Annotated in this window: 111 protein-coding genes and 1 tRNA gene (1 of these 112 running past the window's edge); 71 read left to right on the top strand and 41 right to left on the bottom strand. The window is 66.1% G+C overall.

Features of this window, described 5'->3' with window-relative positions; translation table 11 throughout:
- The 9 genes in view from Q0L48_RS07315 to Q0L48_RS07275 are tightly spaced (at most 49 nt apart) and all read left to right on the top strand, a layout consistent with a single transcriptional unit that may run on beyond the window.
- A protein-coding gene (locus tag Q0L48_RS07315; protein ID WP_296719073.1) for a flagellar basal body rod protein FlgF crosses the window boundary here: on the top strand, positions 1–622 show its 3' portion. It extends 137 nt beyond the left edge of the window; only the last 622 of its 759 coding nucleotides appear in the window; its start codon lies beyond the left edge, outside the window; it ends in the stop codon at positions 620–622.
- A gap of 23 nt (positions 623–645) precedes the next feature.
- Entirely contained in the window at positions 646–1437 is a 792-nt protein-coding gene (gene flgG / locus Q0L48_RS07310) for a flagellar basal-body rod protein FlgG (protein ID WP_296719071.1), read from the top strand.
- 8 nt (positions 1438–1445) lie between these two features.
- On the top strand, positions 1446–2162 hold the full coding sequence (locus Q0L48_RS07305; RefSeq protein WP_296719066.1) for a flagellar basal body L-ring protein FlgH: 717 nt from the start codon (positions 1446–1448) through the stop codon (positions 2160–2162).
- Positions 2163–2173: 11 nt separating this feature from the next.
- On the top strand, positions 2174–3283 hold the full coding sequence (locus Q0L48_RS07300) for a flagellar basal body P-ring protein FlgI (RefSeq protein WP_296719064.1): 1110 nt from the start codon (positions 2174–2176) through the stop codon (positions 3281–3283).
- The gene (locus tag Q0L48_RS07295; RefSeq protein ID WP_296719062.1) at positions 3280–3621 is read left to right on the top strand and encodes a rod-binding protein; all 342 of its coding nucleotides are present in this window, start codon (positions 3280–3282) and stop codon (positions 3619–3621) included. The genes Q0L48_RS07300 and Q0L48_RS07295 overlap by 4 nt, the downstream gene beginning before the upstream one ends.
- Complete coding sequence (gene flgK / locus Q0L48_RS07290) at positions 3621–4964, top strand: flagellar hook-associated protein FlgK (protein ID WP_296719059.1); 1344 nt, start codon at positions 3621–3623, stop codon at positions 4962–4964. Before Q0L48_RS07295 ends, flgK begins: the two co-directional genes overlap by 1 nt.
- A gap of 15 nt (positions 4965–4979) precedes the next feature.
- Complete coding sequence (gene flgL / locus Q0L48_RS07285; protein WP_296719057.1) at positions 4980–5900, top strand: flagellar hook-associated protein FlgL; 921 nt, start codon at positions 4980–4982, stop codon at positions 5898–5900.
- Between the two features lie 15 nt (positions 5901–5915).
- Entirely contained in the window at positions 5916–6779 is an 864-nt protein-coding gene (gene motA / locus Q0L48_RS07280; RefSeq protein ID WP_296719055.1) for a flagellar motor stator protein MotA, read from the top strand.
- A 49-nt stretch (positions 6780–6828) separates the two neighbouring features.
- Complete coding sequence (locus tag Q0L48_RS07275) at positions 6829–7701, top strand: flagellar motor protein MotB (protein WP_296719680.1); 873 nt, start codon at positions 6829–6831, stop codon at positions 7699–7701.
- Here Q0L48_RS07275 and Q0L48_RS07270 read toward each other — a convergent pair.
- A complete protein-coding gene (locus Q0L48_RS07270; RefSeq protein WP_296719052.1) occupies positions 7691–9082 on the bottom strand; it encodes a mechanosensitive ion channel domain-containing protein in 1392 nt (463 codons plus the stop codon). The two genes, Q0L48_RS07275 and Q0L48_RS07270, sit on opposite strands and share 11 nt — an antisense overlap.
- Positions 9083–9298: 216 nt before the next feature.
- Positions 9299–10114: a flagellin gene (locus Q0L48_RS07265; RefSeq protein ID WP_296719048.1), complete on the bottom strand. Its 816-nt coding sequence runs from the start codon at positions 10112–10114 to the stop codon at positions 9299–9301.
- Between the two features lie 247 nt (positions 10115–10361).
- Here Q0L48_RS07265 and Q0L48_RS07260 point away from each other — a divergent pair, with 247 nt between their 5' ends.
- The 18 genes from Q0L48_RS07260 (at position 10362) to Q0L48_RS07175 (ending at position 25492) form a co-directional block, all read left to right on the top strand.
- A complete protein-coding gene (locus Q0L48_RS07260) occupies positions 10362–11660 on the top strand; it encodes a sigma 54-interacting transcriptional regulator (protein WP_296719046.1) in 1299 nt (432 codons plus the stop codon).
- Positions 11657–12016: a flagellar hook-basal body complex protein FliE gene (gene fliE, locus Q0L48_RS07255; RefSeq protein ID WP_296719044.1), complete on the top strand. Its 360-nt coding sequence runs from the start codon at positions 11657–11659 to the stop codon at positions 12014–12016. Before Q0L48_RS07260 ends, fliE begins: the two co-directional genes overlap by 4 nt.
- Positions 12017–12020: 4 nt before the next feature.
- The gene (gene fliF, locus Q0L48_RS07250; protein WP_296719040.1) at positions 12021–13667 is read left to right on the top strand and encodes a flagellar basal-body MS-ring/collar protein FliF; all 1647 of its coding nucleotides are present in this window, start codon (positions 12021–12023) and stop codon (positions 13665–13667) included.
- Positions 13664–14707, top strand: a complete 1044-nt coding sequence (gene fliG / locus Q0L48_RS07245; RefSeq protein WP_296719037.1) for a flagellar motor switch protein FliG — start codon at positions 13664–13666, stop codon at positions 14705–14707. The genes fliF and fliG overlap by 4 nt, the downstream gene beginning before the upstream one ends.
- Positions 14691–15323: a FliH/SctL family protein gene (locus tag Q0L48_RS07240; protein WP_296719034.1), complete on the top strand. Its 633-nt coding sequence runs from the start codon at positions 14691–14693 to the stop codon at positions 15321–15323. The genes fliG and Q0L48_RS07240 overlap by 17 nt, the downstream gene beginning before the upstream one ends.
- Entirely contained in the window at positions 15320–16666 is a 1347-nt protein-coding gene (locus tag Q0L48_RS07235) for a FliI/YscN family ATPase (protein WP_296719031.1), read from the top strand. The genes Q0L48_RS07240 and Q0L48_RS07235 overlap by 4 nt, the downstream gene beginning before the upstream one ends.
- The gene (locus tag Q0L48_RS07230) at positions 16659–17096 is read left to right on the top strand and encodes a hypothetical protein (RefSeq protein WP_296719029.1); all 438 of its coding nucleotides are present in this window, start codon (positions 16659–16661) and stop codon (positions 17094–17096) included. Before Q0L48_RS07235 ends, Q0L48_RS07230 begins: the two co-directional genes overlap by 8 nt.
- 39 nt (positions 17097–17135) lie before the next feature.
- Complete coding sequence (locus Q0L48_RS07225) at positions 17136–18404, top strand: hypothetical protein (protein ID WP_296719026.1); 1269 nt, start codon at positions 17136–17138, stop codon at positions 18402–18404.
- 32 nt (positions 18405–18436) lie between these two features.
- Positions 18437–19030, top strand: a complete 594-nt coding sequence (locus Q0L48_RS07220) for a flagellar basal body-associated FliL family protein (RefSeq protein WP_296719023.1) — start codon at positions 18437–18439, stop codon at positions 19028–19030.
- Positions 19027–19989 carry a FliM/FliN family flagellar motor C-terminal domain-containing protein gene (locus Q0L48_RS07215; RefSeq protein WP_296719021.1) on the top strand — a complete coding sequence of 321 codons (963 nt, stop codon included), beginning with the start codon at positions 19027–19029 and terminating at the stop codon, positions 19987–19989. Before Q0L48_RS07220 ends, Q0L48_RS07215 begins: the two co-directional genes overlap by 4 nt.
- Positions 19986–20330, top strand: a complete 345-nt coding sequence (locus tag Q0L48_RS07210) for a FliM/FliN family flagellar motor switch protein (RefSeq protein WP_296719019.1) — start codon at positions 19986–19988, stop codon at positions 20328–20330. Before Q0L48_RS07215 ends, Q0L48_RS07210 begins: the two co-directional genes overlap by 4 nt.
- A gap of 12 nt (positions 20331–20342) precedes the next feature.
- Entirely contained in the window at positions 20343–20630 is a 288-nt protein-coding gene (locus Q0L48_RS07205; protein WP_296719018.1) for a flagellar biosynthetic protein FliO, read from the top strand.
- A gap of 74 nt (positions 20631–20704) precedes the next feature.
- Positions 20705–21439: a flagellar type III secretion system pore protein FliP gene (gene fliP / locus Q0L48_RS07200; RefSeq protein WP_296719678.1), complete on the top strand. Its 735-nt coding sequence runs from the start codon at positions 20705–20707 to the stop codon at positions 21437–21439.
- Complete coding sequence (locus tag Q0L48_RS07195) at positions 21439–21720, top strand: flagellar biosynthetic protein FliQ (RefSeq protein ID WP_296719015.1); 282 nt, start codon at positions 21439–21441, stop codon at positions 21718–21720. The genes fliP and Q0L48_RS07195 overlap by 1 nt, the downstream gene beginning before the upstream one ends.
- 4 nt (positions 21721–21724) lie before the next feature.
- A complete protein-coding gene (locus Q0L48_RS07190; protein WP_296719013.1) occupies positions 21725–22516 on the top strand; it encodes a flagellar biosynthetic protein FliR in 792 nt (263 codons plus the stop codon).
- Positions 22516–23652 carry a flagellar biosynthesis protein FlhB gene (locus Q0L48_RS07185; protein WP_296719010.1) on the top strand — a complete coding sequence of 379 codons (1137 nt, stop codon included), beginning with the start codon at positions 22516–22518 and terminating at the stop codon, positions 23650–23652. Before Q0L48_RS07190 ends, Q0L48_RS07185 begins: the two co-directional genes overlap by 1 nt.
- A 12-nt stretch (positions 23653–23664) precedes the next feature.
- Positions 23665–25110, top strand: coding sequence for a flagellar filament capping protein FliD (fliD, locus tag Q0L48_RS07180; protein ID WP_296719008.1), 1446 nt, complete (start codon positions 23665–23667; stop codon positions 25108–25110).
- A 13-nt stretch (positions 25111–25123) separates the two neighbouring features.
- Complete coding sequence (locus Q0L48_RS07175) at positions 25124–25492, top strand: hypothetical protein (RefSeq protein ID WP_296719006.1); 369 nt, start codon at positions 25124–25126, stop codon at positions 25490–25492.
- A 47-nt stretch (positions 25493–25539) separates the two neighbouring features.
- On the opposite strand, the gene Q0L48_RS07170 is transcribed toward Q0L48_RS07175, so the two are convergent.
- From Q0L48_RS07170 to Q0L48_RS07160, 3 genes are read right to left on the bottom strand one after another with little or no spacing between them, the layout of a single operon-like run.
- Positions 25540–26433 (bottom strand): alpha/beta hydrolase, encoded by an 894-nt coding sequence (locus Q0L48_RS07170; RefSeq protein WP_296719004.1) that lies wholly within the window; start codon positions 26431–26433, stop codon positions 25540–25542.
- Positions 26434–26488: 55 nt separating this feature from the next.
- Complete coding sequence (locus Q0L48_RS07165) at positions 26489–27970, bottom strand: lipopolysaccharide biosynthesis protein (RefSeq protein ID WP_296719001.1); 1482 nt, start codon at positions 27968–27970, stop codon at positions 26489–26491.
- Entirely contained in the window at positions 27963–29060 is a 1098-nt protein-coding gene (locus Q0L48_RS07160; RefSeq protein ID WP_296718999.1) for a GNAT family N-acetyltransferase, read from the bottom strand. Before Q0L48_RS07160 ends, Q0L48_RS07165 begins: the two co-directional genes overlap by 8 nt.
- Before the next feature lie 226 nt (positions 29061–29286).
- Between Q0L48_RS07160 and Q0L48_RS07155 the strand changes: the two genes are divergently transcribed.
- Positions 29287–29778 (top strand): flavin reductase family protein, encoded by a 492-nt coding sequence (locus Q0L48_RS07155; protein ID WP_296718997.1) that lies wholly within the window; start codon positions 29287–29289, stop codon positions 29776–29778.
- Between the two features lie 9 nt (positions 29779–29787).
- On the opposite strand, the gene Q0L48_RS07150 is transcribed toward Q0L48_RS07155, so the two are convergent.
- Both Q0L48_RS07150 and Q0L48_RS07145 read right to left on the bottom strand, forming a co-directional pair.
- The gene (locus tag Q0L48_RS07150; protein WP_296718994.1) at positions 29788–30900 is read right to left on the bottom strand and encodes an S-(hydroxymethyl)glutathione dehydrogenase/class III alcohol dehydrogenase; all 1113 of its coding nucleotides are present in this window, start codon (positions 30898–30900) and stop codon (positions 29788–29790) included.
- A gap of 55 nt (positions 30901–30955) precedes the next feature.
- Positions 30956–31141, bottom strand: coding sequence for a DUF5522 domain-containing protein (locus Q0L48_RS07145; RefSeq protein WP_296718992.1), 186 nt, complete (start codon positions 31139–31141; stop codon positions 30956–30958).
- A gap of 142 nt (positions 31142–31283) precedes the next feature.
- Here Q0L48_RS07145 and Q0L48_RS07140 point away from each other — a divergent pair, with 142 nt between their 5' ends.
- Together Q0L48_RS07140 and Q0L48_RS07135 are read left to right on the top strand one after the other, a co-directional pair.
- Positions 31284–33728, top strand: a complete 2445-nt coding sequence (locus Q0L48_RS07140; RefSeq protein WP_296718990.1) for a M1 family metallopeptidase — start codon at positions 31284–31286, stop codon at positions 33726–33728.
- The gene (locus Q0L48_RS07135; RefSeq protein ID WP_296718987.1) at positions 33728–34228 is read left to right on the top strand and encodes a DUF6702 family protein; all 501 of its coding nucleotides are present in this window, start codon (positions 33728–33730) and stop codon (positions 34226–34228) included. The genes Q0L48_RS07140 and Q0L48_RS07135 overlap by 1 nt, the downstream gene beginning before the upstream one ends.
- A gap of 93 nt (positions 34229–34321) precedes the next feature.
- Here the strand turns inward: Q0L48_RS07135 and Q0L48_RS07130 are convergent.
- A tRNA-Leu gene (locus tag Q0L48_RS07130) sits at positions 34322–34406 on the bottom strand.
- 118 nt (positions 34407–34524) lie between these two features.
- Here Q0L48_RS07130 and Q0L48_RS07125 point away from each other — a divergent pair.
- Complete coding sequence (locus tag Q0L48_RS07125; RefSeq protein ID WP_296718983.1) at positions 34525–36210, top strand: cation:proton antiporter; 1686 nt, start codon at positions 34525–34527, stop codon at positions 36208–36210.
- Positions 36211–36233: 23 nt separating this feature from the next.
- Here Q0L48_RS07125 and Q0L48_RS07120 read toward each other — a convergent pair whose 3' ends face one another.
- Both Q0L48_RS07120 and Q0L48_RS07115 read right to left on the bottom strand, forming a co-directional pair.
- The gene (locus Q0L48_RS07120; protein ID WP_296718981.1) at positions 36234–36515 is read right to left on the bottom strand and encodes an integration host factor subunit beta; all 282 of its coding nucleotides are present in this window, start codon (positions 36513–36515) and stop codon (positions 36234–36236) included.
- Positions 36516–36725: 210 nt separating this feature from the next.
- On the bottom strand, positions 36726–37079 hold the full coding sequence (locus tag Q0L48_RS07115) for a GntR family transcriptional regulator (RefSeq protein ID WP_296718978.1): 354 nt from the start codon (positions 37077–37079) through the stop codon (positions 36726–36728).
- Positions 37080–37255: 176 nt separating this feature from the next.
- Here Q0L48_RS07115 and Q0L48_RS07110 point away from each other — a divergent pair, with 176 nt between their 5' ends.
- The 5 genes from Q0L48_RS07110 to Q0L48_RS07090 all read left to right on the top strand — a co-directional run bounded on the left by Q0L48_RS07110 (position 37256) and on the right by Q0L48_RS07090 (position 42878).
- Positions 37256–38839, top strand: a complete 1584-nt coding sequence (locus Q0L48_RS07110) for a peptide MFS transporter (protein WP_296718975.1) — start codon at positions 37256–37258, stop codon at positions 38837–38839.
- 89 nt (positions 38840–38928) lie between these two features.
- Complete coding sequence (locus tag Q0L48_RS07105; RefSeq protein WP_296718972.1) at positions 38929–40347, top strand: amidohydrolase; 1419 nt, start codon at positions 38929–38931, stop codon at positions 40345–40347.
- Positions 40344–41660, top strand: coding sequence for an amidohydrolase family protein (locus Q0L48_RS07100; protein WP_296718970.1), 1317 nt, complete (start codon positions 40344–40346; stop codon positions 41658–41660). The genes Q0L48_RS07105 and Q0L48_RS07100 overlap by 4 nt, the downstream gene beginning before the upstream one ends.
- Positions 41660–42172, top strand: a complete 513-nt coding sequence (locus Q0L48_RS07095; RefSeq protein ID WP_296719675.1) for an FKBP-type peptidyl-prolyl cis-trans isomerase — start codon at positions 41660–41662, stop codon at positions 42170–42172. The genes Q0L48_RS07100 and Q0L48_RS07095 overlap by 1 nt, the downstream gene beginning before the upstream one ends.
- Before the next feature lie 28 nt (positions 42173–42200).
- Entirely contained in the window at positions 42201–42878 is a 678-nt protein-coding gene (locus tag Q0L48_RS07090; RefSeq protein WP_296718968.1) for an NnrU family protein, read from the top strand.
- On the opposite strand, the gene Q0L48_RS07085 is transcribed toward Q0L48_RS07090, so the two are convergent.
- Positions 42879–43694 carry a crotonase/enoyl-CoA hydratase family protein gene (locus tag Q0L48_RS07085; protein WP_296718965.1) on the bottom strand — a complete coding sequence of 272 codons (816 nt, stop codon included), beginning with the start codon at positions 43692–43694 and terminating at the stop codon, positions 42879–42881. It lies immediately after the preceding gene.
- An 82-nt stretch (positions 43695–43776) separates the two neighbouring features.
- Here Q0L48_RS07085 and Q0L48_RS07080 point away from each other — a divergent pair, with 82 nt between their 5' ends.
- Positions 43777–44781: a VacJ family lipoprotein gene (locus tag Q0L48_RS07080; RefSeq protein ID WP_296718961.1), complete on the top strand. Its 1005-nt coding sequence runs from the start codon at positions 43777–43779 to the stop codon at positions 44779–44781.
- Between the two features lie 2 nt (positions 44782–44783).
- Here Q0L48_RS07080 and dxs read toward each other — a convergent pair whose 3' ends face one another.
- The 7 genes from dxs to rpe all read right to left on the bottom strand — a co-directional run bounded on the left by dxs (position 44784) and on the right by rpe (position 52626).
- A complete protein-coding gene (dxs, locus tag Q0L48_RS07075; protein ID WP_296718957.1) occupies positions 44784–46709 on the bottom strand; it encodes a 1-deoxy-D-xylulose-5-phosphate synthase in 1926 nt (641 codons plus the stop codon).
- Between the two features lie 71 nt (positions 46710–46780).
- On the bottom strand, positions 46781–47263 hold the full coding sequence (locus tag Q0L48_RS07070; protein ID WP_296718954.1) for a Fur family transcriptional regulator: 483 nt from the start codon (positions 47261–47263) through the stop codon (positions 46781–46783).
- 50 nt (positions 47264–47313) lie between these two features.
- Complete coding sequence (gene msrA, locus Q0L48_RS07065; protein WP_296718951.1) at positions 47314–48000, bottom strand: peptide-methionine (S)-S-oxide reductase MsrA; 687 nt, start codon at positions 47998–48000, stop codon at positions 47314–47316.
- On the bottom strand, positions 48000–48188 hold the full coding sequence (locus Q0L48_RS07060) for a hypothetical protein (protein ID WP_296718948.1): 189 nt from the start codon (positions 48186–48188) through the stop codon (positions 48000–48002). The genes msrA and Q0L48_RS07060 overlap by 1 nt, the downstream gene beginning before the upstream one ends.
- A 272-nt stretch (positions 48189–48460) precedes the next feature.
- Positions 48461–50062, bottom strand: coding sequence for a bifunctional phosphoribosylaminoimidazolecarboxamide formyltransferase/IMP cyclohydrolase (gene purH / locus Q0L48_RS07055; RefSeq protein ID WP_296718946.1), 1602 nt, complete (start codon positions 50060–50062; stop codon positions 48461–48463).
- Between the two features lie 12 nt (positions 50063–50074).
- On the bottom strand, positions 50075–51964 hold the full coding sequence (locus tag Q0L48_RS07050) for a heparinase II/III family protein (RefSeq protein ID WP_296718943.1): 1890 nt from the start codon (positions 51962–51964) through the stop codon (positions 50075–50077).
- On the bottom strand, positions 51964–52626 hold the full coding sequence (rpe, locus tag Q0L48_RS07045) for a ribulose-phosphate 3-epimerase (RefSeq protein ID WP_296718940.1): 663 nt from the start codon (positions 52624–52626) through the stop codon (positions 51964–51966). The genes Q0L48_RS07050 and rpe overlap by 1 nt, the downstream gene beginning before the upstream one ends.
- A gap of 252 nt (positions 52627–52878) precedes the next feature.
- On the opposite strand from rpe, the gene Q0L48_RS07040 reads away from it, so the two are divergent.
- Positions 52879–53406, top strand: a complete 528-nt coding sequence (locus Q0L48_RS07040; protein WP_296718937.1) for a DUF2141 domain-containing protein — start codon at positions 52879–52881, stop codon at positions 53404–53406.
- Positions 53407–53413: 7 nt separating this feature from the next.
- Here the strand turns inward: Q0L48_RS07040 and Q0L48_RS07035 are convergent, their stop codons facing one another.
- Both Q0L48_RS07035 and Q0L48_RS07030 read right to left on the bottom strand, forming a co-directional pair.
- Positions 53414–54328 (bottom strand): hypothetical protein, encoded by a 915-nt coding sequence (locus Q0L48_RS07035; protein WP_296718934.1) that lies wholly within the window; start codon positions 54326–54328, stop codon positions 53414–53416.
- Positions 54325–55368, bottom strand: coding sequence for a diacylglycerol kinase family protein (locus Q0L48_RS07030; protein WP_296718931.1), 1044 nt, complete (start codon positions 55366–55368; stop codon positions 54325–54327). The genes Q0L48_RS07035 and Q0L48_RS07030 overlap by 4 nt, the downstream gene beginning before the upstream one ends.
- A gap of 264 nt (positions 55369–55632) precedes the next feature.
- Between Q0L48_RS07030 and Q0L48_RS07025 the strand changes: the two genes are divergently transcribed.
- Entirely contained in the window at positions 55633–56679 is a 1047-nt protein-coding gene (locus Q0L48_RS07025; RefSeq protein WP_296718928.1) for a LacI family DNA-binding transcriptional regulator, read from the top strand.
- A 10-nt stretch (positions 56680–56689) separates the two neighbouring features.
- On the opposite strand, the gene Q0L48_RS07020 is transcribed toward Q0L48_RS07025, so the two are convergent.
- Positions 56690–57778 carry a nucleotidyltransferase family protein gene (locus Q0L48_RS07020; RefSeq protein ID WP_296718926.1) on the bottom strand — a complete coding sequence of 363 codons (1089 nt, stop codon included), beginning with the start codon at positions 57776–57778 and terminating at the stop codon, positions 56690–56692.
- A gap of 296 nt (positions 57779–58074) precedes the next feature.
- Here Q0L48_RS07020 and Q0L48_RS07015 point away from each other — a divergent pair, with 296 nt between their 5' ends.
- The 7 genes from Q0L48_RS07015 to Q0L48_RS06985 all read left to right on the top strand — a co-directional run bounded on the left by Q0L48_RS07015 (position 58075) and on the right by Q0L48_RS06985 (position 65150).
- Positions 58075–58230 carry a lasso RiPP family leader peptide-containing protein gene (locus Q0L48_RS07015; RefSeq protein ID WP_296718923.1) on the top strand — a complete coding sequence of 52 codons (156 nt, stop codon included), beginning with the start codon at positions 58075–58077 and terminating at the stop codon, positions 58228–58230.
- Positions 58231–58346: 116 nt separating this feature from the next.
- Positions 58347–58634, top strand: a complete 288-nt coding sequence (locus Q0L48_RS07010; protein WP_296718920.1) for a PqqD family protein — start codon at positions 58347–58349, stop codon at positions 58632–58634.
- Positions 58631–59104, top strand: a complete 474-nt coding sequence (locus Q0L48_RS07005; protein ID WP_296718916.1) for a lasso peptide biosynthesis B2 protein — start codon at positions 58631–58633, stop codon at positions 59102–59104. The genes Q0L48_RS07010 and Q0L48_RS07005 overlap by 4 nt, the downstream gene beginning before the upstream one ends.
- Entirely contained in the window at positions 59104–61008 is a 1905-nt protein-coding gene (locus Q0L48_RS07000) for an asparagine synthase-related protein (RefSeq protein ID WP_296718914.1), read from the top strand. Before Q0L48_RS07005 ends, Q0L48_RS07000 begins: the two co-directional genes overlap by 1 nt.
- The gene (locus tag Q0L48_RS06995) at positions 61005–61976 is read left to right on the top strand and encodes a serine kinase (protein ID WP_296718911.1); all 972 of its coding nucleotides are present in this window, start codon (positions 61005–61007) and stop codon (positions 61974–61976) included. The genes Q0L48_RS07000 and Q0L48_RS06995 overlap by 4 nt, the downstream gene beginning before the upstream one ends.
- Positions 61973–63802: an ABC transporter ATP-binding protein gene (locus tag Q0L48_RS06990; protein ID WP_296718908.1), complete on the top strand. Its 1830-nt coding sequence runs from the start codon at positions 61973–61975 to the stop codon at positions 63800–63802. The genes Q0L48_RS06995 and Q0L48_RS06990 overlap by 4 nt, the downstream gene beginning before the upstream one ends.
- Before the next feature lie 70 nt (positions 63803–63872).
- A complete protein-coding gene (locus Q0L48_RS06985) occupies positions 63873–65150 on the top strand; it encodes an outer membrane beta-barrel protein (protein WP_296718905.1) in 1278 nt (425 codons plus the stop codon).
- Positions 65151–65184: 34 nt separating this feature from the next.
- On the opposite strand, the gene Q0L48_RS06980 is transcribed toward Q0L48_RS06985, so the two are convergent.
- A complete protein-coding gene (locus Q0L48_RS06980) occupies positions 65185–67452 on the bottom strand; it encodes a polysaccharide biosynthesis tyrosine autokinase (protein WP_296718903.1) in 2268 nt (755 codons plus the stop codon).
- A 167-nt stretch (positions 67453–67619) separates the two neighbouring features.
- On the opposite strand from Q0L48_RS06980, the gene Q0L48_RS06975 reads away from it, so the two are divergent.
- Together Q0L48_RS06975 and Q0L48_RS06970 are read left to right on the top strand one after the other, a co-directional pair.
- Entirely contained in the window at positions 67620–68726 is a 1107-nt protein-coding gene (locus Q0L48_RS06975; RefSeq protein WP_296718900.1) for a hypothetical protein, read from the top strand.
- Positions 68723–69751, top strand: a complete 1029-nt coding sequence (locus Q0L48_RS06970; protein ID WP_296718897.1) for a glycosyltransferase family 2 protein — start codon at positions 68723–68725, stop codon at positions 69749–69751. The genes Q0L48_RS06975 and Q0L48_RS06970 overlap by 4 nt, the downstream gene beginning before the upstream one ends.
- Here the strand turns inward: Q0L48_RS06970 and Q0L48_RS06965 are convergent.
- Positions 69670–70971: a glycosyltransferase family 4 protein gene (locus Q0L48_RS06965; RefSeq protein ID WP_296718894.1), complete on the bottom strand. Its 1302-nt coding sequence runs from the start codon at positions 70969–70971 to the stop codon at positions 69670–69672. The genes Q0L48_RS06970 and Q0L48_RS06965 overlap by 82 nt on opposite strands.
- Entirely contained in the window at positions 70968–72293 is a 1326-nt protein-coding gene (locus Q0L48_RS06960; RefSeq protein WP_296718891.1) for a glycosyltransferase family A protein, read from the bottom strand. The genes Q0L48_RS06965 and Q0L48_RS06960 overlap by 4 nt, the downstream gene beginning before the upstream one ends.
- 197 nt (positions 72294–72490) lie before the next feature.
- Here Q0L48_RS06960 and Q0L48_RS06955 point away from each other — a divergent pair, with 197 nt between their 5' ends.
- The 4 genes from Q0L48_RS06955 to Q0L48_RS06940 all read left to right on the top strand — a co-directional run bounded on the left by Q0L48_RS06955 (position 72491) and on the right by Q0L48_RS06940 (position 76600).
- Complete coding sequence (locus Q0L48_RS06955; RefSeq protein ID WP_296718889.1) at positions 72491–73471, top strand: glycosyltransferase family 2 protein; 981 nt, start codon at positions 72491–72493, stop codon at positions 73469–73471.
- 96 nt (positions 73472–73567) lie between these two features.
- Positions 73568–74884, top strand: a complete 1317-nt coding sequence (locus Q0L48_RS06950) for an O-antigen ligase (protein ID WP_296718887.1) — start codon at positions 73568–73570, stop codon at positions 74882–74884.
- Complete coding sequence (locus tag Q0L48_RS06945; RefSeq protein ID WP_296718884.1) at positions 74881–75450, top strand: polysaccharide biosynthesis/export family protein; 570 nt, start codon at positions 74881–74883, stop codon at positions 75448–75450. The genes Q0L48_RS06950 and Q0L48_RS06945 overlap by 4 nt, the downstream gene beginning before the upstream one ends.
- A 10-nt stretch (positions 75451–75460) precedes the next feature.
- Positions 75461–76600, top strand: a complete 1140-nt coding sequence (locus Q0L48_RS06940) for a glycosyltransferase family 4 protein (protein ID WP_296718882.1) — start codon at positions 75461–75463, stop codon at positions 76598–76600.
- Here Q0L48_RS06940 and Q0L48_RS06935 read toward each other — a convergent pair.
- A complete protein-coding gene (locus tag Q0L48_RS06935; protein ID WP_296718880.1) occupies positions 76555–77745 on the bottom strand; it encodes a glycosyltransferase family 2 protein in 1191 nt (396 codons plus the stop codon). The genes Q0L48_RS06940 and Q0L48_RS06935 overlap by 46 nt on opposite strands.
- On the opposite strand from Q0L48_RS06935, the gene Q0L48_RS06930 reads away from it, so the two are divergent.
- From Q0L48_RS06930 to Q0L48_RS06905, 6 genes are all read left to right on the top strand, one after another.
- A complete protein-coding gene (locus Q0L48_RS06930; protein WP_296718878.1) occupies positions 77735–77914 on the top strand; it encodes a hypothetical protein in 180 nt (59 codons plus the stop codon). The two genes, Q0L48_RS06935 and Q0L48_RS06930, sit on opposite strands and share 11 nt — an antisense overlap.
- Positions 77915–77967: 53 nt before the next feature.
- On the top strand, positions 77968–79152 hold the full coding sequence (locus tag Q0L48_RS06925) for a hypothetical protein (RefSeq protein ID WP_296718874.1): 1185 nt from the start codon (positions 77968–77970) through the stop codon (positions 79150–79152).
- Between the two features lie 31 nt (positions 79153–79183).
- Complete coding sequence (locus Q0L48_RS06920; protein ID WP_296718873.1) at positions 79184–80386, top strand: DUF563 domain-containing protein; 1203 nt, start codon at positions 79184–79186, stop codon at positions 80384–80386.
- Positions 80383–82233: a glycosyltransferase gene (locus Q0L48_RS06915; RefSeq protein ID WP_296718870.1), complete on the top strand. Its 1851-nt coding sequence runs from the start codon at positions 80383–80385 to the stop codon at positions 82231–82233. Before Q0L48_RS06920 ends, Q0L48_RS06915 begins: the two co-directional genes overlap by 4 nt.
- A gap of 134 nt (positions 82234–82367) precedes the next feature.
- Complete coding sequence (locus Q0L48_RS06910; protein ID WP_296718869.1) at positions 82368–83309, top strand: cell wall hydrolase; 942 nt, start codon at positions 82368–82370, stop codon at positions 83307–83309.
- The gene (locus Q0L48_RS06905; protein ID WP_296718866.1) at positions 83306–83734 is read left to right on the top strand and encodes a Rap1a/Tai family immunity protein; all 429 of its coding nucleotides are present in this window, start codon (positions 83306–83308) and stop codon (positions 83732–83734) included. The genes Q0L48_RS06910 and Q0L48_RS06905 overlap by 4 nt, the downstream gene beginning before the upstream one ends.
- Before the next feature lie 17 nt (positions 83735–83751).
- On the opposite strand, the gene Q0L48_RS06900 is transcribed toward Q0L48_RS06905, so the two are convergent.
- Complete coding sequence (locus Q0L48_RS06900; RefSeq protein ID WP_296718865.1) at positions 83752–83925, bottom strand: hypothetical protein; 174 nt, start codon at positions 83923–83925, stop codon at positions 83752–83754.
- Between the two features lie 308 nt (positions 83926–84233).
- On the opposite strand from Q0L48_RS06900, the gene Q0L48_RS06895 reads away from it, so the two are divergent.
- On the top strand, positions 84234–84908 hold the full coding sequence (locus Q0L48_RS06895; RefSeq protein ID WP_296718862.1) for a sugar transferase: 675 nt from the start codon (positions 84234–84236) through the stop codon (positions 84906–84908).
- 12 nt (positions 84909–84920) lie between these two features.
- On the opposite strand, the gene Q0L48_RS06890 is transcribed toward Q0L48_RS06895, so the two are convergent.
- The gene (locus tag Q0L48_RS06890) at positions 84921–86087 is read right to left on the bottom strand and encodes a L,D-transpeptidase (RefSeq protein WP_296718861.1); all 1167 of its coding nucleotides are present in this window, start codon (positions 86085–86087) and stop codon (positions 84921–84923) included.
- Positions 86088–86449: 362 nt separating this feature from the next.
- Between Q0L48_RS06890 and Q0L48_RS06885 the strand changes: the two genes are divergently transcribed.
- Complete coding sequence (locus Q0L48_RS06885) at positions 86450–86770, top strand: DUF6481 family protein (RefSeq protein WP_296718858.1); 321 nt, start codon at positions 86450–86452, stop codon at positions 86768–86770.
- A 73-nt stretch (positions 86771–86843) separates the two neighbouring features.
- Positions 86844–87392 carry a pseudouridine synthase gene (locus tag Q0L48_RS06880; protein WP_296718856.1) on the top strand — a complete coding sequence of 183 codons (549 nt, stop codon included), beginning with the start codon at positions 86844–86846 and terminating at the stop codon, positions 87390–87392.
- Here Q0L48_RS06880 and Q0L48_RS06875 read toward each other — a convergent pair.
- From Q0L48_RS06875 to Q0L48_RS06840, 8 genes are all read right to left on the bottom strand, one after another.
- Entirely contained in the window at positions 87389–88534 is a 1146-nt protein-coding gene (locus Q0L48_RS06875; protein WP_296719672.1) for a cupin domain-containing protein, read from the bottom strand. The two genes, Q0L48_RS06880 and Q0L48_RS06875, sit on opposite strands and share 4 nt — an antisense overlap.
- Before the next feature lie 231 nt (positions 88535–88765).
- On the bottom strand, positions 88766–89410 hold the full coding sequence (locus Q0L48_RS06870; protein ID WP_296718854.1) for a DUF1109 domain-containing protein: 645 nt from the start codon (positions 89408–89410) through the stop codon (positions 88766–88768).
- 3 nt (positions 89411–89413) lie between these two features.
- Positions 89414–89938: a sigma-70 family RNA polymerase sigma factor gene (locus tag Q0L48_RS06865; protein ID WP_296718852.1), complete on the bottom strand. Its 525-nt coding sequence runs from the start codon at positions 89936–89938 to the stop codon at positions 89414–89416.
- A complete protein-coding gene (locus Q0L48_RS06860) occupies positions 89935–90396 on the bottom strand; it encodes a DoxX family protein (protein WP_367274023.1) in 462 nt (153 codons plus the stop codon). The genes Q0L48_RS06865 and Q0L48_RS06860 overlap by 4 nt, the downstream gene beginning before the upstream one ends.
- Positions 90397–90428: 32 nt before the next feature.
- Complete coding sequence (locus Q0L48_RS06855; protein ID WP_296718850.1) at positions 90429–91172, bottom strand: putative DNA-binding domain-containing protein; 744 nt, start codon at positions 91170–91172, stop codon at positions 90429–90431.
- Positions 91159–92073 carry a DUF692 domain-containing protein gene (locus Q0L48_RS06850; RefSeq protein WP_296718848.1) on the bottom strand — a complete coding sequence of 305 codons (915 nt, stop codon included), beginning with the start codon at positions 92071–92073 and terminating at the stop codon, positions 91159–91161. The genes Q0L48_RS06855 and Q0L48_RS06850 overlap by 14 nt, the downstream gene beginning before the upstream one ends.
- Before the next feature lie 32 nt (positions 92074–92105).
- Positions 92106–92393, bottom strand: coding sequence for a DUF2282 domain-containing protein (locus Q0L48_RS06845; protein ID WP_296718844.1), 288 nt, complete (start codon positions 92391–92393; stop codon positions 92106–92108).
- 112 nt (positions 92394–92505) lie between these two features.
- Positions 92506–93291, bottom strand: a complete 786-nt coding sequence (locus Q0L48_RS06840) for a citryl-CoA lyase (protein ID WP_296718841.1) — start codon at positions 93289–93291, stop codon at positions 92506–92508.
- Between the two features lie 92 nt (positions 93292–93383).
- On the opposite strand from Q0L48_RS06840, the gene Q0L48_RS06835 reads away from it, so the two are divergent.
- From Q0L48_RS06835 to Q0L48_RS06805, 7 genes are all read left to right on the top strand, one after another.
- A complete protein-coding gene (locus Q0L48_RS06835; RefSeq protein ID WP_296718839.1) occupies positions 93384–94544 on the top strand; it encodes a CaiB/BaiF CoA-transferase family protein in 1161 nt (386 codons plus the stop codon).
- Positions 94525–95355 carry an IclR family transcriptional regulator C-terminal domain-containing protein gene (locus tag Q0L48_RS06830; RefSeq protein WP_296718837.1) on the top strand — a complete coding sequence of 277 codons (831 nt, stop codon included), beginning with the start codon at positions 94525–94527 and terminating at the stop codon, positions 95353–95355. The genes Q0L48_RS06835 and Q0L48_RS06830 overlap by 20 nt, the downstream gene beginning before the upstream one ends.
- A 140-nt stretch (positions 95356–95495) precedes the next feature.
- Entirely contained in the window at positions 95496–97667 is a 2172-nt protein-coding gene (locus Q0L48_RS06825; protein WP_296718834.1) for a TonB-dependent receptor, read from the top strand.
- Positions 97668–97679: 12 nt separating this feature from the next.
- Complete coding sequence (gene wrbA / locus Q0L48_RS06820; RefSeq protein ID WP_296718832.1) at positions 97680–98282, top strand: NAD(P)H:quinone oxidoreductase; 603 nt, start codon at positions 97680–97682, stop codon at positions 98280–98282.
- A gap of 29 nt (positions 98283–98311) precedes the next feature.
- Positions 98312–98857, top strand: a complete 546-nt coding sequence (locus Q0L48_RS06815) for a VOC family protein (RefSeq protein WP_296718830.1) — start codon at positions 98312–98314, stop codon at positions 98855–98857.
- A 23-nt stretch (positions 98858–98880) separates the two neighbouring features.
- The gene (locus Q0L48_RS06810) at positions 98881–99723 is read left to right on the top strand and encodes an alpha/beta hydrolase (protein WP_296718827.1); all 843 of its coding nucleotides are present in this window, start codon (positions 98881–98883) and stop codon (positions 99721–99723) included.
- On the top strand, positions 99720–100844 hold the full coding sequence (locus Q0L48_RS06805) for a cobalamin-independent methionine synthase II family protein (protein WP_296718826.1): 1125 nt from the start codon (positions 99720–99722) through the stop codon (positions 100842–100844). Before Q0L48_RS06810 ends, Q0L48_RS06805 begins: the two co-directional genes overlap by 4 nt.
- Before the next feature lie 42 nt (positions 100845–100886).
- Here Q0L48_RS06805 and katG read toward each other — a convergent pair whose 3' ends face one another.
- The 3 genes from katG to Q0L48_RS06790 all read right to left on the bottom strand — a co-directional run bounded on the left by katG (position 100887) and on the right by Q0L48_RS06790 (position 104069).
- Positions 100887–103151 (bottom strand): catalase/peroxidase HPI, encoded by a 2265-nt coding sequence (gene katG / locus Q0L48_RS06800; RefSeq protein ID WP_296718825.1) that lies wholly within the window; start codon positions 103149–103151, stop codon positions 100887–100889.
- A gap of 186 nt (positions 103152–103337) precedes the next feature.
- Entirely contained in the window at positions 103338–103766 is a 429-nt protein-coding gene (locus Q0L48_RS06795; RefSeq protein WP_296719668.1) for a nucleoside deaminase, read from the bottom strand.
- Positions 103767–103826: 60 nt separating this feature from the next.
- Positions 103827–104069, bottom strand: coding sequence for a hypothetical protein (locus Q0L48_RS06790; protein ID WP_296718822.1), 243 nt, complete (start codon positions 104067–104069; stop codon positions 103827–103829).
- 258 nt (positions 104070–104327) lie between these two features.
- Between Q0L48_RS06790 and rpmB the strand changes: the two genes are divergently transcribed.
- Complete coding sequence (rpmB, locus tag Q0L48_RS06785; protein ID WP_296718820.1) at positions 104328–104615, top strand: 50S ribosomal protein L28; 288 nt, start codon at positions 104328–104330, stop codon at positions 104613–104615.
- Positions 104616–104690: 75 nt separating this feature from the next.
- Here the strand turns inward: rpmB and Q0L48_RS06780 are convergent, their stop codons facing one another.
- From Q0L48_RS06780 to xseA, 3 genes are read right to left on the bottom strand one after another with little or no spacing between them, the layout of a single operon-like run.
- Positions 104691–105650: an esterase-like activity of phytase family protein gene (locus tag Q0L48_RS06780; RefSeq protein WP_296718818.1), complete on the bottom strand. Its 960-nt coding sequence runs from the start codon at positions 105648–105650 to the stop codon at positions 104691–104693.
- A gap of 6 nt (positions 105651–105656) precedes the next feature.
- Positions 105657–105872 (bottom strand): DUF2093 domain-containing protein, encoded by a 216-nt coding sequence (locus Q0L48_RS06775; protein WP_296718816.1) that lies wholly within the window; start codon positions 105870–105872, stop codon positions 105657–105659.
- A gap of 24 nt (positions 105873–105896) precedes the next feature.
- Complete coding sequence (gene xseA, locus Q0L48_RS06770) at positions 105897–107447, bottom strand: exodeoxyribonuclease VII large subunit (protein ID WP_296718814.1); 1551 nt, start codon at positions 107445–107447, stop codon at positions 105897–105899.
- On the opposite strand from xseA, the gene purD reads away from it, so the two are divergent.
- Both purD and rhuM read left to right on the top strand, forming a co-directional pair.
- Positions 107446–108729 (top strand): phosphoribosylamine--glycine ligase, encoded by a 1284-nt coding sequence (purD, locus tag Q0L48_RS06765; RefSeq protein WP_296718813.1) that lies wholly within the window; start codon positions 107446–107448, stop codon positions 108727–108729. The two genes, xseA and purD, sit on opposite strands and share 2 nt — an antisense overlap.
- Positions 108730–108785: 56 nt before the next feature.
- The coding region (rhuM, locus tag Q0L48_RS06760; protein WP_296718812.1) for a RhuM family protein at positions 108786–109433 on the top strand (648 nt) is incomplete at its 3' end.

The following is a 109433-nucleotide window of genomic DNA, read 5'->3' as shown; positions in this document are numbered from 1 at the left end:
GAAGGACGGATCGCTGGAGGCCCGCGCCATGGCGCGCGGCAATGTGCGCGGTGCGGACATGACCGCGGCACGCGTGGTGCCAACCGGCAATCCGATGGATGTCGCGCTCGAAGGCACGGCGCTGCTGGCCTACCAGTCGCCCGACCTTCAGGGCGAGATCTACTCCCGGCGCGGCGACCTGCGGGTGTCGGCATCGGGTGTGATCGAGAACGGCGAAGGGCTGGCCGTGCTTGGCGAAGCCGGCACGCCGATATCCGTGCCGCCCGGCTTCAGCATCGCCATCGCTGCCGACGGCACGATCATGGCGAGCGACCCGTCCGCGCCGTCCGCCCCGGCCGAAGCGCTGGACAAGCTGCGGCTGGTGACACCCGGTGGCAGCCCGCTGGCAAAGGGGATCGACGGCTTCCTCAAGGTGCCGAATGCCAATGGCCTTGGCGGCGTTCTGCCCCCCGATCCGACTGCGCGGCTTTCCACCGGTGCGCTCGAACAATCCAATGTCGAGACCGCCGATACGCTGGTGCAGATGATCGAAGCCCAACGCGCTTTCGAACAGCGCGCCAAGATCATCGCCACCGCAGGCGATCTCGATGAAGCCTCCAGCGGCCTGATGGCGCTGCGCTGATTTTTCCAAGGGAGCACTGACCAATGCCCACTTCCGCCCTTCACGTCGCCCGCACCGGGCTTGAGGCTCAGGATGCGCGGATGCGCGTCATCGCCAACAACCTCGCCAATATCGGCACCACCGGGTTCAAGCGCGACCGCGCCGATTTCGCCACGCTGGCCTATCAGGAACAGCGGGTCGCAGGGCAGGCATCGACCGGGCAGACCGCGTTTGCGGTCGGCCTCAACCTCGGCACCGGGGTGCAGGTGCAGGGCACCACGCGTATTTCGACGCAGGGCACGCTGGGCACCACCGGCAATGCGCTCGATCTGGCGCTGGATGGCGACGGCTATTTTCAGGTCGAACTGCCGCCCGGCGGACAGATCGGCTTTACCCGCGCGGGCAATTTCACGCTGTCGAATGATGGCACGCTGATCACGTCGCAAGGCTATGCGCTGCAGCCGCCGTTGCAGGTGCCGGCGGGTGCGCAGTCGATCACCATTGCGCCCGATGGCACGGTGAGCGCGCTGACGCCCGGCGATGCCGCGCCGACGCTGCTGGGCCAGCTGACGGTCGCCAGTTTCGTCAACCCGGCGGGCCTGCGCGCGATCGGCGACAACTTCCTGGTCGAAACCGCCGCTTCCGGCCCGGCCGAACTCGGCTTTGCGGGCGAGAACGGGCGCGGGCAGATCCGGCAGGGGATGCTCGAAAGCTCAAACGTCAACGTGGTCGAGGAGCTGGTCGAGATGATCGAGGCCCAGCGCGCCTATGAAATCAATTCCAAGATGGTCAGCGCGGTCGACGAGATGCTGCGCAACGCCAATCAGACATTGTGAGACAGATGATGACCGCTCGATATTTGATCCTTGGCGCGGCGCTGGCGCTGGGCGCCTGCATGGGCACAGGCAGCAGCGGGCCGCAGGCCGGCTTTACCGCGCCCCCGCCCCCAGGTGCAGCGATGGTGACGGCTGGTGCGATCGATCCGCTGTTCATCACCGCCCCGCAACCCTTGCAGCAGCAGGCCAGCGCAGGCGCGATCTTTCAGGTGGGCACCGGCTATTCCGGCCTTGTCACCGGCACCCGCGCACGGATGTTGGGCGACATGGTGACGATCATCCTCACCGAAAACACCACCACCACCAAGAGCACTGCCGGACAAACCAACCGTTCCGGCAGCTTCGGAATAACCCCGCCTGCCTCCGGCCCGCTCGATTTCCTCAACCCCAACGCCCTTAAAGCTGCGGCCGAAGGGTCGTTCAGTGGAGGGGGCAATGCTGCGCAGCAAAGCCGCCTGAACGGTGCGGTCGCGGTGACCATCGCCGCGATCTACCCCAACGGCACCGCCGAAGTGGTCGGAGAAAAGCAGATGATGTTCAGCCAGGGCGATGAATGGGTGCAATTCGCCGGTCGCATCCGGCTGATCGATATCGACAGCGACAACCGCTTGGCCTCCTCGCAGGTCGCCAATGCCCGGATCATCTATTCGGGCCAGGGCGCAGTGCAGCAGGCGAGCCGTCCGGGCTGGCTGAGCCGCTTCTTCAACAAAATCTCGCCATTCTGAGGAGAGCCGCCATGATCCGCATTCTCTCCCCCCTGTTCGCCGCCGCGCTGGCGCTGCTGGCGGCCCTGGCCCCAACCCCTGCCGCTGCCGAGCGCATCCGCGATCTCGGCCAGTTCGAAGGTCTGCGGGCCAACCAGCTGACCGGCTACGGCGTGGTCGTCGGCCTGCAAGGCACCGGCGACAACAACCTGCAATATGTGACCGAGGCAATGCGCGGCGTGTCCGGCAGGCTCGGGCTGCAATTGCCGCCCGGCGTCAGCCCGATTTTGCGCAATGCCGCCGCCGTGATCGTGACCGCCGAACTGCCCGCTTTCGCCAAGCCCGGCCAGCGGATCGACATCACCGTGTCCACGCTGGGTCAGGCGCTAAGCTTGCGCGGCGGAGCGCTGATCCTCACGCCGCTCTATGGCGCGGACGGGCAGATCTATGCGATGGCGCAGGGCAATGTCGCGGTCGGCGGACTAGGCGTGACGGGCCGCGATGGATCGCAGCTCACCGTCAATATCGCCACCGTCGGCCGGATCGCCGATGGCGCATCGGTAGAACGCGCCGTGGCGACCGGGTTCGACCAGTCCTCGACCTTGCGGTTCAACCTGCACCAGGCCGATTTCCTCACCGCCGCGCGTGTGCGCGATGCGATCAACAGCCGCTACCCCGGCATCGCCACGATTGCCGACGGGGTCAGCATCGAACTGGCGCTGCCGCTGGGCAATGATGTTCGGTCAGGCGTCATGGCCGAGATCGAGATGCTCGCCGTCACCCCTGCACCTGTCGCCGCGCGGGTGATCGTCAACAGCCGCACCGGCACGGTCGTCATAAACGACGCGGTGCGATTGTCGCCCGCCGCGGTCAGCCACGGCAAACTGGTGATCCGGATCGACGAGAACCCCACCGTGGTGCAGCCCGAACCCTTCGGCCGAGGCCAGACCGCGGTGGAGCAGGATACCGAAATCACCATCAACGAACGTTCCGACCGGGTCGCCTATATGCCGGGCGCAGCCTCGTTGTCGGAAATCGTCGATGCCCTGAACCTGCTCGGTGTGGGCGCGTCCGATCTGGTGGTGATCCTCGAAAGCCTCAAACAGGCCGGCGCGCTGCAAGCCGAGATGGTCGTGTTGTGACCGGACCGCTGATCCCCGCCGCTCAATCGCCTGGCCCCCAATCGCTTGGCCCCGCCCCTCGCAGCTCGGCGCGCAGCCAGGATATCTCTCCGGAACGCGCCGAGTTGCGGGAAGCGGCCGAAGGGTTCGAGGCGATCATGATCCGCAAGATGCTCGCCACCGCGCGCTCCGCCAGCTTCGCCGAGGAAACCCCCCTGACCGGCGGCGGGATGCAGCAGTTCCAGACCATGCGCGACGAACACTTTGCCGATCTCGCTGCGGCCAGCGGTGCCTTCGGGTTTGCCCGCAGTATCGAGGAACAGCTTGCGCAATATCTTCCTGCGAAAGGTGACGGATAATGCCATCCGCGATCTTCACTATCGGACGGAGCGGCCTCACCGCATCGCGCCTCAGTCTTGAACTGACGGCGCAGAACGTCGCCAATGCCGCCAACCCCGATTATTCGCGCCGCTCGCTGACGCAGAGCGAGCTAGTGATGACCGGCAATATCGGCATCGGCGCATCGGCGGATTCGCTCGGCGGCATCCGTCCGGGCGTGGTGGTGCGGGCCGAAAGTGCGCTGGTGCAGCGTCAGGCGCGCGACACCTCGTCCGGTCTGGCTGCAGCAGAGACGGAATTCTTCGCCATGCGCGAGGCGGAAAGCGCGCTGGAAACCTCCGGCCTGTTCACCGGCCTCGTCGCATTCGAAGCCGCCCTGACCCGGCTGGAAGGCAACCCGCTGGAACCCGCGCTGCGGCTATCCGCGCTGGAAAGCGTGCGGACGATGGCGGCCAATTTCCGCGTCGCCGACAGCACGCTCGCCAATGCCCGCAGCCTGGTTCAGGACGAAGCGGCGGCGATGGTTCCCGATATCAACGAACTTGCGGCCGAACTCGCCAAGGTCAACCGCGATCTGGTCGCCTCGCGCGAAGGCACAGCGGGCCGTGCGGCGCTGCTCGATGCGCGCGACAAGGCGTTGCGGGGGCTGGCCGAAGAATTCGGCATCGCCGCCACCATCAATGCCAACGGCACCGCCGACGTCACGATCGACGCCGCGCCGCCGGTTGCGCTGGTGACGGGCGGGGTTGCCGCCAGCGTCAATCTTGCCTTCGCTGCCGATGGCACGCTTGCCTTCGACATCGGCGGCACCGCCTTTGCCCCCACAGGCGGGGCGATGGCCGGACGCGCCGCCGCGCTGGATCAGATGGTGGGGCTGCAGACCGGGATCGACAGTCTCGCCGCTTCGGTGATCGCAATCGCCAATACGGCGCAGAGTGCCGGGGTCGATACCGACGGCAATCCCGGTCAACCGCTGCTTTCGGGCACCAACGCCGCCGACATCGACGTAGCGCTGGCCTCTGCCAACGGGCTCGCCACCGCCCCCGCCGGTGCGCCTGCAGGCAGCCGCGACACCGGCAATCTTGCCACGCTGCTGGCTTCGCTGGGGGCCGCAACCGGCCCTGCCGCCGGGGCCGATACGCTGCTGCTGGGCTTGTCGAGCCGGGTGTCCGCACTCGACACGCGGCGCGAAGGGCTGGGCATCGTCGCCGCCAGCGCCGAGGGCGAGCTGCTGCGCGCGACCGGCGTCGATCTCGATACCGAAGCCGCCAATCTGGTGCGCCTGCAACAGGCGTTCGAAGCCAATAGCCGGGTGCTTCAGGTCGCCACCGAATTGTTCGATACGCTGCTGGGCCTCAGGTAACAGGATCGCGCCGTCATGAGCTTTATCAGCAATTCCACCGGTTCGTTCTTCAACCGCTCGCTCGCGCAGATGGCCGACCTGCGCGCAGGGATCGAGCGCCAGCAGACGCAGATCGCCACCGGGGTCAGGATCGAACGCGGCTCTGACGATCCCGCTGCCGCCGCACAGTTGCGCAGCATCGCCCGGCGCGAGGCGCTGGCCAGTGTGGAAGGCGACAATGCCGCGCAACTGGATCAGGATCTGGGCGCGGCCTCGACAGAACTCGAAGCCGTCACCGCCCTGCTACAGCGCGCCCGCGAGCTGGCGGTGCAGGCCGCCAACGATCCGACCGGCGCGGACGGGCGGCAAGCAATTGCGTTCGAGCTGGAACAGCTTTCCGAAGAATTGTTCACCCGCGCCAATGCCACCTCGCTGACTGGTGAGCCGTTGTTCGCCGGGCTGTCCTCCGGAACCGCCTTCACGCGCGATGGCCTGGGCAATGTGACCTATAGCGGCACCCCCGCCAGCGGCGCGGTGCCGGTTGCGCCGGGCACCGCGATCGATCGCGGCCTGCCGGGCAATGAAGTGTTCGAATTCGTGTCCGGCGGGATTCCCACCAGCGCCTTTGCGGTGCTGGGCGGGCTGGCTGCGGCGCTGGGCGGCGGGTCGCCCGATCCGGCTGCGGCGGCCAATGCCGCGCTCGAAGGGATCGACGCTGCACTCGACACCGCCAGCCGCGCGCAGACCATCATCGGCACCCGGATGGCGTGGGTCGAACAGGTGCAGCAGCAGCAGGATACCCGCGGCGTCGCGCTGGCCGAGCGCCGCAGCCGCGTCGGCGATACCGACATCGCCGAAGCCATCGCGCGTCTGCAGCAATCGCTCACCGCGCTCGAAGCGAGCCAGGCCGCCTTTACTCGCGTCAGTTCGCTGTCGCTGTTCGACGCGCTGCGCTGACAGGAGCCCTGATCGATGTTTGTTGCAATCGGCATAGTCGTGCTGCTGGTGATGGTGTTCGGCGGGTTCATGCTCGCTGGCGGCGCGATGGGCCCGGTGCTCAAGGCGCTGCCGCTCGAATTCATGATGATCGGCGGGGCGGCAGTGGGCGCCACGCTGATCGGCAATTCCATGCACGAGATCAAGCTGCTGGGCAGCGGCGTGGGCAAGATCTTCAAGGGGCCGAAATACACCGACGAAGATCATATCGATGCCATCGCGCTGACATCCAAGCTGATGAAGCTGCTGCGGTCCGAAGGGGCGGTCGCGCTGGAAAGCCATGTCACCGAGCCCGGTTCGTCCAGCATCTTCAGCGAATATCCGCGCCTGCAGGCCGATCCGGTGGTGAGCGCGATGATCTGCGATCCGCTGACGCTGATGGTGGTTTCATCGGGTACGCTCGATACGCATGCGGTCGAGGAAGTGATCGATTCCGCGATCAAGACGCAGTTGCACGAAATGGACGAGCCGCAGCACATGATCCAGTCGCTCGCCGATGCATTGCCTGCGCTGGGCATCGTCGCAGCGGTGCTCGGCATAATCAAGACGATGGGCGCGATCAACGAACCGCCCGAAATTCTCGGCAAAATGATCGGTTCTGCGCTCGTCGGCACGTTTCTGGGGGTGCTGCTGGCCTATGGTTTTGCCGGCCCGCTGGGGTCACGGCTGAAGCAGATCAACACCCACGACAGCCAGATCTTCCATTCAATCAAGCAGGTCATCATCGCCAGCCTGCACGGCTATCCGCAGCCACTGGTGCTGGAAGCCGCGCGATCGGGCCTGCCGCCCGCGCACCGGCCCAAGCTGACCGACCTGCTCGATATGATGCGGGGGCGCTGAGGTGGCGCTGTCCGATCCAACCCAATCGGGCGAAGGTTCGGCGGCGGCAATGCCCGCGCCGATCATCGTCAAAAAGGTCACCATTGTCGAAGGCGGTCACCACGGCGGGGCGTGGAAGGTCGCCTATGCCGATTTCGTGACCGCGATGATGGCATTCTTCCTGCTGCTGTGGCTGCTGGGCGCTACGGAAGAAAAGCAGCGCAAAGGGATCGCCGACTATTTCACCCCCACGCTGGTCAAGATGCGCAAGGAAAGCGCCGGGTCCGACGGGCTGCTGGGCGGGTCCTCCATAACCGAAGCGGATAATTATCCCAACGCGATGGGCCAGACCGGCACGCGCGCAATCACCATCCCGCGCGGCGTTACCGGCGGGCCGATGGAGGGCGGCGGGCGCGGCGAGCTGGACTCCGACAAGCTCAAGGAATTGCGCGACAAGATCGCGAAAAAACTGGTGCAGCGCCGCCAGCTTTCGCATCTCGCACGGCAGGTTCGGGTGATGCGCGCGCCCGAGGGCATCCGGATCGATCTGGTCGACGATGCCGATTTTTCGATGTTCGAGCTCGGCACCACGATCCTGACCACGGATGCGCGCGGGTTGCTCGAAGTCATGGCCGAAACGCTCAAAGACGAGAGCGCGCCGCTGATCCTGCGCGGACACACCGATTCGCTGCCCTGGCGTAGCGGGGTCGCGGCCAATAACTGGTCGCTGTCCACCGGGAGGGCCGAAGCGACCCGGCAGGCGCTGGTGCTGGGCGGCGTTCAGCAACCGCGCATTGCCCGGATCGAAGGCGTGGCCGATACCGAGCCTTTGATCGCCGACAATCCTGCCGACCCGCGCAACCGCCGGATTTCGCTACTGCTGCTGGACGGCAAATCCGCAGGCCGAGGCAGGGGCGGAGGCGCGGGGCGCGCTATTCGATAGGTCGCTGGGTATCGAGCAAATCGCTCCCGGCCGCGCTCCCGCGCTCTTCGCTGACGAGCTTCTCCACTGCGCGATCCGGCTCGGCCCCGTCGGCGACCATCGGCGGCGCCTTGCGGGGCTTCGCGGCAGCAGGCGCCGGGACCGGCGCATCGGCGGGTGCTGGCTCGGAAGACTTGCGCCGGTCATCGACCCGGATGCGATAGATCGGCTCGGGCAGTTCGTCCCCCGCCTCTTCGACCGCATGCTTGGCCGCCTGAATCGCCAGGCTGCGGCCCTTGAGAAAATCGGTCGAGCCTTGGTCCACCCACGCAAAGAACCGCAGGATGATGCTCGATTCCCCCACCGTCTGGATGACCGCTTGGCTGCGCGGTTCATCGAGCACGAACGGCAAGGCCCGGATCGCCTGCAGCCCGACCTCCATCGCGCCCAGCGGATCATCGGCCGAATCCACACCCAGTTCGAACTCGAACCGGCGCTGCGGGTTGCGGGTGTAGTTGAGGATGATCGCCTTGAAGACCTTGGCATTGGGAATGCGCAGATGGTTGCCGTCCAGCGTCATCAGAACCGTGGCGCGTGATGTCAGCCGGATCACGCGGCCCTCGCACCCGTCGATCACCACGTGGTCATTCGCCCGGAAGGGCTGCCTCAGGCTGAGCATCAGGCTCGATACGTAATTGTCCACCGTGTCGCGCACCGCGAAGCCCAGGGCGATCCCGATAATGCCCGCGCTCCCCAGCACCAGCCCGAGCATCGCGGTCGCATCCACGATCTGTAGCGCCACGACCAGACCGGCGAGGATGGCGGCCACCCGGATCGCGCCGGCCAGCAGCTCGGCAAGGAAGGGATTGGGCGTGGCCCACAGCCACAACCGGCGCCGCCCGGCGAGCAGATAGCCCAGCCCGGCGATCAAAACGCCGATGACCAGCGCCACGCCGAACAGCGGCAAGCCGCGCACCAGCCCGCGCATATTGTCGAGCAGCGTTTTTACCGCGGGCGAGACATTGGTTTCCACTTCGTAGGACCGATCGATCGCGTTCTCCACGGTCACCACGCCTTCTATCCGGGCGGCGATGGCTTCGGCGCGTTCGCGGTCGGCCTGATTGGTGACCGTGCCCGACAGCGTGACCACGCCGGATTGCACCGCGATGCCGACATCGCGCAGCCCCTCGATCTGGGTGAAGACATTGGCGAGGCCGCTGGCGATTGCGCGATCGGTCTCCTCTGTCAGGGTACCGGGGTCGATCGGATCGTCCGGCAGGGCCTCGGCCGGCTCCGCTGCCGGTGCTCCCGTCAGGTCGGCGGCGCTCTGCGCGTGCAACGCAGTGGAGAGGCACAGCAACAGGGCTGCGACTATCGCCGGAAAGATCGCACGAATTGTCACTTTGTCTGCCGCTTCATCATTTACCGCCCTTAACAGCAAGGCTGCCCCGGCTCCGGCGCGAAAACGACCCGAACGCAGCCTTATCGCCGTGAAGCGGTGCTGACAGGCGACGGGCCGAGCGCGCGGGCCGGACACACGAAAGCCCGGAGCCTTGCGGCTCCGGGCTTGGTGGTCGCCCCTAGGGGGCAAGGACGACGCAGGTTATTGCGGCGGAATTTACCGCAGCAGCGACAGCACGTTCTGCTGCGACTGGTTGGCCTGGGCCAGCATCGCGGTGGACGCCTGGCCGAGGATCTGCGCCTTGGCGAGGTTGGTGGTTTCCGTCGAATAATCGGCGTCTTCGATGCGCGAACGGGCGTCGGTGAGGTTGGTCGAAACATTGGTGAGGTTGTTCACCGCCGACTGCAGGCGGTTCTGCACCGCACCCAGACCCGCGCGCGCCGTGGTTACGGCACCGATCGCGGTGTCGTAGTTATCGAGCGTGGCCGCAGCGACCGAAGCACCGGCGGTAACGACGCCGGCAAGCGCGCCCCCGGCCACATCGAGTTCAGGCAGCGTGACGCTGATCTGATCGACAAGTTCTGCCCCGGCCTGAATGTTGATGGTGTTGGTCGCGGTGGAGAACAAGTTTTTGCCGTTGAAGGTGGTGTTTTCGACCACTTCGGTGATCTGGGCAGCAAGCGCATCCTTTTCCGCAGTGAGGTTGGCGACGTCTTCGGTCGAATAGGTGCCGTTTGCGGACTGCACCGACAATTCGCGCATCCGCTGCAGCATGTTGGTGACTTCTTCAAGTGCGCCTTCTGCGGTCTGGGCAAGGCTGATACCGTCATTGGCGTTGCGCACGCCCTGCGCCATGCCGCGGATCTGCGAGGTCATCGAAGCGGCAATCGCGAGGCCGGCGGCATCGTCCTTGGCCGAGTTGATGCGCTTGCCGGTCGACAGACGCTCCATCGCGGTGCCGAGCATGTTGCCCGCCGAAACGCTGGAATTGGTGGCGCGCAGGGCCGAGATATTGGTGTTGATAACGGACATATTGGTAACTCCCGAATGGTCAGGCAGGACGAACAGGCCCGTCGCTGCTGGCCCTTAGATCGGCCGGTCGCCGGGATGTTTAAGCAGGTTTTTTGCCGCCCCGGCCACAGTCTGCCGTACCCCTGGGTCACGCCGAACCCTCTCTGGCCCGCAGGCGGCTAAGGGAAGCTACGGGGGCTTAAATTTGCAACATGTTTGACGTCCGGGCGGCAAAAGCTTGCCATCAGGTAAGAACAGGGGCGAATTCATGACCATTCCGGCGCGCACAGGGGCGATCCCGCCAGAAGTCGAATCTGCGGGACAAGACGCAGGCCATGACGCGCTGATCGGCGCAACGGTGCCGCTGATGGGCCGCCGCTGGCAGCGCGAACGGATCATGTTCGGCGATGGCGCAGCCCGCGGCCCCGGCATGATCGGGATCGGTTTAACCCACACCGACGCACCCGCGCTGACGCTCACCGGCCCTAACCGCATTAACCTCGCCTATGATCCCGCCGCCCTAGCCCCTGCACGCGCCGCGCTGCTCGCGGCATCGGCGCATGGCGGCTGGCCGATCGCGGGCGATGCGCAATCGATGGCGCTGCTGACACTGGCCGAACGCATTTCCGCCAGCGACATTCCGGTGCTGCTCGAAGGGCCGACCGGCACCGGCAAGGAAGTGCTGGCGCGGTTCGTCCACCATCTCTCCCCGCGCGGGACCGGCCCGTTCGTGGCGGTCAATTGCGCGGCGATGCCCGAAGCGATGCTCGAAGCTCTGCTGTTCGGCCACAAGAAGGGCGCCTTTACCGGCGCGGCCGATGCGGCCGAAGGGCTGTTCCGTGCCGCCGACAAGGGCACGCTGCTGCTCGACGAAATCGGCGAATTGCCGTTGGCGCTGCAATCCAAGCTGCTGCGCGCCTTGCAGGAAGGCGAGGTGCTGCCGCTGGGCGCGACCCGCCCGATCAAGGTCGACGTGCGGATCATCGCCTGCACCAACCGGCACCTCGCCGCCGAGGTCGAAGCCGGGCGGTTCCGCGAAGATCTGCTCTACCGCCTCAATGTCTTTCCCCTGCGCATCCCCGCCTTGCGCGACCGGCCGGGCGATATCGCCCCGCTCGCCTTCGGAATGCTGCTGCGTCATGCATCCGCGCCCGGACAGCCGGGCTGGATCGACGCGGCGGCACTGGCGCTGCTGGAAACCCACGCATGGCCGGGCAATGTCCGCGAGCTGGAAAACGTGATCCGCCGCGCGATCCTGTTGGCTGGCGAAGGCCCCACGATCATGGCGGAGCACATCATGTTCGATACCGCAGTGCGCGCGGTGAGTGACGGCGGTGCAAGCCCCGTTACCGACACCGCACCTTCCGCTGCTGCTGCCCGCACGCTGTCCGATGTCGCCTTCGCCTCGGAATCGCAGGCGATCCTCGGTGCGCTCGCCAGCCATGACGGCAACCGCAGCGCGACCGCGCGCAGCCTCGGCATCTCGGAACGCACCCTGCGTTATCGCCTCGCCTCGATGCGCGCGAACGGCGTGATGGCCGCTGCCGCTGCGGGAGGCCGTGCATGAGCACGATTCGTCCCGGTTTCGGTGCGGCCGACGTGATGGCGCTGCGCCAGCAGGTGCTTTCCCGCAGCGCCGCGCTTCAGGATGTGCGCGCGGCCAGCGCCGCGCCGCCTGCAACCGGCCCGGCCAATGTGCCTGCCGCCGGCTTCGCTGATACGCTCAACAATGCGCTGCAACAGGTGAACTCCGTGCAGCAGCGCTCGTCCGAAATGCAGGTCGCGTATGAACGCGGCCAGGTAACCGACATCGCGGAAGTGATGCTGGCCCGGCAGGAAGCGGGAGTCGCCTTCGAGGCGACCCTGCAAGTGCGCAACAAGCTGCTCACTGCCTACCAGGACATCATGCGGATGGGGGGCTGATTAGATGGCCGAGACAAGTCTTGCCGTGGCCGCTGATGCTGCGGGTCTTCCCGCCGCGCCGCCTCAGCCGAGCTGGCGCACCATGCTGCCTGAGCCGGTCGCCGGATTTCTGGCGCAGCCCGCGCTGTCGCGTGCACTGCCCGCCCTTGCCGGGGTCGGCGCGCTGGCGGCGGCGGGGATGCTGTGGATGACGCTGGCGTCCGGGCCTGACCGCCTGCTCTATTCCAGCCTGACCGACAGCGAGCGCGCCAAGGTGGTCGAAACGCTGGAAGCGGGCGGGATCGGCTATGCCATCGACAACCAGACCGGCGCCTTGTCTGTGTCCGAAAACGATCTCTACCGCGCCCGGATGCTGGTTGCCAGCGACGCCGGGATTGCCGCGCCGCAGGGTGCGAGCGAGATGCTCGACGCGATGCCGCTCGGCACCTCGCGCACGCTGGAAGGCGAACGCCTGCGACTGGCGCGCGAACGCGAATTGATGCTGACGATCCGCGAGATCGACGGGATCGAGAGCGTGCGGGTCCACCTCGCCACGCCCGAACGATCGGTGTTCGTGCGCGAGAACAACGCGCCCTCGGCATCGGTGATGCTGCGGCTGGTGGGCGGGCGCAGCCTGTCGCAGAGCCAGGTCGAAGCGATCGTCAATCTCGTCGCGGCATCCGTGCCGGGCTTGAGCGCGGATGCGGTGCGGGTGGTCGACCAGAACGGCCGGCTGCTGTCCTCCCCGCGCGAGGAAGCGCTGGATAGCCTCGTGCTGCAGCGCGAATTCGAATCCAAGCTGCGCGATCAGATCGATGCGCTGCTGCTGCCCCTGCTGGGCGAAGGCAATTATTCGGCGCAGGTGCAGGCCGAGCTTGACCAGAACGAGGTCACCTCGGCGCGCGAAAGCTACGAGAAGGAAGGCGTCGTCCGCAACGAAAGCGAACGCAACGCCACCCGCAGCGGCGCAGAGCCGGTCGGCGGCGTGCCGGGGGTTCCCGCCAACACCCCGCCGCCTGATGCGACGCTGGTCGATGGCCCGCCGCAGCCCGCAGCCCCTGCCGCCGCCAACGGAACCGACACCGAAAGCGCGGTGCAGCGCAGCTATGAACTTGGGCGCGAGGTTGCTGTCACCAGCACCCGTCCGGGCGGCTTGACCAAGCTTTCGGTCGCGGTCGCGGTCAGCGACGAAGCCTTGAAGAAGGCCGCGCCGATGACCGCCGCCCAGCTCGAAGCGCTGGTGGGTGCCGCCGTGGGCGCCAATGCCGAGCGCGGTGACCGCGTGGAAGTGGTGGCCAGCAAGTTCGAACCGTCGAACCTCGAACCACCCGCCTTCTACGAACAGCCGTGGTTTGCGATGCTGGTGCGTTACGGCACGGCGCTGCTGGCGGTGCTGCTGGTGCTGATGCTGGCGGTACGCCCGCTGATCGGAAAGCTGCGCGGGCGCGGCGAACCTGCTGCCCAGGCAGCCCCCGCCGATGACGCTGCCGTCTTGTTGGCCGATGCGGGAGAGCCGTTGGCGCCGGGCGTGGACGGCGTGGCACTCGGCGATCTGCCGCGTCAGGTCGAACTCGCGCGGCAGCTTGCCACCAGCCAGCCCGAACGCGCGGTCGAAGCCTTGCAGCGGATGCTCGCCGCACCCGATGCCAGCGTGGAGGCGAGCGCAACATGAGCATCGACCTTGTTCTCGACACCGCAGGCGATGCATCTGCGTCCGAAACCCTGCTGAGCCGGATCGACCGCGCGGCGGTGTTCCTGATGCTGCTGGGCGACGAGGAAGCCAGCGGCATCCTTGGCCGGCTCAGCCCCGCCGAACTCGAACGGCTCGGCGCGGCGATGATGGCGCTGGGCGAAATCGACCAGTCCCGCATGGCCGAAGCCTTGGCAGACTTCGCCGCCGAGGCGGGGCGCGAGATGCTGCCCCAGCGCGGCCGTGATGACCGGGTGCGCGCCTTGCTCGATCGCGCGATCGGCCCGGCGCGGGCGGACAGCATGATGCAGCGGATCGAGCCGCAGGCCCGTCCGCGCACTCTGGAAATGGCGCGCTGGCTGGTGCCGCCGGTGCTGGTCCGCCTGATCGAGGACGAACACCCGCAGGTAATCGCGGCGCTGCTGTTGCTGATCGAACCCGAACCCGCTGCCGAAGTGCTGGCCGCGCTGCCGTTCGAATTGCAGACCATGGTGGTCGAACGCGTGGCGAAAAGCGGCCCGGTTTCTGCGCACGCCATCGCTGCGATCGATACCCTGCTGACCCAGCGCATCACGGCCAGCTTCGGCGCGGCGGCGCTGGCGCTGGGCGGCCCGCGCGAGGCTGCCAGCCTCATCAACCTTGCTGCAGGCGACCTGCGTCACACGGTGCTCCCGGCGATCGCGGAGCGCGACGGCCCGCTGGCGACAAGCATCGAGGAGGAGCTGTTCACCTTCGAAATGCTGTTCGATCTCGATCCGATGGCGATGGGCCGTCTGCTGCGCGATGTGGAATCGGAAAAGCTGATCGATGCTTTGAAAGGCCTCAAGGAACCCGAGCGTGCGCCGTTCTTCGCCGCCATGTCGAGCCGCGCGGCCGACGGGGTCAAGGACGAGATCGAACTGCGCGGTCGCCTGCCCAAGAGCGAGGTTGTCGCCGCGCAGAAGGCGATTGTCGACATCGCACGCAGCCTTGCCGAAGCGGGCGAAATCGTGATCGGAAGCGGTGATGGCGAATTCGTCTGAGTGGCTCGGCGCGCTGGCCGCGCCCTCATCGCCCGAGCCCGGCTGGCTGGCGCTGCTAAGCGCACCGGCGGAGTTCCGCGAGGCGCTGCCGTTCGGTACGCCGTCGGCGGAGCCCGACCTTGCCGTTGAACTGGAGCCTGCGCCGGATCCCGATCCTGCGCCAGACGCGCTGGCGCTGGCCTATACGGAAGGCGAAGCGGCAGGCCGCGCCGCCGCCTTGGCCGAGGCGCAGCGCGATGCCGCAAGGCAGCGTGCGCTGCGGCTGGCATTCCGCACTCTGGATGAAGCCGCGCTGGAGGTGCTTGCCGATGATCTGGCCGAAACCGTGATCGCGCTGTGCGATGGGGTGCTGGCCGATCATGCGACCGATCGCGACAAACTGCTCGCCCGCTGCCGCACGGCTGCGGCACGGATCGGCGGCGCAGCGGACGCATTGCGGCTGCATCTCCATCCCGATGACATCGACCACCTTGGCCCGGACGCGCTCGGCGATTGGACGGTGATCGCCGACAGCGCGCTGGAACGCGGCGCGCTGCTACTCGAAGGGCCGGACGGCGCAGTGCGCGAAGGCCCCGCCGACTGGCGCCGCGCAATAGCCGCTGCGGTGCGCGGATGATCGCCGAATTGCAGCTCGATCTGGCGCGGATGCGCGCCGCGCCAGTCGATACAGGGCCGGTGCGGATGGGCCGCGTGGTCGCCTGCGACGGCGGGCTGATCGAAGTCGCGGGCCTGCCGCTGCCGGTCGGCTCGCTCGGCGTGATCGAAAACGGCGCCGAGAACAGGGGGGCCAGCGATTGCCTCGCCGAAGTGATCGGCTTTCGCGCCGGGCATTCGCTGATGATGCTGCTGGGCGACACGATGTTGTTGCGCCCGCGTGCAAGCGTGCGCGGTCTGGGCAATCCGGGCGAGGTGCGCGTGGGCGAGGCCTTGCTGGGCCGCGCTGTCGATGCACTGGGCGCGCCGATCGATGGCGGGCCGCGGCTCAATCTGCCGCACGCCTGGCCGCTCGCCGGACAACGCGAAGGCGCATTGGAACGCGCCAGTGTCGCAGCCCCGTTCGATTGCGGCGTGCGCGCGATCAACGCGCTTGCCACAATGGGCGTCGGCCAGAGGCTCGGCATCATGGCGGGATCGGGGGTCGGCAAATCGGTGCTGGTCGATACCATCGCGGGCCACGCGGTCGCTGATGTCACCGTGGTCGCGCTGATCGGAGAGCGCGCGCGCGAGGTGTCCGATTTCGTGAACCGCCACATGGCAGGCCATCGGCGCGGAAAGATCGTGGTGGTCGCGGTGCCCGCCGATCACGCTCCCAACCTGCGGCTGCGCGCGGCGCAATATGCCAGTGCCATTGCCGAATATTTCCGCGGTCAGGGCAAGCGCGTGCTGCTGATCCTCGACAGCCTGACCCGCGTCGCGCATGCCGCGCGCGAACTCGCGCTGGTGCTGGGGGAACCCGGTGCGGCGCGCGGCTATCCGCCATCCGCGCTCGCCGCGATCACCCGGCTGGTGGAGCGTGCGGGCAATTCGGCGCGCACCGGCGGAGCGGTCACCGGGATCTATACCGTGCTCGCCGATGGCGACGACGCCAATGATCCGGTGGTCGATACCGCCCGCGCCATTCTGGATGGTCATATCGTGCTGTCGCGCGAATTGGCCCAGCGCGGGCATTACCCGGCGATCGACGTGCCCGCTTCGCTGAGCCGGGTGATGGATGATCTGGTCACGCCCGATATCGCCCGCGCCGCGCGCCGTCTGCGGGCGCTGATCGCCGCGCGCGAGAGCAATCGCGATCTGGTGCTGATGGGTGCCTATCGCGCCGGAAGCGACCCGCTGCTCGACACCGCATTGGCGCTGAGCGGGACGATCGATGGCTTCCTGACGCAGGAACGCGGGGGCGCCGAGCCGCTTGCCGCCAGCCACGCAGCGCTCACCGCGCTGATGGAGGGCGCGGTTGCGTGAGGCACGCCGTCTTGCGCTGATCCGGCGGCAGGCGCTGATCGCAAAGGTGGCGCGGCGCCAAGCGCTCGCAGGCCTCGCCCAAGCGCTCGATGCCGAGGCGCGCAGCACGGCTCTGGCCGAACGCAGCCGCCAGCTGGTTGCCTCCAGCACGCCGCAACCCGGCGCGATGGCGGCCGAAGTGTTCGCCGCGCGCGCCGTGTTTACCGCCAGCCTCGTCCAGCTTGCCGCCAGTGCCGCCGATGCCGCGGAGGATGCCGCGCGCCAGTCCGCATGGCAGGCCGACACACTGGCGCAGGCAGAGACCCGCGCCAAACGCCTTGCCGAGCACGAGGGCGAGGCACGCGCCGCGCTTGGGGCGTTGAAACTGCGCCGCGCCGAAGCCGAAGCGCCGCTGCTGGCACGCAAGTTGCAGTCCAAACCGCAACCGTGATTGCCATGCCCTGTTCGACCCGCCTTCAAGGACACTGTGATGATCTCCTTCTTGCCCGATCTGTCTGCCGCTTCCGGCTCTGCCCCGTCGCTGCCGCGGCAGGCGGGAGCACGGTCGGAACGGGGAAGCGCAACGCTCGATTTCGCCGGGCTGCTCGATGCCGCCCTTCCCGCCGAGGAGATGCTTTCGCCCGACGCGGCCTCACCGGTCGCCTTGCCCGGCCTGCCTGTGGCTGAACCGGTGGAGCCTGCTGCGCTGCCTATGCCTCCGGGGACGGCGCTCCTGCCCGATCCTGCTGGCGAAGCGCCCTTGCCGCCCGGCACAATTCCGCCGCAGACCGGCACGGCCTTGCCGCCGTCCGGCGCGGATGTGCCACCTGCGCCGATCATTCCTCAGACTGCCGCCGCCCCTCAGTTACCGCCGCGCGGCGCCCCCGCCTTGCATAATGGTGCGGACGCAGTGACGGTTGGTGGTGGAGCGAGCGCCCCGCAGCCCGGCACGGCTGTGTTGCTGGCCATGGCCGCGCCGCTTGCCCCTCCTGATAACCTTGCGTCCGGCCCTGCTGCCGTCCCCGCGCCCGTCCCTGCGGCACTGCCCGCCGGGTTGCGCAGCACAACTGCAACGCGCGCGCTTGCCGCGTCGCTGGAACCGATTGTCGATGACGCGCCTGAAGGCTCGGCTTCCAGCGCGCTGCTGGCCGATTCGGCCGAGCCCGCGCTTCCGTTTGCCCCGTCCAGCACCCCGACCCAGCAACCCGCAGCCAACGCGCTCGGCCAGCCAACTCCGGTCGGCCCAATCTCTCCCTCCGCCGAACGCGCCGAGCTACGCACGCCCGCCCCGCAAGTGGAAAGCGCCATCGCGCAGGTCGGCGACATCCGCGAGGCGCTGCGCGCTGCGCGGCCCGAGATGACCTTGCGCCACGCCGAATTCGGCATGATCTCGCTGCGCATCGAAGCCACCGGCGCTGCGCAGGATTGGCGCGCGGTGCTGGCCAGCCGCGACCCGGGCTTTGTCCCGGCGGTTCAGACCGCGCTGGCAGAACGCGCCGTCACCGCTTCGGCAGAAACCGCGAGCACCGGAACGGGCGCAAATTCCGGCCAAGGCTCCGCCGCATCCGAACAGCGCTACGGGTCTTCCCCAGGGTCGGGGCAAGGATCGTCTCAACCATACTTGGCGCAATCCGGTCAGCGCGACGAAGGGGCCTCGCAGCACCAACGCCACCAGCAGCACCGCGCCGACGAGGCCGCGTCTGCCGGTGGGCCGGACAGTGATCGCCCAGACCACCGCGAACGCGGATTATTCGCCTGAACGGCGCCGCTGCAAGAGGGAGTTGAACTGCCATGGCCAAGGCCAAGGACAAAGCCGACAAGGACACTGAAACCGGCGGCAAGGGCGGGATGATAAAGCTCGTCCTCGGCGCGGTGCTGCTGCTCGGGCTGGGCGCGGGCGGGGCTTACGGCGCCTATGCCGCGGGCCTGTTCGGCGGCGACAAGGGCGTGGCCGAGCCGGATGAGCCCAAGCTAGTGCTCAAGGGCGAGGACGATCCCTACCCCCTGCCCGGCGCCGAGAAGGAAAAGGACGCGGCTGCGCCCGTCTACGGCGAAGGCGGCAGCAAATATCGCACCGCCTATTACAGCTTCGAGGAAAGCTTCACCTCCAACCTCGCGGACTCGCCCGGCCTGGTCCAGGTCGAACTGGCGGTGTCGACCCGGCGCGATGGCCGCGTGCTGCAATGGGTCCACAACCACGAACTCGCGATCCGTTCGGCGATCATCGCCCAGTTGGCGGCGACATCCGAGGCCGAAGTCTATGATGTCACCGGCAAGCAGAAACTGGCGGCGCGGCTGACCAAGGCGATCAACGCGGTGCTCGAGGAAAACGAAGGTTTCGGCGGCATTGACGCAGTGCATTTCCGCGGGTTCCTGGTCCAATGAGGATGCAGCACGAATTCGCCGCTGCCCGCACCGCCGCGCAGCATTGCCGCGAACTGACCACCCATTCATCCGGCCGCGGGCCGCGCCCTGAAGAACGCGCGGTGCTGCTGACGGCATGGCGGCGCGATCTGGCGCGCGCGTTGGCCGAAGATCTGTCCGGCCTGTTGTCGGGCGACCGGCTTGACGTGAGCGTTTCCGAGCCTGAAACCCTGTCCGGCAGCGCCGCGCTTGCCCGCATCGGCCCGATCGCGGCCAATTGCCTGCTGCGCGTGGGTTCGTCGGGTGGTTCGAGTAGCGAGACTGTGCTGCTATCCTTCGACTTCGCCACTGCAATCGCGTTGACGGACCGTTCTTTCGGCGGTGACGGCGCGCGGACCGATAATGCCCCCGATCAGCTTCCGCGCTCTGCCGCGCTGCTGGTGGACGAGGCGGCCTCCACCATCGCGCAGGCGATCACCCTGATCAGTCACGGTGCCGACCCGGTCAACGGCGCGGCGACCGGCGGCGAGGTGATCGTCCGCAGCGAAACCGCCGCGCGCCTGAAGCCGTTCGATCCCGAAGGCGAAGCGCTGCTGTTCACGATTTTGGTCGCCAACCGGGACGGCCGCGAATGGCGCTGCGTTCTGGCGATTGCCGCCGAGCGGATGGAACGCCTGCTGCCTGCCCCCGGCCACACACGCCCGCAATCAGGCAACCCGGCCAAGCGGACCCCGGCCGGCACCATCGCCGCACCCTTCGCCGCCATCCCGCTGCCGCTGCATGTGGTGCTGGCCGAGGTCGATCTGTCGGTGGCCCGGCTCCAGTCTCTCGCGCCCGGAGCGTGCATCCCGCTGGCGATGGGCCGGCAGGTGCCGCTGATGATGGGCGAAAAGCTGATCGCACATGGCAGCATCGGCACGTTCGAAGACCGCATGGCGATCCGCCTCGCCCGTTTTCCCGCAGAAGGATCTGCCCGATGAGTGAATTCAACCCTTCGCAATTCCACCGCTTCGGCGCGGTTGCCGTGCGCCTGTCGGTCGAACTGGGCCGCACGCAAATGCCGCTGCGCGATGTCCTCCAGCTCGGCGAAGGCAGCACCGTTGCGCTCGACCGGCTGACCGATGAACTGCTCGACGTGACCGCCAATGGCCGGGTGATCGCCCGCGGCGAGGTGGTGGCGGAAAAGGGCCGCTTTGCCTTGCGCATCGTCCATCTGGTGGGCGAGGACGGGCAGGACGTGCCCCCCATGCCTGCGACCGCCGATGCCGCCGGTTCCGCTGCGCCCGCCGATCCGGCATTCGGCGCGGCCGACGTGCTCTGACAGGGCGGGGCGATGCTCGAATATCTTCTGCGCCTTGCGCTGCTGCTGCCGCTGCTGGCGGGGCTGATCTGGGGAAGCCTGTGGCTGACCCGCGCGATGCAGACGCGGCTTGCCGGACAACCGGGTGCCGGAACGCGCGGGGGCGGGCGGCATCTGCAATTGATCGAAACCAGCCTGATCGCGCCGGGTGTGAAGCTCGCCGTGGTGCGGTTCCGCGAGCGCGAGATCCTGCTCGGCCTATCGCGCCACGGGATGGTGCGGCTGGCCGAAACCCCTGCCGAAAAGCCGGAGAGCGAGTAATGCGCGCGTCGTCGATTGCCCGCACGGCCCTGGCATGCCTTGCTGCGTTAACCATGTTTCTGGCCCTGCCCGATATGGCCCACGCCGCGGCGCCTGCGCCCGATCCGATCACCGCCGGTGTCGGCTCCGCGATCGAGCGCGCGCTTGGCGAGAACGGCGCGGGCAATGCAGAGGGGGACAGCCCGCTGAGCCTGTCGCTGCAATTGCTGGTAGTGATGAGCCTGCTCACCATCCTGCCCGCGTTGGTGCTGATGATGACAAGCTTCCTGCGCATTCTGGTGGTGCTGGCGATATTGCGGCAGGCGTTGGGCCTGCAAGGCTCGCCGCCGGGACAGGTGCTGGCGGGGCTCGCGCTGTTCCTGTCGCTGTTCGTGATGGCGCCGACGCTGGAACTGGTGAACGCGCAGGCGATTGCGCCCTATGCCGCCGGGACGATCGGCGCCGATGCGGCCATCGCGCAGGGCGGAGAGGCATTCCACGCTTTCATGCTGCGCCAGACGCGTGAAGCGAACCTGATGATGTTCACCGATATTGCCGGGGGTGGGACGTTTGCCAGCGGCGCGGACGTGCCGTTCTCGATCCTGCTTCCCGCCTTCGTCACCAGCGAATTGGAAACGGCGTTCCAGATCGGCTTCATGATCTTCCTGCCGTTTCTGGTGATCGATCTGGTGGTGGCGAGCGTGCTGATGAGCCTCGGCATGATGATGCTCAGCCCCACAATTATATCTCTGCCGTTCAAGCTTTTGCTGTTCGTGCTGGTCGATGGCTGGGCGCTGCTGATGGGCAGCCTAGCGATGAGCTTCGCCTGATGCAGGAAGACGCCGCCCTCCTCGCGCTGGCCGACCAGACGCTGTGGGTCACCGCGCTGATCGCCGGGCCTGCGCTGATCGCGGCGCTGGTGGTCGGCCTTGTCGTCGGCATCATTCAGGCCGCGACATCGGTCAATGAACAGACGCTCAGCTTCATCCCGAAACTGGCTGTGACCGCACTGGTGTTTGTGGTGCTGGGGGCGGCGATGATGGGCCTGCTGGCCGATTTTATGCGCGAGATCATGGCGCAGGTCGCCCAGATCGCCCGAACCGGAGCGTGACCGGGTGAACGTGCTCGATTTCGGCTTGGGCAGCCTTGAAGGGCAGTTGTGGCAGATATTCTTCCTGTCGATCCGCTGCGGCGCAGCGCTGATGGCCGCGCCGATGGTGGGCGGCATGGCCGTGCCCGCGCCGGTGCGCATCCTGCTCAGCATCGTTTTGGGGTTCTTCGTTGCGACCTGGGTGCCGCTCGCGCCAGCGCCTGCGATGCTGAGTTTCGCCGCCGTCCTCGCCGTGCTCCATGAAATGCTGGTCGGCGCCGCACTGGGGTTCGTGCTGCAACTCGCCTTTGCAATCCCGCTGATCGCGGCCGAGCAGATTTCGGGCACCATGGGCCTTGCCATCGCCACCTCGATCGATCCCAGCAGCGGCGCGCAATCGGGCGCGCTGGGCACGTTTTTCGGGCTTGTGCTCAGCCTGCTGTTCTACGCCATCGGCGCGCATCTGCTGTGGTTCGAACTGCTGATCGAAAGCTACCGATTGCTGCCTGCAGGCGAATTCGCCTTCGGGACGTGGCGGGCGCAGAGCGTGGTGATGTTCATGGGGTATGGCCTCGCCACCGCAGCCGCCATCGCGCTGCCGGTCGTGCTGGTGCTGCTGCTGGTTCAGGTGGTGACCGGGATGGTCGCGCGCTCGGCCCCGGCGCTCAACCTGTTCGCGCTCGGCCTGCCTGCAGGCGTGCTGGCGGGGATCGCCGCGCTGATCATCGCCATCCCGGTGATGGTGGAACAGTTCGCAGGCGTGATCGAGGCCGGGCTGGATCAGGCCACGACGCTGGTCACGCAGGAGCCGCGCTGATGGCTGAAGAAACTCCGGGTGAAAAGACATTCGATCCCACCCCCAAGCGCCGCAGCGATGCCGCCAAGAAGGGCGATGTGCTGCGGTCGAAGGAGGTGGCCACCGTGGCCGCGACCGGCACCGGTGCGCTGGCGCTGCTGGGCCTGGGGCCGTGGCTGGCGGACAGCATGGCGGCGACGGCCCGCGCAGGCTTCATGTTCGATCGCGGCGCGCTCGACGGGTTTGCGCCAGGCGCAGCGATGGCGAATGCTGCCGCCGCGATCCTGCCGCCGGTGATGGCGCTGGGGCTGATAGCGGCGCTGGTGACGGTGGTTTCGCAATTGCTGCTGGGCGAAGGGCGCTTCGTCCCCGGCAATGCGGCGTTCAAGGCCTCGCGCATCAACCCGCTTTCCGGGCTGAAACGGATTTTCGGCTGGCAGGGGTTGATCGAGCTGGGCAAGGGCCTGCTGAAACTGGGCTTGCTGGGCGGGATCGCGTGGTTCTGGGCAGCGGCGCAGCTGCCTGCGCTGCTGGTGCTGGGCCGCAGCCCGCTGGAGGCGCAGATCGGGATTGCGACCGGGGCGATTACCGGGCTGGTCGGCGCACTGCTGGCCGGGCTCGCGGTGATCGCAATGATCGATTATCCGCTGCAACGTTTCCAGCGCGACAAGCGGCTGAAGATGAGCCTGCAGGACATGCGCGACGAGCACAAGCAGGCCGAAGGCTCGCCCGAGATGAAATCCGCCCGCCGCCAGCGTCAGCGCGATCTGGCGCGCGGCGGGGTCGCCAAGGCGATGAAGGAGGCGCAGTTCGTGATCGTCAACCCGCTGCATTTCGCGGTCGCGCTGACCTATGATCCCGCGCTGGCACCTGCTCCGGTGGTGTTGGCCAAGGGGCGCGGCGATACCGCGCTCGCCATGCGCGAGATCGCAGGCGAGGATGGGCTGCCCGTGCTGGAATATCCGCAGCTTGCCCGCGCAGTCTATTTCACCACGCAGCCGAACCAGATGGTGCGCGAGGAGCTGTATGTCGCGATCGCTTCGCTGGTGGCGTTCGTGCTGGCGCTGAAACGCGGCCAGCACCCGCGCCGCCCGGCGGTGGCGGTGCCACCCGAATTGTGTTTCGACGGCGATGGAAAGCTGCCGATGCAGGCTTAAACCCCGCCGCTGATGTCCGTTATTCAGGACATGGAAAATCCCGGCTCCTCGATCATCTCGGCGCTTGGCGCAGGCAGCGGCATCGATTTTATCGCACTCGCCAGCAATATCTCCGACGCCAGCTTTGCCTTTCAGCGCAACACCGTGGAGGCGCGGCGCGAAACGCTCGAAGCGCAGATTTCCGCCGCCGGGCAATTGCGCAATGCCGTGACCAGCCTTGCCAGTGCCTTGGGCGACCGGATCCGCAATGGCGATCTCGCCCCGCGCGGCGAGCTGGGCAATCCCGGCGTGGCGCGGGTCAGCGTGCCTGCTGGACTATCCCCGCGCGGCACATACTCGCTCGAAGTCACCAGCCTTGCGCAGGGGCAGACGCTGGTCGGCAATGCCTATGCCAGCCGCGATGATCTGGTCGGCGAAGGCACGCTGAACATCCGGTTCGGTACAGCGGGCGCTGGCAACTTTACCGCCGATGCCGCGCGCGATCCGCTGGCGATCACTGTCACCTCCGACGATACGCTCGCGACGCTGGCGGCCAGGATCACCCGCGAAAGCGGCGGCGCGGTGAGCGCCTATGTCGCCACTGGCGCCGACGGCGCGCAGCTGGTGCTGAAGGGCGCCGAGGGCGCGGCGAACGGCTTTGTGCTGGAACCCGCAGGCGCGGGCGGCGGCGCGGTGCCGGGCGACCTCAGCTACCTCGGCTGGAACCCGGCCAGCGATGCAGGCGAACTGCGCGCCGACGCCAGCGATGCCGAATTCCTGCTCGATACCGTAGCGATGACCAGCGCCTCCAACCGCGTCACCGGGCTGCCGGGCGGTTTCACCCTCAACCTCACCGGCACCAACACCGGAGCGCCGACCAGCCTGACCTTCGCCAACAACACCGATGCGATTTCCGGTGTGATGAGCGATTTCGTCGCGGCGCTGAACGATATTTCCGCGCAGGTGAAAGACCTCGCCTCCCCGCTCGGCGGCGAGCTTGGCAATGATCCGGGCGCGCGCGAATTGCGCCGCGATCTGGCGGCACTGGCCGGGCAGGTGGTGATGCCGGGCGCAGGTGCGGGGGAGCCGCGCACGCTGGCCGATCTGGGGCTTGTGCTGAACCGTGACGGTACCTTCCGGCTGGACACGGCGCGGCTCAATCAGGCGCTCGAAACCAGCCCGAATGCGGTCGCCGCGATGTTCACCGTCGGGCCTTCGGGCGTGTTCGCCACCATTGACCGGTTTGCGCGCGACAACAGCCTCGTCAACGATCCCGGATCGCTGGGCGGATCGGTGCGACGGTTCGAGGCGCAGCTCGAACGCAGCGACGATCGGCTGGCCCGGATCGCCGAACAGCAGGAAAATTTGCGCGAACGCCTGACCCGCGATCTGGCTGCGTCCGAACGCCGGGTCGCGGCCTCGCAATCGACGCTGACCTTCATTCGCCAGCAGGTCGATATCTGGTCGGCGGACAACTGAGAGAGCACCGGACATGCAACTGCTTTCCCGCAATCCCGCCGCCGCCTATCGCCGGGTCGAACTCGACGCCCGGGTCGAAGCGTCGAGCGCTGCCGATCTCACCCGCATCTGTCTGGAGGAAGCGATCGCCGCGCTTGGGCAGGCGCTGCTGGCATTGGAGCGCGACCCGGATACCATCCCGCGCGAGGCGCTGACGCGGGCGCAGACGATCACCTTGTGGCTCGCCCGCTCGGTCGCGCCCGAACACCCGCTGCACGGCAGTCTCGTCACATTCTACGGCGGACTGGCAAGCCAGATCGGCGCGAACTTCGCCCGCGCCCGGCCAGAGGAGATCGCCCGCGTACGCGGCGATCTGCGCGATCTGTTGGCGGCGGCGGGGTGAGCAGCTAGCAATGTTTCACGTGAAACATTTGCCGAAACCCGGCGCCCTCAGCCGATCATCCCGGCGATGATCCGCGCCGCATCTTCCGGGTCTTCGAACGGGTGAAAATGGGTCCGGTCGGGACGGTAAAGATCTTCGCCCTGCGGCAGGATCGCAGCGAGTTCCGGCCAGGTCGGCGAGCTTTTGAAATCGGTGAGGTCACTGGCCTTGGCGCGCACCACCAGCACCGGCAGCATGACGGTCTTCGCCGCCTCCAGAATCGCGCCGTTGCTGCGGCTGGAGGCGTAAACACTGGCCTCGACCTCGGGCGCGCAGGCCAGTTCGTATCCCTCGCCCGATGCGGCGGGGACCAGTCCGTGGCGGCAGTAATCCTCGAACACCCGCGCATCGAACAGGCAATAGGGATCGCGCGCGCGGAACCGTTCCATCATCGCCTCGGGCGACGCGAAATCGCGCTTGCGGCGGCTTGCCGGGTGCGGGTTGTCGGCGGTGAACAGGGCCTCTGGCCCCGTGTAGTAATCGGGCGCGAGGATCACCGGATCGAATAGCACCAGGCGGCTGAACTCGGACGGATGATCGGCGGCGACCTGCAACAGCGTGTGCGCCCCCATCGAATGCCCGATGCCGATCGCGCCGCTGATCTGCGCCTGTTCGAGGAACCCGGCGACATCGCTGGCGACCAACCGCCAATCGGCAATCGGCCCGCCGCCCGATTGTCCGTGGCCGCGCAGGTCGATCGCGTAGGCGGCATGGGCCGGGAACTGCGCGATGATGGTATCGAACACCCGCCCGTGAAACCCGGTCGCATGGGCGAAAACCAGCGGCGGCGCATCCAAAGCGTGGGATGGGCTAGCGGGGGCCGCCGGCCATTCGTGGACAGCCAGATCGATGCCGTTGACGCCGTATGTGCGGGTGGTCGGAGCCGGGCGGAGTGCAGTCATGCCGCCGCCCAACCGCATCGCGCCGACGGTGTCAATCGCGCGTGCCGGTTACGGCTCAGGTTGCAGGGGCAGGCTCGCTCTCGCCCCGCTCGCGCAGGAAACGCAGCGCTTCGGCCATCCGGTCGGGCGCGATCAGGTGCAGCGCGGCGCCATAAATCCCGATCCCCAGCATCACCGCCCTCCCCAGCGCCACCAGCGGCAACACCGGCGGCAGCAGGTGCAGCGCCAGCGCCACGCCCGCCGCCATCGTCAGAGCAGCGGCCAGCGGGGGAAGGACGGCGCGGATCAAGCCGCCGAGCCTGAGCCCCAGCACCCGCCCGGACAACCGCACCGTAGCCGCCGTCAGCACTGCCATCCCGCCAACCCAGCCCCATGCAAAGCCGGTCACGCCCCACTGCGATCCGATCAGGAAGCCGCAGGGCATCACCACGCTGCCGAGCATCGTCACCCTCAGCGCGATTCCCGGAAACCCCCGCGCATTGGTGGCGGGCGAAAACAGGATCTGCAGCGTCAGCATCGCCATCGCGGCGGCGAGGATCGGCAGCAGCGGGACGATTTCCATCCACTTCTCCCCCAGCAGCACCGGCACCAGCGCCGGAGCGACCACGGCCAGCCCGGCATAGGCGGGCAGCGCCACCATCATCACCAGACGGATGGTGGCGAGCAGCGGCTCCGGCCCCGTTCCCGTCTGGCGCGAATAGGCGGCATAGGCGACCTCGTTGATCGGCGGCACGAACTTGGCGGCGAGCAACTGCGCGAGGAACAGCCCGGTGGTATAGACCCCCAGCGTATGCGGATCGAGCACACGGCCCGCGATCATCACATCTGCCTGGCTCTGCACGAACCAGAACAGCTGCGTCGCGGTCATCACCCCGCCGAACCCCGCAATATGACCTGCCCCGGTAAAGCGGAAGCTGGGGCGGATCGGCGAACGCGCGGCCCAGGTCATGCCGACCGCCTCGGTCATGAACATCACCATCGGCGCGGCGACCAGCGTCCACACGCCCCAACCTGAAAATGCGCCGGTCAGCGCGGTCGCCGCCCCCGTCAGCGCAGCGGCGAGGCGCACCTGCGCCGGACGGCGGAAATCCATCTTGCGGCTGAGGATCGCGTGCGGCAGCGCGCTGAACGGCACCGCCAGATAAATCAGCGATTGCACCCGCAGCAGATCGGTCACCATCGGCTGATCGAACCACAGCGCCACCAGCGGCGCGGCGAGGAACTGGATCAGGGCCAGCCCGCAATTGAGCAGGATCAGCATCCCCAGCGTCTGGCGCAGGCGTTCTTCGGTAACTTCCTTCTCGCGGATCAGCGCGCTCGCCAGTCCCCACCCGTTCATGGTGGACAGCAGCACCAGCATCACCTGCGCCATCGCGAACAGGCCGTAATCTTCGGGCGCCAGCAGGCGGATGACGATCAGGGTCGAACACCAGGACACGATCTGGGTCAGCACCTGACTGCCCGAACGCCAGATCACCGCCGCGCGCACCTGCGCCGATAGCGACGGGCCTGCGGAAAGGGGGTCGGCCTCAGCCATTGCGGGTTGCGGACCCTCCGGTTGCGGCCTTGCCCCAGATTCTGGCGAGCACGCGCGCGGCGGTGCGGCTGCGCACGAACAGCAGGTCGGCCAGGTCATAGCCGGCATATGCCCCCATCGCGCGTTTGTAGCCGCTGTCGCCTGTGCCCATGTCCATCACCGACCTGCCATCGGCGATCGCATCTTCCAGCACCTTGTAATTGACCAGCTTGCCGATGTTGCAGTTCGCCAAGTCCTCGGCATAGCTGGCTGCGATCCCGTATTGCCACGCCCCGTCATGAAGATCGAAGCTGAAGGCAACCGGGCGATCATCCAGCATCAGAATGGTGGCGGCGAGGTTTGCCGCGATCACCGGATCGGTCAGCGCCTCGCGCCACACCTGCCGCTGGTGCGGGCGCATGAATTTGGCGCCGCTGCCATCGGTGGTGCGCGCGATCCAGCTTGCCGCCTCGATCCGCCCCATGTCGTCGAGCACGCTGTCGTTCCACGCGCTGCCGCGCACATGGCGCCAGCGCGGGGTGCCGAGCGCTTCGAGCTTGCGCCACGCCGTCCGCAGCCGCCGCGCGGTCGAGGATTGCGGCCAGCCTTTGGCCCGCAGGGCATCGCAGTCGATCAGCCAGGCCGTGCCTGCCGGGCGCGACAGCACGTGCCAACCGGCCAGCTGCGCCGCCTCGACCAACATCACCGTGGAGGGATCGTCGCTGCGCGCCGGGCCGAGCCGCCACACGCGGCCAAGGCTGCGCGCAGCCGGATGGCGGAGCGCCGCTGCGAGTTCGAACGCATCGGTATCCTGCGCCAGTTGAATGCCGCGAAACGGCCAGTAACTGCCCGGCACCTTGCGTGCGCCCAGCACGGCTGTGACCAGCGGAGTGGGGCCAAATCCGGTGGTCGGGATGGCCGCGATCATGCTTCCGCTATCGCGCCGGACGATCAGTGTCCGCCCCTTCCCTGCTGCCCCTGCACCAAACCACGCCGCCCGCAGGAACCCGCGGCCTGACAGGCTTCGCTCCGCCAGCGCGTCGATTGCGGACGCAAAGCCTGCGCTGCTTTCGAGCGTGAGCGCGGCGGCTGCGATTTTCGTTGCGAACATCAATCACCTGCTGCGCCGTCCGGGGGAAATGGCGCTTTGGGCTGCCCTAGCGCGGCGGCGTAACCACCCGGTTAACCAAGCAGCTGTTTTATGGCCGGGCAGCAATGCGCCGGAACCTGTGGCCGCGGCATTGATTGACAAGCTGCCGATCCGCGGGGCAACGCTGCCCCGCGCCGCTGATGCACCCGTTTTTCTGCCTGTCCCGCCATTTGTTCCGGAGAGCCTCTTGCCCGATTCCCTTACCCCGGCTGACTTCCGCCAGCTGATGGGCCAGTTCGCGACCGGGGTGGCGGTGGTATCGGTGCTGACGGAGTCCGGTAACGAAGTCGCGGCGATGACGATCAACTCGCTGGTTTCGGTCTCGCTCGATCCGATGCTGGTGTGCTGGAACCTGCAGAATTCCTCCAGCCAGTTCGCGCTTTATGCCGGGGCGAAACGGTTCGCGGTCAGCATTCTGGCCGAAGGCCAGCAGTCGCTCGCCCGGCGCTATGCCGCGCGCGGCAGCACGGCGTTGAGCCCGGCGGATTTCGAGACCGGGCCGGATGGCCTGCCGGTGATCGCGGGCGCACTGGGCCATGTCGCCTGCCGCCGCTTTGCCGCGCACGCAGCCGGCGATCACACGCTGATCCTCGGGCAGGTCGAGGGCATGGCGCAGGCCGCATCGGCGCTGCGCCCGCTGGTGTTCTTCGGCGGGCGGTTCGAGGAAATCGCGCCCTAGAACAACGCCCTAGAACACTACCACGCTGCGGATCGACTTGCCTTCGTGCATCAGATCGAAGGCGGTGTTGATCTCTTCCAGACCCATCACGTGAGTGATCATCGGATCGATCTCGATCTTGCCGGTCATGTACATGTCGACGATCTTGGGCACATCGGTGCGGCCCTTGGCTCCGCCGAACGCGGTGCCGCGCCAGTTGCGGCCCGTCACCAGCTGGAACGGGCGGGTGGCGATTTCCTTGCCCGCTTCGGCCACGCCGATGATGATGCTGGTGCCCCAGCCGCGGTGGCAGGCTTCCAATGCAGTGCGCATCACGTCGGTGTTGCCGGTGGCATCGAAGGTGTAATCCGCGCCGCCATCGGTCATTTCGACGATCTTGGCGACGGTCTCCTCGCGGCTCAGCCCCTTGGAGTTGAGGAAGTGGGTCATGCCGAACCGCTTGCCCCATTCCTCGCGTGCGGGATTTATGTCGACCCCGATGATCAGGTTCGCGCCCGCCAACCGCGCGCCCTGAATGACGTTGAGGCCGATCCCGCCGAGGCCGAACACCACGACATTGTCGCCGACCTGCACCTTGGCGGTGTTGGTCACCGCGCCCACGCCGGTGGTGACGCCGCAGCCGATGTAGCAGGCGGACTGGAACGGCGCGTCCTCGCGGATTTTGGCGACGGCGATTTCGGGCAGCACCGTGAAGTTCGAGAAGGTCGAACAGCCCATGTAATGGAAGATCGGCTGGCCCTTGTAGCTGAAGCGCGTGGTGCCGTCGGGCATCAGCCCCTTGCCCTGCGTGGCGCGGATCGCGGTGCACAGATTGGTCTTGCCCGACAGGCACGACTTACACTGACGGCATTCGGGGGTGTAAAGCGGGATCACGTGATCGCCGGGCTTCACGCTGGTCACGCCCGCGCCAACCTCGCGCACGATGCCTGCGCCTTCATGGCCCAGAACGCTCGGGAAGATACCCTCGCTGTCGAATCCGTCGAGCGTATAGGCGTCGGTGTGGCAAATGCCGGTTGCCATGATCTCGACCAGCACTTCACCGGCCTTGGGGCCTTCGAGATCGAGTTCGACCACTTCGAGCGGCTGTTTGGCGGCAAAGGCGACGGCGGCGCGGGTTTTCATGGATACATTCTCCTTGCCGCGACGCCTATTCCCGCCGGGCCCCGCTTGGCAAGGGTCACGTGCGGGGCTTTACCGCCTCGTGATCATAGGGACAGTGGCGGCACGCCGATCCGCAGCACTTGCCGCGCGCAAGGTGCGCCGCCCGCGTGAACACCATGTAGCCGGTGGCCGGATCGCGATAAGTCGCCTCCCCGCGGGCGCAGGCGGCTTCGTGCAGTGAATGCCACGCGGGTTCGGTCATCCTGCGCCAGATAGGGCGAAAGTCACCCGGATGCCATGCACGAAACAAAATTGCCCGGATCGGCAGGATAACGGCTTGCGCGCCTCATCCTTTTGCGCTTTGTCGGGCCATCATCCGCTTGTTACATACCCGGAGAACGCCCTTGCGTTTCGCGCTGTTTGTCGCCGCTTTGCTGTTTGCGATTCCCGTCTTTCAACCCGTGAACGCCCAGGGGATCGAGCAGACCAAGGGGGACTACGAAGACAAGTTCCGCCAACTTGATGAAGTGCTGCCCACGCCCAACGTCTACCGCAATGCCAGCGGCGCGCCGGGGCATGAATACTGGCAGCAGCAGGTCGATTACAGCATCACCGCAGAGCTCGACGAGCCGCGCCGCCGGATTACCGCGCGCGCGACGATCCGTTACACCAACAATTCGCCCGACGCCCTGCCGTGGCTTTGGATGCAGCTTGACCAGAACATCTTCCGCACAGATTCCATGGCCGAGCTGACCGATGCGTTCGGCGGTCCCGGACGGCGCGGGCCGAAGGTCAGCCTCGGTTCGGCGAGCGAGCCGACCAAGCTGTCGATGGAGGAACTGCGCCGACAGCAGGCGATGGCGGACAACACCTATGGTTATGACATCGGCGCGGTGCGCGACATGGCGGGCGCTGACCTGCCGCACACCATTGTCGGCACACTGATGCGGATCGATCTGCCCGCGCCGCTCGCGCCCGGCGAAAGCACCGAATTCGCCATCGAGTGGGCATTCAACATCGTCGAGGAAGACGCGGTGGTCGCGCGTTCGGGCTACGAACATTTCCCTGACGACCCGCGCAAGGGCGGCAACGACATCTTCCTGCTGGCCCAGTGGTTCCCGCGCATGGTCGCCTATTCGGATTACGAAGGCTGGCATAACAAGGAGTTCCTCGGCCGGGGCGAATTCACGCTCGAATTCGGGAACTACGAGGTCGCGATGACCGTGCCCGACGATCACATCGTCGCGTCGACCGGCGTGCTGCAGAACCCCGACGCGGTGCTGACCGCGACCCAGCGCCAGCGGATCGAGGCGGCCAAAAATGCCGATGCGCCGATGTTCATCGTCACGCCCGAAGAAGCCGCCGCTGCCGAAGCAGGCAATCCGCGCGGAACCAAGACGTGGCAGTTTTCCGCCACAAACGTGCGCGATTTCGCCTGGGCGTCCAGCCGCAAGTTCATGTGGGACGCGCAAGGCCACAAGCAGCCCGGCGCAGAGCACGAAACCGTGCTCGCCATGAGCTTCTGGCCCAAGGAAGGCGGCGAATTGTGGCGCAAATATTCCACCGCTGCCGTGGTTCACACCATGAAGGTCTATTCGCGCTTCAGCTTCGATTATCCCTATCCCACCGCGCAGTCCGTGAACGGGCCGGTGGGCGGCATGGAATATCCGATGATCACCTTCAACGGCCCGCGCACCATCCTGAACAAGGATGGCAGCCGCACCTATTCGCTGGCCGAGAAAATGTTCCTCGTCGGAGTGGTGATCCACGAAGTCGGCCACATCTATTTCCCGATGACGGTCAATTCGGATGAACGCCAGTGGACGTGGATGGATGAAGGCCTCAACTCCTTCCTCGATTCGGTCGCCGGGTATGAGTGGGACCCGGACATGCCGTGGACCCGCAGCCTGCCGCGCGACATGGTGTCCTACATGGTGTCGAACCAGCAGGAACCGATCATGACGCAATCGGACTCGGTGACGAACCTCGGCGCGAACGCGTATGGCAAGCCGTCGGCGGCCTATCACGTCCTGCGCGACACGGTGATCGGGCGCGAGCGGTTCGATTTCGCGCTGAAGGAATATGCCCGCCGCTGGAAGTTCAAACGCCCGACGCCTGCCGATTTCTTCCGCACCATCGAGGAAGCATCCGGGACCGATCTCGACTGGTTCTGGCGCGGCTGGTTCTACACCACCGATCACGTCGATATTTCGCTGGATTCGATCTACCGTCTGCAGATCGACACTGCCGATCCCGATATCGACCTGCCCCGCCGCCGCGCCGAAAGCGATTCGGAGCCCGAGGTGATCGGCAACACGCTGAACCGCCAGCAGCGCCTGCCGATCTGGGTGCTGGAAAACCGCGGCGTCACCGATTTCTACGACGCCAATGACGAATTCACCGTCACGCCCAAGGACCGCAAGAAATACACCGATTTCCTCGACGGGCTCGACCCGTGGGAACGCCGCGTGTTCGACCGCGCGGTGAAGGAGGACGCGAGCTATTACGTCCTCAACTTTGCCAACAAGGGCGGGCTGGTGATGCCGATCATTCTCGGCCTCACCTTCGAGGATGGCAGCACCGAAAAGCTGAACATCCCCGCCGAAATCTGGCGCCGCAATTCGCACGAAGTCGCCAAGCTTCTGGTCTTCCCCAAGGGCAAGGAACTGGTGCAGGTCGTCGTCGATCCCGACTGGGAAACCGCCGATGCCGATATCGAAAACAACCACTATCCGCGCCGGATCATCCCCAGCCGGATCGAAGCCTTCAAGTCCGAGGCGAGCAAATCGCGCGTCGGCCGCGACCTGATGGGGGAAGCGGCAGGCGCGGAGCCGGACGGACGCAAGTGATGCTGCGCCGCCTTGCCTTGATGATCGCGCTGGTGCTGGCGGCTCCTCTGGCGCTGCCTGTGGCTGCGCACCAGCAGAAGATCGCGATCAGCACTGTGTCGGTGAACCCCCGGACCGACCGCCTCGAAGCGGTGCATCAGGTGCCGGTGCACGATGCCGAACACGCGCTGAGGGCTCAGGGCGCCAAGACGCCCGACATCGTCGGCAGCGCCGACAGCCGCGAAGCCTTTGCCCGGTATGTCGCGCGCCGGTTCCTGCTGGAGGTGGACGGCGCGCCTGCCGCCATGGAATATGTCGGCAGCGAAATCACCGGCGGCAGCCTGATGGTCTATCTCGAAGCCCCCGCCCCGCGCGCCAATGCGACGGTGCGGGTCAATTCGCAGATCCTGACCGATGTCTGGGCGCGGCAGGAAAACCGCGTCAATCTCGGCAGTGGTACCGATGTGACCACCTTCATCTTCAGCGCCGGTGACGGCCCGCGCGAAGCCCCGCTGCGCTGAGCCGTCAAGCGGCCGTTCCTGACACCTCCCGCGCTTCGTTTGGGAGCAATCCGGCCAAGCCCGTCCCCCGGACGGGCTTGAAACGCGGATTGCTGGTGCGGGTGGCGGGACTCGAACCCGCACGAGCAAAGCTCAGGGGATTTTAAGTCCCCGGCGTCTACCATTCCGCCACACCCGCCAACGCACGGCGCGCCTTTGCCACAACTTGCCTGCCGAGCGCCAGAGCTTGTCAGACTTTGCGCGAACGCCCATTTGTCTGAACATTGGCTGCAAGATGGGCGGCAACAGGGGCTTACATGGCAGGCGATCCGGTACACGACGCGCATTCGGTGGTTGCCACGATCCAGCCGGCAATCACCCTGCTCGGGCTCGGCATCGGCGCGGCGCTGGCCAGCCGCGCGCTGCGGCTCAATCCGATCGTCGGCTATATCGGGCTGGGACTGGGGCTCGCAAGCCTCGGCATGGCGCCCGATTTCAGCGGGCCGCTGGTGGCCGCGATGGCCGAAGCGGGGGTGATGTTCCTGCTGTTCAACCTCGGCCTGCATTTCTCCCTGGGACGCATCCGGGCCGAGGCGGGCAATATCTTCGGCTTCGGCGCATTGCAGATGGTGATCGCAGGCGGCGTGTTTGCGGCGCTGTTCGCGGCGCTCGGCCTGCCTACCGGTTTTGCCGCTATCGCCGGGTTTTCGATGGGTCTGTCATCCACCGCGGTGGTGATAGGACTGATTCGCGAGCGCGATCAGGATGATTGCCCGGTGGGCCGCGCTGCGCAGGCGATCCTGATCTTTCAGGATATCGCCGCGATCCTGTTGCTGGTGGCGGCCGGCGCGCTGGCGGGCGGCGGGTCGTTGGCCCCGGCGCTGGGCATGGCCGGAGCCAAGGCGCTCGCCGCGTTCGGCATCGCCGTGCTGTTCGCGCGCTATCTGACCGAGCCATTGTTCCGCCTGATTGCGCGCGCCGGCACCACCGAGGTCTACACCGCGACCGCGCTGTTCATCGCGCTGGCGGCGGGCTGGGCCACCGGCATGGCCGGACTATCGCTGACCTTGGGCGCGTTTCTGGGCGGCATGGCGGTGGCGGATTCGCGCTACCGCATTCTGGTGCAGACCGAGATCGACGCGTTTCGGGGGCTGTTCCTGAGCTTTTTCTTCATCTCGGTCGGGCTGAGCATCGATCCGGCCCTGCTCGCGCAGGATTGGCACTGGGTGCTGCTCGCTGCGGCGGGCCTGATCGCGATCAAGTGCGCGCTCAATGTCGTCGCCGCGCTGGTCAACCGCTGGTCGGTGCCGGGGTCGATCCAGCTGGGCTTTCTGCTGGGACAGGGGAGCGAATTCACGCTGGTGCTGCTGGCGCTGCCTGCGGTGGCCGGGCTGGCCGAGCCGCGGCTGGTGGCGACGCTCGTCACCGCGATTGCGATCAGCCTTGCCGTCACCCCGCCGGTTTCAAATCTCGGGCGCAAGCTGGCAGGCCGCCTGCGCGCCGGGCCGCCAGATGCCAAGCTGGCGGGCGATGATGCGCCGGTGGTAATTATCGGGCTGACTCCTGCGGGCAGAGCGGTAGCCGACGCGCTGGCCTATAACGCCATCGGCTATCTTGCGATCGAACCCGATCACGACCGGTTCCAGCTGGCGCTGGCGGACGGCTATCATGTGCACAGCGCCAACCCCGGCGATCCGCGCAGTTGGGACGCGATCGGCATGGGGCGGCGCGATGTGGTGGTGGTGGCGACCGGCAACCTTGCGGTCTCGCGCGAGCTGACTCCGCTGGTGCAGGAACGCATGCCCGGCATCGCGCGAATCATCGCGCTGCCCGGCCCGGATGCAGTGGAGGAGTTCGACACGCTCGGCATGGTGCCGGTCGATGTCAGCCGCGACACCGGAAACGAGCGCCTGGCCGACGCGGTGTTCGCCGCGCTCGGCCGCGAACGCCGGCACGCGGCGTTCGGCTGGGCAGACGAAGAACGCGTCAGCGCCGCCGCCTGAGCGGCGCGCGCGCGTTTTTCGGTCTAGCCTTCGTTCAGGCGTTCACGGATTTCCTTGCCGGCCTTGAAATAGGGCACGCGCTTGGATGGCACGTCCACCGTTTCGCCGGTGCGCGGATTGCGCCCGCTGCGGGCGTCACGCTCGCGGGTCGAAAACGCGCCAAAGCCGCGCAGTTCCACCCTTCCGCCCTCGGCCAATCGCTGGGCGATTTCGTCGAAGAAAATGTCGACCACCTGCTCGATTTCCTCGGCACGCAGTTCGGGATTGCTCTTGTGCAGTTCCTGCAACAACTCGGATCTGATCATCGCGATCTCCCGGCGTTCATAAGCTCACCTGTCCCATGTAACGCCGTAAGCGGGTTTGCCCCGCGGTTTTATGTACTCGCCTCCGACCCGAAAGGCGCCCCCTTTAATCGCAGCACGCAACGCGATGCAATCCCATTGCGTTCTGCAGTGCATAAAGTGTCATAAATCGATAGGTTGCGCAATGTTCACATCGACATAGCCGCACTTGTGTCAGGATAGGAGCGCAAGATCCGCAGGATCGAGGCCCAGGCGCGCCATCCGGCTGCGGATTTCGGGCCATTCCTCGTGCAGGAAGGCCTCGCGCTCGCGCGCCCGCAAGCGTTCCGCCGCGCCCTTCACCACATACATCCCGACCCCGCGCTGCACTTCGACCAGGCCGTCGTTCTGGAACTGCTGATACGCTTTCGCCACAGTCAGCGGGTTCGCGCCCTGCTCCGCCGCCAGCGCGCGCACCGATGGCAGCATCGCGCCTTCGGCATAGGCGCCGTCGATGATGGCAGCGGCGATCTGGTCGCGCAGCTTGAGATAGACGGGCCTGTTGGAGTTGGGGCGGTTGGGGTTCATCGTGGTGCAGTGTCCCTTGCGAGGTGCATCAGTGCCATAATACAGCCATGCGCGTCAAGGATCGCAGGGAAACGGTTACATCCGAAACAAAAGCTTCACATGGGCGATTGAGCCGCTAGTTTGCCCCGCCATGGGACCGCGCCCGGGAGGGGCGCGCATTAGGGATATCCGATTACATGGCTACAGCTGAGCTTCCGCACGGGGACAGCGCCGGGACTTTCCTCGGCCACCCGAAAGGTCTGTTCGTCCTCTTCTTCGCCGAGATGTGGGAGCGTTTCTCCTACTACGGCATGCGGGCGCTGCTGATCTTCTACCTCACCAAGCACTGGCTGTTTTCGGATAGCGACGCAGGCATCATCTACGGTGCCTATACCGCGCTGGTGTATATCACGCCGGTGGTGGGCGGCTATCTGGCCGACAAGTATCTCGGCCAACGCAAGGCCGTGGTGTTCGGCGCGGTGCTGCTGACGCTGGGCCACTTCTTCATGGCGTTCGAAGGCGAACCGGCGGCGGGCAATGAAGGCAACCCGATCATCTACGTGTTCTGGTTGGCGCTGGCGCTGATCATCGTCGGATCGGGCTTTCTGAAGGCCAATATCTCGGTGATCGTGGGCCAGCTCTATCCGCGCACCGATGTGCGCCGCGACGGGGCCTACACGATCTTCTACATGGGGATTAACCTTGGCGCAGCGATGGGTTCGCTGCTGTGCGGCTATATCGGCGAGACCTATGGCTGGGCCTATGGCTTCGGGCTGGCGGGCATCGGGATGCTGGCGGGCCTTGTGGTATTCTCGCTCGGCAAGGGGCTGCTGCTGGGCCGGGGCGAACCGCCCAAGGCGCTCGCCAAGCGGACCGAGTGGTCGATGTACGCCATCGGCGTCGCACTGGTCGGGCTGTGCTGGGTGCTGATCCAGTATCAGTCGCTGGTGGGCTGGCTGCTCGGCGGGTTCGGCGGATTGCTGGTGGCCTACGTGCTGTTTACCGCCGTCGTGAAGCTCGATCCGGAAGACCGCGACCGCATCTTTGCGGCGCTGTTCCTGATCGTCACCTCGATCGTGTTCTGGGCGCTGTTCGAACAGGCCGGATCTTCGCTCAACCTGTTCACCGATCGCCATGTCGATCGCGGCGGGGTGCCGGCATCGGTGTTCCAGTCGATCAACGCGATCTACATCATCCTGCTCGCGCCGATCTTCGCAACGCTGTGGACCGTGCTCGGACGCAAGGGGCTGGAGCCGTCCTCGCCGCTGAAATTCGGGCTGGGCGTGGTGCAGGTGGGCCTCGGCTTCCTGGTGCTGGTATGGGGCGCGAACAGCGTGGGTGTGGACGTGGCGGTGCCGGTGGTCTTCATCTTCCTGATCTACCTGCTGCACACCACCGGTGAGCTTTGCCTCAGCCCCGTCGGCCTTTCGGCGATGAACCGGCTGGCACCGGCGCACATGGCATCGCTGATCATGGGCACATGGTTCTTCGCCTCGGCGACGGGGAACTTCGCCGCAGGCCTGATCGCGGCGGCCACCGGCGCAGAAGGCGTGGGCGAGGAAGCGGGCAAGGAACTGGTGCTGAGCGTCTATTCGACCGTCGGCTGGTACGCCATCGCGATTGGTGTGGGCGTCATGGTCATCAGCCCGCTCATCAAGAAGCTGATGCACCTCGACACGCTGCGCGACGACAATGTCGGCGACGATCTGGAGGGCCAGAGCGAAGCCGGGATGGAAGCGCAGCAGGCCGGGGTCCATCCCTCCACCCGTCCGGCGGAATAGATAAACCCGCCACAAAGTCGGTCCAACCGTATGGACACACCCCCGTTTCCCCGCCACACTTCACGGCGGGGAAACGGGAAGGTTTGTGAATGCCAGAAATATTGAATCTGCGGACGCGCATGGGCGCGTTTGCCACTCTCGCCAGCGCGCTCGCGCTGGGTGCCTGCGCCACCACAGGCACCGCAGACGACACCGCCAGCACCAAATCCGACGCGAAGGAATTCGCCCCCAAGACCGAGGCCGAGGGCGTGTTCCCCTCGACCTACTCACCCTATCCCGGCACTGCCACCGCGCTGAAAGGCGCGACCGTGTTCGACGGCAAGGGCGGCAAGATCGAGAACGGTGTGGTGTTCATGTCCGGCGGCAAGATCGTCGCGGTGGGCGGGCCGGAAACCCCGATACCTGCCGACATCGCGGTGTTCGACGGCACCGGTAAATTCGTCACCCCCGGCATCATCGATATCCACTCGCACCTGGGCGATTACCCCTCGCCCGGCGTGGACGCGCATTCCGACGGGAACGAGGCGACCAGCCCGACCACACCCGAGGTCTGGGCCGAACATTCGGTCTGGCCGCAGGATCCCGGCTTTGCCCGCGCGCTCGCCAATGGCGGTATCACTGCGCTGCAGATCCTTCCCGGATCGGCCAACCTGATGGGCGGACGTTCGGTCACGCTCAAGAACGTGCCGGGGCGCACCACCCAGCAGATGAAGTTTCCCGGCGCGCCCTACGGCTTCAAGATGGCCTGCGGGGAGAACCCCAAGCGCGTCTATGGCGGCCGCGGGCGGATGCCTTCGACCCGGATGGGCAACCTTGCGGTCAACCGCGACACCTGGCTCGACGCGATCGACTATGCCAACGACAAGAAGGCCAAGCGCGACCTCGGCAAGGAGACGCTGGTGGGCGTGCTGGAAGGCGATATCCTCGTCCACAACCACTGCTACCGCGCCGACGAAATGGCGCTGGTGATGGATATGGCCAAGGAGATGGGCTATAAAGTCACCGCCTTCCACCACGCGGTCGAAGCCTACAAGATCGGCGATCTGCTGCGCGAAAACGACGTGTGCAGCGCGATCTGGGCCGATTGGTACGGCTTCAAGATGGAAAGCTACGACGGCATCCTCGAAAACGCCGCCTTCCTGCAACGCGAAGGCGCGTGCGTGGTGATCCATTCGGACGATTCGAACGATATCCAGCGGCTCAATCAGGAAGCACGCAAGGCGCAGAAGGCTGGCCTCAGGCTCGGGATCGACATCTCCGATGCGACCGCGATCCAGTGGATCACCTACAACGCCGCCAAGGCGATGGGGATCGAGGAGATGACCGGCAGTCTCGAACCCGGCAAGATGGCCGATGTGGTGCTGTGGAACGGCGATCCGCTCAGCGTCTATTCGCGGCCAGAGAAGGTCTGGATCGACGGCGCACTGATGTACGACGCGCTCGATCCCAAACGCCGTCCGGTGAGCGATTTCGAGCTGGGCCAGCCCGGTGAAGGAGATGTGAAATGAAGCGCCTCCTTCAACTCGCAGCCAGCGCGCTGGCGCTTTCGGCCACCCCCACGCTGGCGCAGGATGTGGTGATCGCCAATGCCCGCCTCGTGATCGGTGATGGCTCCGCCCCGCTCGATGGTGGGGTGGTGATCGTGGACGATGGCAGGGTGGTATTCGCCGGCAAGCCCGCTCCGGGCGAGCGGTACGAAACCGATGTGGTGATCGACGCGGACGGAGCATGGGTCACGCCCGGCATCTTCGCCACGCTCACCTCGCTCGGCCTCGCGGATGTTTCGGCGGTGAGCGAATCGAACGATATCCGCGCAGGCGGCTCCCCGTTCAGCGCGGCGCTCGATGCGGCGAGTGCGATCAATCCGGTGTCGCAGCACATCCTCGTCCACCGCGCGTCGGGCATTACCCGCGCGGCGACGACGACGCTGCCCGCAGGGTCGATCTTTGCCGGACAAGGCGCGATCATCGATCTCGACGGCGATAGCCAGCCTGTGATGCAGGCGCGCGCGTTCCAGATGATCAATCTGGGCGAAGGCGGCGGGCGACTGGCAGGCGGCAGCCGGGTCGCGGCCTATGCGCTGCTCAAGGCGTCGCTGCGCGAGGCGCAGGCGCTCGACGGTAAGCCCGGCATTCCCGGAACCACCGAGATCGTCAAGGACGACGAAGTGCTGCTCAGCCGCTTCGATGCCGAGGCGCTGGTGCCGGTCGTGACGGGGCGGCAGAAACTGTATGTCGCGGTCGAGCGGGCGGCGGATATCCGCGCCGTGCTGGCGCTCAAGAATGATTATCCCAAGCTCGATCTGGTGCTGGTCGGCGTGACCGAAGGCTGGCTGGTGGCGGACGAGATCGCTGCGGCCGGCGTTCCGGTGATCGCCAATGGTCTGCTCGATCTGCCCGACACCTTCGAACAGCTCGGCGCGACCCAGAGCAATGCCGGGCGCATGGCCCGCGCCGGGGTCAAGGTCGCGCTCAATGCTGCGACCATGCAGGACCCGCGCCGGTTACAGCAGGTGGCGGGCAATCTGGTGGCGCTTACCCGCGTGCCGGGGGCGACCGGCATGGACTGGGGCAAGGCTTTTGCCGCAATCAGCTCCGTTCCGGCGGAAATCAGCGGCATGGGCGGCAAGGCGGGCGTGCTGAAAGCGGGCGCGCTGGGCGATGTGGTGCTGTGGGACGGCGATCCGCTCGAAGTGGGATCGGTGCCGACGCGGGTGTTCATCGGCGGAGTCGAACAGAACCTCGAAAGCCATCAGAGCCGCCTGCGTGATCGTTATCGCGACCTCGACGAGAGCGAACTGCCCAAGGCTTACGATTGGTGATGCGCTGGCCTGCAAAGCTGGCGGTTGCCGGACTGGCTGGCGCGCTGCTGTGCGCCGGTCAGCCCGCTTTGGCGCAGGATGGGGCGGTTGGCCCCGCAGCCGATCCCAGAGCGCAGGATCCCGTCTGGCATTCGCAGCAGCAGATCTATCTGCTCGGCCTGACAGCGCAGGACGGGTGGCATTTGATCGACGGCGGGGTGCGCTGGCGCTGGCTCACGTATCTTGCATCGGACCGCAAGCCGACCGTCGCCGACCGGATCACGGTCCATTACGAGGGGCGCTTGCTCGACGGGACGGTGTTCGACAGTTCGTATGAGCGCGGCAAACCCGCGACCTTCCCATTGGGCCGACTGGTCGAGGGCTGGCAGCGCGCCATCCCCCAAATGGGCGTGGGTGAAACCATCGAAATCGCGATCCCCGCAGACCTCGCCTATGGCCCGGTCGGGCGGGGGCCGATCCCGGCCAACGCGACACTGGTTTTCAAAGTGGAATTGATCGGAATCGAAGACTAGGTTCCGGCGTTGCTTTGGGGGTGGGGTGATGAACGAAGCTTTGTGGATTCTCGTCGCGGCCAATGTCGCCTTTGTCGGCACGCATTTCGCAATGTCGCACCCGCTGCGCGCGCCGATGGTCAAGGCCATGGGCGCGGGCGGGTTTCAGGCGGCCTATATTGTCGTCAGCTTCGCCACACTGGCATGGGTCTATTTCGCCTTTGTCGCTGCGCCGCCTGCCGACTTGCCCGGTTCGGGTGAGGTCGGCTGGATCGCCGCAACGATCATCACGCTCCCCGCCATGATCCTGCTGGCGGGATCGTTCATCGGCAATCCCGCGCTGCCCACGCCCATGGCCGAGGCGCAGGCGCGTGCAGAACCGGGCGGCGTGTTCCGCGTCACCCGCCACCCGATGATGTGGGGGATCGGGTTGTGGGCGCTGTCGCACATGGTGCTGTGGTGGAGCACCCGCACACTGATCGTGGCGCTGGCGATGGGCATCCTCGCGCTGGTCGGCGCAAAGTTTCAGGACGCCAAAAAGGAAGCGCTGATGGGCGATGCCTGGGCGCAATGGGAGAGCAAGACCAGCTACTGGCCGCGGCTTGGCCGGTTCCCCAGCATCGGCGCGTTGCCGCTGTTGGCGGGCACCGCGCTGTGGCTGGCGGCAAGCTGGGTGCACCTGTGGCGCGCGGGCATCCCGGCAGGGGTGTTCCGGTGGGTCGGGTGACTATTCGCCGGTAAATACCGCCGCGCGTTTCTCGATCAGTGCTGCCACGCCTTCGGCATGATCGGCGGTAGTGTGCATCATCGCCTGCGTGTTCGCCGCCAGTTCGAGCGCGCTGTCGTAGCTCACCTGTTGGCCCTGCCGCAGCAGCATCTTGGTCTGCCTGAGCGCGTGCGGCGGCATCGCGGCGATCTTTGCGGCCAGCGCGCGGGCTTCGTCCAGCAGCGCCTCGGCGGGTACTACCCGGCTGACAAGACCCCACTCCTTCGCGGTGGCAGCGTCGATCACGTCGCCTGTATAGAACAATTCCGCCGCGCGGCTCATCCCGATCACGCGCGGCAGGATCCAGGTGCCGCCATCGCCGGGGATGATCCCGAGCTTGAGGAACGTCACGCCGAACTTCGCCGCCTCGCTGGCGATGCGGATATCGGCGAGGCAGGCGACATCGCACCCGAGCCCGATCGCGGGCCCGTTGACCGCCGCAATCACCGGCACGCGCAATCCGTAAAGCGCGCGCAGCATCTGGTGGATATTGTCGCGGTACCCGTCGGAGATCGCCGGCGCGGTGCCGCCAAAGGTGCCGGTCTTGCCCTGCATCGCCTTGATATCGCCGCCCGCGCTGAACGCCCGGCCCGCGCCGGTCAGGATCACCACCCGGCATTCCATGTCACGGTTGATCGCATCGGCGACGCCGACAAACGCATCTCCGTCGCCCGGCGCGCCGAGCGGGTTCATTGTCTCAGCCCGGTCGAGCGTCAGAATGGTGACCGGGCCTTCGCGGGCGATCCGGATCAGGGATTGAGAGGTGCTGTTGGGCATTCGGGGGGACCTTGCACAATGTCGACATGGAGTTAAGCCTAGGTATAGGCGGGGGACAGCAGGGAGGGAACAGAGGATTGTCATGCCGAACCTTGCACTTATCACCATCTCCCAACCCGTGCTGAGCGCCGCGATGGCAGTGTCCGGCCCGCTTCCTGCAGAGCCGCAAGCCGCGCCAGCCCCAGCGCCCGCGCCGCTGGCATGGTCGCTGCAGGCAGCCCCAGGCGCCGCTCCGCCCGAGAGCGATCTGCCACCGCAGGACGAGCAGACGCCCCCCGACGAGGTCAACGAGATCGTGGTCGAAGGTGCCTACGGTCCGCCCGAAGGCGATCCGGCGGAAAAGCTCAACGCGGAAAGCTACCGGATCACGCAGGCGGTCGACCAGGCTGTGATCGAGCCGGTCGCCTATGCCTATCGCGACGGCTTGCCGGAGCCTTTGCGCGATGGCCTCGGCAATGTCGTGCGCAACCTTGGGGAGCCGAGCAATGCACTCAATTTCCTGCTGCAGGGCAAGATCGGCAAGGCATTCGGCGCGTTGGGACGGCTGGCGATCAATTCGACGCTGGGGCTGGGCGGGCTGATCGACATCGCGGCCAAGCCGGGCATCGGCATCCCCTATCGCCGCAACGGCTTTGCCAACACCATGGGGTTCTACGGGGTGGAATCGGGGCCGTATCTGTACTTGCCGGTGACCGGCGCAACCAGCTTGCGCGACATCATCGGCAGCACGCTCGATCAGTCGCTGCTGCCGTTTGCCGTGGGCAAGCCGTTCAACCAGCCGGAATATGCGGTGACCTATTTCGTGGTCAACGGGCTCGACCAGCGGCTCGAGGTCGATGCCGAACTGGCCGAAATCCGCGCGTCGGACGACCCCTATGCCGAGCGGCGCGATACCTATCTGGCGAGGCGCGAACGCGAAATCGCTGCGCTGAAGGGCGAAGTCGTTGAGGATGAGCCGGAGGCGCCGGTCGCAGGCGAGGCGCAGCCGGAACCGGCAGACCCGCAGGCCACTGCCCCGGATCAGCCGCCGCTATCGCTGGTCGAGCAGGTGCAGCTGACCGCGCGCACCATACCCGCCACGCGCTAGGTTCAGGCGCGCGCCTCTTCTTCGATCCCGGCGCTGTTGTGCTTCAGCGCCTTCAGCACGGTCTCGACGATGTGCGGGGCGTTGAGGCGGGCCTCGTCGTACTGCTTCACCGGATCGTCGTGATCGATGAAAATGTCGGGCAGGCGCATGGTGCGCACCTTCAGACCCGAATCGGTCAGCCCTTCGTCGCTGGCATAGGTCAGCACGTGCGCGCCCAGACCGCCGATCGCGCCTTCCTCGATCGTTACCACCACCTCATGCGTGCGCATCAGGCGGGCGATCAGGTCCTCGTCCAGCGGCTTGGCAAAGCGCATGTCGGCAACCGTGGTGGAAAGCCCCTTGGCCTCCAGCATGTCGGCGGCTTTCAGCGCTTCGGGCAAGCGCGCGCCGAGTGACAGGATCGCGACCTTGGTGCCATCACGCACCAGCCTGCCCTTGCCGATTTCCAGCTTCTGCGGAACTTCCGGCAGCGCCACTCCGGTGCCGTTGCCGCGCGGGTAGCGGAAGGCAATCGGGCCGTCGTCATATTCGGCGGCGGTGTAAGTCATGTGGACCAGCTCCGCCTCGTCGGCGGCGGCCATCACCACCATGTTCGGCAGGGTAGCGAGATAGGTGACGTCGAAACTGCCTGCGTGGGTCGCGCCGTCGGCCCCAACCAGACCGGCGCGGTCGATCGCGAAGCGCACCGGCAGGTTCTGGATGCATACGTCGTGCACCACCTGATCATAGGCGCGCTGCAGGAAGGTGGAATAGATCGCCGCAAACGGCCGCATACCTTCTGCCGCCATCCCGGCCGCAAAGGTCACCGCGTGCTGTTCGGCAATGCCGACATCGAAGGTGCGCGTCGGGTGCGCCTTGGCGAACTTGTCGACACCCGTGCCCGAGGGCATGGCGGCGGTGATCGCGCAGATGCGGTCGTCGGTCTCGGCCAGCTTCGCCAGCGTCAGGCCGAACACGTCCTGATAGGCAGGCGGGCCGGCTGCAGCCTTTTTCTTCTCGCCGGTGATGACATCGAACTTGGGTACGCCGTGGTACTTGTCGGCGCTGTTCTCGGCAGGCGCGTAGCCCTTGCCCTTTTCGGTGACGACGTGGATCAGCACCGGGCCTTCGGATGTGTCGCGAACATTCTCCAGCACGGGGAGCAGGTGATCGAGATTGTGCCCGTCGATCGGGCCGACATAGTAGAAGCCCAATTCCTCGAACAGCGTCCCGCCGGTCACCATGCCGCGGGTGAATTCTTCCGCCTTGCCGACAGCATCGTGCATCCGGCGGCTCATCTTCTGGATCACGCGGCTGGCGAGGCTGCGGATGCCGAGATATTCGCTGGAGGACACCATCCGCGCCAAATAGGCGGACAGCCCGCCCACCGGCGGCGCGATCGACATGTCGTTATCGTTGAGGATCACCACCAGCCGGTTGCCCGCCTGCGCGGCGTTGTTCATCGCCTCATAGGCCATCCCGGCGCTCATCGAACCATCGCCGATCACCGCGATCCCGCGTCCCGGCTGGCCTTTCAGCTTGTTGGCGATGGCAAAGCCGAGCGCCGCCGAAATCGAGGTCGAGGAATGCGCCGCGCCGAACGGGTCGTATTCGCTTTCCGAACGCTTGGTGAAGCCCGAAAGCCCGCCGCCCTGCCGCAGCGTGCGGATGCGGTCACGCCGCCCGGTGATGATCTTGTGCGGATAGCACTGGTGGCCCACGTCCCACACCAGCTTGTCGTCGGGCGTGTTGAAGACATAGTGGATCGCCACGGTCAGTTCGACCACGCCCAGCCCTGAACCCAGATGCCCGCCCGACGTGCTGACCGCGTCGATCATCTCGGAGCGGAGTTCGTCGGCGAGCTGGCGGAGCTGTTCGGGCTTGAGGCGGCGCAGATCGTCGGGAGTGTCAACCTGATCGAGCAGGGGGGTGTAAGGCGATTGTGTCATAGGGCTTAGCTTTACACATTGGGAACCAACCTGTCGATGCAGGGTTGATCACGCTCAAACTTCGCGGCGCTTCACGTGCAGCTCCTGCACAACCCGCGAATCTCCAACACCGGACGCTCCGCCTTGAACTGGCGTGCAGCGGCAATCGCCCGCACTGATCGACTCACGTCCTCGTCATCGACATGGGCGGCCTCGCCGCATTCGTCGCACACCAGAAAAATGCAGTCATGCGCGCAGCCGGGGTGCGTGTTGGCGAGGTAGGCATTCGCACTTTCGACCCGCATCGCGAGGTTGTTCGCCACGAACACATCGAGAATGCGGTAGACCGAATTGGGCGCGACCCGCTTGCCCCGCGCCGCCGAGAGATTGTCGGCAATGTCGTAGGCCGACACCGGGCGTTCGTGCTGCGCCAGTTCGGCAAACACTGATTCGCGCATTGCCGTCCACTGCTCGCCCGCAGTCGTCAGCGCGCGGGCGGCCGCGACGACCAGGCTTTCACCGGCGTGTTCGTGGTGCGTGTGGCTGTGCGGAAGATCGTTTGCTGGCTGGCCCATGGGCACGAATATAGGCGCTGGTTCACCATTTCGCCAAGCGGTTCGCACGTTCAGCTTGCGTCGCGCAGGAAGGTGGCGCGGTAATGGGTGGGAAACAGCGCCTTGAGCGCGTCGACCTTGGGCTTGTCCCAGCGCATGATGTACCCGTGGCGCGGGTTTTTCGCCATGAAATCCTGATGATAGGTCTCTGCCGGGTAGAACGCCTTGTAGGGTTCGATCGCCGTTACAATCGGCTTCGACCACAGGCCGGACTTGCCGAGCTGGGCGATATAGGCGCGGGCCACCGCCGCCTGTTCCTTGCTGGTCGGCACCAACGCGCCGCGATAATGCGCGCCGACGTCCGGCCCCTGCCGGTTCTTCAGAGTCGGGTCGGCCACCACGGAAAAGTATATGCGCAGCAATTCGTCATAGCGCACCACTGCCGGATCATAGGTGACCTTCACCGATTCGGCATGATCGGTAAGGCCGCTGACGATGATATCGTACTTGGCGCTGGCCGCATTGCCGCCGTGGAAGCCCGAAACCGCCGATTTCACGCCGTTCACATGGCTGAACACGCCTTCCACGCCCCAGAAGCAGCCGCCCGCGAAGATCGCGGTTTTCAAGCCCCCGGAACCTTCCTTGGCAATGCGAGCCGAAGCGGGGGCGTTAACGAGCTCCTCTGCGGCAACAGCGGGCCCGGCGCAGGCCGACAGGCCGAGCGATCCGGCCAGCAACAGGGCGGAAATCTTGTTCATCAAAGTGGCTGTTCCGGTGCAATGACAAATTCGGCGGTCGGCTCCAGCGTCTCGGGCATCGTCGCGGCCTGTGCAGGCGAGGACAGCTCGCCGCCCCAATTTTCGGCATTGGCTCCGGCAATCAGCAGTGCTCCGATCGCGAATCCGATCGAGAAATTGCGGAGAAGTTCGGGAGAGAAAAGGCGCATGGGCTTGCTCGCGATTCGTGTTTCCGTTCGTCCTGCCTCTTGTGGAGGACGCCGACTTGCACCGGCCTGAACGCGGCAGTCAGCCACCATTAGGGCAAGGAGACGATTTAGTTACGAGGCGAAGAGCAAAAAGTTGCGCCAGAGCGGTCAGGCACGGTCAAAACCCCGAACGGCGCAAAGTGCCGCAAGGCCGACCGGCCGCCCGCAGGTGCTCGCGCGCAGCGCGAAACAGCACCGAGGACGAAGGCGCGGAGGCGCCTTCGAAACCCAAGTCAGTGCCTGAAATGCCGCATCCCGGTGAACACCATCGCCAAGCCCGCAGCGTCGGCGGCGGCGATCACTTCATCGTCGCGGATCGAACCGCCCGGCTGGATCACGGCGGTCGCGCCCGCTTCGGCGGCGGAGATCAACCCGTCGGCAAAGGGGAAGAACGCGTCCGAGGCAACCGCGCTGCCATGCGTGCGCGGGGCGTCCCAGCCGTGGGTTTCGGCGGCTTCTTTCGCCTTGATCGCGGCGATGCGCGCCGAATCGCGCCGGTTCATCTGGCCTGCGCCGATACCGGCGGTTGCGCCGTCCTTGGCATAGACGATAGCGTTCGACTTGACGTGGCGCGCCACGGTCCAGGCGAACAGACAGTCCTTCAATTCCTGATCCGTGGGCGCGCGTTTGGTGACGACCTTGAGATCGTCACGCGTGACGGCGCCTGCATCGCGCGACTGGAGCAGCAGGCCGCCAGCGATCGTCTTCATCGCCAGACCTGCACGGCGCGGATCGGGCAGCGCGCCGGATTCGAGCAGGCGCAGGTTTTTCTTCCTGCCGAAGATTTCGCGTGCCTCGGCACTGATCGAGGGAGCGATCACAACCTCGGTGAAGATCCCTGCAATCGCCTCGGCCGTTGCGCCGTCGAGCTCGCAATTGACCGCGACGATCCCGCCGAACGCCGAGACGCTATCGCATGCCAGCGCCGCTTCCCATGCTTCGAGCAGCGATCCGCCTTGTGCCACACCGCAGGGATTGGCGTGCTTGACGATCACCACCGCAGGTTCCTGCCCCGCAAACTCCGCCGCCAGTTCCAGCGCGGCATCGGCATCGTTGAGATTATTGTAGCTCAGTTCCTTGCCCTGCAGCTGCGCAGCCTGCGGCACACCCCGCGCGCCGATCACTTGCGGGACATAGATCGCCGCCGACTGGTGCGGGTTTTCGCCGTAACGCAGCGTGTCGGCGCGCTTGAACGCCATCGGCAGGGTTTCAGGGAATTGTGTCGGTTCATCGCTCGCGGTCGGCGAGAACGCGAACCAGCTGGCAATCGCCGCGTCATAGGCGGCGGTGCGGGCATAGGCCTTGCCTGCCATCCGCGTGCGGAACGCCTGCGAGGTCGCGCCGTCATGCGCCTCCAGTTCCTGCAGCAGCGCCGGATAATCCGCCGGATCGGTCAGGATCGTCACAAAGCCGTGGTTCTTGGCTGCCGAACGCACCATTGAAGGCCCGCCGATGTCGATATTTTCGATCACCTCCGCGCGGTCGGCCCCCTTCGCCACCGTCGCTTCGAACGGGTAGAGATTGACCACCACCAGATCGATTGCGCCGATATCATGCGCTTCCATTGCCGCCACATGTTCGGGATTGTCGCGCAGTGCCAGCAGCCCGCCATGCACCTTGGGATGCAGCGTCTTGACCCGCCCGTCCATCATCTCGGGAAAGCCGGTGAGGTCGGACACATCGCGCACCTCCAGCCCCGCTTCGCGCAATGCCTTGGCGGTGCCCCCGGTGCTGACCAGTTCGACACCGCGCGCGGCGAGCGCTGCGCCCAGATCAGCCAAACCGGTCTTGTCGGACACTGACAGCAGCGCCCGGGTGATTGCCTTGTCGCTCATTGCGGGAAACCTCTATCCTGTCTTTCTCAGCAACCAGGAGAATTGCCCCCCGGCGCGCAATGCCAGTCCTTCGATCACCAGTTGCTCGGTGGCGTGCGGACGGCCTTCACCGTCGACCCACAGGCTGTCCTCGGCAGACAGAGTGATCTCGTCGGCGCTCGCCCTATCGCCGCGCAGACGGAATTGCCAGAGGCGGCCGTCGGGCAGCAGCAGGCTGGCCCCGCGCTTGTCGCCCGATAGCTGCACTTCCACCCCGCGCCCCAGATGAAAACGGATGGCAAAGCCGATCTTGCCGCGTTTGCCCTTCTTCGAAACCGGCACAAGTATGTCCTCGCCCGCCAGTTCGGTGCCGTCGCCGCTCAGGGTCAGGATGCGCTGATGCGTCAGGCCGAAGCGTTGGGCATAGCCATCATGCGCCGCCTCGATCCGGGTCGCGTCACGCCCGCGCGCGGGCACCGTCCGGCGCTCGATCTCGACCGTCTCGACCCCTTTGCCGAGCTGGCCGTGGAGCATGACGGCGGTGGAATTGGCATTGTCGAGCACCAGCGTCGAAAATGCCGCCGTGGCACGCAGGCCCTGCCCGACACGCGCCGGAAGCTGCCCGCCGGTCAGGCCTGCGCCGCCGCAATTGACGATCACCCGCGCGGGGCCATCCGAAAGTTCGAACGCCAATGTCGAAGCGCAGCCGATCCGGACGTGCCGGGCACGCGGCGGCGGGGCGGCATCGAACTGCACCAGCGTATCGCCTGCGCGCATCCGCTGGTAACCCCAGCCCTGCACCGCGCCCAAGGGACGGGTGCGCACGCCCGAAGCCTCGATCACCGCCGCCACCCGCTCGGCGGGAAGCGCGCCCTGACCCTGCCAATTGCCCAGCGCCCCGTCGCCGTGACGCAGCGACAGCAGCGGCGGCACCAGCAATTCGCGCATGACGCCCAGCGCAGGCGGCGGGGTGATTTCGACAGCGTCGTAACAGGCGATCAGATCGGTCAGCAGCCGGATCGCCTCAAGCTGGGCGGCCGGACAGCGTGACAGCACGCCGCCATCCTCGCCCACCATGTCGCCCAATGCGCGCACCAGCCCGGCTTCGCCAAACAGGCGGCGCGGCTTGCCGTTCGGCAGCAGCAGCCCGGCGGCGACTATGCCGGCCCAGCCTGCGACCTGCCCAAGCCCTGCCCCTTCGCGCACCACCTTGCGATCGAGCCAGTTCGCGGTTTCTGCGATGGCAGCCAGCAGCCGCGATTTCAGCCCCTTGCCCTGCTCCGCGCCCTGACCGGTCAGCACCAGCGGCGCGTGCACCAGCCATGCGACCAGCCGCAGCCCGGCGTGCTCCACATCCCAGGCGGGGGTTTTGTTCGGTTCGCGGTGGGCATGCAGCCACATCGTCGTGATCCGCTCGGCCACCGGAATGCAATCCGCACGCGGCGCGCTGGCCGCAAGATCGGCGAGCCACGAGAAAGAATGCAGCACGCGCTCCACGCCGGGCGCGGGCCGCGCCGAACCGGCGAAATCGAGGCTGGCAATCGGCAGGCGCGCGCCGTGAACAAGGAAATGCCCGGCGCGCAGCGCGGTGCCTGCAGCCCGGTCACCGCGATTGGGGCTGTCGACCGTCGCCAACATGCGCAGCGCCTGCGGCCTGCGGAACGGCGCGGCGAGCGCGTGGCCCGGCACCCCCATACGATAGGCCAGCCGGATCAGCGCTTCTCCCGGCCCGGCAGGCGCGGCGATGATATCGCTCAGCGCCAGCGCACGGCTCGGCTCCTCGGGCTTGGGAGGCAGCGGCGCGTCGCTGGCAGCGACATTCGGCTCGGCCCCGTCGGCCAGCGCCAATACCGGCCCGTCGCTTACCCGCTCCACCAGCGCATCGGCCCTTCGGCCAGCCGGGGTGCGCAGCAGCGTCGCCATCAGCCTTGCCCCTTCAGAGCGGCGATATTGGCGGCGTATCGTTCAGGCCCGCCCTTGAAGGTGGCCGATCCCGCCACCAGCACATCGGCCCCCGCCTCGACACACAGGCGGGCCGTTTCGGCATTCACCCCGCCATCGACCTCAAGATGAATGTCGCGGCCGGTGCGGTCGATCATGGCGCGGATGCGGGCGACCTTATCAAGCTGCGAGGCAATGAAGCTTTGCCCGCCGAAGCCGGGATTGACGCTCATCACCAGGATCAGGTCGACCATGTCCATCAGGTTGTCGAGCACCTCGATCGGCGTGCCCGGATTGATCACCGCGCCCGCTTTCTTTCCCAGCCCGCGGATCGCCTGCAGCGTGCGGTGGATATGCGGCCCGGCTTCGGGGTGGACGGTAATGATGTCCGCGCCCGCCGCAGCAAAGGCTTCAAGGTAGGAGTCGACCGGCGAGATCATCAGGTGGACATCGAACGGCTTGTCACTGTGCGGGCGCAGCGCCTTGATCACGTCCGGGCCGATGGTGATGTTGGGCACGAAATGCCCGTCCATCACGTCGATATGGATCCAGTCCGCGCCCGCCGCATCGATGGCGCGCACTTCCTCCCCCAGCCGAGCGAAATCGGCAGAGAGGATCGAAGGCGAAATCAGCGGCGCGGGCATGATGTGGCGCAAGGCCCCTTATGAAGCTGCATAATCGGCAATACGGGAGGCTCGAATCGGGCGACAAGCGTGCAGCGCAACGTTTTCCACTGTAGCGGGACCGAAATCGGCCTAAACTGCGGCTTATTTACATGATTAAGCGCAAATTCAGCCGCAGCCTGCCATTGCGGCCCTTCAACTGCGGCGCGCCATGCGTTGCAACCGGACCGATCCGGCACCCCCTTCTCCTTTCAACCCACAGGATTTTCGCCGATGACCTTCGACGCACCTGCCCGCCTTTCGCTTGCCGCGGTGCTTGCCGCTGCGGGGCTGGGCGCGCTCGACCTCGCCGCGCCAAGCCCTGCAGCGGCGCAGACGCTGGGCGTGAAGATCGACAATGACATGAGCCGCTGCGCGCCGGGCAAGGGCCCGGCGGTGCGGCTCGACATCAGCGGGTTAAAATCGTCGAGCGGCAACCTGTTCGTGCGCACCTACCGTGCGCGTGAAGGCGATTGGCTGAAAAGCCGCCGCTATCTCCACCGGATCGACACCACGCCGCGAAAGGGCAGTACGACGGTATGCGTACCGCTGCCTTCGGCGGGCGATTATGCCATCGTTGTCCAGCATGACGCCAATGGCAACCGGAGCAAGGACTTCTCCACCGACGGCGCTGGCATGTCCAACAACCCGGCAATCAAGACCTTCCTCGGCATTCCCCGTCCGCCGGGGCTGGACCAGACACGCTTCCGCGCGGGCGACGGGGTGACCCGGATCGCGATTCAGGTGAAGTATCAGAGCTGATCGGTCGTTACGCGCCGCGCCGGTGACGCCATAGCGCCCACATCACCTGCGGCGCCGCCAGCAGCGGGAAACGCTCGCGGAACGGGGTGACGGCGACCGGCATTCCGGTGTGCCGTTCGATCTTCCACGCTGCATAGCGCGCCGCGCCTTCGAAGGTGGTGCTGGCCTTGACCAGCCGCAGCAGATTGAGCGGCTTGCCCATCCGGCGGCGGCGGTTCCACCACGTCAGGATCGCGCGGCGCTGCGTCGCAGGGATTTGCGGGCTGAGCTGTTCGCCCTCCTGTCCGGGCGCGATCCCGCCCGCCGCCAGCGCCAGCGGCAACAATCCGGCGAAATGCGCGGCGTTGACGGAGAGGATGTCATTCTCCCGCCCGCTTTTCTCGACCCGGAATTCGGCCTGGTAGGTCGCGCGGAACAATGCGCGCCAGTAATCCTCCGCCGTGCCGCGCGCCGGGCCGAGCGCCGCTGCCAGCCGCGCTGCGGTGATGCACGCAGATCCGATAGCGGCGATCACCGCGCCCCGCGCCTCGGTGTCGGCTGTCCACACCAGCGCGCTCGGCTGCACGAACCGCGCCCAGATCGTCGTATCGGTCAGATCGCCCGCAGACGCGCGGGCAAAGGTGGAAAGCCGCATGCTTGCGACCTTGGCGCGCAGCATCGTGCCGCCATGCGCGGCCTCGTGATAGCTGACCCTCGGCCAGATCGCGGCCTCGCGGATGCCGGGGAGCAGAATGTAGAAATCGAGCACGCCGTCGAGCGAGCCGGTGCGAAGATTGGAACCGTAGAACAGCACCGCCCGCGCGCCCGCAGCCCTACCCAGCGAAGCGGCGAATTCGGCCACTGCAGGATCGACCGGAGCCGCAAGCTGGGCATCGATCCGCGCGCCGAGAGGGGCAGTCAGCCCTCCGCCGTCGCCGCTCATGGGCTGACGAAGGCGAGCTCCGGGCCGAGACCGACCCGGTAATCGCCCGCCGGGAAGGCTTCACCATCGAGAATGAACTGATCGTCGATCGACAGGGTGAAATGGCTTGCGGCGAGTTGGTGGATGCCGCGCTCCCGCAGATTTTTCGGCCCGCGGCCAAGCAGCACCAGCGGGATCAGCGCGGTGGTGCGGCGCGAGATCTGGTCGAGCGCGACCAGCTTCAGCCCGCTGCGCAGCACCCCGAACGGGCGAATCCCCGCAGGCATGCGTTCTAATGTCGAGGCAAACAGAACTTGCCGCATATCGGGATCGCCTCGCCCGCTATGCGCCATCGGCACGTCGCCCGCACCCAGCCCGATCCGCATCCGCGCCCCGCGCCGCCAATGGTTGGCGCGTCCGGCGAACAGCGACTGGGTCAGCGCCCACAGCCCGGTGACAGCCACCGCGAGACTGTTGAACGCGCCGAGCTTGTGCGCGCCCTGCCCGGCCCGGGTCGCGGTGGTGAAAGCACCGGCCCCCAGAATGAAGCCGGAAACGCCCGCAGGGCTGCTGCCGGGGCCACTATCGTCCAGCGGCATGACCTCCAACGGTCGGCGCCGCACGCGTCCGCCATCATCCAGCGCGTTGATCGCGTCCTGCAGCGTCCAGTCGTCAGGGATGCCGAGATCGACGGTCAGCGCGTTGGTCTTGCCTTTCGGCAGCACGGCGATGGCCGGCCAGTCGTCGCCAAAGATCGGCCGCCCGCAGGTCAGGACATCGCGCACCGTGCCATCGCCGCCGTTGATGACGAGCAGATCGATCCCGCGCTCCGCCAGTTCGGCCAGCGCCGCGGGAAGCTGCGCGCGCGCTCCGGGCTGTGCGATGTGGACATGGGGCGAAAGGCCGCAATCGAAATCGGCCCCGAGATTGCGATGGCTGCGCGGATTGTAGATCACGCCGACCACAGGCGGCTCATCGCTCGCGCCGCGACGACGGGTGCGGCTTCTATCCGAAGCATCGCCCCTGCTTGTCTGCGCAAATTCGTAAATCGGCGTGGCCATTGCGACCCTATAGTTATCCGGACACCAACTTTCCACAGTCATATTTCGCACAGCTGTAACATTCGGGCCCACAGCTGCCTGTTTTCGACCGGACGCACGCTCCGGAGGACGAACAGGTCGGGCGAAGCGCAAGTCCCACAACCATGAGCGAGGCGCGGCGGGCGGATTCCTGTCGGAAAACTGCTTGCGTGAACGCTCACATTGCCATCAAATGGCAATTGTGCGGCGGCAAACGGGTGCGCGGGGGCACACAGACGCAATCAGATGCAGGAGGCAGCGGCGCGAGGCATCACGATCGAGGACGTGGCGAAGGCTGCCGCAGTATCGCGGCAGACCGTGTCGCGCGTGATCAATTACAGTCCGCGGGTCAGCGCCGAAGCCAAGGCACGCGTTGAACAGGCGATTGCGCGGCTCGGCTACGTTCCCAGCCTCGCCGCGCGCAGCATGGCCGGGGGTGGCAGCCGATTGCTGCTTGCGGTGTTTGCAGCGCCCGCGCCCGGCGAAAGTCCTGCACTGCCGCTCGATCGGTTGCTGCTGTCGGGAACATCTGCGTGCAGTGCGCGCGGGTATCGCCTGCTGTTCGAGCCGATTGCTCCGAATGCCTCTCCGGCTCAGGCGGCGGCGCAGCTTGCCGCTACGCTGGGCGCGGTGCAGCCCGATGGCGTGATCCTGCTCCCGCCGCTCGGCAAAGTCGCCGATCTGCGCGAAGTGCTGGAAAAGCCGCGCCGGATCGCCTGCGAAACCCTTCGGGACAACGACGATACCCGCAAAAACCCCGGCGAGAGCGCAGCGCAAAGGCTGCTCGCGCTCGGCCATCGGCAAGTGGGATACATTACCGGGCCAGGCGACCCTGAGCGCTCCCGTCATTGGTTGGCGGGATATCGCCGGGCATTGGCGCAGAACGGCAGCCGCGCGCACCGGTATTTCGTCGCTGACGACCAGCCCGACATCCCGGCGGTGCTCGATTGTGCGCATTCGTGGCTGATGCCGACCATCCGACCGACAGCGATCATCACCGAACGGGCCGACGCGGCGCTGGCGGTGCTGCACGTGGCAGGTGCGCTGAAGCTGAGGATACCGCGCGATCTTTCGCTGATATCGCTGGAGGACGATCCGGCGCTGACGCGGAGCCAGCCGGCGATTGCAGCGCTGCACGACCCCGCCGCAGATCGGTTCGCTGCTGCCTGCGAACGCCTGATCGCGGCACGGACCGCCGCTGGCGGGGATGCCATCGGGGCCGAGGCACCCTCCGCACCCACGCCCGACCTGATAGAACGCGCCAGCCTGACGCGCGCGCCGCGCACGATTTGACGACCGGACCTCACGATACCGCCTTCCCCGCAGTCTCCGGAGCGGCATTGCGTAGCACTTCGCCCATCGCGATGCGGCTGGCCTGCGCGGCGAAATCGAACGAGCAGCGGGCGCTCGGCTCACCACCGCAGAACTGCCATAGCAATGCGCGCCGACGCGGCCAGCGCAGTCCGGGCGCATCGGGTGTGAAGACCAGTCGGGCGAGCTGCGCGGGTTGAGCCCAATCCGCCGCAACCGGTCGGCGCACGGATGCTGCAATCATATCCGGCAGCGGACCGAACAGGCTCTCACAGGCCGCGATGGTGAAATCCACCGGCCCTTCCAGCCCCTGCCGCCGCGCCAGCGCAGCGAACTCCCGGCCTGCACCGGGCGACAATTGCAGCGCGCCCGCCGCAAAGTCGAACGCATAGCGGGCCGAAGGCTTGCGATGGAACAGCTCCTTGCAGAAATTGAGCGCCGATATCAGCAGCGCGTGCTGGAGCGATGGCAGCGGGATCGAAGTCTCGCCCAATTGCTGGATTTCGGCCGTTTCGATGAAGTCTGCGGTATCGCGCGGTGCCGGGCAGCCGGGCTGTTGCAGCCGGTGGTGCAGATCGATCACCCCGCCGCCGGGATAATCGCAATGCACCTCGCCAAGCGAGAACTTCCACCACTGCGACGTTTCCGGACGCATCCGGAACCCGACCGATGCGAGCGCAGACAATGCCTCTTCGAACCGGGAATGCGGCACCAGCAGATCGAGATCGTTCGACCGTCGGACGAACCAGTCGTCATAAAGCTGGCGCTGATGGAACGGGCCTTTGAAGGCGATCGCGGGGATATGGTGCTGTTCGAGACAGGGGAAAGCGATCCGCGCAAGCCCCATCGCCCGGCTGTTGACCAGCATCGCCCGCGCCCGCGCCGCCTGCGCGCGTTCCTTCACGAAATCGGGGGGCGTCAGTTGCGCACGCGCAAAGCCCGTCTCGCACGCCGCCCATAACCGAGCATGATCGACCAGACCGGCAAAAATTTCGGGCGGACCAACGGTTTCGAGCACCTCGCCAAGGTGCCGCGAATCTCCGGTTAGCGCGCAGCGGCACAAAGCGACTAACGCATTCAAATCGCCCGCCTCGCGCATGGTTTCAGTCCAATCAGCGCAAAGGCTAAGCTGCGCCGCGTCATGGTTTATATCCTGTGTGAGTGCAGTCATGATTCCCCAAAGTCAGAAGGTGTCAGTCGCAAGACTCGTAAGCCTGCGATAGGGACAAAGAGGGGAATTTAAACAACGTATTTTATCATTATAGCGTTCGCTATGAAGTAGAATTCGTCACGTCTTCCCAAATTGTTCGTAAATGGCGGTGCGCATACGGCAGCCGCTTATTGGTGCATTACTGCACACTAACAAGGAGAACAGATATGACTTCAAAAACCTATGACACTCCGCTTCTCGAAGAGCTCGGAACCTTCGAGCGTCTAACGCAGGCCACTGGCTGCCCGGATGCGCTGGATTCGATGTTCCCGGCCGGCACGCCGTTCGGCGAGCTGACCTGCGGTGAAGACGGAATGTCCTGACCCGAATGGCGTCAGGGAGCGCGGCATATCGCACGCATGCGGCAAAACCGCTCGGCGTTACCGTGTTTCCTGTCGCTCCTTCCGTGGTGGCCCTGTTTCCATAAGGGGAGATGCGCATGGCCAAAGTTGATCCGGCAACAATGATTGCTGCCGATGAAGAAGTGGTGGGGTGCCAGTTGGGCGAAGGCTCTGCACTGCTGAGCCTCAAGTCCAACATTTATTACAGCCTCAACGAAGTGGGTGCTTTCGTCTGGGATGAAATGTCCCTGCCGGTGAGCTTCGAACAATTGTGCCGCCGGACCGAAGCCGAATTCGGCGCTCCTTCCGCGCGCGTGCGGGGCGATCTTGCCAATCTCGTCTGCCAGATGGACGCGGCGGGACTGGTCAAATGCTTCCACGAATGAACGACAGACCAGCCGCACCGCCGGCACCCGCGCCCGCCCGCGCATCAGCGCGCCGTCCTGCGGTGCACAGCCGGTTCCGCGGGCTGCGGGCGGCGGCCTTCGATGCCCGCTGTCTCGCGATGCTCGCGGTGATGCGCATCGCGCTCAGCACGATCGGCTATGCCGCGATCCGCCGCCGCATGCCGCGCCCTGGAGGCCGGCCCGACTCCCATTTCTGGGCCCGTCAGGTCGCCCGCCGGATCGAACGGCTGGCACGTTTTGTCCCCGGCGCGAGCTGTTTGACACAGGCACTCACGCTGCAATTCGTGCTGGCGCGCAGGGGCCATGCCAGCCGCCTCCAGATCGGGGTGCGCAAACGTTTCGACGGGGCGTTTTCGGCCCATGCCTGGGTGACCTGCAATGATCGCGTGGTGCTGGGCCAGCGCGGCACGCAACTCGCCGATTTCACCCCCATCGCCGAGCTTGGCTGATGGCGGTGCGATCAATCTCCGGTCTGGTCGGCGACATCGCCCCGCACAGCTTCCCGCAATGCGGGGCACTGCACCCCAACAGCCGCGGGCCCGCACGGGTTCAAGGCACCACCTGCGAATGGACGGGATCAGGCGCGGCGCTGGCCAGCCGCGGCGGCGCGGCGGTCGAGATCGCCCCCGGCCTCGCCATCGTCGCCGATGCGCGGATCGACAATGCTGCCGATCTTGGCCGCGAACTGGGATTGGCGCCGGACGCCTCCACCGAAATACTGATCGCCGCCGCCTATCGGCGCTGGGGCGAGGATTGCCCCTCCCACCTGGAAGGCGACTTCGCCTTTGCGATCTGGGACGCGGGCGAACACCGCCTGCTTTGCGCCCGCGACCCGTTCGGCATTCGTCCGCTTTATTACACACATACCGGCGGCAGCCTGCGGTTCGCGCAATCGCCCGGCGATCTGGTGCGGCGGGCGGGCAGCCCACCGGCCCTGCGCGACGAAGCGATTGCCGATTACCTCTATGGCCGCGTGATCGAGGCCGAGGGGACATTCTTCGAGGGCGTCAGCCGGCTTCCCGCAGGCCATGTGCTGGTGCTGCGCGAGGGCGAACTGGCGCTGCGCCGCTATTTTCATCTGGCCCCGGCAGAGCCCGAAGGCAGGGATCTGCACGATCAATTCCGCTATCTGCTCGACGAGGCCGTGCGCAAGCGCGCGGCTGGCACCGGGCAGGTCGGCGCGCTGCTGAGCGGCGGGCTCGATTCCTCTGCCATCGCCTGCCTGCTGCGCGATCATCAGCAGGCCGAAGGCGGCGGCAATGTCCCGGTGTTCTCGATGGTATTCCGCGAACCCGAGCGCAGCAACGAGCGGCCTTTCGTCGACCATGTGCTCGCCACCGGGGGCTTTGCCTCGCGCGTGCTCGAACTTGACGGCTACCGCCCGCTCGATGATCTGGAGACGCTGCTGGAGGATTGCGACGGGCCAACCCACGCGCCCAACCTGGCGTGTATGCGCCGCGCGGTCGGCGCCGCGAACGAAAGCGGCATCGGCGTGCTGCTCGACGGGCATGGCGGGGACGAGGTGGTAAGCCACGGCTACGGCCTGCTGGGAGAACTCGCGGCGCGCGGAAACTGGCTGAGCCTGTGGCGCGAAGCGCGCGCTGCCGCTGACAATTACGGCCGATCGAGCCTGGCGCTCACCCGCCAGTTCGCTGCGCGCCAGAACAGGGTGGACGCGCGGATCCTTGCCCGCCTGCTCGCCCCGCTCGACCGCGCGCCGAAAGTTAGCGGCGGCGGTCCCGCGCACCTGCTGTCGCGCGACCTGATCGATCGCACCGCATTCAAGGAACGGCTGCGGAGTTTCGCCCAACCCGAAACGGCGGCGGGCGAACAGCAGCAGCATCACGCGGTGCTCACCAGCGCGCTGCAACCCTATGCGTTCGAAGTCCACGCCGCCTTCTATCGCAGCATGGGCGTGGAGGCGCGCTATCCCTTCTGGGATCGCCGCCTCGTCGAGTTCTGCCTGAGCCTGCCCGCGCACGAGAAGCTTTCCGGCGGTTGGTCGCGGCTGGTGCTGCGCCGGGCGATGGCCGGCATCGTGCCAGAGCCGGTGCTGGCGCGGCGCGACAAGCTGGATTTCACCGTCCATCTCGCCCGCGGCCTGGTGGTTCACCACCGCGACCGGATCGAAGCGCTGTTCGCCGACGAGCCCGGCAACCGGCTCGGCGATTACTGCGATCTCGGCGTGGCCCGGTCGGCCTTTGCCGCGATCTGCGCCGATCCCGATGCCGCGCCGGGCACGCAGGTGCAGATGGTGTGGCGCGCAATCGCACTCGGCACGTGGCTGACGATGCTTCGCGCGTCAGCCCCGCAGCCGCAATCCCGTCCAGCAGTCAGCGGAGTTGCTGCATGAACAACGCCACCCTTGCCACCATTGCCCAGCCTCCTGCGGCAAGCACCGTCCCGGTGACGCGCTACCGCGCCTTCGGGCTCGCCATTGCGAGCGACATCGAACTGCCCGAACTGGTCGAGGCCCCCGGCGCCTGCGCCGATCTGGAAATCCGGCTGGTCGATACCGGGCGCACGTTCCCGCCGCCCGAAGCCGAAGGCGAATTCCGGTTCGGCGACGATGAATGCTTTCTGCTCTATCCGCAGATCGGTGCCTTCCGCGTCTTGCCGCCCGGCCGGATCGAGGTCGAGCCGGTGCCCGGTGTCGATCCCGGACTGGTGTGCTTCCCGCTGCTTGGCCCGGTGATCGCCCTGCTGTTGCAGGCGCGCGGCGCGTTTCTGCTGCATGGCAGCGCGCTCAATGTGGGGGGCAAGGCGGTGTGCTTTCTCGGCGACAAGGGCGCGGGCAAATCGACCACGGCGGGCGCATTCCTGCGCGCAGGCCATTCGCTGCTGACCGACGATATCGTCGCGATCGAAGGTCTCGAAAACGGCCAGGGCGGCATTCTTCCCGCCTTTCCGCAGGTCAAACTGACCCGTGAGGCTTCCACCAGCCTGGCCCTGCCCGAAGTGCGCGAACGCCCGAAGGTGCCGATCGTGCTTTACAAGGAACGCTTTCTGCTGGGGCAGGGCTTCGCGCAGGAACGGATGCCCCCGGACCTGTTCCTGCTGCTGCACCGGAGCGATCATCTCGGCATCCAGTGGCTCGACCCGAAGGAGCGGATGAAGGCGTTCCTGCGCTTCTCCTACGGAACGCGGTTCGGGATGAGGGGCATCACCCCGACAATCGCTGCCCGCCATCCGCGGCAATGCCCCGCGCTGGCCCACCGCACGCGCGCTGCGATCCTGTCGGTCCCGCACGATCTTTCGCGGCTGTCCGAAGTGGTCACCTTCGTCGAGCGCGAGCTCAGCCGCCCCGATACGGCGCCGTGACGCCCGCAAACGCTCCGGCAAGCGGCGTCGGCGGCTTCCTTGCGTTCCTCGTCAAGCGGGGCCGACACCGGTTCGCATTCGCGCTCGGATTGCTGGTGCTGGGCGGGCTGACCGAGGGCGTTTCGATCCTGATGGTGATCCCGCTGCTGTCGATCATCGATGGCGAGAGCGGCGGCAGCTTCGTGTTGCCCGAATGGCTCCCGTTCGGCGGTGCATCGGTCAGTCTGGCCGCTGCGCTGGCCGCGCTGGTCGGCCTGATCGCGCTCCACGGATTGTTCACCCGATCCAAGAACATCTACCTCGCCGATCTGCTGTTCGATCTGCTCAACCAGCTCCGGCTGGACCTGTTCGCCGCAATCGGTGCGCTGCGCTGGCAGCATATGGTGCGCCAGCGTCCGTCCGATCTCCACCACCTGCTGACCGCCGATGTCGAGCGGGTCTATGCTGCGGCAATGGCGGTGATGATGCTGCTGCAGACCGCAATCCTGCTGGCGGTCTATCTTGCCGTCGCGTGGGTGATCTCGCCGTTGATGATGCTGCTGGCGAGCGGGCTGGGTATCGCCATCCTCGCCATTCTCGCGCCACTGCGCCGCCGGGCGATCCGGTTCGGGCTGGAGCGGACACAGAACAAGCGCGATCAGTACCGCATGGTTTCGGAATATCTGAGCGGGCTGAAGACCGCGCGCATTCACAATGCCGAGGAACCCTATCGCCAGCGGCTCTCCGCCAATCTCGACAAGGTTCATGACGAGGCTGTCGGCTATATGCGGCTGACGTCGCTCGGCACGATCGTTTCGCAGCTGGTCAGCGCGCTGGCAGTGGCGGTGCTGGTGTTTGCGGGTATCCGCGGTCTGAACCTCGCTCTGCCGGAACTGGTCGCCATGCTGGTGCTGCTGATGCGGATCGCGCCGCGCTTCACCGGTTTGCAGAACCATTTTCAGCAACTTCTGGCGAACGTCACGGTGTTTGACGACATCGAACGCTGCAAGGCCGAATGGAGCACGCAGGCCGAACCGCCGCCATCTGCCGGGGCCGCGCTGCCCGCGCTGGTGCTGGAGCGGGCCATCGTGCTCGAACAGGTGAGCTTTGCCTATGCCGGCGACGCGGAGCGCCCCGCGGTCGAGGAGGTCGATTGCACCATCCCCGCAGGCGCGATCACCGCATTGATCGGCCCTTCGGGCAGCGGCAAGAGCACCCTTGCCGATATCGTCTGCGGGCTGCTCTCCCCGAATACCGGCAAAGTATTGATCGACGGCGCGCCGCTTACGCCGGAGGGCGCGCGGGCGTGGCGTCAGCAGGTCGCCTATGTGCCGCAGGACCCGTTCCTGCTCGACGAGAGCATCGTCGCCAATCTGCGCCTTGCACAGCCGCAAGCGAGCCGGTCCGAGATCGAGGACGCGCTGGAACGCGCAGGCGCGCTGGCGTTCGCATCCCGCCTGCCGCAGGGGATCGACACGCCGCTGGGCGATAACGGCGCGCAGCTTTCGGGCGGTCAGCGCCAGCGCATCGCGCTCGCCCGCGCGCTGGTGATGAAGCCGCAATTGCTGGTGCTGGACGAGGCAACCAGCGCGCTCGACTGGGAAAGCCAGGCTGCGGTTGCCCGTTCGATCGCGGCGCTGAAGGGCCAGGTCACTATTCTCGCCATTGCGCACCGCCTGTCGATGGTGGCCGCCGCCGATCACGTCATCGCGCTCAATTCGGGGCGTGTGGTCGAAGTGGGCCGCTTTTCCGATCTCGCGGCAGGCGACGGTCCGCTGGCGCGGCTGGTGATGGCCGAACGCAGCGTGGGGGCACGCCAACCTGTCCATTCCGCCCCCGATTCCTGATTTATGTAAGTGCCTAACGCCGCACCTGCGACAAATCCCGCAACAGAAAAACACAGAAAAGGGGGGACCAATGCACCGACTGCGCCAGACAAGGGCCTACGCAAAGGGGGGCATCGTCCTCGCCGGTTTGCTGCTCGGCACGACTATCCATACAGCAGCGCATGCGCAGGACGCGCCGCCCAGCCCCGGCCAGCGCGAACTCGACGATTACGAACCTATCGGCGGGCGGATCGGCAGCTTTCTGCTCTATCCCAGCGCCGAGGCGCGGATCGAATATGACGACAACATCCTTGCCCTGCCCGGCGGCGGCGAGGACGATGTCGAACTCACGGTCAGGGGCGCGGCTAGGATCGAGTCCCAGTGGCAGCGCCACAGCCTCGAGGCCAATGCCTATATCCAGCAGAACTTCCACGCCCGCCTGTCGAGCGAAGATGCGATGGAGGGCGGTGCGCGGATCAACGGGCGGTTGGACATTGATCGCGACACCTCCGCACGGGTGGTCGCATCGATCGATTCGCTCGTCGAAAACCGCGCCAATATCGCCAGTGCCCGCGCCGCGCTCCAGCCGACGCGATTCCGCCGCGCGGATGCGCTCGCCGCCGTAGCGCATGATTTCGGCGCGCTCCAACTGACCGGCGATGCGCAAATCGTGCTGCTCGATTTCGATGACGTGCCGGCGCAGGGCGGGGGCGTGCTGGAACAGGATTTCCGCGATTCGACCTATCTGCGCGGTTCGCTGACCGCAGCGCTGGAGATTTCACCGCGCGTATCGGGGCTGCTGCGCGGGCAGGTCGACCGGCTGTCGTTCACCGGCGAGGAAGAAGAGCCCGACCCGTTCGATCGGGACACGACGGGCTATTCGCTCGAAGCCGGGGTCCGGCTCGAGCTCGACAATCTCCTGTCCGGCGAGATCCGGGCGGGCGTGCTGCACCGCGATGTCGACGATCCGTCTGCCCGGGGCCTCACCGGCGTATCCTTCGGGGCCAATCTCGACTGGTCGGTGACGCCGCTCACCACGCTTCGTCTGTTTGCCGACCGGCAAGTCGAGGAAGGCGGATCGCAACTGGTCAGCGGCAATGTTCGCAGTCAGGCGCGGCTGGTGGTCGAACACGAATTGCTGCGCAATGTGGTGCTGGAAGGTCAGGCGTCGTATGCCCAGATCGACACGATCGGCCAGATCGACGTGAGCGCGCAGGAATATATGCTGATGGCAGAAACCACCTGGCGGCTGAACCGCAACCTGCGCGTGTTCGCGCGGGCGGACCGGTTCGAGCGGTTCTCGGACGGGGATTTCTTTCGCGACTTCGCCCGCAACAGGGTGATGGCAGGGGTCCGGGTGGCTTTCTAGTCCACCCGGATACCCTGTCGCCTAATCCGGCCGATCAATCGACATAATAGCCGGCGAACTTGTTGTGGTATGAATAGACGTCCTGCTGGCCGGTGCTGCCGTATTTGCGCACATCGACCCGTGTCAACGCTACGCCGGTCAGGTTGGCATCGGCGGCGAGCAGCAGGTCGGCAGCGGTCTCGGCCGCCTTGATCGACGTGTCGCGCCAGCGCGCCAGCATCAGCACCTGCCCCACCTCCGCTGCGATCAGCCGCGTTTCGGCGACACCCAGCACCGGCGCGGTATCGAGCACCACCACTTCGAACCGCAAAGCCAGTTCGTCGAGCATCTCGGTCAGCGGCACCTGCACAAACAGCTCGCGTCCGTTGTGATCGGCGTGGCGCGAACCGAGCACCGACAGTCCGGTGCGCTCGTCCACCGCCAACGCCTGCGCCAGCGGAACTTCGCGCCGCAGATATTGGCCGAAACCGTCCCAATCTTCAGCCAGAAAGGCATCGCTCACCGCGTGGCGGCGCGAATCGCAATCGACCAGCACGGTGCGCACACCCGAATCCGCCAGCAATCGCGCCAGACAGATCGCGGTGGTCGACTTGCCCTCGCGCGGGAGCGCGGAGGTGACGGCAATGCTGCGCCCCGCGGCGCTGCCCTGCCCGAGAAGCAAGGTGTTCTTGAGCGCGCGGATCGCCTCGGTGAACTTCGATTGCGGATGATCCAGCATGTATTCGTAAGGCAATTCACCGCGCACGGAGCGCTTCACGGTGCTGTCCAGCTCGGGCACGGCGCCGGCATAGGCCAGCCCCAGCCGCCGCTCCACATCATTGCGGGTGCGGATGCGCGCGTCGAGATATTCCGCGCCGCCGATGGCCATGAAGCCGAGGATCAGCGCAAGCGTCAGGCCGCCAACAGTCGCCAGCGGGTAGCTGGGCGATGACGGCATGACCGGAACGCGGGCGAGCGATTCGATCGAGGCATCGGGCCGGATCAACCCGGATTGCGCCTCGACATCCTGCGAACGGCGCAGGAAGGTCTCGTAGATCTGCCGCGCAGCCTCGGCATCGCGTTCGAGCTGGAGGAAGCCTGCCTGCGCGGAATTGTTCGATGCCAGCGAGCCGCGTGCGCGTTGCTGGCTGGCTTCGAGCGAAGCGAGGCGCGAACGGGCGGCCTGCACATCGGATTCGAGCGACGACATCACCCGGTCGATCTGCTGCTGGATCTGACTGCGGATATCGACCAGTTCGCCCCGCGCACGGCGCAGTTCGGGGTGCTGATCGCCGAGCCGGTTTTCGAGCCGGGCGACCTCGCCGGTCAGTTCCGCCTCACGCGCGCGCAATTGGGCGACCGTGCCCGATTGCAGTGCCGCGGGAACCTCCGCCCCGCCTCCGCCGCGCCCGATCCGGTTGCGCGCCGCGGCAAGCTGCCCCTCCTTTTCCGCCAGCAAGGCGCGGGCAGATGAGATTTCCTGATTGAGGACGGACACTTCCTGTTCGGCCATGGTCGCGCCCTCGGCGCTCATCAGCCCGTTGCGGATCATGTAGTTCTGCAGCGCGGCGTCGGCCTGGGCCACGTTCCGGCGCAGCTCCGTCAGCCGGGTCTGCAGGAACTCCTGCGCCTCCTGCGACGTGCCTGCCTTCCGGTCCTCCTGTTGCGCCAGATATTGTTTGGCATACTCGTTGGCGAGCGCGGCGGCGAGTTCGGGAGTCTCGGCCTCTGCCTTGATGTCGATCAGATAGGTGAGGCCGGAGCGCCGGATGTCCATCCGCGCCAGCACCGCACCGGCCAGCGGGTGGGTGCCCGGCTCATCGGCGGCTGTCGGCGGAACTCTGGCCCCGGCGAATTGCGGCCAGGTATGCAGCCTGAGCGCTTCGGCCACGCGTCCGGCAAGACGGCGCGAGGAGAGGATTTCGACTTCGGTATCGATCACGTTGGTATCGCTGGCCAGTTCGGGCGAGACCGGATCGGATTCGAGCACTTCGGGCTGACGCGGCTCGATCAGCACGCTCGCGGTGGCCGAATAGAGTTCGGGCCGGGTCAGCGTGTAGGCCGCGACCAGCGCCAGCACGCCCGCCACCACGCAGAGAAACAGCCACAGGCGGCGGCGGAACACCAGCCACAGAAAGCCCGGATCGGGAAGGAATGGTGCCCCTCCGCCGCCGCCCGAGCCACCGCCCGAGCCGCCGCCTCCGCCACCGGAAGGGCCATGCCGCTGGTTGTCGTGCGCAGCAGACGTGCCAGCGGGCGGCGCGTTCGCCGATCCCGCTGCATCTGTCCTGTTTTCGACGAGCCCGTATGCGGTTGCCGCCAAGCGCGTTTCCCCTTTTTCTGACGTTTCCGCGCCGACTGCACGGCCGCCGAAGGGGTGCCTCGTTCCCGCGCATACGTCCCTAACCGATGTTGGCAACCCGCTTGAATTCCAGCGCGGCAGGGCTGGGCCACATGGCGCTGGGCCGATTACACAGTCCAGGGGGGCCAGTGCCAGTTACGATCGCCTATCTCGTCCATGATCTGGGGGATGCTGCCGTTGCGCGGCGGGTCGCCAGTCTGACGGGCGGTGGCGGCGATGTCCGGCTGGCGGGCTTCTTCCGCCGACCGCCGCCCGACCGGGTAGCAGGCACGCAGCCGCTTGCTCTGGGCCGGACCGAGGATGCCCGGCTGGCCCGGCGCGCGCTGCTGGTGCTGCTGGTACTGCTGGCACCCGGACGGCTTGCCCCGCTGGTCCGGAACGCGAACGTCGTGATCGCGCGCAATCTCGAAATGCTGATCATCGCCGCCCGGCTGCGGCAATCGGGTCAGCGGCTGGTTTACGAATGCCTCGACATTCACCGGCTGATGCTGGGCAGCGGCATGGCGGGCAAGGCGATGCGCGCGATCGAACGGTGGCTGCTGCGGAAAGTCGATCTGGTGCTGGTCAGCTCGCCCGCGTTCGAACGCAGCTATTTCCGGCACCGTCAGCATCATCGCGGGCCGATCGAACTGGTCGAAAACAAGGTCGCGGCGATGCCCGCCGCGCTCGCCGGGCAAGCGCCGGAAGGGCGCTGGATCCTCGGCTGGTTCGGGATGTTGCGCTGCCGCCGCAGCCTCGACCTGCTGAGCCGGATCGCCGCCGGATCGCAGGGGCGCATCGGCGTGCTGATCGCAGGCATCCCCTCGGCCAGCGAGTTTCCCGATTTCGAGCGCGAGATCGCATCGCTGGACGGCGTGGAATTTGCCGGAGCCTATCGTCCGGACGACCTGCCCCGGCTTTACGCCCGCGTGCATTTCGCATGGTGCATCGACTATTTCGAAGAGGGCCTCAATTCACGCTGGCTGCTTCCCAATCGCCTGTATGAAAGCATCGCCCACGGCGCGGTGCCGATCGCGCTGGCGGGCGTGGAAACCGGGCGCTGGCTGGAAGAAGCCGATGTCGGGGTGACCCTGACGGACGGCGCCGACATCGGCCCGCTGCTTGCAGCGATGGACGCAGACCAATTCCGGGCACTGCGCCGGAAGGTCGCGGCGCTGCCTGCAGACCGGATCGCCTTCGCCCCACCTGACCATCAGCGCCTTGTCGCACGCCTCATAGGATCAGTCGCCGCATGACCACCAGCTTCAGCCGCGAAGAGGACACCGTCCTCACCATCATCCCATGCCTCAACGAAGCGGAGCACATCGCGCCGCTGCTGCGCGGCCTGCTGACCGATCCGGTCAACCGGCGGATCGTTGTCGCCGACGGGGGCAGCACCGATGGCTCGCGCGCGATCATCCGGCAGATGGCCGCGCAAGGCGACCGGATCGTGCTGATGGACAATCCCGACGGCATCCAGAGCGCCGGGATAAACCGTGCGGTGGAACGCTATGGCGCGGATGCGACATGGATCGCGCGGATCGATGCACACGGCGTCTATCCCGATCGCTATGTCTCGCGCCTGATCGCAACCGCGCAGACACAATCGGTCGATGCGGTGGTGGTCCGGCTGGAAACCTATGCCGAGAGCGGGTTCGCTCGCGGCGTGGCAGCAGCGCAGAACTCGCGGCTAGGCACCGGAGGCGCGGCGCACCGCACCGGCGGAGCGGGCGGGCTGGTCGATCATGGCCACCATGCGCTGATGCGGCGCGACGCGTTCGTGGCCGCGGGAGGCTATTGCGAGAACATGGCCTGCAACGAAGATGCCGAACTCGACCTGAGGCTGCTCGCCAACGGCGCGCGCATCTGGCTGGAGCCGGACCTGCCGGTGACCTATTTTCCGCGCCGGGGGCTGCGCAGTCTGTTGCGGCAATATTTCCGCTATGGCGCTGGCCGCGCAGCCACATCGCGGCGTCACCGGCGCCGCCTGCGCCCGCGTCAGGCCTTGCCACTGGCGGTCGCCCCGGCCTGCGCGCTGGCTTTGGGCGCACCGATCGTCCCGGCGCTTGCGTTACCGGCGCTGGGATGGGCGGGCGTATGTCAGGCGTGGGGTATCGCGCTGGCGCTGCGCCAACGGCGTGCCGACGCGGCCTGGGCGGGCAGCGCGGCGATGATCATGCATGTTGGCTGGTCGGCGGGCTACTGGAAGCAGGAGATCGGCGCGCTGGCATCGGGGGGCAGAAGCCTGCCCGGCCCGGCACTACCCTTCGCCGCATCCTGAAGCCATTCGCGAAAGGCGCGGTGTGCGCTGCGCGGCGCAAAGTGCTGCGTCACCGCCCGCAACGCTTCGGCAGAAAGCCGCGTGCGCAAATCCTCGCTGCGCTGCAGTGCCACGATGCCCGCAGCGAAGCCTTCCGCGCTTCCGGCTTCGATCACCGCCCGACCGCACGTCTCGGCCACGCCCTGCAGCGTCACCGGGGTCGCCACCACCGGGCGGCCCTTCGCCAGCGCCTCGACCAGCTTGATCTTCAGCCCCGACCCGAACCGCAGCGGCGAGATCACGATCCCGGCCTCGGCGTAACACGGGTCAAGATCGGGGACGAGGCCAAGCAGGCGCACACCTTCGGGCGCGCTTCCGGCGAAATCCGTGCAGACCGTGCCCGCCACATCGAGCCGGGTGCCGGGCGAGGCGGCCATGAGCATCGGCCAGCATTGTTCGAGAAACCAGCCGAGACCGTGGGTGTTGGGCGCGGTGCGGCTGCCGACGAACAGCAGGCGGAAAGGGTCGCCCGGCGCAGGCGGAGGATCGGGTTCGTGCGCGGCGGGGGCGATGACGATCCGGCTTGCGGGCAAGGCATCGTGCAAAAAGGCGGCCTCTTCCTGCTGGATTGCGATCACCGTGCCGGCGCGCGCCAGCATCGCCAGTTCCGCGTCACGGGTCAGCAGGGCCACGCTGTCCTTATCCCCGCCTTCGCCCGATGCCGGGCGGGCGTGGAACAGGTCGTGCATGATGATGGCGCTGCGGGTGCGGGGCGTGCCGAGCACGCCGAAGGCTTCGGCCTGAAACGCGTAGTCGGCGATGACCACCTCCCAGTCGCGCGGGCTTGCTTCGGTGCGTAGCCATTCGCGGTCGGCTTCGCTCCATTCCTCGGCAATCGCATAGGGACGTGGCCGGTCGCGGGTCCAGCCGCCGGTGAAGCCAATCCGCCGCGCCAGCCCGCGTGCAGCGCCGATGGCAGCATCGCGCCACACAGCGGGATCGCGGGATACGAACCAGCGGCCGATGCGGGTGACGCCGCGCACCTTGTGGCTGGCAAACACGTCGATATCCTCGCGCGTCCGGAAGAATGGTATACGGCCCATGATGGCAGGCGATGGCTGCAACAGATGCGGTTCCATCCCCGCATCGCGGATCGTCTGGGCAAGGCCGATCAGATAGGCCGAGCTCCCATTGGTCGCCCCGATCAGGCGTTGGCGGCTGACGATCAGCACCTGCTTCACGCCGCGACCTCCGCCTGTGCGCGGCTGCGCGGTGCGTCTACGTCTGCTGCAACGGCGAAGCGCAGCAATTCCGCGGGCCGAGCAGGAAGCACAGAATCGATCAGGGGGTGGCAGAACGACCCGTCGCCGATCACCGGCGCACGGTCGGCGATCACGAAGGCGGCGGGATCGCATTGATCTTCATCCGCCACCAGCACCAGCGATGCCCCGCGCCCCGCCTGTGCCAGAACCAGCGGATCGGCGCAGCGCGCATCCTCGATCCACCGCAGGTCGCAGCCCTGCCCGGCCAGCAGCCGTGCCGCCCGCTCGATCCGTGAGCCGGGCAGCGGCGCGCCGCACAAAACCGCCGCCCAGCGCGCGCTCGCCCGATCGCGTGCGGGAAACCCGATGCGCCGTGTCAGCCCTTCGCGCGCGCTGCGGACCATCAATCGCGCCGCTGCCGGATCGCGCAGCAAGCGTGCGCAACCCGATGCAATGCGCCCCGCCTTGATGTCCGCCACCGCCTCGGCATGGGCCAGCGCCGCGACCAGCGAATGCCGCCGCGCCGCGCGCGCTTCGGCCAACGGCGTGCCGGGCGCAGCGCAAGGGCGTTCGTCCTCGGCTGCGATCAGCGCGCGCAGATCCTCGCATCCCAACCGGAACGAGGTCGAGCCGGAATGGCGGCGGTAAAAATAGGTCGGTTCAGGCGAGAACGCATAGGCCAGCCCCTTTGCCAGCGTGCGTTCGATCAGATCGTAATCCTCCCCGATCCGCAGCCGCGCATCATAGCGCAAGCCGTGCGCGGCCAGCGCATCGCGCCGGAACAGCGGCTTGAGGTAACCGAGCGAGACTCCGGCACGGTCAAGCCGTCCGGCCTCGACGAAGGGCGCAAGTTCGATGGTGCGCTCCGCCGACCAGTCGCTGCCGGACGCGAACAGCGCGGCGTTGTCCGCATCGAAAGCGATCATGTTCGCCGCCACCAGCGAGGCACCGCTGCGGCGGGCCAAGTCCAGCAGGTTGCGGGCGTGGTGCGGGTGAAGGATGTCGTCACTGTCGAGGATGGCTGCCCACGGCGCACGCGCCAGTTCAAGGCTGCGATTGCGGACAGCGGCGAGCCCCTGCCGCGGGCCGGGCTCCAGCCGCACGCGCGCATCTTCGGCAGCGTGGCGGCGCACGATCGCGCAGGTCGCATCGGTCGATCCGTCATCGACCACCAGAATCTCCAGCTCCGTCAGGCTCTGCCGCCGCGCCGAGGCGATTGCGGCGTCGATATGCGCGGCTCCGTTGCGGACCACCATCAGCAGCGAAAGCTGCGGGGGGCAAAGTGCCGAACCGGCGGGCATGGCTAGCTGTGATTCCTCCTGATTGCGCCGCAACGAAGCGATAGGACAGGCAGGCGGATGGCTGACCTTAACAGGGTTAGTTTCGCCCCACCGGCGTCCGCCTAGTGACAGATTGGCCGGATCGGTGGCGCAGCCAGCCAGTTTCGGAACCCGATCATACGTCCAGTCACAGGCAGGAGCGAAGGGCGAAAGACACCATGAAGGACATCGGCGTCATAATCCCCGCGATGAACGCTCAGGACACGATCGGGCGCGCTGTCGCATCGGCTCTCGTGCAGAATGAAGTGTCCGAAGTGGTCGTGGTCGACGATGCCTCGCGCGATCACACCGCGCAGGCCGCACGCGCTGCCGATGACGGATCGGGGCGCCTGAAAGTCATCGCCAGCGCCCGTAATCTGGGACCAGCCGGTGCGCGCAACCTTGCCATTGCGCAATCTTTCGCCCCGCATATCGCGATACTCGATGCCGATGATTTCCTGCTCGCCGGGCGTTTCGCCGCGCTGGCCGACCCGGAGGCGGACTGGGATCTTTCGGCTGACAACGTCGTCTTCGCATCCGCCGAAAAAGCACAGCAGTTTGCGGGCCAAGCCGCGTTCGATACCGGGGGCATGGCCCAGCGGCTCACCTTCGAACGGTTCGTCCGGGCCAACATGTCACGCCCCGATCGTCCACGCGGCGAGTTCGGCTTTCTCAAGCCGGTGATCCGGCGCGCATTCCTGGAACAGCACAATCTGGCCTATAACGAGCGCCTGCGGCTGGGCGAAGACTTCGAACTTTATGCCCGGATGCTGCTGGCGGGTGCGCGGTTCCGGATCATCGCGGCCTGCGGTTACGTGGCGGTCGAAAGCGCAACTTCGCTCAGCGCGAACCACTCGGCGGCCGATCTTGCTGCACTGGTGGCAGCTGACCAGCGGATGCTTGATCAATCGCTGTCGCCCACCGATCGCAGCGCGCTGGCCGCACATCACGCGCAATGCGCCGAGCGCTGGCATCACCGGCATTTTCTGGATGCCAAGCGCGAACGTGGTCTGGTGCGGGCGCTGGCCGAAAATGCTGCTTTGCCGCGCCTGATCCTTGATGCCGCCAAAGGCGTGGCGCAGGACAAGTGGCGCGACCACCAGCGCAAGACGGGCGGGCCGACGCCCCCGCCCGAGCCGCGCTTTCTCGTAGGCCCATAACAGCAGCAGCGCACCGCATCAGTCTAACCTGTGTGATCAAATCCTTGCGGCGCTTCGGCCACGGTTCCGCCCGCAGCAAACAGGGAGCCGACAAGCTTGGCGAGGTCAGACAGGATCGTGCGACAGGGATGGAGCGGGGCGGACGAGGTCTTCGGCTTCGAACGCCTGCCCGTGTTCCCGTTCGCGGTTCTGATGATCTTCTGCCTGTGCGTGCCGGCCATCGGCGTTGTGGCACTGCTGCTGCAGATCGCCGCATTCGGCGCGATCCTCGCGATTTACTGGCGGCGCCTGCCCGCGATGCTGCTGGCCGCGCTGCCGTTCGTCCTGCTTCCCGTTTTCGCCACCCTTTCGGCGCTGTGGTCCGACGTGCCGATGATCTCGCTGCGCTACGGCGTGCAACTGTTTTTGACCGTGCTGATGGGCGTTGCGCTCGCCCGCGTTCTGGATCTGCGCCAGCTGGTGCTGGCCATATTCATCGGCGTTTCGCTCGCCTGCCTGCTGGGCCTCGCCTCGGGTCGGACCGGTTTGTCGGAAGACGGCGCGGTGCTGATCGGGCTGGCGGGGTCGAAAAACCAGTTCAGCTATTTCGCACTGTTCTGGCTCGGTTCGGCCCTGTGCGTGCTGGCTTCGGCGAAATATCGCCTGCCCGCCAGGGTCATGGCCGCACTGGCGCTGGTGCCGGCGGCTTTCGTGCTGGTGCAGGGCAGTTCGATGACCGCCATCATTTCGGCGGCGGTCATGGCGGCAATGCTGGCGTTGCTGGCGCTTGCCCACTGGCTCGGGCGCGGCGGACGGATGTTCGCGCTGGCCGCAGCGGGACTGCTCACCGTGCCGGTGCTGGTCGCCTTGCCCCAGATCGAAGCCGAGGCGAACCGCTTCCGCTCCGATGTGCTGGGAAAGGATTCGCGGCTGACGGGCCGCACCTTGCTGTGGGAGGCCGCCGACAGCCTGATCCGCCAGCAGCCGGGGATCGGCCATGGTTACAAGGCGATCTGGTTGGGGCCGCAGGGCAAGGGGCTGCTCGCCCGTAACGGCCAAAGCGACGGGCGCGCCTTCCACTTTCACGATACCTTCCGCGAATTGCAGGCCGATCTGGGGATGGTGGGCCTGCTGCTGTTCCTCGGCCCGTTCGGTTTCGTTCTGCTGCGAAGCATTCTGCTGCTGATCGCCCGCGTGGACGCGCCGCGCGCCTTTGCGTTTGTGACGCTGCTGACGATCCTGCTGCGGGTCCGCACCGAACTGGTCATCGGCCCGTTCCTGACCGAGACCGTGGTGCTTTACGCCGTGCTCGCCGCGCTGATCGCGCTGCCGCTGGGTTCGCCCGACCGCGCGCATGGGCGTGAAAGAACCGGCGTCCTGCGCCCCCGACCATCACCCCGAACCCGTTCCCGACCCGAAAGGAAACCTGCATGATTTCCCGGCTGATCGCATTCTTCGTCGCCTGCCTGTCACTGGCGCTCGCCGCCTGCTCTGGCGGAGGCGACCTGCCGCGCGCGACGCCGATCGCAGCCAGCGCGCCCTATACGCTGGGGGCTGGCGACAAGCTGCGCATCATCGTGTTCGGCGAGGAAACCCTGACCGGCGAATACCGCGTGACCGGAGCGGGCGACGTGTCCTTCCCGCTGATCGGCAACATAAAGGTCGAGGGGCGCACGGTCGAGGATCTCCAGACCGATCTCACCACCCGGCTCGGTGCAGGCTATCTGGCAGACCCGCGGGTGAGCGCCGAAATCATCGATTACCGCCCCTATTACATCCTCGGCGAGGTCGCCCGGCCGGGGCAATATGACTATTCGGTAGGGCTCACCATCGAACAGGCGATCGCCGCCGCAGGCGGCTTCACCTACCGCGCGAAAAGCGACCGGGTGTTCCTGAAACGGGCGACCCAGACGCGCGAGAGCCTTGTCGATCTTGACGAGAACCCCGCCTTCCTGGTGCGCCCGGGCGACACGATCAGGATCGGCGAGCGCTTTTTCTAGGCGCGGCGTCGTGACTGCCGCGTCCGGTTCCACCCGGCGGCTGCGCATCCTCGTCTACGCCAATGTCGAACGCGATGAAGCGGGCGGGGCGCAGGCGGTCGTGCGTTCGTTGTGCGATCATCTGCGCGGGCAAGGCCACCGGGTCTCGCTCGGCTGGAGCAGCGCGAGCGGAGGCGGAAAGTGCGATGCCGACGAATGGGCAGAGCAGTTCCCCGTGCGCACCGGGCAGCTGCGGTGGTTGCACCTGCCCACCGCCGTGCATCTGCTGACCCGATTGCTGCGCGAGCGGCCCGATGTGGTGAACATCCATTTCGCCTCACCATCGGCGCGCTATTTCTATCTGTTCGCGCCTCTGCTCGGCTATCGCACGGTATTGACCTGCCATGGCAGCGACGTGCTGCGCCCGCTGCCGCAGGACGCGCCGCAGCTTGCCGCCATCATCACAGGTGCGGACGCGGTGACGGCCGTATCGCACGACATAGCTACGAAGATCGACGAGGAATTGGGCCCGCAGCGGGTGCGCGAGGTCACGGTGATCGCCAACGGGGTCGACGCCAGCTTCTGGCACCCCGCCTCGCCCGACGCCCCCGGACAACGCCCGGCGGAAGGGCGGATTGTCGCGATCGGCAGGCTCGAAGAGGTCAAGGGGTTCGACCTGCTGATCGAAGCGCTCGCCCGCCTGCGCGTCGCCGGTACCCCGGTGCGCCTGTCACTCGTCGGCGACGGATCGCAGCGGGCGGCGCTCGAACAACAGGCGCAGCGGGCCGGGGTGGGCGATCAGATCGAATTTGTCGGGCGGTTGTCGCGCGAGGCGGTCCGCGCCCGCCTGCACGCAGCCGATCTGTTCGTCTTGCCCTCACGCAGCGAAGGCACTCCGCTTGCTCTGCTTGAAGCAATGGCGACCGGAATGGCCTGTGTCGCCGCCGACGTGGGCGGTGTGGCACGCACCGCGGCGGGCACTGCCGAGCTGGTGCCCGCAGAAGACCCCGACGCTTTGGCGGCGGCAGTGGGGCGGTTGCTGAACGATTCTGCCGCGCGCGGCGCGTTGGGACATCAGGCGCGCAAACGGGCGATGGATTTCTCGATCGAGCACAGCCACGATACCTACGCGGCTGTCTTGCGTGGCGTGGCCTGCGGGGTGGAACGATAAGCGATCAGCCGGTCGGCACCTGCCGCCAGCAGCGCCGCCGTACCAAAGGCGCGTGCACCCCATTCCAGCAAGTGCGCCGCATCCTCGAACCGCCCGTCCCGCAGCAATTCACGCATCCGCCAGGGCATTTGCCGCGCCATCGCCTTGCGCAGGGATAGCGGCAGATGGCGCGCGCCCAGTTGCTCGGGATCATGCGAGCCATCGATCAAATCATCGATCCCGTAACGCGCCCCGAGAAGATCGCCCGCGATCATCAGTTCGCGCGGTGTCGGAGCACCGTTGCCGAGGCGTTCGGCATAGCGAACAAGATGATACGCCGCGCGGTCGTGGACCTTGCGCATGAACATGATGATGGCGCGCTGAAGAATGGCCAGCCGTTCGCCCTCCGGCCCTGCAGGACTATCGGAAAACGGCTGGAAATCCGCATCGCTCCACGTCGCATCAAGCTCACGGAACATCATCTGTTCGGCTTCGATCCAACCCGACACGGTGTCCTTGGCAACGACCTTGCCCTTGCTGGTGTTGCGAGCCGCAACATGCTTGCGCTGGTGGAGCGTGATCCCGCCCGCGTAGACCCCCGGCGCAGCCCGCGCGATTCGCAAGATCATGTCGTAATCCTGCCCGCGCGGCAGGTTGCGGCGGTAGGGCGCGGCGGCCACCTGCAGATCGCGCCGTACCATCCATGCCGGATTCGGCAGAAAGCAGCATTGCATAAGCTGCACCAGCAGCCGCTTTTCTCCCAGCTGTGGCAGGGGTTCGATGTCGGTGCTGGAAAACGCGTTCTCCGACGGTCCGGAAAACCGGACGAACCGTCCGAAAGAAAATCCCGCTTCCGGCGCGGCGACAAGTGCTGCGACATGTGCGGCCAGTGCGCCGGGCGGCAGCAGATCATCATCATCGAGCACCAGCAGCGCATCGCCCGACGCTGCCGCAATCCCGCGGTTCAGCGCCGCCGATTTGCCCGCGTTGTCCTGTCGCAGATACCTCACCGGATCGCCGAAATTCGACACGACATCAGCGGTTCGATCGGTCGATCCGTCATCGACCACGATAATCTCCGCTGGCGGATGCGATTGGCCCAGCGCCGAAGCGATGCTCTCACCGATCAGGTGCGCACGATTGAAGGTCGGGAGGATGATCGACACCCGCAAATCATCTTCGCCGCTGATCGGCAGCGCCCTGCGAGCTTGCGAATTTGCCATTTGCTGGAGGATGCGAAAGATGCCGCCGGACGTCCCTAACCTGCTTAAGGGCGATTTGCGGAACAAAGCTGTCTTTTTGCATCGCAGCAACAGCGCGTGTCTGGCGGCCTGATCGCCCCTGTTCGTGACGCCGCAAACCTACCGTCGCCAATCACGGGAGTTCCCATGACGATGAGTTTTCATGAACCGCAGCGTTCCGGCTCCAACAAGCCCCGCGTTCTATTCCTGCTCAAGGAATATCCGCAGATCAGCCAGACCTATATCAAGAACGAAATCGAGGCGCTGACCGAGGATTACGAGGTCGCGATCGTCACCCGCAAGGGCCCCGACATTCCCTATGACAATCACCTGCCGCACAGCTTCGCCGAGGATATGGACGATTTCGTCGCGGCGGTGCGCGCGTTCCGGCCGGACATTCTCCACACCCACTATCTGACCGAACTGCGCTTTATCGGCCAGCTTTCCGAGATCACCGACATTCCCTTCACCGTGCGCACCCATTCGTTCGACACCATCGCGCTGCGCAAGAAGAGCCTGAAGGGCCGAATCAAGCAGATGATCAAGCGCCAGCCGCCGCTGGAACGCACGCCGTGGTTCATGGAAGGGATCCGTGCGATGGACAGCGATCTGTGCCTGGGGGTGCTGACCTTCCCCTGCTCGCGCGAGTGGTTGCGCCGGGCCGGAGTGAGCGAGGCCAAGCTGATCGATTGCTTTCCGGTGGTGCGGTTCGAACATTTTCACGACCGATCGCCCAATGGCGACGCGGTGATGAACACCGGGGTCGCCACCCCGAAGAAGGCCATGCCCGATTTCCTGCGGCTGGCGAAGAAGGTGCCCGAACGCGAGTTCAACCTCTATGCCATGGGCTATCACATCGACGGGCTGAAGCGCGATGCAGCCGAGATGGGCGCGCGGGTCAATTTCATCGACCCGATCCAGCCCGAAGCCATGCCGGCCGAATACAAGAAGCACCGCTGGCTGGTCTATACCGGCGATTTCGACATCCCCACCGTCGGCTGGCCGATGGCCATCGCCGAAGCGCAGGCCGCCGGCGTCGGCGTGTGCATGCCCAACCTGCGCCCCGACCTTGCGCAATATGTCGGTGAAGGCGCGGGCGTGCTCTACGATTCGATCGACGAATTGCCGGGAATCGTATCCGGCCCCGTGCCAGAGGAAATGCGCGAGCGCGGTTTCGAACAGGCGAAAAAATCCGACATCGAGCGGCACAAGCACCTGCTTACCGATCTGTGGGACGAGGCGCTGCGGGGGCGCACGCCCGATTACCATGCCATCGCAGTCGCAAGCGCCGAGGGCGACACTGCCGCTCTCGACATTGCGCGCACTGCATGAACATCCAGAACCCGGCAGGGACGGCGGGAACATGAAGAGCGGAACGCTGCAGATGCCTTTGGCCGACCTGCCCTATTCAATGCTGTGGCACCTCAAGCGGATGCCCCAACGCGCGGTCGAACACGGCGTCCCGCCCGCCTTGCTCGGCTGGCGCTGGCGCACGCGCGAAGGTCTGGACGAATATCTTGCGCGGATCGGCAGGCTGCACACCAAGCAGGTGATCCGTCCCGCCTCGCGCAGCGCCTTTCCGCTGCCGCGCAACGTGACGCAGCGCGACGCGCTTAGCCGCGACGGCGCGCTGTGGGGCTATTCGCAATATGACGTGCCCGAACGCGCGGTGTCCGAAAGCTGGATCGCGCGCATTCCCGATGTCCGCCTGCTGTTCTTCCACACGCCCGGCAAGCGCGATTTCTTCCCCGCCATCATCACAGCCGACGATACGTCGCTGGAATGCCGGGAGATTTCGCACCGGGCGGGTCACGCCGCGCAGTCAGCGATGCAAAAGGGCTCGGCTCAGCACTTCGCCCGCGCCACGTGGATTCTCGAGCGCGCCTATCACAACCATTCGCACTGGCTTACCGCGCACCTGCCCAAGCTGCTGCTGCTCAAGGAGCGCGGGATGCTGGGCGAGGTGCTGATGCCGCGCCAGCGTACGCGGGTAATGGACGCGAGCATGCGGATGCTGGGGATCGATCCCGAAGCGTTCCGCTCGTTCGACCCTGCGCGTCCGGTCGAAGTGGACGAATTGACGCTGGTGGGCACCGACCGCTTCGACCCCGCCCATATGCGCGCGGTGCGCGATGCCTTCGCCGAACCCGGCTCGAGCGCCGCCGCACCCCATCGCCGCATCTTCATCAGCCGCGAGAAATCGCGCGGGCGGCGGATCACCAACGAGAGCGCGCTATGGGCGATGCTGCACCGGCGCGGCTTCGAAAAGGTGTTGATGGAAGACCTCGCCTTTCCCGAACAGGTGCGGATGATGCAGCAGACCCGCGTGCTGCTGGCTCCGCACGGCGCGGGGCTGACCAATATGCTGTTCTGTCCCGAGGCCGGTCATGTGGTCGAAATGGCCGATCCCGGCTTTCCCAATCCCAATTTCTACGCGCTCGCTGCGAGCCTCGGGCTTGGCTACTGGCTGCTGCACGAGCAGGCGGGCGAGGCCGATCACCCGCTCGACCGCGACCTCACCATCGATATCGCGCGGGTCGAGGAGGCGCTCGAGGTGATCGGGTGAAAGTCTCGGTCGTCATCCCCTGCCTCGATTCCGAGGTCTATCTTGGCGCAGCAATCCGCTCGCTGCTGAACCAGACGCACCCGCCGCACGAGATCATCGTCGCGGATAATGGCTCGGCCGACGGCAGCCGCGATGTCGCGCGCAGCTTCGGCAGTCCGGTGCGGGTGATCGAGGTAGCGATGCGCGGTGCCAGCCGGGCGCGGCTGGCAGGCGCGGCCGAAGCGCAGGGCGAGGCGTTGATGTTCCTCGACGCGGATGATCTGATCGCGCCTGAAACGCTCGAGGCGATGGTCGCGGCGCTGGAAGCGGGCGCGGGCGAGATCGCGGTCGCACCGTGGTATCGGCTCGAACGAAGCGGCCCGGCATGGGTCTGGGCGCCGCCGTCCTGCGCACCGCGCCGCCCGGGGCAGGATGACCTCGCGGCATGGCTCACCGGCTGGTATCACCCGCCCTGCAGCGTGTTGTGGAGCCGCGAGGCCTATGATCGCAGCGGCGGCTGGGATCCCGACATCGGGGTCAATGACGATGGCGACATCATGATGCGCGGACTGGTGCGGGGCAATGTTCTTGCACCGACAGCGCAGGGCGCGGGGTTTTACCGCCGTACCGGTGCACACTCGCTATCGGCGGGCGGGATGAGCCGCGAAGGGCTCGGATCGCGCCTCGCCGTGCTCGAACGGATTACCCGCCTGTTGCAGATCGAGGGGCGGGTTCAGAACTATCGCGAGCCGCTTGGCGAGGCTTTTCATATGCTGGCCGCCGATCTTGGCGCCAACGAAGCAGCGCTTGCGCAGCGCTGTACCGATGCCTTGGCGCGGCTGGGAAACCCGCCGCCGCCGGATAGCTATCGCACAGGCAGCCTGCCGCTGGGTTCCGGACCGCCCGGACCGGCCCCGGCGCAGCCTGCGCCGTCCCCGGCAGCAACGACCGATACCGCCACCCTCCCGCTCATCAGTGTCGTCATCCCCGCCTATAATCGCGCCGCAACCATCGCGCGCGCCGTGAACAGCGCGCTCGCGCAGGATTACGACCGGTTCGAGATCATCGTGGTCGACGACGGTTCGACCGATAACACCCGCGCCGCCCTCGAAGCGATCACCGACTCGCGCCTGCGGCTCGTCGCCCAGCCCAATGCCGGGGTCGCTGCCGCGCGCAATCGCGGCATCGCCGAAGCGCGCGGCGAATTTGTCGCTCTGCTCGATTCCGATGACGAATGGCTTCCCGGAAAACTCGCCGCCCAGGCCGAATGCTTCATGCGCGGTTCGCCCCGGCTCGGCCTCGTCTACACTGGCTTCGAAAGCCTCGGCGCAGACGGCGTGCGCCATGTGCACGAGGCACGGCATCGCGGCTGGATCTACCGCGACCTGCTGGCCCGTAACGTGGTGACGGGCAGCGGTTCGACAACCATGTTCCGGCGCGCGGCGCTGGATCTGGTCGGCGGCTTCGACACCGCGCTCCCCGCCAATGAGGATTACGATCTCGTGCTGCGCGTCGCCCGCTTCTTCGAAGCGGACTGCGTGGCTGCACCCGCCGCGCGCTATCACGACAGCGGGGATATGACGCATCAAGGCGGCGCCGCCCGCGTCTCGCGCAACCCGCACGCCAACCGCGTTTCTCGCCGCATCCTGATGGCGCGGTATGGCGATGACATGAAGCGCGCCGGGGTCGCGCACCTGTTCTTCATCGCCTGCGCCGAACGCGAGCTGTTTCTGGCAGGGGGGCGCACCACCAATGCGCTGGCGCATGCGGCCCGCGCGATCCGCCACCGGCCGGATCGGCCCTTCACATGGCGCTGGGCGCTTACCCAATTTCTGCCCCGCTGGCTGAGGGGCACAGCGCGGGCCTAGGGCGGCTCCCCGCACAAAGCGCGAGGATAACAACCCATTTTAGGGCCGCAGCGCCGCCTTTGCGGCAGCGCCGTGCGCGACGCGATGCCCCGCAGCCCCCTCGCTCAATTTTTCCGAGGAGAACCGCGACGCCTATGTCTTCCGCACAGACTGCCAATACCAGCTTCGCCTACCGCGCGCCCTCCCCCCGCTCGAACCGGGCGGGCAAACGCTACGCCTGGGGCCTGCGCGCTGCAGCGATGCTGGCGGCGGCGGTGCTGTTCGTCGTGCCGGAACAATCCGGCAATTCGGCCAGCTTCGAAGCCGCCCTGCCCAACCTGACAGCGGCTCACGATCCGCAGTCGCGTAGCGGCGAAGCGGTGCCGGCATCCCAGCCGGTGCAGATCGCGATCGATCCCGCCGTGCCCTTCATCGCATCCTATGGCGATGCGGCCAGCCCGCGCCGCGCCGAGGATTGCCTGACGCAAGCGATCTATTACGAAGGCGCGATAGAGCCCGAAGCCGGTCAACGCGCCATCGCGCAGGTCGTTCTCAACCGCGTGCGACACCCGGAATATCCCAACAGCGTGTGCGGCGTGGTGTTCGAAGGCCAGCACCTGTCGACCGGCTGCCAGTTCACCTTCACCTGCGATGGTTCGCGCGCCCGCGCCCCGATGCCCACCCTGTGGCGCAAGGCCAATCTCGTCGCCAAGGCAGCCTTGGGCGGGATGGTGGCAAAAGACGTCGGGCTGTCGACCCATTATCACGCCGACTACGTGCAGCCGTATTGGAGCCGCTCCCTCGATTACACCGGCCAGATCGGACGCCACGTGTTCTATCGCTGGCGCGGAAATGCGGGACGGCCTCAGGCGTTCTCGTCAGCCTATGCCGGGCGCGAGCCGCTGATCGCGGAATGGAACGCGCGGTCCGCTGTCACGCCTGAGCCGCAGCAAACCCTGGCGGCCGTCAGCGCGCCCGACAATGACGCGGGCAACAGAACCATCGCATTGCCCGCAGGCAACGTGCGTCCCGCAGCGCCCGCCGCGTTCAAGGCCCGTCCGCTGCGCCTCGCGACGGCAGAAGATCGGTCGCAATGAGGTTTGGCCATCGGGGCGCAGCGCTGATCGGTCTGGCGTTGGCAGCGGCTGTGCCGGTCATACCGCTTGCTGCGCAGAGCAGCCGGGGCACGCTCGCGTCCGATCCGGTCGAGGGGTTCGAATCTGCCGGCGAGCTGCTGCGCAAATGCCGCGAAAGCTCCAGCTTCGGGCGGAGCTACTGCTTCGCCTATCTTGCCGCGACGGCAGATGCGGCGCGATCTTACCGGGAATGGCTGGGCGGCGGCGATCCGTGCCTTCCCCGCGACCTTACGCTCGGCCAGCTCGCCGATGTGTTCGAGGCGCATCTGGTCGCCAATCCGTCGCTCACCACGGCGCAGGCGGCATCGGTGGTGGTGTCGGCGTTGCAGGAAACGTTTCCCTGTCCGGTCACGCCCATTGCCCCGCCAGGCGGCGCCCCCGGTTAATCGCGGACTCGCCCGTTTCAGAAGAGCGCGCGCACCGCGAAGAAGACTGCGGTCCACAAGGTCACCGGCACCACCAGCATGATCGCCAATCGCACCGGTCGGGGAAACGGCCGGTCGCTGCGCCGCCCCCGCGTTTCCCGGGTTGGGTTCGCGGGCCTCGCTCCGCTCTGTAGTCCTGCGATCTTCATCATTGCCGCTCCCCGGAAATGCGCGATGCGCTTAACCCGCGCATTCTCTTGCATCACCTTGTTCGCTCAATCCTTCGCGGCGTTCTAGCGTTTTTTGCACTTCCTATCGAAATAGGACGAACCGAGCCTCCTGCAGCACCGGATTGCGATAAGGTAGGCGGATATTAACCTGTCCTAAGGTCACGCTTCGGCGATGTTTCTACACACTTGCCTGCAACAGGATGGCGACTCCGGGGCGGCGCCTTGGCCTAGTCCTGTTGAATCTCGGTTCCATCGTAGAGATTGTGACAAGATCAAAATAGGCAGGAAACATGCACCATCAATCGAACATGCCGGCAAAGACCACCAGCCAGCCCGTTCCTTTCTCCGTGTATGATCCGGGAATGATTTCCAGAGCGATAGATATTGTCATCGCCAGCGTCGCGCTGCTGTTTTTTCTTCCGCTATTCGCGCTGATCGCTCTGGCAACGAAAATCTGCGATCCCGGCCCGGTGTTCTTCGGACACCGCCGTATCGGCAAGGACGGGCGCGCGTTTCTGTGCTGGAAGTTCCGCACGATGGTGATCGATGCCGAAGCGCGACTCGAGTCGCTGCTGCAGGCCGATCCGCGCGCCGCGCGTGAATGGAGGGAGTCGCAAAAGCTCAGCAACGATCCCCGCGTCACCCCGCTGGGGAGCTTCCTGCGCAAATCGAGCCTCGATGAACTGCCGCAGTTGATCAACGTGTTGCGCGGCGAGATGAGCATTGTCGGGCCGCGACCGATCGTCGAGGCCGAGGCGGAGCGGTACGGCCAGCATTTTGCGCTCTACTGTCTCGTACGTCCGGGACTTACCGGGCTGTGGCAAATCTCGGGACGCAGCGATGTCCGCTATTTCGAGCGGGTGCTGATCGATGCCCGATATGTCAGCAGCAAAAGCGTGCTGCGCGATCTCAGGATCATCGTGATGACGGTGCCCAGCGTGTTCGCAGCGCGCGGCTCGTACTAGAGCAGGCGGACTCTACTTCCTGAACACCACTTGCGTTTCCGGACTGACCATCTGCGCCAGCCGTGCAGCGTCCCAGTTGGTTAATCTGACGCAGCCATGGCTTTGCGCGCGGCCGATGGTTTCGGGCGCAGGCGTGCCGTGGATCCCGTAATGCTCCTTGGTCAGATCGATCCAGACCACGCCCACCGGACCGTTCGGTCCCGGCGGGAGTTGTAGGTCCTCTGCACTGTCGGGCACGTCCCAGAACAGGTCGGGATCATAGGCAAAGGGCGGGTTATAGGCGACGCCGGTCACCTGCCAGTCCCCCACGGGAAGCGGATCGTTCCGTGACCCGGTGGTGACGGTATACAGCGCAACCAGCCGATCATCCCTGTCATAGGCCTTCAGCCAGCCTTCGGATTCGTCGACCAATATCCGGGCGACCTCGGGCTGGTCAGTGCCCACACCGAGCGATCGCAGGGTTTCCAGCCAATCCTTGTTGTCGACTTCGGATGCGACAATCCGGTCGGCGCCGACATTTGGGACGCGCAACTGCTGGCCGGGATTGTAGCGTGGGCCGGACTCACCCGGCGCATCGGCACTTGCCGGTGAACCGGCTGGCCGCCCGCCCGGGTTCAGCGCGGCGAGCACTTCGGGCGTGGTGTGAAAGCGCTCGGCCAGCTTCTCGGCCATGTCTTCATATCCCAGACGCTTCATCTGCGCCTGCTGCGCCGCGTCTTCGGGCACTTCGGAAAATGCGATATCCCCCCAATCCTGCGGAACGGTCACCACGCGGGTGGCGGCAATATCATCCCATTGCGCAAGGGCCTGCCGGGTTGCCTCGTCGAGTTCGCCTGTGACCGGAAGATCGCGCGATTCCTGGAATCCCGCGATTGCATTGCTCAACGACATGCCTCGCTTCCCGTCGATCACGCCCGGACCGAAGCCAAGCCGCTCCAGCACCACCTGGGCCTGCATGACGGGCCGATCCTCGGGATCCGGAATGTTGTTGGCCTGCGCCATCCCCGGATCCGGCTCAGAACCGGGATCGCGCGAGGCCATCGCGTCTGCGCCGTTGGTGTCTGCGCGCGCCGTAGGCCGGGGCGTTTCTCGGGCATCATCCCCGGCATCATTCGAGCCGCATGCCGCAAGCGTCAGGATCGAGAGGGTGGCGGCGGCAGTCAGCAGGGATGAACGCATGCGAAACCTCGAAGGATGAACCGACAGGCCCCTGGAAGTGGAAGCTCGGCGCTTCCGATGCGCAACTTTGCGCAATCGAAGCGGATGCGTGGGCCAGTGCCGGGATGGATGGGATATGGTGGATGTGGACGTGCGACCGTGTAGGATCGTGGATCCCGAATTTCCCTGATCGAAGTTGGCAAATGGTGAGTGCGCTGGTGTTACAACAAAGGAATTGCGTCGGTCTGCAACCCTCCTTCAGCCCCGCGTTTCGGGCGGCCGGATCGTGACCGCCCTTGCCCCCACGACCAGTTTCGACCACACGCGCCGTTAACAGACCCGGTCTTGCACTGCGGCACACATGATTTTGACGAGGAATGACGATGAAGGGCTACAAAGAACCGGGGTTTCAGGACCGCGCCGCAGCTTCGGCCCGGGCCAAGACCAGCGCTTTGAAGAAGCTGAAGGCCGCGCCCAAGCTCGATCCCGCCGAGGTGGCGGCCCGAGTCGCGCGGCAGCAGGAGCGCGATGCGAAGGTAGCGGCCAAGCGCGCGGAAAAGGAAGAAGCCCGCCTTCGCGAACGCGAAGCACAGGCAGAAGCCAAGCGTGAGCGTGAAAAGCCGGCAGCCCCGCCGAAGTCCGAAGCAGAGCTCAAGGCTGCTCGTGATGCGCGCTATGCTGCCCGCAAGAAGCGCAAATCCTGACAGCGAAAAGGGCTCCGCGGGCCTGAAGACAAGCCTGAAGACAGCGCTGCAATCCATCAATATGGAGTCGGGGATGGCCCGGCTGATCCTGTTCAACAAACCCTTCGGCGTTCTGTCGCAATTCACCGATCGCGGTTCGCCAACGGTGCGGGCGACGCTTTCCGACTTCATCGATGCGAAAGGCGTCTATCCGGCCGGGCGGCTCGATCGCGACAGCGAGGGGCTGTTGCTGCTGTGCGACGATGGCCGCCTGCAGGCGCGGATTGCCGATCCGCGGTTCAAACTGCCCAAGACCTATTGGGTGCAGGTCGAAGGCAACCCGCAGGAGGACGACCTGGAACCCCTGCGCGCCGGAGTTCGCCTGAAGGACGGCATGACGCTGCCCGCCGAGGTCGACCGCATCGAAGCGCCGGCGCTCTGGCCGCGCGATCCGCCGATCCGCGAGCGCAAGTCCATCCCCGACAGCTGGCTGCGCATCACGATCCGCGAAGGTCGCAACCGGCAGGTGCGCCGGATGACGGCGGCGGTCGGCCTGCCCACCTTGCGGCTGGTGCGCTGGTCGATCGGCGATTGGACCCTTGCCGGAATCGCACCGGGGCAGTTCGAGGAAACCTCGGCCTAGTCCGGACTATCGAAGGCGAGGCTGCCCTCGTTGAACAAAGCGGCGATCAGTTCCAGCACTTCCGGGTCGCAATCCGGTGCGACCATTGTCTGCACCTCGGCACAAATCCTCTGCGCAAGATCGGCCGCCGCATCGCGGCACGCAAAACAGTGCCCGTCCGCAAACAGCAGCACCGATGACGGCGACTGGCGTATGAAAGCGAACCGGCTGGCGGGATTGCGGACCAGCGGGGTGCCTGCTGCCAGCCACTGCCGGATGTCATCGGCGCTGGCAGGATGCTCCGGCCGCCAGTCGATCTCGGGGTTCTTCGGGGCGGTGTTGTATTGCCCGAACCACCGGGCGAAGCGGGTCTGGTCCTGCAACAATTCGGCGATCATGCCCTGCATCCGCTCGATCGCATCCGCGCCGATTTCGCCGGGATTGTCCTGCTGCACCAGATGCGGGTCTTCGTAGCGGTCGCTGTCCGACAGATCTGGCACCATATCGTCGGCCCAGGCCTCGATCAGTTCGCCGCGTGACGGGGCGCGAAAGCCGATCGAATAGGTCATGCAATCATCGCCGATGGCCGTGCCGCGATGCGCGATGCGCGGCGGGACATACAGAACGTCGCCCGGCTCCAGAATCCACTCCTGGGTCGGCTGGAAATCGGCAAGCAGGCGCAGGCCGTCGTGCGGCAGCAAAGCCGTGTCGTCATCGCATAGCGCACCGATTTCCCAGCGGCGCCGCCCAAGGCCCTGCACCAGAAACACATCGTAATGATCGAAATGCGCGCCCACACCGCCGCCGTCGACCGCGTAGCTTACCATGACATCATCGACCCGCCAGTTCGGGACGAACCGGAACAGATCGAGCAGGGACGCAACGCTTGCAATATGGTGGTCGACCGATTGCACCAGCAACGTCCACGGCGCGCGTGCCTGCTGGGTGAAGCGGCTTTCGGGGAAAGGGCTATGTTCCAGTTCCCATGCCTGTTCCAGGCGAGTGATAATGCGGGACTGCACGCAATCTTCGCACGCAAGGCCCGCCAGCTCGTCCGGCTCGATCGGGTTCGCCCAGTGATCGAAAGCGTTGCGGATCAACAGCGGCGTTTGCTGCCAGTGGTCGCGCAGGAACGCACCGGCGTCGAAATCCCGCAATGTCATTTCTGCAATCGTCACGTGCGTCCCTTTGCCTGCGGCAGGTCGCGCGGGGCGCGCCGCCTTCTGCCCGGCCGCGCGCTCTGTGCACGCCGGAGCCGGCCTTTAGGTGATCGGCGCGAGAATCAACAGGGCTCATCGCCCGTCAGGGCCGCCCCTGCGCGATCAGGCTGCTGACGCGCGAGGGGTGCAGGCGGCCAAGAAGCGCTCGATTAGCCGATGGAGGTGCGCTGCCGCTTACCAGCGCACAAGGCGCGGAACCACAGCGCGGCCCAGACCCGCCATCAGCAGCACGACCGCGCTGTGCCACAGGCCGATATGGACGATATCGTTGTCGGCACAATGCAGCGAGAAGGCGAAGATGCCGAGGCTTCCGGCGGCGACGCCCGCAAGCAGCCCGGCGCGGTCGGGCGCAGTCGGTGCGCCCTTGCGCAGCCAGCCCACCAGTATCGCGAACACCAGCAGCGACGAAACTCCGCCGATAATCAGGCATTCCAACCCGTGCGTGACGCTTTCGCCCGCCAGCATTGCGCTTCCGTCGCCTAGGCTGACGATCACTGCCGCCACCGGCAACAGGGCGACCATCGCCGCCGCCCAGACCCAGCCGCCGTGATCATTGCCCACCTGCGGGCGGCTCATGACGATCACGGTCACGGCAGCGGCAATCCCCAGCAGCAGGAACAGTCCGGTCGCGATCAGGAAGACCGGATCGAACCGGCCCGCGATCAGATCGGCGCGCAGGCCGAACGCAGCGACCACCGCCAGCACCGATACGCCAGCCGCAGCGAGGGCATAGAACAGCCCACGCGCAAAGCTGAGCGGCCTGACCGGCTCAAGGTCGCCCACAAGGTTGGCAATCAGGGTGTCGGAAGGATGTGTCATGCGTCAGGCTTTCTCGACCATGTGGGCCAGTTTCTTGAGGCCGCGGTGAATATTGACTTTGATGAGGGATTCGCTCTGTCCGGTGGCGTGGGATGCCTCGGCAATGCTCAGCCCTTCGATCTTGACCAGTTCGATGGCGCGGGCCTGCGCGTCGGGCAACAGGCCCAGTAGCCGGTCGATGCTGATCCGTGCTGCAATCGCCGGTTCTTCATCCTGCCCGGCGAAATCCGTCACCAGCTCGCATTCGTCAGCGCGGTACAGGCGGCGCAGGTGATCGACCCAGCGATAGCGCGCAATCGCCGCCAGCCACGGCAGGAACGGACGCGAGGAATCCCAGGTGGCGAGCTTGTTATGCAGCGCCATCAGGGTTTCCTGCACCAGATCATCAAGCTGGGCGGGCGCGATCCAGCGGCTGTAATAGCGGCTCAGCCACCACCGGCACTCGCTCAGCAGCGTGGCATAGGCCTGCCGGTCGCCTTGTTGCGACATCGCCATCAGCCGGGCGAGTGTGGCTTCGTCGGCTTTCATGCCGCGCCTCGCGCTTTCAGCAGCGCGGCATCGAGGCTCAACTGCCCGCCGCCGCGCAGAATCAGCATCAGCGCCAGCGCCGCCCAGACCGCGTGCACGCTCCACCACGCTTCGGGATAGACGAAGATCTGGATCACCATCGTCATCCCCAGCAAGGCCAGGGCCGAAAACCGCGTGAACAGGCCCAGCACCAGCAGGATCGGGAAGAGGTGCTCCGACACCGTCGCCATCACCGCCGCAAAATCGCTGGGCAAGGGAACGCCCGCATATTCCTCGGCGAAAAGGAAATAGGTGGTGTCGCTGATCGAAAACCAGCTGCCTTCCTCGACCTTGGTGCGGGCCGAACGCCAGAAGATCCCGGCCAGCACGACGCGGGTGAACAGCAGGGCAAGGCTCTGCATCGCAGTGCCGCCGACGAACCCGACAGCGCGATCATAGCTGGACAGAATGGCGGTCACATCGATCCCCTTACCCGATTGCAATCCGGCGATCACGCCGCATTCAGCGCGCCGGCATTGATGAGCGCAATCAGCGATTGCATGATTGCATTCACGTGCGCTGCCTCGCTGCCAGGGGTTTCGGACGCCGCAGCCAAAAGGTTACCGATGGTGAGTGGATTTTCCGCTGCCATCAGCAGATCGGCCATGATCGCGCTGGCCGGGGATACCAGCACATCGGCGTGCGGCCGGGCAATCAGGATCGCATCGGCATCGCCAAGTCCGGGCACCTCCGCGCCGATCAGATCGTGCACCAGCCGCGCAAACGTTCCGGCAATGGCCGCAGGGTGGCGCGCCAGCCTGTGTTGGAGCACGGCTTCGGGCGGCAGGCCAGCCAACGCGCCGAGATGCAGGGGCACACCATCGGCAGCATGATAGGACTGGAGCCAGAGCCATTCGAACCGGGCCAGATCGGCCACGCCCTCGCTTTCATCAGCTGCGCGCAGGAACGTCGGAAATTGTGCGCCGATCTCCGCCAGCGCCGCTGCGGTCACTCCCGGCTGTTGGATGAACAACCGGGAGTGTGCGTTGAACCGGTCATGGCCAATATGTTCGCGGGTGCGCGGAAATGTCTCTTCCAGCGCCACCAGCCGCGCGTGAGAAATGGTGTTGGCGTGAACGGTCATGCCCGCCAGCACCCGTTCGGGCGAGCCTGCAAAAAGCCCCTCGGGCAGAAACGCCGGGCCGTAATCGAGCGCCTGCATCATCGCACTCTGCCCGCCGTCATGCCAGCGCATGGGGCTTCCCGGCGAAAGACTGGTGTCGGCGCATAGCCCGCCGAATGATCGCGCCTGCAACCCCGGCTTCGGTCAGCAGCACATCGAAGGCGGGCACATCGGTGTCCCACTCGATCAAGGTGGGACGCGGACCTGCGCGCTGCACGAAGCGTTCGAACAGCCGCCATGTGTCGTCCGACACAGCCGAACCGTGATCGTCGATCAGCAGCGCCCCATGCGCATGATCTTCGCGCGCGTGGCCTGCCAGATGCACCTCGCCCACCAGCGCGGGTTCGACCTCATCGACCATCGCGTCTGCATCCAGCCCGAGATTGGTCGCGGAAACCTCGATATTGTTGATGTCGAGCAGCAAGCCGCACCCAGCGCGGGCGCACAGCGCGTGCAGGAACTCCGCCTCGGTCATCTCGTCCGCGGCAAAGGCAAGATAGCGCGACGGGTTTTCGACCAGAATGCTGCGGCCCAGCCGGTCCTGCACACGCGCGACCTGCGCTGCGAAATGATCGAGCGCACCCCGCGTGTAAGGCACCGGCAGCAGATCGGGATAGCGGTTGGACGCGCTGCCGCTCCAACTGAGGTGGTCGGATACCAGCGCAGGCGCGTAACGATCACACAGCGCGGCAAGCTGCTCCAGTTCCCGAACGTTCACCCCGTCGGCGCTGCCCAGCGACAGGCCGACCGAATGGAAGCTCAACGGCACCTGCTCGGCAAAAGCCGAAAGCCAGCGATGCGGCGGGCCGCCTGCGCCGAAATAGTTCTGCGGGTGCACTTCGAACCATGCCGGGCATCCGGCAGGAAAAGGGGTGCTGGCCGACACCGCCTCAAGCGCTGGCATATAGTGCTGCGGCTTGAGGCCCACGCCGACGTCGGCGGGGGCGGAGGTGGGGGAGGTCGGTGCCTTCATGTCGGCCAGCATCCAGGGTGCCAGAGGGAGGTTCAGTCCTTCTGGGGAACCGGCCTGGTGTTGCCCTTCTTCGCGGTCAGCGAACCGCCCATTTTCGCGCATTCGCCCTTGTCGACGAACTTCCAGGCATTGCCCTGATAATCAACGGTCGAGGTGCCCGCGCAGCTGGTGCCCGGCCCGGCAGCGCAATCATTCTTGCCCTTGAGCGCGACGCCGTAGCACTTCTCCTTGGCGCCCGCGCTTTGCGCGATGGCGGGCGAGGTCGCGAGCAGCGAAGCCGCAGCAAGCGAAGCTGCGGCAAGTCCGATGGTGGTTTTCATGGTCAAATCCTTTCCAGATCCAGTGTGCGCCTGATCGGCTCACATCGACCTGTTCGGACCCGCCCATGGTAAGGTTACAGGCAAAGCGGTGACCATGCGCCGCCGCGTCCCGCTAGCTATCGGGCTGGAAGTCGATCCGTTCCGCCGCAGCGCCGCTCATGATGAAACCGATCGGCTTTTCGGTTTCTTCCTGCAGATGCGCGATCAGGCTGGCGGTGCGGGCGAGCAGCGAGATGCCCTTCAGTGCCGCGAGCGGGAAGCCCGCGTCGAGCATGACGGCGGGGATCGCGCCGTTGACATTGATCGGCAGGCTGCGCCCGATCGCATCGGGCAGCACCGCTTCGATCGTGCGCAACATGGCGATATGCTTGCCCTCCATGCCGTGTTCTTTGGCGAGCGCCAGCAGGCGATGCGCGCGCGGATCGCCGCCCGAATGTTGGGGGTGGCCGAAGCCGGGGATCACCTTCTTCTCGGCACGCAGAGCCTTGATAGCGGCAGTTGCGACGACGGCAGGGTCGCTGCCGTCAGCCTCCGCCTGAGCCACGACCTCGGCGTAGAACTTGCCCGCCACTTCGGCGCTGCCCAGCACCACCGATCCGCAGCCCAGTAGCCCGGCGGCAACCGCGCCGTGGAATGCCTCGGGTGCGGCGGCATAGGTCATGCGGGTGGCGACCACGCTCGGCACCAGACCATGTTCGGCAATCGCGCACAGCACGGCATCGGCCAGCCCTTTTTGCGGCGCGGAAGGCATGGTGCCGGTCACCAGCAGCCAGAAATAGCTGGTGAAGTCGACCTTGCCGATCACCTCGTCGCACAGGTCCATCCCGCGCACGGTGATGCTGGTCGCATCCGAGGTGCAGATCGAGGTGACCGCGTTATCCTGCTTGCCGATGCGCATGAGCATTCCTTTTTCGTTATTCGAAGTTGATTTCGGTATGCGAAGAATATACTATCATCGAACTGTCAAGGCAAGAAGGTGGGATCAGGCGGATGGCGGCCAAACCGTTAGCAGGCGTTACCGTTCTCGAAATGGGGACCTTCATCACCGGCCCGGCCGCAGGGATGCTCCTCGCCGATCTGGGCGCCGATGTCATCAAGGTCGAACAGCCCGGCACCGGCGATCCGTTCCGTTCGTTCAAGGGCGGCCTCTATTCGCCGCACTTCCAGACCTATAACCGCAACAAGCGGTCGATCACCATCGATCCCAAACAGCCCGACGATCTGGCCATTCTCGATCGGTTGGTCGAAACGGCGGATGTGTTCATCCAGAACTTCCGCCCCGGCGTGGCTGGCCGGCTGAACGTCGACCCGGACCGGCTCCACGGCATCAACCCGGCGCTGGTCTATGCCTCGATCTCGGGCTTCGGCACCGAGGGGCCGGACCGTGACCGTCCCGCGTTCGACACCGTGGCCCAGGCGGCGAGCGGATTTCTGCGGCTGCTGGTCAATCCCGAACATCCGCGCGTGGTCGGCCCCGCCATCGCCGACGCCATGACCGGGTTCTACACCGCGTTGGGCATCCTTGCGGCGCTCAACGAACGGCACGCAACGGGCAAGGGGCGGGTGGTCGAAACGTCGATGTTCGAAGCGATGTGCCACTTCAACCTCGATGATTTCACCCACCTGCTGTCCGCCGATCAGGTGATGGGGCCGTATAGCCGCCCGCATGTCAGCCAAAGCTATGTGTTCCAGTGCGCCGACGGCAAATGGCTGGCGCTGCACATGTCATCGCCGCCCAAGTTCTGGGAAAATCTGGCAACCGCCGTGGGCAAGCCGGATATGCTGAGCCTGCCCGCCTTCGAAAGCCGCGAGGCGCGGATCGCGCATTACGAGGATGTGGTGGCGTTCCTCGCCCCGATCTTCGCCACCCGTCCGCGCAGCGAATGGGCGGACGTGCTGACCGGTCTGGAGGTTCCCAACTCCCCCGTGCTCGACAGCGCCGAAGTGCTGGCGACCGAGCAGGCCAAGGTGCTCGGCATCGAAGTCACCGATCCCGATGGGCCGCACGGCGAGTTCCGCACGATCCGGTTCCCGCTCAGCTTCGATGGCGAGCGGATGGACAGCGTCACCGCACCCCCCGTATTGGGGGCTGACGACGCGGACATTCGCCGCAGCATCGAAAGGCCGGACCATGGGATACGTAGGGGCTGACGCCGAAAGCAAAGATCCGGGCGCCAAAAACCCCGAATTCCTCTCGACCCTCGAACGCGGTCTGCGCGTGCTGAAGGCGTTTGACGAGGATCATCCGGAAATGACCCTCAGCGAAGTCGCGGCCCGAACCGCGCTGCCACCGGCGGTCGCGCGGCGGTGCCTGATCACGCTGGTCGAACTCGGCTATGTCGGGCAGCACGAACGCAAGTTCCTGCTGCGCCCGGCGGTGCTGACGATCGGTTCGGCGTTCCTCGCCTCGATGCAGATCGAACAGGTGGTGCTGCCGCCACTGCAAGCCTTGCGCGACCAGACCGGCGACAGCGCTTCGCTGGCGGTGCTGTCGGGCAGTGACATTCTTTATGTCGCCCATGTTTCCACCGACCGGCGGTTCCGGGTCGCGGCCAATGTCGGCACGCGCTTCCCGTTTCACGCCACCTCGCTGGGAAAAGCCGTCGCCGCGCACCTGCCCGAGGCCGAGCGCAGGGCGCTGCTGGCCGCCGCCCCGTTCCAGCGCTTTACCGAACGGACCGTGACCGAGAGCGCGGCGCTGGACGAGCGGCTGACGCTGGTCGCGGCGCGCGGTTACGATTCGGCGCTCGACGAGCTTGATTACGGCATCGTCTCGGTCGCGGTGCCGGTGCTGGGGCGGGACAAGCAGGTGATCGCCGCCATCAACTGCTCCACCTCCACCACCCGCATCTCGCAAGACGAACTGGTGCGCACCCGCCTGCCGCTGCTGCGCAATGCAGCCGGCGAGATCGAAGCATCGCTGCGCCGCTGGCCCGCGCTGGAGGCATCGTTGAAGCCCTGAGACTGTTTTTTCGTATATCGAAGTTGACTTCGCAATGCGAAGATTATATTCCGGCCCCTTCGGAGGGGACCGAAGCAGGCGTGAAATGCGCCCACAGGGAGAGAATGATGCAGAACCGGGGCTCCAGGCTCGTCAGTGCAATGGCGCTTGCAACCGCGACGCTCGCGGCAGTGCCGCTTCAGGCGCAGGATGCGGGAACACCCGCTGCGGACGAGGCCGAAGATCAGGGCATCATCGTCACCGGCCTGCGGCGCGAGGAAAGCCTGCAGGACACTCCGGCCGCGGTCACAGCCTTCAATGCGCAGGCGATCGAGAACGCCGGGATCGAACGTCCGGCGGATTTCATCGCGCTGACCCCCAACGTCACGCTGGTCGAGACGCAGAACGCGGGCAACGCCTTCGTCATCATTCGCGGGATCACCCAGAACCGCAATTCCGAGCCTTCGGTCGCAGTGATTGTCGACGGGGTGCAACAAGTAAACCCCGCGCAATTCAACCAGGATCTGTTCGATATCGAGCAGATCGAAGTGCTCAAGGGGCCGCAGGGCGGTCTCTATGGTCGTAACGCCATCGGCGGCGCGATCATCATCACCACCAAGCAGCCGACCGATGAATTTTCGGGCAATGTCACCGCCGGGATCGACAATGGCTTCGGCTATTTCCTGCGCGGCGGGGTGAGCGGGCCGGTGGCGGAGAATGCGTTCTTCCGCGTGGCCGGTTCCTATTACAACACCGACGGATTCATCCCCAATACCTTCCTGGGCGAAGATGCCGACCCGGTCGAGGACTACTCCCTGCGCGCCAATCTGCTGGTGGAAGCGACCGACCGGCTGACCTTCGATGTGCGCGGGTCGATCAACCGGCTGCGCACCCAGGGGCTGTATTACAACATCGTTGCCGACGTGAACGATATCGCCCCGGTACGGGTCAACAATCCGGGCCAGAACGACCGCGACATCAACAATGTCTCGCTCAAGGTCGAATATGAAGGCGACAATGCCGTCTTCACCTCGATCTCGTCGTATGACACGCTCGAAGAAGTGCTGACCGGCGACGCGTTCGACTTCCTGCCGATCGAGGACAGCTTCTTCTTCAACCTGTTTGAGGGCATCTTCGGCCCCGGCAACGGGTTCGACCTCAACCAGAGCCAGTTCCTCGATGTCGAGGCCTTCAGTCAGGAAGTGCGACTCGCCTCGCCCACCGATGGCGGGCGCTTCAACTGGATGGTCGGCGGCTATCTGATCGATACGCAGCGGTTCATTTCCACCGGCAACATGATCGACACCGGCAACGGCGTCTTCCCGGTGTTCCGCACCCCGTCGACCAATCCGCTGAACCCGCAGTTCAGCTTTTTGTCCGACGGGCAGGACAATTTCGCGTGGGCGCTGTTCGCCAATGCCGGGTATGAATTGTCGCCCGAATTCCGCGTCGATGCCAGCTTGCGTTACGACCGTGACAAGCGCCGCCAGACCACGCTGACCCCGCAGGGCTTCCTGCCGGTGGTGCCGGGCGTGCCGACGGCGCAAAGCGGCGAAGTGCGCACCGCGATCTTCGACGACTGGCAGCCCAAGCTGACCCTGACCTACGAACCCACCCCCGATCTGACCATCTACGGCGGATACAGCCGCGGCTTCCGTTCGGGCGGCTTCAACCAGACCGGCGTGGGCGCGGAATCGGTGAACGCCGGCATTGTCGGCGTGGGCGACATCTTCGAAGCGGAAACGGCCGACACCTTCGAAGTCGGTGCCAAGGCGCAGATCGGCCCCGTGAGGCTGGCGGGCGCGGCCTACACGACCCTGTCGAAGAACAGCTATTTCTTCGTCTTCCTGGCCCAGTCCTCGACCCAGAACCTCGGCAATATTCCCGAGACGCGGATCAACGGCTTCGAACTCGAAGCGAGCGCGGAAGTGCTGCCCGACTTCGATATCAACGCCGCAATCGGCGTGACCGATAGCGAGATCAAGGAATTCCCCGATCCGACGGTGATCGGGAACGAGGCGCCGCAGATCTCGCGCTACACCATCAACCTCGGCGCGCAATATGCCGGGGCGCTGACCGACACGCTCGATGGCCTGCTGCGGATCGATTACCGCCGCACCGGCAAGACTTGGTGGGAACCGTTCAACACCACCGTGCGTGAGCCCGTCGACATCGTCGATGCGCGCGCCGGGGTGACGTTCGACGGCGTGTCCGTCACCGCATTCGCCGCCAACCTGTTCGATGAAACCTACAACGCGGAGTTTTCTCCGGGCGGATTCGTTTTCCGCGCGCGTCCGCGGCGTTATGGTGTCGAGGTCGGCTACAAGTTTTAAAGGATACGCGACATGACCAAGGTGCTGGTGCTCTACTATTCGAGCTATGGCCATATCGAAGCGATGGCCGCTGCGGTGGCCGAGGGTGCAGCCAGCGTCCCCGGCACCGAGGTTGTGGTCAAGCGCGTGCCCGAACTGGTGCCGGAGGAGATTGCGCAAGCTTCAGGTGTGAAGCTCGATCAGTCGGCTCCGATTGCGACCCCGGATGAATTGGCGGATTACGACGCGATCATCTTCGGCACACCCACCCGCTTTGGCAACATGGCGGCACAGATGCGGAACTTCCTCGATCAGACCGGCCCGTTGTGGTTCCAGAACAAGCTGGTCGGCAAGGTCGGTTCGGTGTTCGTCTCCACCGCCAGCCAGCACGGCGGACAGGAGACCACCATCACCTCGTTCCACACCACCCTGCTGCATCACGGCATGGTGATCGTGGGGCTACCCTACACCTTCAAGGGTAATTCCGAAATGGGCGAGATCAGCGGCGGCACGCCTTACGGCGCGAGCACGCTGGCGGGGAACGACGGCAGTCGGATGCCGAGTGACAACGAACTTGCCGGCGCGCGGTTTCAGGGCGAACACGTGGCCACAATCGCGGGCAAGCTGGCCGTCTGATTGTTCGAAGCACTGATGGAGAGAGCACGATGACCAGAATCCTCGCCAACCGACTTCACCACACCGCCTATGTGACCAAGGATCTGGAGGCGACCCGCGCCTTTTACGAGGACGTGCTCGGCTTCCCCCTGATGGCGACCTATTGCGAGAAGGACGAGCTGTTCGGCAAGGAGCGCGTCTATTGCCACGTGTTCTTCGAACTGGCCGATGGCAGCGCGCTGGCATTCTTCCAGTTCGCCGATCCCGACGATCAGGCCGAATTCGGGCCGGACATTCCCTCGAGTCCGTTCATCCACATCGCGCTTCAGGTCGATGCCGATGCGCAGGTCGAACTGGAACACCGCATCCGCGCCGCCGGGATCACCGAGCCGCAGACCTACACGCTTGAGCATGGCTATTGCCGCTCGGTCTATGTCACCGATCCCAACGGCATGATCATCGAATTTACCCACGATGATCCGCGCGCCGAACCACTGGATGCCGAACGCCGCGCGGCGGCGCATGGTGAACTGAAGCGCTGGCTGGCCGGGCAGCACCACAACAACAACCCGTTCCGCGCCGACGAAGCCGCCTGATCGCGGCAGCGGGCGCGCGTTCTATGATGGCTGCTCCTGCTCCCGGTAACACGGCTATTTATGACGAGGTCGCCGTCGACGGCGGCACGCTGCCAGTCGCGCTGGCAGGGGCGATGGAGAGCGGCAGCACGCCCATTATCCTGCTGCACGGCTGGACGCTCGATCACCGGATGTGGACTCCGCAGATCGAAGGGCTCGGATCGCAGCACTTCCTCATCATGCCCGACCGGCGCGGCTGCGGGGGAGCCACCGCACCGCCCGATCTGGCGCGCGAGGCCGAGGATGTGATCGCGATGGCCGATTCTCTCGGGCTTGACCGGTTCGCGCTGCTCGGTCTGTCGCAGGGCGCGGCCGTGGCGCTCGATGTGGCGCGCATGTTCGCATCGCGCTTGACCGGTGTGGTCGTCTCGGGCGCGCCGCTGCCGGCACTGGTGCCGCGCGAAGAGGTGATCGAGATCGATACCTACCGCGAGTGGGCGGCGGCAGGCGATCTGGCGGCGCTGCGGCGCGACTGGGCGCTGCACCCGCTGATGCAGGCGCACTCGCGTGAGGCGCACGCGCTGCTCGCCGCGATGCTTGCCGATTACGACGGGCGCGATCTTGCCGCCTTGTCGGAACCGCCCGCCCTGCCGCGCGATGTGCTGCGCACGCTGGCCGTGCCGGTGCTGGCGCTGACGGGAGAGCACGATACGCCGTGGCGCCGGGCCTGTGCTGCCGCGCTGGCCGACATCGCGCCGCGCGCCATGCACGCGGCGGTGCCGGAGGCCGGCCATCTCGCCAACGCTGATAACCCCGCTCGATTCGACGCGCTGGTCGCTGCATTCCTGCGCAATCTGACCGCCCCCCAGACAAGGCCATACCAATGACCCGCACCCGCTTTCTTACCACCCATGTCGGCAGCCTGCCGCGCCCCGAAGCGCTGCTTGATCTGGTCTTCGCGCGCGAAGGCGGCGAGCCGGTGTCCGAAGCCGATTTCGATGCGGCGGTGGAAGAAGCCACGGCCTATGTCATCAAGCGCCAGATCGAAGCGGGCATATCGATCGTGAATGATGGCGAACAGTCCAAGCCCAGCTACGCCACCTATATCAAGCACCGCCTGTCGGGCTTCGGCGGTGAGGCCGGGCAGTATGAATTCGCTGACCTTGAGGCTTTCCCCGGCGCGAAGGCGCAGGTGTTCGGCAACAAGGGCCGGGCCAAGCGTTCCGCCCCTGCCTGCACCGCGCCGATCACCGTCATCGACATGGAAGCGCCGCGCATCGACGCCGAGCGTTTGGTGCGGCTCGCCAATGGCCACGCCACCTTCATGTCCGCCGCATCGCCCGGCGTGACCGCGCTGTTCTTCCCCAACCAGTTCTACGCCAGTGACGAGGAATATGTCTTCGCCCTCGCCGAAGGCCTGCGCCACGAATACGAGACGATCGCAGCGGCGGGCATCACCTTGCAGGTCGATTGCCCCGACCTCGCGATGGGCCGCCATGTGCAGTTCACGCATCTGAGCCTCGAAGACTTCCGCAAGCGGATCGGCATGAACATTGCCGCGCTCAACCATGCGGTGCAGAACATCCCGGCGGAGCAACTGCGGATGCATCTGTGCTGGGGCAACTATCCCGGCCCGCACCACTGCGACGTGGCCCTGACAGAGATCGCCGATATCGTCTGGACCGCCAAGCCGCAGACCGTGCTGATCGAAGGCGCCAACCCGCGTCACGCGCATGAATTCGCGTTTTTTGAAGCGAACCCGCTGCCAGACGACAAGATCCTGTGCCCCGGCATGGTCGAGCCGCAGTCTCCCTATATCGAACACCCCGAACTGATCGCCCAGCGCATCGGGCGCTATGCCGATCTGCTGGGGGTAGAGCGGGTGATGGCCGGGGTCGATTGCGGGTTCTCGGTTCATGCGGGCAGCAATGCGCTCGACCCCGAAATTGTCTGGGCGAAGCTCGCTGCGCTGGCCGAAGGCGCCGAGCTCGCCAGCCGCAAATACTGAGGCGCCGGGCGGCAAAGCCCGGCGCCTCAGGGTATCGCAGCGTCAGCGCAGATCGAAGCGGTCGAGCATCATCACCTTGTTCCACGCCTGCGCGAAATCGGCGACGAACTTCGCCCCGCCGCGATTGACGGCATAGACCTCGGCAACGGCGCGCAGTTCCGAATTGGAACCGAACACCAGATCGACTTCGGTCGCGGTCCACTTCAGGGCGCCGGTCTTGCGGTCGCGGCCCTCGAACACGCCGTTGGTATCGGCCGCCGGCTTCCATTCATTGCCCATGTCGAGCAGGTTCACGAAGAAGTCGTTCCCGAGCGTGCCGGGACGGTCGGTGAACACCCCGTGCTTCGCGCCGCCGGTGTTGGCATCGAGCATCCGCATCCCCGCCACCAGCACCGCCATCTCCGGCACTGTCAGAGTCAGCGTATCGGCCTGATCGACCAGCATTTCGCTGGGTGAGCGACGGGCGCGGTCGCTGGTGAAGTTGCGGAAACCGTCTGCCGCAGGGCGCAGCAGTTCGAAGGATTCGGCATCGGTGTGGGCATCGGTCGCATCGACCCGGCCCGGCGTGAACGGCACGGTGACGGTGTGACCCGCCGCCTTGGCCGCATCTTCCACCGCAACCACGCCGCCGAGCACGACGAGATCGGCGATCGACACCCGCTTCGCACCCGAACGCGCGTTGAAGCTGGCCTGCACGCCTTCGAGCGCGGTCACCACGCGGGCGATCACTTCGGGATCATTGACGCCCCAATCCTTCTGCGGAGCAAGCCGGATACGTGCGCCATTGGCACCGCCGCGCATGTCGGTGTCGCGGAAGGTGACAGCCGAGGCCCATGCCGTGCGCACCAGTTCCGAACGGGTCAGGCCGGTGTTGCGGATCGCACTCTTGAGCGCGGCGATATCGCCCGCTTCGATCACGGCGTAATCGGCAACCGGCAGCGGGTCCTGCCACAGCAGGTCTTCCGCCGGAACTTCGGCCCCGACATAGCGCGCCTTCGGCCCCATATCGCGGTGGGTGAGCTTGAACCACGCACGGGCAAAGGCTTCGTCCATCAGCTTGGGGTTCTTGACCCAGCGCTGGGTGATTTCGCCGTAAGCCGGGTCATACCGCAGCGCGAGATCGGTGGTCAGCATCACCGGCGCGTGGGTCTTTTCCGGATCGAACGCGTCGGGGACGAACTTGACCTGATCGGCGTTGACCGGCTCCCACTGCTTGGCGCCTGCCGGGCTGGTGGTCAGCTTCCATTCGAAGGCATAGAGGTTGTCGAGATAGTTGCTGCTCCAGTTGACCGGCGTCGCCGTCCATGCGCCTTCCAGCCCGCTGGTGGTGGCATCCTTGCCGACCCCGGTGCCGCACTTGTTCTTCCAGCCGAAGCCCTGCGCCTCAACGCCTTCGGCTGCCGGTTCCTTGCCGACGCAATCGGCTGCCTTGCGCGCGCCGTGCATCTTGCCGATGGTGTGGCCGCCGACGATCAGGGCGACGGTTTCCTCGTCATTCATGCCCATCCGCGCAAAGGTGGTGCGGATCTGCTGCGCCGATGCGAGAATATCGGGGTTGCCTTCCGGCCCTTCGGGATTGACGTAGATCAGCCCCAGTTCCGACGCAGCGAGCGGGCTGTCGAGATTTTCGCCTTCGGCATTCCGCTCCGAGGTCAGGAACTTGGTTTCCGGGCCCCAATAGACCAGCTCCGGCTCCCACGCATCATCGCGGCCACCGGCAAAGCCGTAGGTTGTGAAGCCGGTGTTCTCCAGCGCGACGTTGCCCGACAGGATGATCAGGTCCGACCACGACAGGGCCGCGCCATATTTCTGCTTCACCGGCCACAGCACGCGGCGGGCCTTGTCGAGATTGCCGTTATCGGGCCAGGAATTGAGCGGTTCGAACCGGATCTGCCCGCCATCCGAACCCCCGCGTCCGTCGCCCGAACGATAGGTGCCAGCCGAATGCCACGCGAGGCGGATGAGCAGCCCTGCATAGTTGCCGTAATCCGCCGGCCACCAATCCTGCGAATCGGTCAGCGCGGTGTTGATGTCGGCCTTCACCGCCTTGAGATCGAGCTTGGCGAACTCCTTGGCGTAATCGAAGTCTGCGCCATTGGGATCGGCGTCATATTCGTTCTGCCGCAGAGGGCCGAGATCGACCACGTTCGGCCACCAATCCTGGACCGAGCGCGGCGCTGACTGGCCCTGCGGCACGCCGACGCGGCCCATGCCCGGTTCATTGAAGCCGGGCGGTGTCGCCATGATCGGCTGCGCAATGAGAAGGCTGGAAGACAGGAGCAGAAGCCCCTTCAGTCTGAATGTCATGATCGAACCCCGATTTATTTCGTTGAAAGCGCCGTCCGTCAGCAGCCCAAACCTTGGCTGTCATCGGCGGCGCAACGCAGCCCTATAACCGCCGGGCGCGCGGCAGAAACGGCTTATCGTGATAACTGTGATGCGGTTTGCCGATGGACGATCGTCGGACGCGCCAATGGGCGCAGCGGTTACCGCTTACCGGCGCGCCTTGAAGAAGTCGCGCAGCAGGTCCGCCGCTTCGTCTTCGGCGATTCCGGAATAGACCTCGGGTCGGTGGAGGCACTGGGGTTGGTCGAACACCCGCGCGCCATGTTCGACCGCGCCGCCCTTGGGATCGCTGGCGGCGTAGTACAGCCGGGCGATGCGCGCATGAGCGATCGCACCGGCACACATCGCGCAGGGTTCCAGCGTGACCCACAATTCGCAACCGATCAGGCGTTCGTCGCCCAGCGCCTTTGCGGCGCGGCGGATCGCGAGAATCTCGGCATGGGCGGTCGGATCGTGATCGGTGCGCGGGGTATTATGCGCCTCGGCGATGATGGCCCCGTCCTTCACCACCACGGCGCCGATCGGCACTTCGCCCGCCGCCGCTCCGGCGCGGGCAAGCGAAAGGGCGCGCCCCATGAAGCTGCGGAACCCCGCCTGCTTCACGCGGCGCGCCCGGTTACGGCGCTGTGATGCGCGTTATTCGTCGCCGGTGACTGGCTCGCCTTCGGCGTCAGGCATAGTGACATCGACATCGGGAACCTCGACCGTCCTCTCCTCGGTGCCGACATCGACATCGGCGGTTTCGACGTCATATTCGGGCATGTTGCCGCCTTCGACATTGACCTCGGGCATTTCGCCTTCTTCCGTCTGGTCGACATCGCACGCGGCGAGTCCCAATGCAAAGGGGACGATAAGGCTGGTGGCGATCAATCGCTTCATATTCTTTTCTCCTGCGCGTCTCGGGCCGGGGGCGGTTCCCACGGACGGACGCAGGTGCATAGCTGTGCTAGCTGCGCTATGCCCCTAACATGGGTTGGGAAAGCGCGCCCCCCCATGCGCCGCCGATCACGCGGTGTTGCGGGGTACTGGCGCACGGCCAGTGGCGACGTACGCAACTTGCTTGACGATTCGGCTATGCCCCGTTATGCGCGCCGCTTTCCCGGATTAGACCCGAACTTTACGAGAAGAGACGAGACCATGGCGCGCATCTGCGAACTGACCGGCAAGGGCCGTATGACCGGCCACAATGTCAGCCACGCCAATAACAAGACCAAGCGCGTGTTCCTGCCCAACCTGCAGAACGTGACGCTGATGAGCGAAAAGCTCGATCGCAGCTTCAAGTTCCGCGTGTCGACCCACGGTCTGCGCTCGGTCGAGCACAATGGCGGGCTCGATAACTGGCTGCTCAAGACCAACGACGAAAAGCTTTCGGCCAACGCGCTGAAGGTGAAGCGCGAACTGGTGAAGGCACAGGCTGCCGCCTGATCGGCGCTGTCCCTTCGGGGACGGTAGCATGAACGAGGCGCTCGGGTTTACCCGGGCGCTTTTCGTTTGTCCGCTTCAGGCCTTCGGGTCGAACACCAGCTTGACCAGCAAGGTGCGCTGGATGACCGAGAAATTGTCGTCCGCGATCAGCCACACGTCGACCCGCCCATCCGTGCGCGGGCGCACCGCCAACCCTTCGTAATTCTCGCGCGGTATCACCGGATCAAGCCGTAGCGTAGTTTCCGGCGCGAATGTCCCGCCCTCCTCCGGCGCTTCGCCGATGACCAGCAGGGTCGAGAACGGCGGCCAGGCGTCGGGCGAGGGCCGCACCAACCGGCGCATCAGCACCAGCAATCGTCCATCGGGCAGCTGCGTGATATCGGTCGCGACGTAATCGGGCGCCGGCGCAACAAAGCGGAATTCGGCGGGCATGCCTCCGGCCACCGGATCACCGGGAAAGATCAGCCCGCGGTCGCAGCATTCGGGCAGCAGCACGAATTGCCCGTCGGCCAAGCGCACCATCGCCTCGGCCCCGCCGTTTTCCGCCCAGTCGACAATCGGGCGCAGGTCGCGCAGCCCATCGGGGTAGCTGGCGATCGTGTTGCGCTGGATCGTGTGAACCTGCTCGTAACCGATCCAGTAAGCCCCGCTTCCGGGATCGCGGGTGGCGGATTCGGCGTCGAGCAGGTCATTTTCCGCGCCGCGTTCGACCTGCTGCCGGTTCATGCCCTGGGTCGGCGCTGGGCCATCGGGTTCGGTCAGGGTGATGCGGTAACCGCGGTCGGAAAAGGCGCGCAGCTTGCCCGGCCCCAAAGCCAGCAATGCGGAAAAGCCGCCGAAGCGCAGGCCCCCGGCGCGATAGTGCCAGACCCCGGCGACCTGCCACCCGGTCTGATCGGCGGGGCCGGCATCCTGCACCTGTTCGACAGCGATATCGCGCGGCGGCGTGGTGACGATCTCGCTGCGCAGCCACGTACCCGGCGCGCACAGCAGCGCAATGCCGCCGGCCGCAAGCAGCCGCTTGCCGCGCGCCACCTGCCGCTATTGACCGGTGGTATCGGAGCCGAGCAAGCGGCGCGTGGCGATTTCGCACGAGGCATAGGGCTCCTGCCGCTCGGCGCTCCAATACCGCAGTTCTGTGAGCGGGATCGGCTCGCCCGTCACGGCGCACAGCACGTGATTGCCCGGGCGCAGCACCCGGAAGCTGGAGGGGCCATAGTAAAGCTTGGCGGTCTTGTCGGCGGAGGACATCAGCATGGCGCTTCCGATAGCACCGCGCAGCTATCCGAACAAATCTTCTTGTGCCGGGCCGGAGCGTTTGGGCGCACCCGGGCGCTGCTTTGGCGGGGCTGCAGGAGGCGGAGCAGCGCCTGCTGGCACGACATCCAGCCTGCCGTCGCGCAATTGCACCACCAGCGCCGGCTCCCCCGCAGCCTCGGCGCGGGAGGTGAGCGCCTTGCCCGCAGCATCACGGATAATGGCATAGCCGCGCGCGAGCGGCTTTTCGGGATGAAGCTGGCTCATCACCCGTGTGAGCGCTCCCAGCCGGTCCGCACCGCGCTGCAAGGGCCGTTCGACCAGCGCAGGCACCAGCCGCGCGCGGGCGAGGCGTTCGGCGGCGTCACGGGCCGGGCGTTGCACCAGTGCAGGGGTCAGACCGGCACGATCGAGCCGTCGCCGGGCTTCGGCGATGCTGCGGGCGAGCAAGCTGGGCGATAGCCGCGCCGCTGCGCCTGCCAGCCGCTCACGCCCCTTGGCCGAACGCTCGCCCAGCCCGCGCCGCAGCCGCTCTGCCAGATCGTCGAGCCGCTGCGCCTGCGGTTGCAGCAGGTTTTCAGGCTTGGGCAGCATCCGCACCCGCGCCGCCAGCCGTTCGCGCCCCAGTTCAACCGGGCGATAGACGCAGCGCCGCTGACGGGTGCCGAGATCGGCCAGCGTCAGTGCCAGATCGGCGCGCACCGGCACCGCCATCTCCGCTGCCGCCGTAGGCGTGGGCGCGCGGCGGTCGGCAGCGTAGTCGGCCAGCGTCGTATCGGTCTCGTGCCCCACGGCGGAGATCACGGGGATCGAGCATTCTGCGATGGCGCGCACCACCGCTTCCTCGTTGAAACTCCACAGATCCTCGATCGACCCGCCCCCGCGCGCCACGATCACGACATCGGGGCGCAGGATGGGGCCGTCAGGGGCAAGGCCCGAGAACCCGCGCACCGCCGCCGCGACCTGATCCGCCGCGCCATTGCCCTGCACCAGCACCGGCCAGACGATCACATGCGTGGGAAAACGATCTGCCAGCCGGTGCAGGATATCGCGAATCACCGCGCCGGTGGGCGATGTCACCACGCCGATCACCTGCGGCAGGAACGGCAGGCGGCGCTTCTTGCCCGCATCGAACAGCCCTTCCGCCGCCAGCCGGGCGCGGGTCTTTTCCAGCAGCGCCAGCAGCGCGCCCTCGCCCGCCAGTTCGAGGCTGTCGATCACGATCTGATATTTCGACCGCCCCGGATAGGTCGTCAGCTTGCCGGTGGCGATCACCTCCAGCCCGTCCTCGGCGCGGAAGTTCAGCCGCGCGGCGTTGCCCTTCCACATCACCCCGTCGATCACCGCGCCTTCATCCTTCAGCGCGCAATAGAAATGCCCCGATGCAGCCCGCTTCACCCCCGAAAGCTCCCCGCGCAGCCGCACGAAGCCGAAGCGATCTTCGACCGTCCGCTTCAGCAGCGCGGAAATCTCGCTGATGGTCAGCGGCTGCGCATTGTCGCCCGCACGGTCACGCGCTACCAGCCCGGCATCGTTACGACCGGTTGGGTCATCACTGTTCGGCGGAGGGGCCATGAATATCCTGCTTCTGGGGTCTGGGGGCCGCGAACATGCGCTGGCGTGGAAGTTGGCGCAATCCCCAGCCTGCACGCATCTTTACGCCGCCCCCGGAAATCCCGGCATTGCCGAGGAGGCGGAACTGGTGGCGCTGGATGTGACAGACCACGGCGCGGTGATCGCGTTCTGCGCCGACAAGACCATCGGCCTTGTGGTGATCGGGCCGGAAGCGCCGCTGGTCGACGGATTGTCGAATGCCTTGCGCGCAGCAGGCGTGCCGGTGTTCGGCCCCTCGCAGGCCGCCGCGCAGCTTGAAGGATCGAAGGGGTTTACCAAGGACCTGTGCGCCCGCGCGGGCATCCCCACCGCAGGCTACGTCCGCACCGCATCGCTGGAGGACGCGCGCGCCGCGCTCACCCGCTTTGCGCCGCCCTATGTGCTCAAGGCCGATGGGCTGGCGGCGGGCAAGGGCGTGGTGATCGCCGACACCATCGAAGCTGCCGAGATCGCGCTGGCCGACATGTTCGGCGGCCAGTTCGGAGAAGCCGGGGCCGAGGTCGTGATCGAGGAGTTCATGCACGGCGAGGAAGCGAGCTTCTTCGCGTTGACCGATGGCACCGCGATTCTCCCCTTCGGATCGGCGCAGGATCACAAGCGCGTGGGTGATGGCGATGTGGGCCCGAACACCGGCGGCATGGGCGCATACTCCCCCGCGCCGGTGCTCACCCCCGAATTGCAGGCCCGCGTCATGGCGGAGATCATCGAGCCGACCGTGCGCACCATGCGCGAAGACGGCAATCCCTATTCCGGCGTGCTGTTTGCAGGCCTGATGCTGACATCGGACGGCCCGAAGCTGATCGAATACAACGCCCGCTTCGGCGACCCCGAATGCCAGGTGCTGATGATGCGGCTGCAGAGCGATCTGGCGGCAATCATGCTCGCCTGCGCCAAGGGCGAGTTGAGCGGGATCGCACCGCAATTCCGCCCCGACACCGCGCTCACCGTAGTGATGGCGGCGAACGGCTACCCCGGTACGCCCGAAAAGGGCGGCGCGATTGCGCTGAACTACGCCGAGTGTGCAGGCGCAAAGGTGTTCCACGCCGGAACCGCGCTGAAAGACGGCGCGCTGGCGGCGAACGGGGGACGCGTGCTGAATGTCACGGCGATGGGCGCGAGCGTGACCGAGGCGCAGCGCCTCGCCTACGCAGCGGTCGACAGGATCGATTTCCCATCCGGCTTCTGCCGCCGCGACATCGGCTGGCGCGAGGTTGCGCGGGAAGGTGGAAAAGCGACAATGTAGGGCTGGCTACTCGACTAAATCTCGCGTACCGTTCTGTGTTTGTTCACGGAGGCGGTATGTCGGATTTAGAGCCTGTTCATCTGCAAGAGAATGAGGATACCGGGGATCGGTTCCTCGTGTATTCTGATGGCACCGGAATACACGTGGAAGTCAATTACGCAGGGGATCAGTTGTGGATGACCCAGGCCCAGATTGCAGCGCTGTTTGGGCGAGACATATCTACGATCTCTCGCCACATCAATAACATACTGGATGAAGGTGAGTTAGAGGCGAGCAGTTTGCAGAAAGTGCAAATTGCTGGATCATCCAAGCCAGTGACCCTCCACAATCTCGATATGGTCCTTTCCGTAGGGTACCGCGTCTCCTCCAAGCAAGCTACTCTCTTCCGGAAATGGGCAACTGGCAAATTGGTCCAATTTGCAACGAAGGGATTCGTAATTGATGCTCCTCGTCTGAAAAATCCTGAGTATCGCGATCGCATTGCTGAACTTAAGGAAATCATCCGCGATATCCGTTCGGATGAAGCAAACGTATACAGTGAACTACAATCAATTTGCGCAATGTGTCAGGATTATGACGGCGGGTCTCAAAGGTGGAGAGATTTCTACAAAAAGACTCAGGCGAAGCTTATTTTTGCTGTTTGCAGCAAGTGCACTGCTACCCAACGTCGGACCACTCGGGTCTGGAGTTTTCCGCCTTGCTCA

The organism is Erythrobacter sp. (genome assembly GCF_024305245.1).
In the GTDB taxonomy this organism is placed as follows: domain Bacteria; phylum Pseudomonadota; class Alphaproteobacteria; order Sphingomonadales; family Sphingomonadaceae; genus Erythrobacter.
The sequence above is the reverse complement of the archived record's forward strand: the minus strand, read 5'-3'. Positions and strand labels throughout refer to the sequence as shown.

What these genes read in the sequence shown, in the direction of transcription:
- motA (WP_296719055.1), top strand. Translation starts at nt 5,916, where the DNA reads ATGTTTGTTGCAATCGGCATAGTCGTGCTGCTGGTGATGGTGTTCGGC.
- rpe (WP_296718940.1), bottom strand. Translation starts at nt 52,626, where the DNA reads ATGCCCGCGCCGCTGATTTCGCCTTCGATCCTCTCTGCCGATTTCGCT.
- fliG (WP_296719037.1), top strand. Translation starts at nt 13,664, where the DNA reads ATGAGCATCGACCTTGTTCTCGACACCGCAGGCGATGCATCTGCGTCC.
- Q0L48_RS06825 (WP_296718834.1), top strand. Translation starts at nt 95,496, where the DNA reads ATGGCGCTTGCAACCGCGACGCTCGCGGCAGTGCCGCTTCAGGCGCAG.
- Q0L48_RS06880 (WP_296718856.1), top strand. Translation starts at nt 86,844, where the DNA reads ATGGCCCGGCTGATCCTGTTCAACAAACCCTTCGGCGTTCTGTCGCAA.
- Q0L48_RS07095 (WP_296719675.1), top strand. Translation starts at nt 41,660, where the DNA reads ATGCGCTGGCCTGCAAAGCTGGCGGTTGCCGGACTGGCTGGCGCGCTG.
- Q0L48_RS07260 (WP_296719046.1), top strand. Translation starts at nt 10,362, where the DNA reads ATGACCATTCCGGCGCGCACAGGGGCGATCCCGCCAGAAGTCGAATCT.
- purD (WP_296718813.1), top strand. Translation starts at nt 107,446, where the DNA reads ATGAATATCCTGCTTCTGGGGTCTGGGGGCCGCGAACATGCGCTGGCG.
- katG (WP_296718825.1), bottom strand. Translation starts at nt 103,151, where the DNA reads ATGACATTCAGACTGAAGGGGCTTCTGCTCCTGTCTTCCAGCCTTCTC.
- Q0L48_RS06805 (WP_296718826.1), top strand. Translation starts at nt 99,720, where the DNA reads ATGACCCGCACCCGCTTTCTTACCACCCATGTCGGCAGCCTGCCGCGC.
- Q0L48_RS07225 (WP_296719026.1), top strand. Translation starts at nt 17,136, where the DNA reads ATGATCTCCTTCTTGCCCGATCTGTCTGCCGCTTCCGGCTCTGCCCCG.
- Q0L48_RS07235 (WP_296719031.1), top strand. Translation starts at nt 15,320, where the DNA reads ATGATCGCCGAATTGCAGCTCGATCTGGCGCGGATGCGCGCCGCGCCA.
- fliE (WP_296719044.1), top strand. Translation starts at nt 11,657, where the DNA reads ATGAGCACGATTCGTCCCGGTTTCGGTGCGGCCGACGTGATGGCGCTG.
- Q0L48_RS06900 (WP_296718865.1), bottom strand. Translation starts at nt 83,925, where the DNA reads ATGATGAAGATCGCAGGACTACAGAGCGGAGCGAGGCCCGCGAACCCA.
- Q0L48_RS07195 (WP_296719015.1), top strand. Translation starts at nt 21,439, where the DNA reads ATGCAGGAAGACGCCGCCCTCCTCGCGCTGGCCGACCAGACGCTGTGG.
- Q0L48_RS07305 (WP_296719066.1), top strand. Translation starts at nt 1,446, where the DNA reads ATGACCGCTCGATATTTGATCCTTGGCGCGGCGCTGGCGCTGGGCGCC.
- flgL (WP_296719057.1), top strand. Translation starts at nt 4,980, where the DNA reads ATGAGCTTTATCAGCAATTCCACCGGTTCGTTCTTCAACCGCTCGCTC.
- Q0L48_RS06905 (WP_296718866.1), top strand. Translation starts at nt 83,306, where the DNA reads ATGAGGTTTGGCCATCGGGGCGCAGCGCTGATCGGTCTGGCGTTGGCA.
- Q0L48_RS07090 (WP_296718968.1), top strand. Translation starts at nt 42,201, where the DNA reads ATGAACGAAGCTTTGTGGATTCTCGTCGCGGCCAATGTCGCCTTTGTC.
- Q0L48_RS07165 (WP_296719001.1), bottom strand. Translation starts at nt 27,970, where the DNA reads ATGGCTGAGGCCGACCCCCTTTCCGCAGGCCCGTCGCTATCGGCGCAG.
- Q0L48_RS06985 (WP_296718905.1), top strand. Translation starts at nt 63,873, where the DNA reads ATGCACCGACTGCGCCAGACAAGGGCCTACGCAAAGGGGGGCATCGTC.
- Q0L48_RS07115 (WP_296718978.1), bottom strand. Translation starts at nt 37,079, where the DNA reads ATGAACCCCAACCGCCCCAACTCCAACAGGCCCGTCTATCTCAAGCTG.
- Q0L48_RS07110 (WP_296718975.1), top strand. Translation starts at nt 37,256, where the DNA reads ATGGCTACAGCTGAGCTTCCGCACGGGGACAGCGCCGGGACTTTCCTC.
- flgK (WP_296719059.1), top strand. Translation starts at nt 3,621, where the DNA reads ATGCCATCCGCGATCTTCACTATCGGACGGAGCGGCCTCACCGCATCG.
- Q0L48_RS06945 (WP_296718884.1), top strand. Translation starts at nt 74,881, where the DNA reads ATGATTTCCCGGCTGATCGCATTCTTCGTCGCCTGCCTGTCACTGGCG.
- flgG (WP_296719071.1), top strand. Translation starts at nt 646, where the DNA reads ATGCCCACTTCCGCCCTTCACGTCGCCCGCACCGGGCTTGAGGCTCAG.
- Q0L48_RS07120 (WP_296718981.1), bottom strand. Translation starts at nt 36,515, where the DNA reads ATGATCAGATCCGAGTTGTTGCAGGAACTGCACAAGAGCAATCCCGAA.
- Q0L48_RS06955 (WP_296718889.1), top strand. Translation starts at nt 72,491, where the DNA reads ATGAAGGACATCGGCGTCATAATCCCCGCGATGAACGCTCAGGACACG.
- fliP (WP_296719678.1), top strand. Translation starts at nt 20,705, where the DNA reads ATGGCCCACGCCGCGGCGCCTGCGCCCGATCCGATCACCGCCGGTGTC.
- wrbA (WP_296718832.1), top strand. Translation starts at nt 97,680, where the DNA reads ATGACCAAGGTGCTGGTGCTCTACTATTCGAGCTATGGCCATATCGAA.
- Q0L48_RS07135 (WP_296718987.1), top strand. Translation starts at nt 33,728, where the DNA reads ATGCTGCGCCGCCTTGCCTTGATGATCGCGCTGGTGCTGGCGGCTCCT.
- Q0L48_RS07005 (WP_296718916.1), top strand. Translation starts at nt 58,631, where the DNA reads ATGAACGACAGACCAGCCGCACCGCCGGCACCCGCGCCCGCCCGCGCA.
- Q0L48_RS06925 (WP_296718874.1), top strand. Translation starts at nt 77,968, where the DNA reads ATGACGATGAGTTTTCATGAACCGCAGCGTTCCGGCTCCAACAAGCCC.
- Q0L48_RS06895 (WP_296718862.1), top strand. Translation starts at nt 84,234, where the DNA reads ATGCACCATCAATCGAACATGCCGGCAAAGACCACCAGCCAGCCCGTT.
- Q0L48_RS06810 (WP_296718827.1), top strand. Translation starts at nt 98,881, where the DNA reads ATGATGGCTGCTCCTGCTCCCGGTAACACGGCTATTTATGACGAGGTC.
- Q0L48_RS06890 (WP_296718861.1), bottom strand. Translation starts at nt 86,087, where the DNA reads ATGCGTTCATCCCTGCTGACTGCCGCCGCCACCCTCTCGATCCTGACG.
- fliF (WP_296719040.1), top strand. Translation starts at nt 12,021, where the DNA reads ATGGCCGAGACAAGTCTTGCCGTGGCCGCTGATGCTGCGGGTCTTCCC.
- Q0L48_RS07265 (WP_296719048.1), bottom strand. Translation starts at nt 10,114, where the DNA reads ATGTCCGTTATCAACACCAATATCTCGGCCCTGCGCGCCACCAATTCC.
- Q0L48_RS06865 (WP_296718852.1), bottom strand. Translation starts at nt 89,938, where the DNA reads ATGAAAGCCGACGAAGCCACACTCGCCCGGCTGATGGCGATGTCGCAA.
- Q0L48_RS07175 (WP_296719006.1), top strand. Translation starts at nt 25,124, where the DNA reads ATGCAACTGCTTTCCCGCAATCCCGCCGCCGCCTATCGCCGGGTCGAA.
- Q0L48_RS07015 (WP_296718923.1), top strand. Translation starts at nt 58,075, where the DNA reads ATGACTTCAAAAACCTATGACACTCCGCTTCTCGAAGAGCTCGGAACC.
- Q0L48_RS07050 (WP_296718943.1), bottom strand. Translation starts at nt 51,964, where the DNA reads ATGGCGACGCTGCTGCGCACCCCGGCTGGCCGAAGGGCCGATGCGCTG.
- Q0L48_RS07275 (WP_296719680.1), top strand. Translation starts at nt 6,829, where the DNA reads ATGCCCGCGCCGATCATCGTCAAAAAGGTCACCATTGTCGAAGGCGGT.
- Q0L48_RS07040 (WP_296718937.1), top strand. Translation starts at nt 52,879, where the DNA reads ATGACCTTCGACGCACCTGCCCGCCTTTCGCTTGCCGCGGTGCTTGCC.
- Q0L48_RS07170 (WP_296719004.1), bottom strand. Translation starts at nt 26,433, where the DNA reads ATGACTGCACTCCGCCCGGCTCCGACCACCCGCACATACGGCGTCAAC.
- Q0L48_RS07205 (WP_296719018.1), top strand. Translation starts at nt 20,343, where the DNA reads ATGCTCGAATATCTTCTGCGCCTTGCGCTGCTGCTGCCGCTGCTGGCG.
- Q0L48_RS06795 (WP_296719668.1), bottom strand. Translation starts at nt 103,766, where the DNA reads ATGGGGCGCGCCCTTTCGCTTGCCCGCGCCGGAGCGGCGGCGGGCGAA.
- Q0L48_RS07085 (WP_296718965.1), bottom strand. Translation starts at nt 43,694, where the DNA reads ATGCCCAACAGCACCTCTCAATCCCTGATCCGGATCGCCCGCGAAGGC.
- rpmB (WP_296718820.1), top strand. Translation starts at nt 104,328, where the DNA reads ATGGCGCGCATCTGCGAACTGACCGGCAAGGGCCGTATGACCGGCCAC.
- xseA (WP_296718814.1), bottom strand. Translation starts at nt 107,447, where the DNA reads ATGGCCCCTCCGCCGAACAGTGATGACCCAACCGGTCGTAACGATGCC.
- Q0L48_RS06910 (WP_296718869.1), top strand. Translation starts at nt 82,368, where the DNA reads ATGTCTTCCGCACAGACTGCCAATACCAGCTTCGCCTACCGCGCGCCC.
- Q0L48_RS07300 (WP_296719064.1), top strand. Translation starts at nt 2,174, where the DNA reads ATGATCCGCATTCTCTCCCCCCTGTTCGCCGCCGCGCTGGCGCTGCTG.
- Q0L48_RS07105 (WP_296718972.1), top strand. Translation starts at nt 38,929, where the DNA reads ATGCCAGAAATATTGAATCTGCGGACGCGCATGGGCGCGTTTGCCACT.
- Q0L48_RS06930 (WP_296718878.1), top strand. Translation starts at nt 77,735, where the DNA reads ATGATCGACACCCGCAAATCATCTTCGCCGCTGATCGGCAGCGCCCTG.
- Q0L48_RS06835 (WP_296718839.1), top strand. Translation starts at nt 93,384, where the DNA reads ATGGCGGCCAAACCGTTAGCAGGCGTTACCGTTCTCGAAATGGGGACC.
- Q0L48_RS06875 (WP_296719672.1), bottom strand. Translation starts at nt 88,534, where the DNA reads ATGACATTGCGGGATTTCGACGCCGGTGCGTTCCTGCGCGACCACTGG.
- Q0L48_RS07010 (WP_296718920.1), top strand. Translation starts at nt 58,347, where the DNA reads ATGGCCAAAGTTGATCCGGCAACAATGATTGCTGCCGATGAAGAAGTG.
- fliD (WP_296719008.1), top strand. Translation starts at nt 23,665, where the DNA reads ATGTCCGTTATTCAGGACATGGAAAATCCCGGCTCCTCGATCATCTCG.
- Q0L48_RS06775 (WP_296718816.1), bottom strand. Translation starts at nt 105,872, where the DNA reads ATGCTGATGTCCTCCGCCGACAAGACCGCCAAGCTTTACTATGGCCCC.
- dxs (WP_296718957.1), bottom strand. Translation starts at nt 46,709, where the DNA reads ATGACACAATCGCCTTACACCCCCCTGCTCGATCAGGTTGACACTCCC.
- Q0L48_RS07030 (WP_296718931.1), bottom strand. Translation starts at nt 55,368, where the DNA reads ATGGCCACGCCGATTTACGAATTTGCGCAGACAAGCAGGGGCGATGCT.
- Q0L48_RS07150 (WP_296718994.1), bottom strand. Translation starts at nt 30,900, where the DNA reads ATGAAAACCCGCGCCGCCGTCGCCTTTGCCGCCAAACAGCCGCTCGAA.
- Q0L48_RS06870 (WP_296718854.1), bottom strand. Translation starts at nt 89,410, where the DNA reads ATGACACATCCTTCCGACACCCTGATTGCCAACCTTGTGGGCGACCTT.
- Q0L48_RS07080 (WP_296718961.1), top strand. Translation starts at nt 43,777, where the DNA reads ATGCCGAACCTTGCACTTATCACCATCTCCCAACCCGTGCTGAGCGCC.
- Q0L48_RS07160 (WP_296718999.1), bottom strand. Translation starts at nt 29,060, where the DNA reads ATGTTCGCAACGAAAATCGCAGCCGCCGCGCTCACGCTCGAAAGCAGC.
- Q0L48_RS07220 (WP_296719023.1), top strand. Translation starts at nt 18,437, where the DNA reads ATGGCCAAGGCCAAGGACAAAGCCGACAAGGACACTGAAACCGGCGGC.
- Q0L48_RS06840 (WP_296718841.1), bottom strand. Translation starts at nt 93,291, where the DNA reads ATGCGCATCGGCAAGCAGGATAACGCGGTCACCTCGATCTGCACCTCG.
- Q0L48_RS06815 (WP_296718830.1), top strand. Translation starts at nt 98,312, where the DNA reads ATGACCAGAATCCTCGCCAACCGACTTCACCACACCGCCTATGTGACC.
- Q0L48_RS07070 (WP_296718954.1), bottom strand. Translation starts at nt 47,263, where the DNA reads ATGGGCCAGCCAGCAAACGATCTTCCGCACAGCCACACGCACCACGAA.
- Q0L48_RS06920 (WP_296718873.1), top strand. Translation starts at nt 79,184, where the DNA reads ATGAAGAGCGGAACGCTGCAGATGCCTTTGGCCGACCTGCCCTATTCA.
- Q0L48_RS06885 (WP_296718858.1), top strand. Translation starts at nt 86,450, where the DNA reads ATGAAGGGCTACAAAGAACCGGGGTTTCAGGACCGCGCCGCAGCTTCG.
- Q0L48_RS07025 (WP_296718928.1), top strand. Translation starts at nt 55,633, where the DNA reads ATGCAGGAGGCAGCGGCGCGAGGCATCACGATCGAGGACGTGGCGAAG.
- Q0L48_RS06995 (WP_296718911.1), top strand. Translation starts at nt 61,005, where the DNA reads ATGAACAACGCCACCCTTGCCACCATTGCCCAGCCTCCTGCGGCAAGC.
- Q0L48_RS07060 (WP_296718948.1), bottom strand. Translation starts at nt 48,188, where the DNA reads ATGCGCCTTTTCTCTCCCGAACTTCTCCGCAATTTCTCGATCGGATTC.
- Q0L48_RS07185 (WP_296719010.1), top strand. Translation starts at nt 22,516, where the DNA reads ATGGCTGAAGAAACTCCGGGTGAAAAGACATTCGATCCCACCCCCAAG.
- Q0L48_RS06970 (WP_296718897.1), top strand. Translation starts at nt 68,723, where the DNA reads ATGACCACCAGCTTCAGCCGCGAAGAGGACACCGTCCTCACCATCATC.
- purH (WP_296718946.1), bottom strand. Translation starts at nt 50,062, where the DNA reads ATGAGCGACAAGGCAATCACCCGGGCGCTGCTGTCAGTGTCCGACAAG.
- Q0L48_RS06850 (WP_296718848.1), bottom strand. Translation starts at nt 92,073, where the DNA reads ATGAAGGCACCGACCTCCCCCACCTCCGCCCCCGCCGACGTCGGCGTG.
- Q0L48_RS06790 (WP_296718822.1), bottom strand. Translation starts at nt 104,069, where the DNA reads ATGAAGCGATTGATCGCCACCAGCCTTATCGTCCCCTTTGCATTGGGA.
- msrA (WP_296718951.1), bottom strand. Translation starts at nt 48,000, where the DNA reads ATGAACAAGATTTCCGCCCTGTTGCTGGCCGGATCGCTCGGCCTGTCG.
- Q0L48_RS07240 (WP_296719034.1), top strand. Translation starts at nt 14,691, where the DNA reads ATGGCGAATTCGTCTGAGTGGCTCGGCGCGCTGGCCGCGCCCTCATCG.
- Q0L48_RS07145 (WP_296718992.1), bottom strand. Translation starts at nt 31,141, where the DNA reads ATGACCGAACCCGCGTGGCATTCACTGCACGAAGCCGCCTGCGCCCGC.
- Q0L48_RS06960 (WP_296718891.1), bottom strand. Translation starts at nt 72,293, where the DNA reads ATGCCCGCCGGTTCGGCACTTTGCCCCCCGCAGCTTTCGCTGCTGATG.
- Q0L48_RS06855 (WP_296718850.1), bottom strand. Translation starts at nt 91,172, where the DNA reads ATGCGCTGGCATGACGGCGGGCAGAGTGCGATGATGCAGGCGCTCGAT.
- Q0L48_RS06845 (WP_296718844.1), bottom strand. Translation starts at nt 92,393, where the DNA reads ATGAAAACCACCATCGGACTTGCCGCAGCTTCGCTTGCTGCGGCTTCG.
- Q0L48_RS07035 (WP_296718934.1), bottom strand. Translation starts at nt 54,328, where the DNA reads ATGAGCGGCGACGGCGGAGGGCTGACTGCCCCTCTCGGCGCGCGGATC.
- Q0L48_RS07100 (WP_296718970.1), top strand. Translation starts at nt 40,344, where the DNA reads ATGAAGCGCCTCCTTCAACTCGCAGCCAGCGCGCTGGCGCTTTCGGCC.
- Q0L48_RS07000 (WP_296718914.1), top strand. Translation starts at nt 59,104, where the DNA reads ATGGCGGTGCGATCAATCTCCGGTCTGGTCGGCGACATCGCCCCGCAC.
- Q0L48_RS07215 (WP_296719021.1), top strand. Translation starts at nt 19,027, where the DNA reads ATGAGGATGCAGCACGAATTCGCCGCTGCCCGCACCGCCGCGCAGCAT.
- Q0L48_RS06830 (WP_296718837.1), top strand. Translation starts at nt 94,525, where the DNA reads ATGGGATACGTAGGGGCTGACGCCGAAAGCAAAGATCCGGGCGCCAAA.
- Q0L48_RS07210 (WP_296719019.1), top strand. Translation starts at nt 19,986, where the DNA reads ATGAGTGAATTCAACCCTTCGCAATTCCACCGCTTCGGCGCGGTTGCC.
- Q0L48_RS07125 (WP_296718983.1), top strand. Translation starts at nt 34,525, where the DNA reads ATGGCAGGCGATCCGGTACACGACGCGCATTCGGTGGTTGCCACGATC.